Origin of the sequence: Microbispora bryophytorum, from assembly GCF_006874465.1 — a bacterium.
Taxonomy (GTDB): Bacteria; Actinomycetota; Actinomycetes; order Streptosporangiales; family Streptosporangiaceae; genus Microbispora; species Microbispora bryophytorum.
Genome location: NZ_VIRL01000010.1, coordinates 170,420 through 252,503 on the forward strand (window position 1 = coordinate 170,420; position 82,084 = coordinate 252,503).

At 71.5% G+C, this 82,084-nt stretch carries 68 protein-coding genes and 1 pseudogene (1 of these 69 only partly in view); 44 read left to right on the forward strand and 25 right to left on the reverse strand.

Annotated elements, in window-relative coordinates; genetic code table 11:
* Positions 1-639 carry the 3' portion of a ligand-binding sensor domain-containing protein gene (locus FLX07_RS19595; protein WP_142572263.1) on the forward strand. 540 nt of this gene lie to the left of the window's left edge, so the window shows 639 of its 1,179 coding nt (coding positions 541-1,179); the start codon falls outside the window, past its left edge; it ends in the stop codon at positions 637-639.
* A gap of 265 nt (positions 640-904) precedes the next feature.
* Here FLX07_RS19595 and FLX07_RS19600 read toward each other — a convergent pair whose 3' ends face one another.
* Complete coding sequence (locus FLX07_RS19600; RefSeq protein ID WP_142572264.1) at positions 905-3,055, reverse strand: acetate--CoA ligase family protein; 2,151 nt, start codon at positions 3,053-3,055, stop codon at positions 905-907.
* Between the two features lie 2 nt (positions 3,056-3,057).
* Positions 3,058-4,227, reverse strand: a complete 1,170-nt coding sequence (locus FLX07_RS19605) for an acyl-CoA dehydrogenase family protein (RefSeq protein ID WP_142572265.1) — start codon at positions 4,225-4,227, stop codon at positions 3,058-3,060.
* A 227-nt stretch (positions 4,228-4,454) separates the two neighbouring features.
* Here FLX07_RS19605 and FLX07_RS19610 point away from each other — a divergent pair, with 227 nt between their 5' ends.
* Complete coding sequence (locus FLX07_RS19610; RefSeq protein ID WP_142572266.1) at positions 4,455-5,108, forward strand: TetR/AcrR family transcriptional regulator; 654 nt, start codon at positions 4,455-4,457, stop codon at positions 5,106-5,108.
* Positions 5,109-5,130: 22 nt separating this feature from the next.
* Here the strand turns inward: FLX07_RS19610 and FLX07_RS19615 are convergent, their stop codons facing one another.
* Complete coding sequence (locus FLX07_RS19615) at positions 5,131-6,012, reverse strand: MaoC family dehydratase (protein ID WP_142572267.1); 882 nt, start codon at positions 6,010-6,012, stop codon at positions 5,131-5,133.
* Position 6,013: 1 nt separating this feature from the next.
* Positions 6,014-6,937: an SDR family oxidoreductase gene (locus FLX07_RS19620; RefSeq protein ID WP_142572268.1), complete on the reverse strand. Its 924-nt coding sequence runs from the start codon at positions 6,935-6,937 to the stop codon at positions 6,014-6,016.
* Positions 6,938-7,055: 118 nt separating this feature from the next.
* Here FLX07_RS19620 and FLX07_RS19625 point away from each other — a divergent pair, with 118 nt between their 5' ends.
* The gene (locus FLX07_RS19625) at positions 7,056-8,519 is read left to right on the forward strand and encodes an MFS transporter (RefSeq protein ID WP_229689726.1); all 1,464 of its coding nucleotides are present in this window, start codon (positions 7,056-7,058) and stop codon (positions 8,517-8,519) included.
* On the opposite strand, the gene FLX07_RS19630 is transcribed toward FLX07_RS19625, so the two are convergent.
* The 3 genes from FLX07_RS19630 to FLX07_RS19640 are packed head-to-tail and all read right to left on the reverse strand — an operon-like array spanning position 8,512 to position 10,630.
* Positions 8,512-9,504: a pirin family protein gene (locus tag FLX07_RS19630; protein ID WP_229689725.1), complete on the reverse strand. Its 993-nt coding sequence runs from the start codon at positions 9,502-9,504 to the stop codon at positions 8,512-8,514. The genes FLX07_RS19625 and FLX07_RS19630 overlap by 8 nt on opposite strands.
* Positions 9,501-9,836, reverse strand: a complete 336-nt coding sequence (locus FLX07_RS19635) for a GNAT family N-acetyltransferase (protein WP_142572270.1) — start codon at positions 9,834-9,836, stop codon at positions 9,501-9,503. Before FLX07_RS19635 ends, FLX07_RS19630 begins: the two co-directional genes overlap by 4 nt.
* A gap of 23 nt (positions 9,837-9,859) precedes the next feature.
* Positions 9,860-10,630, reverse strand: a complete 771-nt coding sequence (locus tag FLX07_RS19640; protein ID WP_189104978.1) for a pirin family protein — start codon at positions 10,628-10,630, stop codon at positions 9,860-9,862.
* 96 nt (positions 10,631-10,726) lie between these two features.
* Between FLX07_RS19640 and FLX07_RS19645 the strand changes: the two genes are divergently transcribed.
* The 5 genes from FLX07_RS19645 to FLX07_RS19665 all read left to right on the forward strand — a co-directional run bounded on the left by FLX07_RS19645 (position 10,727) and on the right by FLX07_RS19665 (position 14,844).
* Complete coding sequence (locus FLX07_RS19645; RefSeq protein WP_142572271.1) at positions 10,727-11,179, forward strand: MarR family winged helix-turn-helix transcriptional regulator; 453 nt, start codon at positions 10,727-10,729, stop codon at positions 11,177-11,179.
* A gap of 123 nt (positions 11,180-11,302) precedes the next feature.
* A complete protein-coding gene (locus FLX07_RS19650) occupies positions 11,303-12,433 on the forward strand; it encodes a sensor histidine kinase (protein ID WP_142572272.1) in 1,131 nt (376 codons plus the stop codon).
* Positions 12,426-13,067, forward strand: a complete 642-nt coding sequence (locus FLX07_RS19655) for a response regulator (protein ID WP_373292543.1) — start codon at positions 12,426-12,428, stop codon at positions 13,065-13,067. The genes FLX07_RS19650 and FLX07_RS19655 overlap by 8 nt, the downstream gene beginning before the upstream one ends.
* A 140-nt stretch (positions 13,068-13,207) precedes the next feature.
* Positions 13,208-14,107, forward strand: coding sequence for an ABC transporter ATP-binding protein (locus tag FLX07_RS19660; RefSeq protein WP_142572274.1), 900 nt, complete (start codon positions 13,208-13,210; stop codon positions 14,105-14,107).
* The gene (locus FLX07_RS19665) at positions 14,104-14,844 is read left to right on the forward strand and encodes an ABC transporter permease (protein WP_142572275.1); all 741 of its coding nucleotides are present in this window, start codon (positions 14,104-14,106) and stop codon (positions 14,842-14,844) included. The genes FLX07_RS19660 and FLX07_RS19665 overlap by 4 nt, the downstream gene beginning before the upstream one ends.
* A gap of 52 nt (positions 14,845-14,896) precedes the next feature.
* Here FLX07_RS19665 and FLX07_RS19670 read toward each other — a convergent pair whose 3' ends face one another.
* The 4 genes from FLX07_RS19670 to FLX07_RS19685 form a co-directional block, all read right to left on the reverse strand.
* Positions 14,897-15,502, reverse strand: coding sequence for a CBS domain-containing protein (locus FLX07_RS19670; protein WP_142572276.1), 606 nt, complete (start codon positions 15,500-15,502; stop codon positions 14,897-14,899).
* Positions 15,503-15,514: 12 nt separating this feature from the next.
* On the reverse strand, positions 15,515-16,639 hold the full coding sequence (locus FLX07_RS19675) for a CapA family protein (protein WP_142572277.1): 1,125 nt from the start codon (positions 16,637-16,639) through the stop codon (positions 15,515-15,517).
* A gap of 78 nt (positions 16,640-16,717) precedes the next feature.
* Entirely contained in the window at positions 16,718-17,530 is an 813-nt protein-coding gene (locus FLX07_RS19680) for a methyltransferase domain-containing protein (protein WP_142572278.1), read from the reverse strand.
* Positions 17,531-17,567: 37 nt separating this feature from the next.
* On the reverse strand, positions 17,568-19,712 hold the full coding sequence (locus FLX07_RS19685; RefSeq protein WP_142572279.1) for an MMPL family transporter: 2,145 nt from the start codon (positions 19,710-19,712) through the stop codon (positions 17,568-17,570).
* Between the two features lie 87 nt (positions 19,713-19,799).
* On the opposite strand from FLX07_RS19685, the gene FLX07_RS19690 reads away from it, so the two are divergent.
* From FLX07_RS19690 to FLX07_RS19725, 8 genes are all read left to right on the forward strand, one after another.
* Complete coding sequence (locus FLX07_RS19690; RefSeq protein WP_208762288.1) at positions 19,800-20,417, forward strand: TetR/AcrR family transcriptional regulator; 618 nt, start codon at positions 19,800-19,802, stop codon at positions 20,415-20,417.
* A gap of 32 nt (positions 20,418-20,449) precedes the next feature.
* Positions 20,450-21,403, forward strand: a complete 954-nt coding sequence (locus tag FLX07_RS19695) for a DNA polymerase domain-containing protein (protein WP_142572280.1) — start codon at positions 20,450-20,452, stop codon at positions 21,401-21,403.
* A gap of 36 nt (positions 21,404-21,439) precedes the next feature.
* On the forward strand, positions 21,440-23,056 hold the full coding sequence (locus FLX07_RS19700) for an MFS transporter (protein ID WP_142572281.1): 1,617 nt from the start codon (positions 21,440-21,442) through the stop codon (positions 23,054-23,056).
* Between the two features lie 17 nt (positions 23,057-23,073).
* Positions 23,074-23,772, forward strand: coding sequence for a TetR/AcrR family transcriptional regulator (locus FLX07_RS37080; RefSeq protein ID WP_208762289.1), 699 nt, complete (start codon positions 23,074-23,076; stop codon positions 23,770-23,772).
* 96 nt (positions 23,773-23,868) lie between these two features.
* Positions 23,869-24,450 carry a toxin-antitoxin system HicB family antitoxin gene (locus tag FLX07_RS19710; RefSeq protein ID WP_142572282.1) on the forward strand — a complete coding sequence of 194 codons (582 nt, stop codon included), beginning with the start codon at positions 23,869-23,871 and terminating at the stop codon, positions 24,448-24,450.
* 90 nt (positions 24,451-24,540) lie between these two features.
* Complete coding sequence (locus tag FLX07_RS19715) at positions 24,541-25,386, forward strand: DUF4097 family beta strand repeat-containing protein (protein ID WP_142572283.1); 846 nt, start codon at positions 24,541-24,543, stop codon at positions 25,384-25,386.
* 29 nt (positions 25,387-25,415) lie between these two features.
* Positions 25,416-26,390, forward strand: coding sequence for an ATP-binding cassette domain-containing protein (locus FLX07_RS19720; RefSeq protein ID WP_142572284.1), 975 nt, complete (start codon positions 25,416-25,418; stop codon positions 26,388-26,390).
* Positions 26,387-27,190 (forward strand): ABC transporter permease, encoded by an 804-nt coding sequence (locus tag FLX07_RS19725; RefSeq protein ID WP_142572285.1) that lies wholly within the window; start codon positions 26,387-26,389, stop codon positions 27,188-27,190. Before FLX07_RS19720 ends, FLX07_RS19725 begins: the two co-directional genes overlap by 4 nt.
* Before the next feature lie 39 nt (positions 27,191-27,229).
* Here the strand turns inward: FLX07_RS19725 and FLX07_RS19730 are convergent, their stop codons facing one another.
* Complete coding sequence (locus tag FLX07_RS19730) at positions 27,230-28,054, reverse strand: SAM-dependent methyltransferase (protein ID WP_142572286.1); 825 nt, start codon at positions 28,052-28,054, stop codon at positions 27,230-27,232.
* A 117-nt stretch (positions 28,055-28,171) separates the two neighbouring features.
* Here FLX07_RS19730 and FLX07_RS19735 point away from each other — a divergent pair, with 117 nt between their 5' ends.
* Entirely contained in the window at positions 28,172-28,549 is a 378-nt protein-coding gene (locus FLX07_RS19735; protein WP_142572287.1) for a VOC family protein, read from the forward strand.
* Between the two features lie 113 nt (positions 28,550-28,662).
* Positions 28,663-29,622 (forward strand): hypothetical protein, encoded by a 960-nt coding sequence (locus FLX07_RS19740; RefSeq protein WP_142572288.1) that lies wholly within the window; start codon positions 28,663-28,665, stop codon positions 29,620-29,622.
* An 8-nt stretch (positions 29,623-29,630) separates the two neighbouring features.
* On the opposite strand, the gene FLX07_RS19745 is transcribed toward FLX07_RS19740, so the two are convergent.
* A complete protein-coding gene (locus FLX07_RS19745) occupies positions 29,631-30,494 on the reverse strand; it encodes an aldo/keto reductase (RefSeq protein ID WP_142572289.1) in 864 nt (287 codons plus the stop codon).
* A gap of 116 nt (positions 30,495-30,610) precedes the next feature.
* Here FLX07_RS19745 and FLX07_RS19750 point away from each other — a divergent pair, with 116 nt between their 5' ends.
* From FLX07_RS19750 to FLX07_RS19765, 5 genes are all read left to right on the forward strand, one after another.
* On the forward strand, positions 30,611-31,495 hold the full coding sequence (locus FLX07_RS19750; protein WP_142572290.1) for a LysR family transcriptional regulator: 885 nt from the start codon (positions 30,611-30,613) through the stop codon (positions 31,493-31,495).
* A 104-nt stretch (positions 31,496-31,599) separates the two neighbouring features.
* Entirely contained in the window at positions 31,600-31,743 is a 144-nt protein-coding gene (locus tag FLX07_RS36530; protein WP_167748310.1) for a hypothetical protein, read from the forward strand.
* A 151-nt stretch (positions 31,744-31,894) separates the two neighbouring features.
* Positions 31,895-34,633, forward strand: coding sequence for a PEP-utilizing enzyme (locus FLX07_RS19755; protein ID WP_142572291.1), 2,739 nt, complete (start codon positions 31,895-31,897; stop codon positions 34,631-34,633).
* A gap of 25 nt (positions 34,634-34,658) precedes the next feature.
* A complete protein-coding gene (locus tag FLX07_RS19760; RefSeq protein WP_142572292.1) occupies positions 34,659-35,693 on the forward strand; it encodes a hypothetical protein in 1,035 nt (344 codons plus the stop codon).
* The gene (locus tag FLX07_RS19765; protein ID WP_142572293.1) at positions 35,694-36,287 is read left to right on the forward strand and encodes a histidine phosphatase family protein; all 594 of its coding nucleotides are present in this window, start codon (positions 35,694-35,696) and stop codon (positions 36,285-36,287) included.
* Here the strand turns inward: FLX07_RS19765 and FLX07_RS19770 are convergent.
* A complete protein-coding gene (locus FLX07_RS19770) occupies positions 36,256-37,059 on the reverse strand; it encodes an inositol monophosphatase family protein (RefSeq protein ID WP_142572294.1) in 804 nt (267 codons plus the stop codon). The two genes, FLX07_RS19765 and FLX07_RS19770, sit on opposite strands and share 32 nt — an antisense overlap.
* A gap of 256 nt (positions 37,060-37,315) precedes the next feature.
* On the opposite strand from FLX07_RS19770, the gene FLX07_RS19775 reads away from it, so the two are divergent.
* Positions 37,316-38,959 carry a fatty acyl-CoA synthetase gene (locus tag FLX07_RS19775; RefSeq protein ID WP_308424414.1) on the forward strand — a complete coding sequence of 548 codons (1,644 nt, stop codon included), beginning with the start codon at positions 37,316-37,318 and terminating at the stop codon, positions 38,957-38,959.
* Positions 38,960-38,999: 40 nt separating this feature from the next.
* On the opposite strand, the gene FLX07_RS19780 is transcribed toward FLX07_RS19775, so the two are convergent.
* Together FLX07_RS19780 and FLX07_RS19785 are read right to left on the reverse strand one after the other, a co-directional pair.
* A complete protein-coding gene (locus FLX07_RS19780) occupies positions 39,000-39,647 on the reverse strand; it encodes a protein-L-isoaspartate(D-aspartate) O-methyltransferase (RefSeq protein ID WP_229689724.1) in 648 nt (215 codons plus the stop codon).
* 139 nt (positions 39,648-39,786) lie between these two features.
* On the reverse strand, positions 39,787-40,350 hold the full coding sequence (locus FLX07_RS19785) for a cysteine hydrolase family protein (protein WP_142572295.1): 564 nt from the start codon (positions 40,348-40,350) through the stop codon (positions 39,787-39,789).
* 125 nt (positions 40,351-40,475) lie between these two features.
* On the opposite strand from FLX07_RS19785, the gene FLX07_RS19790 reads away from it, so the two are divergent.
* Positions 40,476-40,904, forward strand: coding sequence for an RrF2 family transcriptional regulator (locus FLX07_RS19790; protein WP_142572296.1), 429 nt, complete (start codon positions 40,476-40,478; stop codon positions 40,902-40,904).
* A 73-nt stretch (positions 40,905-40,977) separates the two neighbouring features.
* Positions 40,978-42,180 (forward strand): globin domain-containing protein, encoded by a 1,203-nt coding sequence (locus FLX07_RS19795; RefSeq protein ID WP_142572297.1) that lies wholly within the window; start codon positions 40,978-40,980, stop codon positions 42,178-42,180.
* A gap of 137 nt (positions 42,181-42,317) precedes the next feature.
* Here the strand turns inward: FLX07_RS19795 and FLX07_RS19800 are convergent, their stop codons facing one another.
* Positions 42,318-43,127, reverse strand: a complete 810-nt coding sequence (locus FLX07_RS19800; protein ID WP_308424413.1) for an SAM-dependent methyltransferase — start codon at positions 43,125-43,127, stop codon at positions 42,318-42,320.
* A gap of 147 nt (positions 43,128-43,274) precedes the next feature.
* Positions 43,275-44,732 carry a GH1 family beta-glucosidase gene (locus FLX07_RS19805; RefSeq protein WP_208762290.1) on the reverse strand — a complete coding sequence of 486 codons (1,458 nt, stop codon included), beginning with the start codon at positions 44,730-44,732 and terminating at the stop codon, positions 43,275-43,277.
* 399 nt (positions 44,733-45,131) lie between these two features.
* Here FLX07_RS19805 and FLX07_RS19810 point away from each other — a divergent pair, with 399 nt between their 5' ends.
* Entirely contained in the window at positions 45,132-46,157 is a 1,026-nt protein-coding gene (locus tag FLX07_RS19810; RefSeq protein ID WP_208762291.1) for a LacI family DNA-binding transcriptional regulator, read from the forward strand.
* A gap of 59 nt (positions 46,158-46,216) precedes the next feature.
* Here FLX07_RS19810 and FLX07_RS19815 read toward each other — a convergent pair whose 3' ends face one another.
* Positions 46,217-47,230 carry an aldo/keto reductase gene (locus FLX07_RS19815; protein WP_142572299.1) on the reverse strand — a complete coding sequence of 338 codons (1,014 nt, stop codon included), beginning with the start codon at positions 47,228-47,230 and terminating at the stop codon, positions 46,217-46,219.
* Between the two features lie 173 nt (positions 47,231-47,403).
* Here FLX07_RS19815 and FLX07_RS19820 point away from each other — a divergent pair, with 173 nt between their 5' ends.
* The 3 genes from FLX07_RS19820 to FLX07_RS19830 all read left to right on the forward strand — a co-directional run bounded on the left by FLX07_RS19820 (position 47,404) and on the right by FLX07_RS19830 (position 50,310).
* Positions 47,404-48,339 carry an AraC family transcriptional regulator gene (locus FLX07_RS19820; RefSeq protein WP_142572300.1) on the forward strand — a complete coding sequence of 312 codons (936 nt, stop codon included), beginning with the start codon at positions 47,404-47,406 and terminating at the stop codon, positions 48,337-48,339.
* 188 nt (positions 48,340-48,527) lie between these two features.
* Positions 48,528-48,992 carry a MarR family winged helix-turn-helix transcriptional regulator gene (locus FLX07_RS19825; RefSeq protein WP_208762292.1) on the forward strand — a complete coding sequence of 155 codons (465 nt, stop codon included), beginning with the start codon at positions 48,528-48,530 and terminating at the stop codon, positions 48,990-48,992.
* A gap of 40 nt (positions 48,993-49,032) precedes the next feature.
* Complete coding sequence (locus FLX07_RS19830) at positions 49,033-50,310, forward strand: MFS transporter (protein WP_142572301.1); 1,278 nt, start codon at positions 49,033-49,035, stop codon at positions 50,308-50,310.
* 52 nt (positions 50,311-50,362) lie between these two features.
* Here the strand turns inward: FLX07_RS19830 and FLX07_RS19835 are convergent, their stop codons facing one another.
* From FLX07_RS19835 to FLX07_RS19845, 3 genes are all read right to left on the reverse strand, one after another.
* A complete protein-coding gene (locus FLX07_RS19835) occupies positions 50,363-51,523 on the reverse strand; it encodes a lactate 2-monooxygenase (protein ID WP_142572302.1) in 1,161 nt (386 codons plus the stop codon).
* Between the two features lie 82 nt (positions 51,524-51,605).
* Positions 51,606-52,349, reverse strand: coding sequence for an SDR family NAD(P)-dependent oxidoreductase (locus tag FLX07_RS19840; RefSeq protein ID WP_142572303.1), 744 nt, complete (start codon positions 52,347-52,349; stop codon positions 51,606-51,608).
* The gene (locus FLX07_RS19845) at positions 52,346-53,584 is read right to left on the reverse strand and encodes an acyl-CoA dehydrogenase family protein (RefSeq protein WP_142572304.1); all 1,239 of its coding nucleotides are present in this window, start codon (positions 53,582-53,584) and stop codon (positions 52,346-52,348) included. Before FLX07_RS19845 ends, FLX07_RS19840 begins: the two co-directional genes overlap by 4 nt.
* 97 nt (positions 53,585-53,681) lie before the next feature.
* Here FLX07_RS19845 and FLX07_RS19850 point away from each other — a divergent pair, with 97 nt between their 5' ends.
* The 6 genes from FLX07_RS19850 (at position 53,682) to FLX07_RS19875 (ending at position 68,604) form a co-directional block, all read left to right on the forward strand.
* Complete coding sequence (locus FLX07_RS19850; protein WP_142572305.1) at positions 53,682-54,323, forward strand: helix-turn-helix domain-containing protein; 642 nt, start codon at positions 53,682-53,684, stop codon at positions 54,321-54,323.
* A gap of 217 nt (positions 54,324-54,540) precedes the next feature.
* Positions 54,541-58,599 carry a Pls/PosA family non-ribosomal peptide synthetase gene (locus FLX07_RS19855; RefSeq protein ID WP_142572306.1) on the forward strand — a complete coding sequence of 1,353 codons (4,059 nt, stop codon included), beginning with the start codon at positions 54,541-54,543 and terminating at the stop codon, positions 58,597-58,599.
* 19 nt (positions 58,600-58,618) lie between these two features.
* Positions 58,619-59,347 carry a BPL-N domain-containing protein gene (locus FLX07_RS19860; protein ID WP_142572307.1) on the forward strand — a complete coding sequence of 243 codons (729 nt, stop codon included), beginning with the start codon at positions 58,619-58,621 and terminating at the stop codon, positions 59,345-59,347.
* Between the two features lie 95 nt (positions 59,348-59,442).
* Positions 59,443-60,822: a M1 family metallopeptidase gene (locus FLX07_RS19865; RefSeq protein WP_142572308.1), complete on the forward strand. Its 1,380-nt coding sequence runs from the start codon at positions 59,443-59,445 to the stop codon at positions 60,820-60,822.
* Positions 60,823-61,052: 230 nt separating this feature from the next.
* Positions 61,053-65,897, forward strand: a complete 4,845-nt coding sequence (locus FLX07_RS19870) for a HAMP domain-containing protein (protein ID WP_244311162.1) — start codon at positions 61,053-61,055, stop codon at positions 65,895-65,897.
* A 376-nt stretch (positions 65,898-66,273) separates the two neighbouring features.
* Complete coding sequence (locus tag FLX07_RS19875) at positions 66,274-68,604, forward strand: rhamnogalacturonan lyase family protein (RefSeq protein ID WP_142572309.1); 2,331 nt, start codon at positions 66,274-66,276, stop codon at positions 68,602-68,604.
* A 72-nt stretch (positions 68,605-68,676) separates the two neighbouring features.
* On the opposite strand, the gene FLX07_RS19880 is transcribed toward FLX07_RS19875, so the two are convergent.
* Positions 68,677-69,111, reverse strand: a complete 435-nt coding sequence (locus FLX07_RS19880) for an ester cyclase (RefSeq protein WP_142572310.1) — start codon at positions 69,109-69,111, stop codon at positions 68,677-68,679.
* A gap of 247 nt (positions 69,112-69,358) precedes the next feature.
* On the opposite strand from FLX07_RS19880, the gene FLX07_RS19885 reads away from it, so the two are divergent.
* Positions 69,359-70,669: a site-2 protease family protein gene (locus FLX07_RS19885; RefSeq protein ID WP_223854236.1), complete on the forward strand. Its 1,311-nt coding sequence runs from the start codon at positions 69,359-69,361 to the stop codon at positions 70,667-70,669.
* Between the two features lie 148 nt (positions 70,670-70,817).
* Here the strand turns inward: FLX07_RS19885 and FLX07_RS36535 are convergent, their stop codons facing one another.
* Complete coding sequence (locus FLX07_RS36535; RefSeq protein WP_167748312.1) at positions 70,818-70,988, reverse strand: hypothetical protein; 171 nt, start codon at positions 70,986-70,988, stop codon at positions 70,818-70,820.
* 205 nt (positions 70,989-71,193) lie between these two features.
* Between FLX07_RS36535 and FLX07_RS19890 the strand changes: the two genes are divergently transcribed.
* Complete coding sequence (locus FLX07_RS19890) at positions 71,194-71,811, forward strand: sigma-70 family RNA polymerase sigma factor (protein WP_142572311.1); 618 nt, start codon at positions 71,194-71,196, stop codon at positions 71,809-71,811.
* Between the two features lie 26 nt (positions 71,812-71,837).
* Here the strand turns inward: FLX07_RS19890 and FLX07_RS19895 are convergent, their stop codons facing one another.
* The gene (locus tag FLX07_RS19895) at positions 71,838-72,836 is read right to left on the reverse strand and encodes a DNA polymerase ligase N-terminal domain-containing protein (protein WP_142572312.1); all 999 of its coding nucleotides are present in this window, start codon (positions 72,834-72,836) and stop codon (positions 71,838-71,840) included.
* 121 nt (positions 72,837-72,957) lie between these two features.
* Here FLX07_RS19895 and FLX07_RS19900 point away from each other — a divergent pair, with 121 nt between their 5' ends.
* From FLX07_RS19900 to FLX07_RS19935, 6 genes and pseudogenes are all read left to right on the forward strand, one after another.
* The gene (locus tag FLX07_RS19900) at positions 72,958-74,727 is read left to right on the forward strand and encodes a 5'-nucleotidase C-terminal domain-containing protein (RefSeq protein ID WP_142572313.1); all 1,770 of its coding nucleotides are present in this window, start codon (positions 72,958-72,960) and stop codon (positions 74,725-74,727) included.
* A gap of 144 nt (positions 74,728-74,871) precedes the next feature.
* On the forward strand, positions 74,872-75,615 hold the full coding sequence (locus tag FLX07_RS19905; RefSeq protein ID WP_167748314.1) for a hypothetical protein: 744 nt from the start codon (positions 74,872-74,874) through the stop codon (positions 75,613-75,615).
* 175 nt (positions 75,616-75,790) lie between these two features.
* On the forward strand, positions 75,791-76,969 hold the full coding sequence (locus FLX07_RS19910) for an endonuclease domain-containing protein (RefSeq protein WP_142572314.1): 1,179 nt from the start codon (positions 75,791-75,793) through the stop codon (positions 76,967-76,969).
* Positions 76,962-77,723, forward strand: a complete 762-nt coding sequence (locus FLX07_RS36540) for a hypothetical protein (RefSeq protein WP_167748315.1) — start codon at positions 76,962-76,964, stop codon at positions 77,721-77,723. Before FLX07_RS19910 ends, FLX07_RS36540 begins: the two co-directional genes overlap by 8 nt.
* On the forward strand, positions 77,720-81,382 hold the full coding sequence (locus tag FLX07_RS37855; protein ID WP_223854237.1) for a helicase HerA domain-containing protein: 3,663 nt from the start codon (positions 77,720-77,722) through the stop codon (positions 81,380-81,382). The genes FLX07_RS36540 and FLX07_RS37855 overlap by 4 nt, the downstream gene beginning before the upstream one ends.
* Positions 81,383-81,746: 364 nt before the next feature.
* A pseudogene (locus FLX07_RS19935) lies at positions 81,747-82,084 on the forward strand (helix-turn-helix domain-containing protein); the annotation flags it as partial.

An 82,084-nucleotide genomic window follows, 5' to 3' on the forward strand; every position in this document is an offset into this window, starting at 1 on the left:
GAGGGCGCCGCCCGAGATCCGCACTGGCGGCCCCGGCTCGCCCGCTGGTCCCCCTCCGGCTGGTCCGACGCGTCGTCCCCTCGATCCGCCTGGCCGGGCATCCGTCACTTCGGGACCGACGCCTCCGGGGACCTGTGGGCGCTCGCCGGTGACGGGGACACCGGATCCACGGTCGTGCACTGGGACGGGCGCCGCTGGAGGGAGGTGCCCGCACCCCCCTTGCCCGCAGGCGCCAGGGTCGATCTCAGGGAGCTGGCGGTGGTGTCGGAACGGGAGGTCTGGGTCGCCGGTTCGATCCTGCCGCCCGGCTCACGCCAGGCCGCGCTGCTGATGCGCTGGGACGGCGACCGATGGAACCCGGCTCCCGACCTTCCAGCCGGGGCGATCTCGTTCAACGCCGTCACGCCCGACGGCCGCGGCGGCGTATGGCTGGGCGCCTCCAACTACTCCTACGACAACCATCGCATTCTGCTGCACTTCGACGGCCGATCCTGGACGTACGAGAAAGCCCCGAGGGTCCACAACGACCCGGAGGTGTTCGACCTTGCCACCATCCCCGGAGAGGATCGGGTGTTCGCGGTCGGCGGCAACCCCTCGTTCGACGAGGACAGCCAGGGGTGGATCTGGACGAGATCCTGAATCGCGTCCACAGCGGTCGCGCCGGGGCCGGCGTGCAGGTGACGAAGGTGCGCTGCTTCGTGAACGCGCCGCTCGTCAGTACTCGATGGGCTCGCCTCAGGCCGGTTATTTGTCGAGGCCGGTGAAGCGCCGCTGTCCGGCGCCGCCGACCGCACTTTTCAGTCGCGCCGGAATCTGCCGGATGCCTTGCCGTCCGTCCCTCCGTCCGCCCGCCTGCCCGTCCGCGCGCGGCGGCGGGCGCCGGACGCGGACGGACGACCAGGCGTCACCCCCGCCAGGTGATGAGCGCGTCGAGCGCCTCCACATGCGAGCCGCGCACGAGCAGAGGGTTGATCTCCAGCGACTCCAGGTCGTCGCCGAGGCTCTCGGCGAAGGCGGCGACTCGGGCCACGACCTCGGCGACGGCGTCGAGATCGGCGGGCTCGGTGCCGCGTGCGCCCCGCAGCAGCGCGGTGCCGCGCAGCTCGTCCAGCGCCCGCCGCACCTCGGCCGCGTCCACCGGCAGGACGCGCAGCGCCGTGTCGCGCAGCGCCTCCACCCAGATCCCGCCCAGGCCGACGGCCAGGGTGAGCCCCCACGCCGGGTCCCGTACGACGCCGGCCAGCAGCTCCACGCCGCCGCCGCGCTGCGGCTGGACGAGCGCGCCCACCCGGCCCGCGCCGGGCACCGCCGCGGCGGCGGCCACGACCTCGCGGTAGGCCCGCTCGACGTCCCGCGCGTCGGACAGGCCCAGCCGGACCCCGCCGATGTCGCTCTTGTGCCCCAGCCCTTCGGCGGCGGCCTTGAGGACGACCGGGTAGCCGAAACCGACCGCCGCCGCCACCGCCGACTCCTCGTCGTGCACCAGCTCACCGGGCACGACCGGGATCCCGGCGGACGACAGCAGGGCGGCGGCGCGGTGCTCGGCCCACACGCCGGTCCCCGCCTCGACCGCCGGCTCGACCGTCGGGGCGCTCGCCGCCTCGACAGCCGGGGTGATCGTCGCGGCCTTCGCCGGGACGGCTCCGTTCGCCGCCTCGACGGCGGCGCGGTAGGCCCGGGACCACCGCACCGCGGCCCCGATGGCGTGCATGCCGTGCTCGATGCCGCCCGCGACGTACGGGAACCCGGCCTCCCGCTGGACGCTGCGGCCGAACTCGGTGACGTCGGTCAGCACGTTGCTCACGACGACGACCGGCATCGGGGCCTCGGCCATGCGCTTGGCGCTGGCCGCGAACGTGGCGTACACGGGCGCGGGGTCGGGCGGGGCGAGGCGCGGAAGGTCGGAGAGCAGCATGACCGCGTCCACGCCGGGGTCGGCGGTGACGGCCTCCAGCGCGCGGCCGAGCAGCGTGCGGTCGATGAGCACGTAGCCGGTGACGTCGAGAGGGTTCTGCACGGTCCCGAAGGCGGGCACGATCTCCCGCAGCCGGGCGACGGTCTGCGGGGCGAAGGCCGGCAGTTCCAGCCCCTCGTCCTCGGCCCGGTCGGCGATGATCTCCGACGCGCCGCCCGAGGGCGTGACGACGCCGATCCGCGGGCCCGGCAGCGGGCCCACCTCGGCGAGCAGCCCCGCGGTGATGATGAGGTCCTCAAGCGACCGCACCCGCACCACCCCGAGCTGCCGGAACGCCGCGTCGATCACGTTGTCGTCGCCGACGAGCGCGCCGGTGTGGGCCTGGGCGGTGCGGGAGGCGAGCCGGCTTCGCCCGATCTTGAGCGCGACGATCGGTTTGCCCGCCAGCAGCGCCCGGCGCGCCGCCCGGGAGAAGGCGGCCGGGTCGCGGACCGACTCCAGGAACAGCGCGATGGCCCTGGTCGCCGGGTCGTCCACCAGATAGTCGATCACGTCGGTGACCGTGACGAGCGATTCGTTGCCCATCGAGGTGAGCAGGCTGATCCCGACGTTGCGGGCCTGGGCGAAGCCGAGCACCGAGCTGGCCAGCGCACCGCTCTGCAGCACCACGCCGACCGACCCGCGCAGCAGAGGGGACGGGATCGGCAGGCCGTACGGCGTGACGTCCGCGGCGGCGTTGATGAAGCCGTTGCCGTTGGGGCCGAGCACGGTGAGGTCGTTCTCGCGGGCGAAGCCGACGATCTCCGCCTCCAGGGCGGCCCCCTCCGGGCCGGTCTCGCCGAAACCCGCGGTGAGGATCACGTAGTGACGGATGCCGAGCTTGGCCCCCTCGCGCAGCACGGACAGCACGGCCGTGGTCGGCACCATCACGTACGCGAGGTCGACCTGGCCGGGGATGTCGGACAGGCCGCGGAATGCCTGCTCGCCGTGCACCACGCCGCCGCGCGGGTTGACCAGGTGCACCGGTCCGCGGAAGCCGTGCGTACGGAGGTTGGTCAGCGTGCTGATCGACCAGCCGGACTTGTCCGTCGCCCCGACCAGGGCGATCGACCGGGGGTTGAACAGCTCTCCTACCGGCATCCTCACTCCCCGATCGTGCCGAGGCGGGCGTGGCCCCTGAGCAGGTTGCGGGCGATCGTCCGGCGCTGGATCTCGTCGGTGCCCTCGAAGATCCGCAACAGGCGCAGCTCGCGATACCACCGCTCGATGGGCAGTTCCTTGGTGTAGCCCATGCCCCCGTGGATCTGCAGCACGCGGTCGACGACCTGGTTGGCCATGACCGCGCCGTTCAGCTTCGCGATCGAGGAGGCGTGCCGGGCGTCCATGCCCTCCCGCACCCGCCAGGCGGCGTGGAGGGTGAGCCACTTGGCCGCCTCGATCTCCACCTGCGAGTCGGCGATCATCCACTGGATCGCCTGGTATTCGGCGATCGGCTTGCCCATCGACATGCGGATGTTGGCGTAGTCGATCGCCATCTGGAGCATGCGCTCGGCCGAGCCGACGGCCCGCGCGGGGATCATGTAGCGGCCCTGGCCGATCCACTGCATCGCCAGCTCGAAGCCCCTGCCGAGCTCGCCGAGGATGTTGTCCTCCGGCACCCTGACGTCCTCGAACACCAGCGAGGCCGGACCCCACTGCCCCATCGTCGGGATCGGCTCGGACTTCCAGCCCATGTCGCGGTCGGCCAGGAAGCAGGTGACCCCGCCGTTCGCGCCCTTGTCCGGGTCGGTCACGGCGAACACCATCACGAAGTCGGCCTCGTTGCCGCCGGTGATGAAGGTCTTCTCGCCGTTGATGACCCAGTCCCCGCCGTCCTTGACGGCACGCGTACGGATGCTGCGGGCGTCCGAGCCCGCGCCCGGCTCGGTGATGGCGAAGCAGGAACGGCGCTCGCCCTCGATGGTGGGGATCAGGTAGCGCCGCTTCTGCTCCTCGGTGCCGGCGTAGAGGATGTTGTCGGCCGACCCGCCGAAGCTGAAGGGGACGAACGTCCGCCCCATCTCCATGGCGATGATCGCGGACATGACCGGGCCGAGGGCGGCTCCGCCGTACTCCTCGGGGGTGTTGATGCCCCAGAAGCCCATCTTCTTCGCCTTGAGCCGCAGGTCCCTCAGGACCTCGGGATCGAGCCCGGGGCCGCCGGTGCGCTCGCTGCGCAGCACCTCGGGTTCGAGCGGCATGACCTCCCGCTCCACGAACGCGCGGATGGTGTCACGGATCTGCAGTTCCTCTGGGCTCAGGGAGAAGTCCATCGACGCGACTCTTTTCTAGAATTGCTCTCTAGGAATCGATTCAAGCCTGGTTCCCCGCCGAAGGAGTGTCAAGAGGTCTGGAATCAGTTTCTAGAATTTCACCGGCTACGATGGCATCGTCCCTGGACAGACGCGGTCTCCGGAAACACACAGTTGTTTCCGGAGACCGCCGTCCCCTGGAAACGCGGTCCCCTGGAAACCGCGGTCCCTGGAAACAAGGAGCCCAGATGGCACGCAAGCCCGGCGGCAGGAGCGGCTCGTGGGAGTGGAGCCGCACCGCCCAGACGCGTAAGAGCATGCTGCAGGCCGCCCGCGAGATCTTCTCCGAGCACGGCTTCGCCGACGCCAACGTCGCGGACGTCGTCGAGCGCGCGGGCTCCAGCGTGGGCAGCCTCTACCACCACTTCGGCGGCAAGACCGAGCTGTTCCTCGCGCTGTGGGAGGAGCACCAGGCCGCCCACGAGGAGGCCGCCGCGTCCAGCGTCGCCGCGGCGAAGCAGGCGGGGGTGAAGGACCCCGTCGAGCTGTTCATCGCGGGGGCCAGGGCGTTCCTCGAAGGGTCCTGGCAGCGGCGCGACCTCGCCCGGCTGTTCATGGACGGCGACGGCCCGCCGGGGTTCGAGCTGATGCGGCGCACCCGCGGCCGGGAGTGGGTCCGGCAGAACGCCGTCCTGCTCGGCGCGGCGAACACGCCGACCGACCGCCTCACCGTCTCGGTCCTCACCAGCGTGATCGGCGAGGCCGGACGCGAGGTCGCGACGAGCGAGACCGAGGAGGAGGCCGGGGAGGTCGTCGATGCGGCGATCGCGCTCATCCGCCGCTTCGGCGACCCCCTGGCCACCCACGCCGACACCGACACCGACACCGACACCGCAGGCTGACCCCGCGCGCCGTTCCTCCGGGTCAGGCGGGGCGGAAGGCGGCCCTGCCTCGGTCGATCACGACGGTGCCGTCCTCCTTCGCCGTACGGAACAGGGCCGTCGCACCGCCGTCGGACGTCCTGGTGGACACCCAGATCGACACGGTCAGCGTCTCGCCCGGGAACACCGGCTTGCTGAACCGCCCCGACATGGCCGCGAAACGGGCCGGGTCGGACCCCGCCACCGCGTGCAGCAGTGCCCGCCCGGTGATCCCGTACGTGCACAGCCCGTGCAGGATCGGCCGGGGGAAGCCGGCGCGGGCGGCGAAGGCGGGGTCGGAGTGCAGCGGGTTGCGGTCGCCGGACAGGCGATACAGCAGCGCCTGGTCCGGGCGGGTCTCGTAGGTCACCGTGTGGTCCGGCGGCCTTCCGGGCTCGGCCCACTCGTCGCGGGGGCCGCGCTCGCCGCCGAAGCCGCCCTCGCCCCGGATGAACACCGAGCTGCGGCTCGTGATCAGCGACTCGCCGCTTTCGGCGTCCGCCGCCCTGGCCTCGGTCGTCACCAGCGCCCCCGAGCCCTTGTCGTAGATGCCGGTCACCGTCGAGGTGGTCCGCACGCGACCGGCGGGCGGGAGCTCGCGGTGCAGTTCGAAGGCCTGCTCGGCGTGCACGAGCATGGCCGGGTCGAAGTCGCCGAGCCGCCGCCCTTGTCGCTGCCCGTGTCTCTGCCCTGTGGGTGCCTGGGCGGCCAGGACCGCGAAGGTCGGCAGCACCCGCTGCCGGACATCCGCCGAGTTCTCCGTGGTGAAGGCGAGCTCCTCGGTGCCCGCCCCGACGCCCAGCGCGTACAGCAGGGTGTCGGCGGACGTCCACGACCGCTCGTGCGGCGCGCTCTCCACCCCGATCAGACTGTGGTCGAGCGGCATGTCAGTCCTCTCCCTCCGGGATGCGCCCGCTGGTGAGGGCGTTCGGCGCGGCCTTGTCCACCAGGGCGGGGATCACCTCGCCCAGCTCGGCCGGATCCCACCGGGTGTCCTTGTCCACCCCCGGCCCGGCGTGCCAGCCCTCGGCCACGCTGATATGCCCGCCGCGCACGTTGAAGACGCGGCCCGTGATCCCCCGCGACTGGGCGCTCGCCAGCCACACCACCAGCGGCGCGATGTTGTCCGGCGCCGCCGCGTCGAAACCGCCCTCGGCGGGCCGCCTCCCGCCCGGGATGAGGTTCTCGGTCATCCGGGTGAGCGCGGCGGGGGCGACCGCGTTGACCGTCACGCCGTAACGCGCCAGTTCCTTGGCCGCGATGATCGTCAGTGACGCGATTCCCGCCTTGGCCGCGCCGTAGTTGCCCTGGCCCGCGTTGCCGTAGATGCCGGACGACGACGTGGTGTTGATCACCCGGGCGTCCACCGGCTCCCCGGCCTTGGCCCTGGACCTCCAGTAGGCGGCGGCGTGCCGCAGCGGGGCGAAGGTGCCGCGCAGGTGCACCCGGATGACCGCGTCCCACTCGTCGGCGGTCATGTTGACGAGCATCCGGTCGCGCAGGATGCCCGCGTTGTTGACCAGGACGTGCAGGTCACCGAAGGTCTCCACGGCCCTGCTGATCATCCGTTGCGCGCCGTCGAAGTCGGAGACGTCCTCGCCGTCGACCACGGCCTCGCCGCCCATGGCCCTGATCTCCTCGACCACTTCGCCCGCGGCGCCGGTGGACCACCCGGTGCCGTCGACCTCGGCGCCCAGGTCGTTGACGACGACCCTGGCGCCCTGGCGCGCGAACTCCAGCGCGTGTCCCCGCCCGATGCCCCGTGCGGCACCGGTGACGACCACGACACGGCCTTCCATGATTCCGCCCATGCGCAGCTCCTCTGACTCGACCTTGACCCGACCGCGTATGAACGTGATTCTAGTAATGGAATCTAGAATTCGGTAGGGAGGAGCCGGTCATGATCCAGCTCGCCGTACGATGACGGCCGTGCCGCAGACCGTCGCGGCGGACCCCGGCGAGCGGGAGCGGCTGCGCCGTGCCTGGCGGACGCTGTCGGTCGTGAGCATGGCCAGCGTCCTGACCGCGCTCGGCGGCAGCGCGCTCAACGTGGCGCTCCCCCAGGTCGTACGGCAGACGCACGCGAGTGCGGACGCCGCGAGCTGGATCCTGCTCGCCTTCCAGCTCACGACGACCGTGCTCATGGTCGTGTTCGGCCGCCTCGCCGACCTGTTCGGGCGGCGGGCGATGTATCTCGGCGGCCTGGCCACCTACACCGTCGCCAGCCTGCTGGCCGGGCTCGCGCCGGACGCGTGGATCATCGTGGCGCTGCGGGTGGTGCAGGCGGCGGGCGGGGCCATGCTGCTGACCAACAGCGCCGCCCTGGTGACCGCCGCCTTCCCCAAGTCGCGGCTCGGCGAGGGGATGGGCGTCTACACCGCGTCGTTCTCCATCGCCCAGCTCGCCGGCCCTGCCCTCGGCGGCCTGTTCACCGAGCACCTGGGCTGGCGCTGGGTGTTCTGGTACAACGTGCCCCTCGGCATCGCGTGCCTGGTCTGGGGCGCGGTGGCCCTCCGTCCCGGACCGCCGCAGGGCCGCGACCAGGGGCTCGACCTGTCCGGCAACGCGCTCGTGCTCGCCTGTCTCGGCGGCCTGCTGCTCGCGCTGTCGGAGGTGACCAGGCTCGGCTGGGGGCATCCGATGGTGGTGTCCGGGCTCGTCGTGTTCGCGGTGACGCTGCCACTGTTCGTCGTGCGGGAGCTGCGGGCCCGTCATCCCGTGGTGGACATCCGGATGTTCCGCGACCTCACGTTCGCCCTCGGCACGCTGGCGTCGTTCCTCAACTCGACCGCCCGGGTCGGGGTGGTGCTCCTCGTGTCGCTGTTCTACCAGGCCGTCCGCGGGGAGGACCCGGTGAGCGCGGCGGTGAAGGTGCTGCCGCTCTCGATCGCGGCGATGGGGGCGTCGGTCGCGTCGGGCTTCCTGCTGCGCCGCCTCGGCCCGCGCACGGTGGCGTTCGCCGCGACCTCGCTGACGACGGCGGGCCTGGCCGTCCTGCTGTGCCTGATCTCCCCCGACCTGTCGCTGGCGGCGCTCACCACCGCCCTGGTGCTCATCGGTGTCGGCTCGGGCATGTTCCTGCCCTCCAACACCACCGCGATCCTGGACGGGGTGCCGTCGCACCGGCTGGGGATCGTCAACGCCATGCGCCTGATGCTGCAGAACACCGGGGTGGTGGTCGGCACCGCGCTGGTCCTGTCGATCATCACGGTGCCGTTGCCGGCCGGGCTGCACGACGCCGTCTTCGCGGGAACGCTGTCCCACGTCTCGACCACGGCGGTCGAGCAGCTCGTGACCGGCTACCGCTGGGCGCTGGCCTGCATGACCGCCGTCTCCGCGCTGGCCGTGCTGACCTGCTTCACCAGAAGGCGGACGGGCTCGACCGTCAGCTGAGGACGTGGCCGTGCCGGTCGCGGGCCTTCAGCCGCACGGTGGGCATCTCGGGGGCCGGGAGCGGCTCCTGCCCTCCCGGCACGACGCCGAAGCGGCCGCCCCGCATCCAGTCGTCGCGCGCCCGCGCGATCTCCTCGTGCGAACGGCCGACGAAGTTCCACCACATCACCAGGGGTTCCTCGAACGGCGTGCCGCCCAGCACGAACAGCCGGGCCGGACCGGCGGCCTCCATCGGAACCTCCGTACGGCCCTGCCCGAGATAGAGCAGCGAGCCCGGCGCCAGCGCGACCCCGGCCACATCGGCCGTGCCCGACATGACCAGCACCGCCGTCTCGAAGGCCGGGTCCACCGGCAGCCGGTGCTCTCCAGGCCCCGAAAACAGCACCTCGGCCCCGAGCAGCGGGGTGTGCACGAGAGCGGGCGAGCGCAGCGGCCCGGACTCGCCCACCACGACGGTCACCGTGACGTCCCCGTCGCGCAGCACGGGGAGCGCGTCGTGGTGCTCGAAGCGCGCCTCGCCGTGCCGTGCCTCCTCCGGCAGCGCGACCCACAACTGCAGCCCGTGCATGCCCGGCGGGTGCTCCGCCGGCGACTGCTCCGAATGGGCGATCCCGTGGGCGGCCGTCATCAGGTTGAGCTGGCCGGGCACGATGGCCTGGACGTTGCCGAGGCTGTCGCGGTGGAGGATCTCGCCCTCGGCGAGCCAGGTGACGGTCTGCAGGCCGGTGTGCGGATGCGGCGGCACCTGCATGCCCGGCCGGTCGCTCACGTCGTCGGGCCCGAAGTGGTCGACGAAGCACCATGCGCCGACCATCCGGCGCGGACGTTGCGGGAGCAGCCGGCGCACGACCGTGTACCGGCCGAGCGGCACGTCGTGGCCGGGCAGGAGCACGCTCTCCGGCCCCGCCTCGGCGGCGCCCGTGCCGCCGTGCAACACGGTGCAGCCGTACACCGTGGCCGTCCCGGCGGGCTCCCCCTGGCTCACTCCGATCCCTCCCCGCCGTCGAGGGAGAACCTGGCCCGCTGGTCGGCGGGCACCAGGTCGAGGTAGTCGGCGTGCCGCTGGATGAACCGCTGCACGAACGGGCAGAACGGCAGGACCGACAGCCCGGCGTCGCGGGCGGCGTCGAGCGCCGCCCGGACCAGCGTCGAGCCGAGACCCCGGCCCTCGAAGGCCGGGTCGATCTCGGTGTGGGTGAAGGAGATCCTCGGCCCGGCGAGCCGATAGTCGGCGAAGCCGGCGAGCGCGCCGTCCACGGTGATCTCGAAGCGGCGCGCCTCCTGGTTGTCGGCGACCTGCGGTTCTGACTGCTGCATCGGGATACCTTCCAAGATTGTCGTCAGGCGGCGATCGTCGCGTGCATCTCCCACACGAGGATCTCTGCGGGCTCCGTCGCGGTGACCTTCTGCCCGCCGGTGGCGGTGAAGCGTACGGCGTCGCCGGTCTCCAGGATGCCCGCACCCTCCAGGGTGACCTTCCCCCGGGGTACGAACAGGTGCAGGAACGGCGCCTCCGGCAGCTCCACGCTCTGGCCCGGCTGGAGGCGGGCGGCGTACAGCGCGGCGTACCGGTTCTTGATGCGGATGGCCGCCTCGCCGGCGTGCTTGTCCATGCCGCTGGCGACCGGCACCAGGCCGCCGGCCAGCAGCTCGTTCTCGATCTCCAGCTGCTCGTAGCCGGGAGTGATGCCGGGCTCGTCGGGGACCACCCACATCTGAACGAAGTGCACCGGCTTGTCGTGGGTGTCGCCGCCGGTCAGCCGCCAGGAGTCGTTCTTCTCCGAGTGCAGGATGCCGGTGCCGGCGCTCATGCGCTGGGCCAGGCCCGGGTAGATGACGCCGGAGTGGCCCTCGGAGTCCTGGTGGACCAGGGAGCCCTGGAGCACCCAGGTGACGATCTCCATGTCGCGGTGCGGGTGGGTCTCGAAGCCGGTGCCCGGGTGGACGACGTCGTCGTTGTTGACCAGCAGCAGCCCGTGGTGGGTGTTGTCGGCGTCGTAGTGTCCGCCGAACGAGAACGAGTGCTTGGAATCCAGCCAGGAGATGCGGGTGGCGAAACGCTCGCCCGCCCGGCGGACGTCCACGCGAGGGGTCGGCCTGGTGATGGTCATGGGGTGCCCTTTCCTCGTCGCCATGTAGATGATGTGTCATCTACTGGTGCCTGACAACATACATGACGAGTCATTCATTCCGGCTAGCCTGGGACCATGAACAGCCCTCGGTGGCTCGACGCGGACGAGCAGCGCGCGTGGCGGGCCTACCTGCGCATGCAGGGCCGCCTGACGGCGCGGCTCAACCGGCAGCTGCAGGCGGACTCGGGTCTGTCCCTGGCGGACTACGACGTCCTCGTGCACCTCACCGACCGGGAGGAAGGACGGCTGCGGCCGTACGAGCTGCAGCGCGACCTCCAATGGGAGCAGAGCCGGCTGTCCCACCACCTGACCCGGATGCAGCACCGGGGGCTCGTCACGCGGGAGGAGTGCGCGGACGACGGCCGCGGCGCGTACGTCGTGATCACCGAGGAGGGCCGCCGGGCCATCGCCGCCGCGGCCCCCGGGCACGTGGAGACCGTGCGCCGGCTGTTCTTCGACGGCCTCACCCGCGAACAGGTCACCGCGCTCGAACGACTCGCCGCGGACGTGCTCGACCGGCTCGACTAGGTTGATCAGCCATCCGGCCGGAGGGGGTACGTGCGCACGACCAGCCTCGTCGCCAACGCGAGACGGGACGGAATGGCAACCATCGCTCGTGCGCCGGCCGTGCCGCCTGGGTAGCGTCGGAACATGCTTCGCAGTGGCGGCTGGGCGGCGGTCAGCCGGCCCCATGTGGTCGACGCAGGGCTCATGGTCTCAGCCGTCGTGATCACTGCTCTGACGCTCCGGGAGCCGGCGTATGTGCCGGCGGGACTCGCGGTCGCCGCGCCGGCCCTGCTCGTGCGGAGAGCCCGGCCTGCGCTGGTCGCCGCGATCACCATGGGGGCGGATCTGGCGGCCATGTCCGCGCTCGTCGCCGAGGGCGCGGCCGCACCGCTGCTGGTCGGGGCCGCGGCCACGATCGCGCTGTACAGTCTGGGCCGCCACGGCGAGAGGGTGTGGCTGACGGGTACGGCGCTCACGGTCGGCTACGTCACGGTCGTCATGATGGTCGATCCGGTGAACCTGGTGGGCAAGGTCATGCAGATCCTCGCAGCCGTCCTGCTCGGCAGACTGCTGCTGTTGCGGCACCGGCTGCTGGAGCGCCGGAAGCGGCGAGCGGCCGAAACCGCCGTGTCGACCGAGCGGCGCCGCATCGCCAGGGAACTGCACGACGTGGTCGGTCACCACATCACCGTGATCAACGTACTGGTCGGGGCGGGGCGCACGACGATGGCGAGCGATCGGGCCGCGGCGGAGGAGGCGTTCGTGACGGCCGAGCACACCGCCCGGCAGGCCATGGCCGAGATGCGGCAGCTGCTGCATGTGCTGAGGGCCGATGACACGGCAGAACCTACGGATCACACCGGGATCGGTGCCGCGGGCGTACCCGCCCTGGTCGAGCAGGCCCGGCTGCCCGCCGAGCTGGACGTCATCGGCAAGGCCGTGCCCCTCCCCGCGGCCGTCGACCACGCGGTGTACCGGATCGTCCAGGAGGCGCTGACCAACGTACGCAAGCATGCTCCGGCGGCGCGTGCGCGTGTCCGGCTCTCGTACCTGCCGGGCTCCGTCGAGGTGGAGGTCACCGATGAAGGGACGGGAACGCCCGTGCGAAGCCGTGGTGGTTTCGGGCTGCGCGGGATGGCCGAGCGGGTGGCGCTGGTCGAGGGGGTTCTGACGGCCGGTCCTCGATCTGAGGGAGGCTTCCGGGTGCATGCCACATTGCCCCTCGCCATGCCGGAGAGGAGGCCGGACGTTGATCACAGTGCTCCTCGTGGATGATCAGGTGTTGGTCCGCAAGGGATTCGGGATGATCGTGAACGCGCAGGGCGACATGCGCGTCGCGGGCGAGGCGGGTGAGGGTGAGCAGGCGGTGCGTCTGTGCGCCGAACTGCGCCCTGACGTGGTGCTGATGGATGTGCACATGCCGGGCCTGGACGGAATCGCCGCCACCGAACAGATCACGGCGGCGCTGCCGGGGGTCCGGGTGCTGGCGCTGAGCATGTACGACCTGGACGAGCACGTCGTGAACATGTTGCGCGCGGGCGCGTCCGGATTCCTGCCCAAGGACATCTCGCCCGAGGACCTGGTCGAGAGCGTGCGAATCGTTCACCGCGGCGAGTCCGCGGTGGCGCCGCGTCTGCTGACCCGGCTGATCGGCGCGTTCGTCCGGGCCGGCAGGCCGCGCAGGTTCGGCGGCGACGGCGCGGTGGGCACGCTGAGCGAGCGCGAACGCGAGGTGCTTCTGCTCATCGGCAGGGGGTTGTCCAACTCCGAGATCGCCAGGGCTCTCTCCCTGGCGCCCTCCACGGTGAAGAACCACGTCACCAACGTCTTCGCGAAGATCGGAGCGCGCGACCGGGCGCAGGCCGTGATCGCCGCCTACGAGGCCGGCCTCATCACCCCGGGCGACTAGGGCCTGTATCAGCTAGGGCCTGTATCGAATGGGGAGCCGGGACCACGCTCCCAGCGGCTCCGGTCGCGATACCGGGCTCCCAGCGCGAGACCGTGCCGCCGGAGGACGATTTCCGCACGCCCGGCCGAGAGGCTGGACGGGTGATAACCGCAGCGAATCTCACCAAGCGCTACGGCCGGACCTTCGCCGTGAACGGGCTGTCCTTCACGGTGAAGAGCAGCCGGGTCACCGGCTTCCTGGGTCCGAACGGAGCGGGTAAATCAACCACGATGCGCATGATCCTCGGGCTGGACCGGCCCACCGCGGGCGGCGCGCACATCGACGGCAGGCCCTACCGGGAGTATGAGCAGCCGCTGCGCAAGGCGGGGGCGCTGCTCGACGCCAAGTCCGTGCATGGCGGCCGCTCGGCCCGTAACCACCTGCTGTACCTCGCCTACAGCAACGGGCTGCCCGCCTCCAGGGTCGGCGAGGTGCTTGAGGAGGTCGGGCTGGCCTCGGTGGCCGACCGCAGGCTCGGCGGGTTCTCCCTGGGCATGTTCCAGCGGCTGGGCATCGCAGGAGCGCTGCTCGGCGATCCGGAGGTGCTGCTGTTCGACGAGCCGGTCAACGGGCTCGACCCCGAGGGGATCTTGTGGGTACGCACGCTCCTGCGCCGCCTGGCCGCGGAGGGGCGGACCGTGCTGGTCTCCAGCCACCTGATGAGCGAGATGGCGCAGACCGCCGATCACCTGATCGTCATCGGCAAGGGCCGGCTCCTCGCGGACGCGGGCGTCTCCGACTTCATCGGGCGCGGTTCCCAGGGGTACGTACGGGTGCGCTGCGCCGATACGGCCCTGCTGGCGTCGCACCTGCCCGAGGGGAACACCACCGCGCACGGCGACCATGTGCGGATCACCGGCATCGGCGCCAGGGCGGTCGGCGAGGCCGCGGCGGCGGCCGGGATCGCATTGCACGAGCTCGTTGAGGTGCAGCCCACCCTGGAGGCCGCCTACATGGAGCTGACCCAGGCCAGCGCCGAGTTCACGACGGGGCGGTCATGATCGGCCTCCTGCGCTCCGAATGGATCAAGCTCCGCTCCATCCGCTCCACCATGTGGACGATGGCCGGCCTCGTCGTCGTCATGATCTCCTTCGCCTACCTCAACAGCGCCATCGCCTCCCGCCAAGCGGAGCGGCTGCAGGCGGGCGAGGTGACGCAGATGGCCCTCGGCGCGGCGCCGTTCGCGTCCCTCATCGTGGCCTCGCTGGGCGTCCTCGCGATCAGCTCGGAGTACCGCACCGGCATGATCCGCACCACCCTGCTTGCGGTGCCGCGCAGAGGGCGCATGCTGGCGGCCAAGGCGACCACGTTCGCCGCGTTCACCTTGGTCGTCAACCTGCTCTCGTGCCTGGCGGCGTTCCTGGTGGGGCAGGCCGTGCTCGGCTCCCGCGGCGCGTCCCTGGAGGAGCCCGGCGTCCTGCGCATGGTCGCCGGATGCGCCCTCTACCTCACCGGAGCCGGACTGTTCGGGCTCGCCCTCGGCACCCTGGTCAGGCACACCGCGGGCGGCGTCGTCGCCGTCATCGTGACGCTCTTCGTGCTGCCGCAGCTCGTCGGGATGCTCCCGAACGGGGCCGGCGCGCGGCTCATGCCCTACGTCACGAGCGTGGCGGGGATGCGGATCATGTCCTCGGCCCCGGGCGTGCTGACCCCGTGGGCCGGGTTCGGTGTCTTCTGCCTGTGGATCGCTGCCGCCGCGCTCGCCGCCCTCGTCCTGCTCAGAGGGCGTGACGCCTGACGTCGGCGCCGGACGGTACGGCGGGACAGCGGGACGGCGTGCACCCGGCGACCTAGCTGACGAGGCCCTCGGGGAAGACGACGTCGGCCACGCCGGGGACGGTCCTGGCGACGAGCCCGGCGATGCGTGCCGACCGTTCGTCGCCGGAGCCGTACAGCTCGACGACGCCGTCCCGCACGGCCGCGCCGAACGACGCCGTGTCGGCGCAGTCGCGCAGCGCCGCCAGGACGTCCTCGCGGATCCGCTCGTCCCCCTGGGCCAGCAGGCCCATCAGGTCGCGGCGGCTGACGATCCCCACGAGCTCGTCGTCGCGCAGGACGGGGACGCTCTTCACCCCGGTCGTGATCATCAGTTCGACCAGGTCCAAGGTGTCGGCGCCGTCCCCGACGGTGGCGACGCGCGGCGTCATGACCTCCTCGACGAGCGCCGGCGGCCCGCCGGTGGGCAGCGCCTCGGGACGCAGGAAGGCCCGGGGGTTGGCCCCGAACTCGCCGCGCAGCAGGTCCATCTCGCTGACGATCCCGACCATCCGCCCGGCCGTGTCCACCACCGGCGCGGCCGTGATGTCCTGCTCGTACAGCAGTCGGACGGCCTGCTTGATCGTGGCCGTGCGCCGGACCGTCACCACCGGCGTCGTCATGATCTCGCGGACCAGCATCGTGACCACCTCCTACGCGGCCGGTGCGAGGGCGAGCGTGCCGCCGGGCGCCGGTGCGACCCGCGCGCCGAACTCCCGGCAGAGACCGTCGAGCGTCGCCCGCAGCCACTCGCGGTCCTCGCCGCGGGCGTGCCGCAGCCGCATCCGCACGGCCCGCATCGGCGCCATCCGCAGCTCCAGCAGCCGCCCCGACGCCGCCTCGGCGGTCGCGAAGTACAGCAGCCGCAGGTCGTCGCGGTACTTCTCGTAACCGGCGATGCCCTCGTAATCGTCGATGAAGTCGCCGCAGCCGTAGAGGATCAGCCGGTCCCGGTACACCTCGGCCGGGCGGGGATGGTGAGAGGAGTGGCCGTGGACGAGATCGACGCCGCCCTCGACCAGCGCGTGCGCGAACTCGACCTGGTCGTCCTCGACCTCATAGCCCCAGTTGGAACCCCAATGGATGGAGACGACCACGATGTCCCCCGGCCGCCTGGCCTGCCGGACACGGTGGACCGTCGCCGCCGCGGCGTCGCGGGACGGCCCCGGCAGGAAGGCCACCCCCGGCCGGTCGCGGGCCGCCGCCCACTCGCCGGGGACGCCGCTGGACGGCATCGCGACCGCGAACACCAGGACCCGCCCGCCGCCGGGGAGCGCCACAACAGCGGGCCGCCGCGCCTCGTCCTCGTCCCGTCCCGCGCCCGCCTGGTCGAGTCCCGCCCCCGCCAGCGCGTCCAGCGTCTCGGTGAGCCCCTGGACGCCGAAGTCGAGCACGTGGTTGTTGGCCAGCACGCACACGTCGGGCCGGGCCACGGCCAGGGCGGGGAGGTTGGCCGGGTTCATCCGGTAGTGCACCTGCTTGCCCGGAGCGAAGTCGCGGCCACGGGTGACGCTCGTCTCCAGGTTCAGCACGCGTACGTCGGGGGCGGCCTCGTCCAGCACCTCCAGGGCGTCGCCCCAGGGCCAGGAGTAGCCGACCGGCCGCGGGATCGGGCCGTTCGCCTCCTCCGCCAGCTCGACGTACGCGCGGGCGTCCTGGACGGCCGACTCCTCAAGCGCGGGATCGCCGGGGTGCGGGAGGATCTGGTCGACGCCCCGGCCCAGCATGACGTCGCCGCACAGGAACAACGTCACCGGGTCCCCGGCGGCCGACCGCATCTCACCCCTCCTCGGGCAGCGCGCGGCAGCCAGTCACACCTCCATCCTGCCCCCTGGCTTCCGGCGGGCGCGGCCGGGTCAGGTCACGCGGCAGAGGATCTCGCCGTGCGGGACGCTGAACCAGGCGTCCTCGCTCGCGGCCCACTCCCGCCAGCCGCCGGCGATCCGCCGCAGGTCGTCCTGCGTGGCGTGGCCCCCTTCGACCGCACGGTCCGCGTAGGAGGACTGGACCGTCCGGTCGGCCCACAGCCCGCCCCACCAGTCCCGCTCCTCCGGGGCGGCGTAGCACCAGGTGGACGACGACGAGGTGATGTCGGTGAATCCGGCCTCCCTCGCCCAGGCCCGCAGGCGGCGCCCGGCGTCGGGCTCGCCGCCGTTGGCGCGGGCCACCCGGCGATAGAGGTCGAGCCAGTCGTCCAGGGCCGGGATCTGCGGATACCACACGAAGCCGGCGTAGTCGGAGTCGCGGACCGCGACGATCCCGCCCGGCTTGGTCACCCGCCGCATCTCGCGCAGCGCGCCCACCGGGTCGCCGACGTGCTGCAGGACCTGGTGGGCGTGCACCACGCAGAAGGAGGCGTCGGGGTAGCCGAGCGCGTTGACGTCGCCCGTCGTGAAGCTCACATTGCCCAGGCCGCGCGCCTGCGCCTCCCGGCGCGCCTGCTCCAGGATGCCCGGCTCGCTGTCGAGTCCGATCACCTCGCCCTGCGGGACCAGTCCGGCCAGGTCGGCGGTGATCGTGCCAGGACCGCAGCCGACGTCCAGGATCCGCATGTGGGGCTTCAGCTCGCCCAGCAGGTACGCCGCCGAGTTGGCGGCCGTACGCCAGCGGTGGGAGCGCAGCACGGACTCGTGGTGGCCGTGGGTGTACACGGCCGTTTCGTTCGCCATGTCGTCCACGATCCCATGTGTCTCGCCATTCGAGCAATTATGTTTCAATAACCGAGACAGACAAGATCCGACGCAGGCGGCGCAGCGGGCCCGGGGCCCACCAGTTGGCCGGGCCCGCCAGCCGCATCAGCGCGGGCATGAGCACGCCGCGGATCAGCGTGGCGTCGACGGCGACCGTGAGCGCCATGCCGACGCCGAGTTGCTGCAGGAACACCACCCGTCCCGTGGCGTACGCCGCGAACGAGGCGGCCAGGATGGCGGCGGCCGCGGTGACCAGCGGCGCGCTGCGGGCGATGCCCGCGGGCACGGACGCCACGGCGTCACCCGTCCGGTCCCACTCCTCCTTGATGCGCGCCAGCAGGAAGACCTCGTAGTCCATCGACAGCCCGTAGGCCACGCAGAACATCAGGATCGGGATGCTCGGCTCGATCGACCCGGTGGGTGTGAAGCCGAGCAGCCCGGACAGGTGGCCGTCCTGGAAGACGAACACCAGTGCGCCGAACATCACCGACAGGCTCAGCAGGTTGAGCGCCGACGCCTTCAGCGGCGCCACGACGCTGCCGGTCATGACGAACAGCACCGCGAACGTCACCAGCACGATCAGCAGGCCGATCAGCGGCAGACGCGCGGTCACGCCGTCGCGGTAGTCGGTCAACTCGGCGGGGTAGCCGCCCACCTCCACCGCGAAGGGCGCCGGGACGGCCCGCACCCGGAGCACCAGCCCGGGCGCGTCGGCGTCGAGACGGTCGCTCGCCGCCACCACCGACAGCCAGGTGCCGCGTACGGCGGCGAAACGCGTGTCCGCGGGCCCCGGGACCGGCCGGCCATCCGCGTAGGACCCGGCGGCCGAGTCCACCCGCACCACCCCGTCGACCCGCGACAGCGCGGCGGCGTACGGCCCCGCCTGGGCGGCGCTCCCCTCCGGCGCGACCAGGTGGACCGCGTCGGCCTCCTCTTGGGAGAAACCCGCCCGGATCTGGTCGTACATCTGCCGCACGGGCGCCGAGGACGGCAGCACCCGGTCGTCGGGCAGCCCGAAGCGGACGCCGAGGAAGGGCGACCCGAGCAGCAGCACGACCGCCAGCGCGGCCCCGCCGAACACCAGCGGACGGCGCACCACGCGCAGGGCGAGACCGTGCCAGAACCCGCGGCGCTCGACTCGGGCGGAACCAGCACGGGCCACTCTGTGACCCAGCAGGGCCAGCGTGGCCGGGAGCGCGAGGGTCGCGCCGGCTATCGCGGCGACCACGACCGCGACCCCCGCGTACGCGAAGGAACGCAGGAACGGGAAGGGGAAGGCGAACAGCACCGACAGCGAGGCGGCGACGGTGACCCCGCTGAACAGCACCGTGCGCCCGGCGGTGCGGACGGTCCGCGTCACCGCCTCGGGCACCGGCAGGCCCCGCCGCAGTTCCTCACGGAACCGGAAGATCATGAACAGCCCGTAGTCGACCCCGAGCCCGACGCCCATGACCAGGGCGATGTTCGAGGCGAACGTCGAGACCTCGGTGACAAGCACGACGCCGCGCAGCAACGCCAGCGACCCGGCCACGGCGAAGATCCCGACGCCGAGGGTGACCAGGGCCGCCGCGATTCGCCGATACACCAGCCACAGCAGCAGCAGGACCAGCGGCAGCACGACCAGCTCGGCGCGGACGAAGTCCTGCCGGGCCTGTTCCATGACCGCGCGGAAGACCTCGTCCGAGCCTCCGGCCCGGACGTCGATCACGGCGTCGCTCCGGTTGAAGCGCGGGGTCAGGGCCGGCAGCACGGCACGGCGCACCCTGTCGGCGTCGCCGGGCACCCAGGCGAGCACCATCGCCTGCCGGCCGTCGCCGGAGCGCAGCGTGGCGGGCGCACCTCTCGTCCAGTACGACCAGGCGTCGCCGACGCCGGGATAGGCCGCGAGCTCCCGGGTCAGCGCCCGTCCCGCGGCCTCGACCGGGTCGCCGTCCACCGTCCCCCTGCGCGCGGTGACCAGCAGCGCGACATTGGGGATTCCGGTGTGGAACAGCCGGGCGAGGTCGTCGCGCGCCCGCACCGACTCCGAGCCCGGCGCCTCGAACCTGTTGAGGGACAGCGCGCCGATGGTCCCGGCGCCGACGACCCCGGCGACGAGCGTGATCAACACGCTCACCACGACGACCCACCGCGCTCTGCGTACGACGATTCCGGACGGCACGAGCCCCCCTGATAGTTTTACGAGCAATCATTCGTGTTTACTGCGAGAGAATACGAGCAATCGCTCGTATTGACAATGAGGAGTGCCATGGAGAGCGAGGAGGCGCGGCCCCGGCGGCGGCAGGCGCGCGGCGAGCGGCGGATGAGCGAGATCCTCGACGCCGCGGCGGCGGTGTTCGCCGAGCAGGGCTACGAGAAGACCACGACGAACGCCGTCGCGGCGGCGGCCGGGATCTCCCCCGGGTCGCTCTACCAGTTCTTCCGCAGCAAGGAGGCCGTCGCCGAGGCACTCGCCGACCGGTTCACCGCTCAGATGCGCGCAGCGCACGGGGAGGCGTTCGCCCCCGCCGACGTGGCCGCCATGGACCTGGACGAACTGATCGACCGGGTCGTCGATCCGCTGGTGGCGTTCAACATCGCCAACCCGGGGTTCAAGGCGCTGTTCGCCCGCCCGGACATGCCGCCGGGTCTCGCGACGGCGGCGGGGCCGATCCAGTCGGCGCTGCTCGGCCGGGTGGAGGCGATCCTCGCCGTACGGTCGCCCGGCCTGTCCGCCCCCGAGAGGACCCGTAGCGCGCGGGTGCTCGTGCAGATCTTCCAGGCGATGACGCCGGTCGTGGTGGCGGCCTCCGCGGAGGAGCGGGAGGCCGAGGTGCGCGAGCTGAAGAAGGTCCTGCGCGGCTACCTGGCCCCGCTCGACGGTTGATTCCCCGGCCCGAGCGGGGGCATGGTGATGCGATGACCAGCGATGAGGTGCGCGACGGAGTCACGCTGACCAACCTCGACCAGCCGTTGTTCGACGGCGCGGGTGCGACCAAGCGCGACCTGGTCGACTACCTGGACGCGGTCCGCGACCGCGTCATCCCGGTGCTGCGCGACCGGCCGCTGTCGGTGGTGCGGGTGCGACAGGGGCAGGCGCCGTTCATGCAGAAGAACGTGCCCTCCTACGCCCCGGACTTCGTGGGGACGGTCACCGTCTGGGCCGAGTCGTCGCAGCGGCGGGTCTCGTACGCCCTGTGCGACGACCGGCGCACTCTGCTGTGGCTGGCCAACCAGCGGGCGGTGGAGTATCACCCGGCCCTCGTCCACGCCGGGGAGTGGGACCGCCCCACCCATCTCGTGCTCGACATCGACCCGCCGTCGGCCGAGGCGTTCCCGCAGGCCGTCGCCGCCGCGCGCCTGGCCGGCCGGGCGCTGGCCGACGCCGGCCTGGCGGGGGCGGTGAAGACCAGCGGCGCCAAGGGCCTGCACGTGTTCGTGCCGCTGGAGGCGCACACCACGCAGGACGTGGCGGCGGCCACCCGCGCGCTCGGTGTGCGCGCCGAGCGCCTCGACCCCGCCCTCGCCACGACGGCGTTCATCCGGGAGGACCGCGGCGACAGGGTCTTCATCGACTCGACCCGATCCGGCGGGGCGACCGTGGTCGCCGCCTACAGCCCGCGCGTACGGCCCGGCGTCCCCGTGTCGTTCCCGGTGGCCTGGGACGACCTGGACCGGGTCACGCCCGGCGACTTCACCGTCCGCACGGCGGCGGGGCTGCTGCGGGACGGCGACCCGTGGGCCGCGCTCATGCCGGAGCCTCAGCGGCTGCCCCGCGAGCTGATCGAGGAGGGCCACACGATCCCGGTCGCCCGCGTCCAGGCCATGCACGAGGGCAAACGGCGGGCCCGCGCTCGCCGCGCTCCCTCGTGAGCGGCTTGGCGACATGATGTTGCTATAGTTCGCGACATGCCGTCGCCAACCTCGCGCCAGAGCTGGATCCCCCTCGTCGTGCTCGCGACCGGCGTGTCGATGGTCGTCATCGACGCCACGATCGTGAACGTGGCGGTGCCCGCGATCATCGCCGATCTGGGTCTCGGCGTCACCGACGTGGAGTGGGTCAACTCGATCTACTCGCTGATGTTCGCGGCGCTGCTCATCCCGTTCGGCCGCGCCGGCGACCGGTACGGCAGGCGCCGCCTGTTCGCCCTGGGTGTCGCGGTCTTCCTGCTGGCGAGCGTGCTGGCGGCCATGTCGGTGAGCGGGCCCATGCTCATCGGCGTACGAGCCGTGCAGGGGGTGGGGGCGGCGATGGCCGTTCCGATGACCCTCGCGATCATCAACCGCGTCTACGTGGGCCGACGGCGGGTGATCGCCTTCGCGGTGTGGGGCTCCATCATCGGCGGCATGGCCGCCGTCGGCCCGCTGGTGGGGGGCTGGCTCGTCACCGAGCACGGCTGGCGGGCCGCGTTCTGGATCAACCTGCCCATCGGCGCGCTGCTGCTGCTCGGCTCGCTGCGGGTGCCCGAGTCGCGGGACGGCCACGCGGCCGGCGGCGACCTGGCCGGGCTCGTCCTCGCCGTGCTCGGCACGACCGGCGTCGTCTTCGCGCTCATCGAGGGCCAGAAGTACGGCTGGCTGGAGCCGCGGCGGACCGCGGACCTGTTCGGCCTGCGATTCGAGAGCGTCTCCCCCGTGCCCTTCGCCTTCGGCATCGGCATCATCGCGCTGATCGCCCTCGTCGTGCGCGAACGGCGGCGCGAGCGCGCCGGCCTGCCCATGCTCGTCGACCTGACGCTGTTCGAGTTACCGAGTTTCCGCTACGGCGCGATGGCGGCGGTGATCGTGGCGCTCGGTGAGTTCGGCATGATCCTCGTGCTGCCGCTCTTCCTGCAGTCCGCGCTCGGCTACACCGCCTTCCGCGCCGGTCTCGTCATCGCCGCGCTGGCCCTCGGCACCTTCCTCGCGGGCGGGCTGGTCCCCCCGCTGTCGAAGACGCTGGCACCGCGGACCATCGTACGGATCGGCCTGGGCCTGGAGGCCGTCGGCGCGGCGGGCATCGGCCTGTCCCTGGCGCCGGACATGGGCGCCTGGCGGCCCCTGCCGTGGCTGCTCCTCTACGGCGCGGGCATCGGCTTCGCCACGGCGCAGCTCACCGGCGTCCTCATGGCCGACGTGCCGGCCCGTCTGTCCGGCGGCGCGTCCGCGCTCCAGAGCACGGTCCGCCAGCTCGGCGCGGCGCTGGGAGTCGCCGTCCTGGGCGGGGTGCTGGTGTCCGGGCTCGGTTCGGCCGTCGAGCGCGGGCTCGCCGGCCGGCCCGAGCAGGCGCGCACGAGTGCGGCGCGCGCGGTCGAGGAGAGCGCCGGCGCCGCCATTCCCGCGCTGCGCGACCCGGCGATCCACGCGGTGGCGGTCGAGGCCGCCGCCGAGGCGACCCGCAGGGTCACGTTCATCACGGCGCTGACGCTGCTGGCCGGGGTCGGCATCACCCTCCTGCTTCCCCGCACACCGGTCGCACAGGAGGAGTCGCCGGAGCGAGTCGCGGCGGGCGGGCCGGATACTGGAGGTCGCGACCTGGACATTTAGCGACTCTGGAGGGGGTAATGCCGAGGATCAGCGCGGCGACCGTCGCGGATCACCGGGCCAACCAGCACGCCGCCCTGCTGGAGGCGGCGCGGGAGATCCTGGCCGCCGAGGGCGTACACGCGCTCACCCCGGCGGCCGTCGGCGCCCGGATCGGCCTGGCCCGCTCCAGCGTCTACCGCTACTTCGCCTCCACCGCCGACATCCTGGCGCAGCTCGTGGAGGACGCCTTTCCCCGCTGGTCGGCCCGCCTGCGCGCCGCCATCGCCCCCGGCGGCCCGGACGATTCGCTGCCCGGCAGGATCCGCACGTACGGCAGGGCCGCGCTCGACTTCGTCGGCAGCCCCGACTACGCGCTGATCCCGGCGCTGCAGGCGATCGGGCTGCCGGGCGAGTGCCGGGTCCGCGTGGACGAGATGCACGGCGCGCTGATCGCACCGCTGGCCGACGCGCTACGCGAGGCCGGGGCCGACCATCCGGCGCTGCGGGCCGAGCTGGCGTGGGGGGTGCTGCGGGCGGGGGCCCGCCGCCTCATGCCCGACGGGGCGGCACACAACCCGGCCGCACCCGACGTGGCGGCACACAACCCGGCCGCACCCGACGTGGCGGCACACGACACGGCCGCACATGCCCCTGCCGCACACGACCCGGAGCCCGCTGCCACGGCGGACGACATCATCGAGATCACCCTCGACGTGCTCACCCGCACCCTGCGCTGATCCCCGCGCCAGCCGCAGCCCGTCCATGACGTCACCGCGACGCACTATGACGCCATACCGGTTGACGTGACGTCATTATGACGTCATAGTTGGGTCATGGATCTGATGCCGTACGTCGAGAACCTTCGCCGTCAGCTCGCCGTCGCCGCCGAGGCCGGCGGTCCGGATGCCCGCGCACTGGCAGAGCGCCTCACCTCCGCCCTCGAATCCGCCACCAGGCTCACCCTGCTGGAGGCGCTGTCGGCGGCGGCGGACGAGATCACCCGTGATCTCGCACCGGGCTCGGTCGACGTGCGGCTACGCGGCGGCGACCCGGCGTTCGTGGTGACGCCACCGCAGTCGGCGCCGTCATCGGAGGGCGGGGCCGGCGGGGCGGAGACCGCACCGCCGACCGCACCGCCGGCCCTGCCACCGACAGCGCCGACGACGGCGCGGGAGGCCGCCCCGCCCGCCGGGCCGCCGTTCGGCGAGGAGGGCGGCACCGCGCGGGTGACCCTGCGGCTGCCCGAGCACCTCAAGGTGCGGGTGGAGGAGGCGGCCGCCCGGCAGGGAATCTCGGTCAACGCCTGGCTGGTCCGCGCTGTGTCCGCCGCGTTCGAGCCGGGCGCCGGAAGTGGTCCCGCCGACCGGCCGCAGCAGCCCCGGAGCGGACGCAGCTACACCGGCTGGGTGCGCTAGCCGCACCCGCCCGGTCTCATCACCCGTCACCACTCTTCGCCCGGCCCCGAGGCCGGGATGTTCCACCGGACCCGTGAGGAGGGCTCCGCCATGCCTGCTTTCGACACCCCCGAGCCGATCACCGCCGACATCCAGATCTACCTCGGCCAGGTCCGCGTCCACGCGAGCGACCGCGCCGACACCGTGGTGGAGGTGCGCCCCAGCGACCCGTCCAGCGAGGCGAGCGTGCAGGTCGCCGAGCGGACGATCGTCGAGTTCTCCGCCGGACGGCTGCTGATCAAGGACCCCAAGCCCAAGGCCCTGAGATACCTGCTGCCCTGGCGCGGCTCCATCGACGTGACCGTCGAACTGCCGGCCGGCTCCCGCGTCGAGACCCAGGGCGCAGCGGATCTCGTCGCCACCGGCCCGCTCGGCCAGACCGTCCTGCACAGCTCGTACGGCGACCTGCGCCTGGAGGAGACCGGCCCCCTGGAGGTCAAGGCGTCGTACGGCAACATCTCCGTCGACCGGGTGATCGGCCCTGCCGAGGCGACCACCTCCACCGGGACGATCCGGGTCGGAACCGTCGACGGCCCCTGCACGCTGAGAACCTCCACCGGTGCCATCAGCCTCGGCGAGGCGACCGGTGACCTCCAGCTGAAGACCGCCCACGGTGACATCGTCGTCGACCGCGCGCTGGCCGGCCTCACCGCCAGGACCGCGCACGGCGGGATCCGGATCCACGCGGCGGTGAGCGGCGCCCTTCACCTGGAGACCGGCTACGGCAAGGTCGGCGTCGGCATCGCCGAGGGCACGGCCGCCTGGCTGGACCTGCACTCCAAGAACGGCGTGGTGCGCAACACCCTCGACGCCGCCGAAGGCCCCGAGACCACCGACATGGTCGTCGAGGTGCACGTGAACACCAACTGGGGCGACATCGACGTCCACCGGTCCTGACCTCCGAACACACCAGCAAGGAGACCCCCATGAGCGACGCGATCACGGCCGAGGGACTGGTCAAGAGATACGGCGAGGTGACCGCTCTGGACGGGCTGAGCCTGTCTGTCCCACAAGGGACGGTGCTCGCCCTGCTCGGCCCGAACGGCGCCGGCAAGACCACGACGGTGCGGGTCCTGACCACGCTGCTGCGCCCCGACGGCGGCCGCGCCACCGTCGCCGGATGCGACGTCGTCGGTGACGCCCGGCGGCTGCGCTCGTCCATCGGGCTGTCCGGCCAGTACGCCGCCGTCGACGAGCACCTCACCGGCGCCGAGAACCTGGAGATGATCGGGCGGCTCTACCACCTGGGCGCGAGGCGCAGCAAGGCCCGCGCCCGTGAGCTGCTCGAACGCTTCGACCTCACCGACGCCGCGGACCGTCCGGTGAAGGGCTACTCCGGCGGCATGCGCCGCCGCGTCGATCTCGCCGGCGCCCTGGCCGCCGACCCGCCGGTGCTGTTCCTGGACGAACCCACCACAGGCCTGGACCCCCGAGCCCGCGCCGCGCTGTGGGACACCATCTCGGAACTCGTCGCGGCCGGCAGCACGCTGCTGCTCACCACCCAGTACATGGAGGAGGCCGACCACCTCGCCGACCAGATCATGGTGGTCGACCACGGCCGCGCCATCGCCCGGGGCACCGCCGACGAGCTCAAGGACCAGGTCGGCGGCAACCGCGTCGAACTGACCGTGACCGACGCCGCCGAATTGGAGACCGCCCGGCAGATCCTCGCCCGGTTCGCCGTGGGCGCCGTACAGACCGGGCCGGAATCGCTCCAGGTCACCGCCCCGGTCGCCGACGGCCCCGAGTCGCTCCGCCAGGTCCTCGGCCGGCTCGCGGACGCCGGCGTGCGGGTGCGCGACGCCGGCCTGCGGCGGCCCACCCTCGACGACGTCTACCTCACCCTGACCGGGCACCAGGCGTCCGGCACCGACCCCCAGGCCCGGGAGGCCATCCGATGAACGCGCTCACCATGCCCATCGCCGACGGCTGGACCATCGCCAGGCGCAACACCCTGAAGATCAGGCGGTCGCCGGACCTGCTCGGCTCCGCGATCACGTTCCCGATCGTGTTCGTGCTGATGTTCGCCTACGTCTTCGGCAGCGTCATCCACGTCCCGGGGATGTCCTATCGGGAGTTCCTGATCCCCGGCATCTTCGTCCAGGCCGTGCTCGTGAGCGCGCAGGTCACGGGCTACACACTGACCCTGGATCTGCAGAAGGGGATCTTCGACCGGTTCCGCTCGCTGCCCATGGCCCCGTCCGGGGTGCTGATCGGCCAGACCGTCAGCGACCTGCTGATGAACCTCGCCAGCCTGGTCGTCATGGCGGTGATGGGGCTGATCGTCGGCTGGCGGGTGCACACCGCGCCGCACGAGGCCGTCCTCGGCTTCGGGCTGCTGCTGCTGTTCGCCTACGCGTTCTCCTGGTTCACCGCGACCGTCGCGCTGGCCCTGCGCACCCCGGAGAGCTTCAACAACATCGCCACCACGCTCTCCTTTCCGCTGATGTTCGTCTCCAACGCCTTCCTCGACAGCTCCGAACTGCCCACGCCGCTCCGCGTCGTCGCCGAGTGGAACCCCGTCTCGACCATCACCCAGGCCGCACGCGAACTGTTCGGCAACACCAGCACCGCGATGAAGACCGCGGACGCCTGGCCCCTGCAGCATGCCGTTACCGCATCGCTGCTCTGGATCGCCGTCATCCTGGTCGTGTTCATCCCGCTGGCGACCCGCCTCTACAAGAAGGCCGTCAGCGCCTGACCACCCGCGCCGCCGGCCGGCGACGGGCCCGCCGCGTGGTCAGAGCTTGCGGCCGACGGCTCCCACAATGCCGGCGTCGCCCGGGTCCGACGGCACCTCCCAGGGAACGTCGGGCCGCCACGCCTGCACGGGGACCAGGCCGGGCTCCAGGATCTCCAGCCCGTCGAAGTACGACGTGATCCGCGCCAGCGACCGGCCCGCCAGCCCACCCGAGGATGTCGCCGAGTAGACCTGCTTGCTCGCCTCGACGACCTCCTCCCGGATGTCGCCCTTGTAGATGTGCGACAGCACCAGGTGACCGCCCGGGACCAGCCGTTCCCGGATCTCCGCCACGATACGGGCGGCGGTCTCGTCCTCGGTCACGAAGTGCAGCACCGAGACCAGGAGGACGGCGAACGGCCGGGTGAAGTCGATGTGGGCCCGCACCGCCGGGTCGTCGAAGATGACGCCGGGGTCGCGCAGGTCGCCGCTCATGACCATCGTGTCCGGGTTGTCGGCCAGCAGCGCCCGCGCGTGGACGAGGACGACGGGGTCGTTGTCCACGTACACCACCCGCGATCCCGGGGCGTGCCGCTGCGCGACCTGGTGGACGTTCTCCTGCGTCGGCAGCCCGGCGCCGATGTCGATGAACTGGGTGACGCCCGACTCGGCCAGGTGCCGCACGGCGCGGCCGAGGAAGCCGCGGTTCTCCCGGGCGACCTCCCGCCCGTCGTTGCCCATCTGGCGGCCGATGGCGAGCATCTTCTCGGCGGCCTCCCGATCGGCCGGGAAGTTGTCCTTGCCGCCCAGGTAGTAGTCGTACATCCGGGCGACGCTGGGGACGGTGGGATCGATGCCCGCCGGTGCCTGTCCGAAGTCGTCCATGTGCTCCATTCCTCGCCGGTGGGATCGCTCCCACGGATCCCGTGACTTGAAGATCATCCCCTGAGATTCATCCGCGGGCAACGGGGCAGCAGCACGGCGACGACCTCGGGAGGACGCATGACGCCACGCATGACCCTGACGGCGGCGGTGCTCGACGCACCCGACGCACGCGAGCTGGCGGTCTTCTACCAGCGGCTGCTGGGCTGGCCGATCGACGACGACGAGCCCGGATGGGTGACGTTGCGCGCCCCCGGCGGCGGGACGGGCCTGTCGTTCCAGACCGAGAAGCTGTACGAGCGGCCCGTATGGCCCGCGGCGCCCGGCGGGCAGCGGATGATGCTCCACCTCGACATCGAGGTGGACGACCTCGACGCCGCCGGAGCCCACGCCGTCGAGGCGGGCGCGACCCTCGCCGGCCACCAGCCGCAGGACGACGTGCGGGTCTACCTCGATCCGGCGGGGCACCCGTTCTGTCTCTGGGTCAGGACGGGCTGACCGGCGCCCCGATGATCTGGCGGCAGAGGCGACGGACGTGTGAAAGCGGATTAATGCGGGCGACATTCCACGGACCGTGACCGCGTAACAACGCCCGGTCAGACTCCCGGGATATGAGCGAACCGAGAAATGCCGCCGACGGGGGCGGGCACGCGTCTCCCGGCCCGCATCACGGGCTTCCGAACCACGGGCATCCGAACCACGAGCTTCCGGATCACGGGCTTCCGAACCACGAGCTTGCGAACCACGGGCTTGCGAACCACGGACACCCAGATCACGGGCTCCCGCCGCACCGGCACCACGGCGTCCGGTCCTGGCGACGGGAGGTCGGGGAGCTGGCCGCGCTCTTCATCGCCGTCGGCCTCGCCCACCTGCTCACCACCCTGCTCGGCCACCGGGACCCCGGTCCGGTGGTCCTCGTCGGCCTCGGCCTGGCACTGATCCTCGGCTCGGCCGTGCACCGGCGGCTGTCGGCCTCGGGAGGCCTACGGGCACGCGCCCGCGTCAGGGCCGCGCAGTCCACGAGCCTGTGGCGGGTTCGGGCCAGGGTCGCCGAGCGCCCCGGCCGCCTCGCCGCGCTCGCCGGGGCGCTCGCCCGGCTGCGCTGCAACATCCTCGCCCTGCAGATCGCGCCCGCCGGAAGCGCGTCGATGATGCCGGGAGGCTGCGACGCCCTGGACGAGTTCATCGTCGAGGCCCCGGCCTCGCTGACGCCCCTCGACCTGTGGCGCGCGGTCGACCGGGCCGGCGGCGCGGAGGCCGTCATCGTCCCCGCCCAGGTCAGGGACCTCATCGACCCCGGCATCCAGGCGCTGCTGCTGGGCCGGCGCGTACGCGACGACCCGGGCGAGCTGGTCGCGGCCATGACCGAGCTGCTGCGTACGGCGGACATCCGCAGGTGCGGCCCCGGTGAGCCGGCTCCCGAGGAAGGACCGACCGTGATGGCCGTTCCCCTGCCCGCCGGCGGCGTGCTGGTGGCGCGGCGGCCGGACCTGCCGTTCACGCCGACCGAGACGGCGCGGGCCGCCGCGCTGGCCGCGGCGGCCCGGCACCGTCAGTGGGCGGACGAGTGAGGTGATCCTCAGCCCGCCGCGTCGAGCCGGGTGAGCTCCTCGGCCGACAGCTCCAGGTCCGCCGCCTTCACCGAGTCGGTGATGGTCTCCGGCCGCGACGAGCCGGGGATCGGGATCACGACCGGCGCCTTGGCCAGCATCCAGGCCAGGCACACCTGCTGCGGGCTCACGTTGCGGGCCTGCGCCACCTCCGCGAACGGCGCGAAGCGCGAGCCCAGCTCGCCCGCCCTGGAGATGCCGCCGAGCGGGCTCCAGGGCAGGAACGCGATGTCCAGCTCGGCGCACAGCTCCAGCTCCGGCTCGCTGGAGCGGAAGGCCGGGGAGAACTGGTTCTGCACGCTGACCAGACGGCCGCCGAGGATGTCGTTGGCCTGGCGGATCTGCTCCGGGTCGGCGTTCGAGATGCCGGCGTAGCGGATCTTGCCCGCGTCCAGCAGGTCGCGGATCGCCCCGACCGAGTCCTCGTACGGCACCTTCGGGTCGGGCCGGTGGAACTGGTAAAGGCCGATGGCGTCGACGCCCAGCCGCTTGAGTGAGGCGTCGCACGCCTGCTTGAGATAGTCGGGTGAGCCGTTGAGCGTCCAGGAGCCGTCACCCGGGCGCAGGTGTCCGCCCTTGGTGGCGACCAGCACGTCCGAGGTGTCGCCGCCGTAGCTCGCCAGAGCCTTGGCGATCAGCGCCTCGTTGTGGCCCACCTCGTCCGCGTGCAGGTGGTAGGCGTCGGCCGTGTCGATGAGCGTCACCCCGGCGTCCAGGGCCGCGTGGATGGTCGCGATGGAGCGCTGCTCGTCGGGCCGCCCCTCGATGGACATCGGCATGCCCCCGAGACCGATCGCGCCGACCTGCACGTCGCCGATGCGGCGAGTCCGCATAGGAAGATCCCCCCTTGAAAGACACAGATCAGAGTTCTGTGTCCTATCCTGCGAATTCGGCATTAAGCCGTCCAACAGAAGATTTCGATCGCATTGAGCAGCATAGGTGATGAACGGTGGAGTTACGGCAGCTCAGGTACTTCGTGGCGGTCGCCGAAGAGAGCCACTTCACTCGGGCGGCCGATCGTCTGCACATCGCGCAGTCGGGCCTGTCGGCCTCCATCCGTGCGCTCGAACGGGAGCTGGGCGCCGACCTGTTCCGGCGCAACACCCGGCAGGTGCGGCTCACACCCGAGGGCCGGGCGCTGCTGGTGGAGGCCCGCAGGGCGCTCGCGGCGAGCGACGCGGCCCGTGACGCCGTGGCCGCCGTCCAGGGCCTGCTGCGCGGATCGCTGTCCATCGGCTCGCTGCAGTGCCTGCACGCGGTGGACCTGCCGACCGTGCTCGCCGGGTTCGTGGCGGCTCACCCCGGCCTCGACATCCGGCTGCGCCACGGCGGCTCGGGCGAGCTGGTCGAGCAGGTGCGCGAGGGGCGCCTCGACCTCGCCCTGGTGCTTCGCCCGGCGCGCGAGCCCGACGACCTCGTGGTGGCCCCCCTCGCGTCCGAGCCGCTCGTGCTGGCCTGCGCACCCGGGCACCCGCTGGCGGCATGCGGGAAGGTGGGGCTGGAGGCGCTGCGAGGCGAGCGGTTCGTGGACTTCCCGCCGGACTGGGGCACCCGGACGCGGGCCGACGAGGCGCTCGCCGCCGCCGGTGTCGACCGGCACGTGGCTCTGGAGGTCACCGACGTCCACTCTCTGCTCGCTCTCGTGGGGAACGGCCTCGGCGTCGCCCTGGTCCCGCGGTCGTTCTCGGCGAAGACCGCTCGCGTGCGCTTCCTGGAGCTGGCGGACCCGGCTCCGATGTGGGAGACCGTGGCGGTGAGCGGGGCGGTGAGCGGGGCGCCCGGCGGCGGCGCGGCCGCGGCGTTGCTGGACGAGATCTACCGCGTCGCTCGATAGCTTTCTGGTCAAAAATCGCCCATTTTGGTATATAACACCCATAAGGCTTCAGGGGTTCGGCCCCAGGGCCGTCCGAACAGCCGACGACCACGAAGGCGACTCCTATGAGCGTGCACGTCCACGTCCGCCTCACCGACGGTTACGCCGTCACCGAGGACGGACAGCTGCTGGAGCGGAGCAGTTGCCACTGCGGCGCCGCGTGGGAGACGACCTACCAGGTGGACGAGGGCGAGCCCGAAAGCATCTGAGCCGCCGGGCGCCACGGGCCGCGGCCTTCGCCGGGAGACACACAACCGTCACCCTTTGAGGCCTCTGGTGGTTCACCCGGCGTTGGCGATACTGGGGCGATTTGTTCACGAAGCATCACAGCCCGTGTCCCGGCGGCAGGTTGGAGACGGCTTGACCACCAAAGTGGCCGTGATATCGCCAGGCGACGAGGACGCCCCCGCACCATGGATGTCCCACAGGCGGATCGCCCTGTTGCTGAGCTGCATCTTCTCCGAGATCGGAGCCGAAGCCACCTGTTTCGCGGAAGGGGCCGCGGCACGCACGCGATTTCCGCTGTCCGGCTTCCGATCGGCGGTGCGCATTCCGCCGGGCACGGTTCCCCTCCCCTCGGCCGCCGAGGCGATCGTGCGGACCCCGGGCATCGGCATGTGGACCACGGTGGTCGCCCGGAGACCCGCGCCGTGCGGGGTGAGCTTCGGCGAAGCGGCGTTGGAGGCGCTGAACGGCTGCCGGCATCTGCCGTACGACCTCATCGCCACGCGTCCCGGGACGCTCGCCCGGCACCTCGTGGCCGGCCACGACGTTCCCGCGGCGAGGATGCGGCGTGGCCTGGCCGTTCTCCAGGACCCCTGGCAGCGCTCGCGCGCGTTGCTGGGAGGCAAGGACGTGACACTGCGAAGACTTGCCTCTCTCCTGGACGGCAGCAGGATCGATCCGGGGCTCAGCATCGACTGGGAAACCTGGAGCTTCGACCCGGACGGCACGAGGAAGCGGCTGGCGAACTTCTCCGGCAGGGACGCGGTCATCGTCCGCAGTTGCGGTGACGGCGAGGACGGCTGGGAGCAGTCCCACGCCGGTGAGTACGCGAGCGTCGTCGTGGAGCCCGGGGCCGACGCCACCGGCGCGATCGACCGGGTCTTCCACAGTTATCCGGCCCTGCGGGGGCGCAGCCGGGTCTTCGTGCAGCGATGGCTCGATCCCGTGGACGCGGCGTGCGTCATCACCACGAGAACGTTGGGGGGAGCGCCCTACTACACGGTGGTCGTCGACGAGGTCAGCGGCCGGTCGGACCGGATCACCAGCGGAGCCGGTGACATCGCCGGCATCCGCTACGTACACAGAAGCCACGGGCAGGACGGTGGAGGGGCCGGGATCCCCGAGACGGACCGGCGCCTGATCGCCGCGACCGCCGAGGTGGAGCAGGTGACCGGGTCGGACAGCCTGGACCTCGAACTGGCCGTGGCCGGCGGAGCCGTTCACCTGCTGCAGGTGCGTCCGCTCGTCGCCGCGATGATGCGTGAGGCCGAAGAGGGAGACTCGTACGCCCTGGTCCAGCGTGCGATGCACCGGCTGCGGAAGCTGGGCGACGGGCTGCTGCTGTCCACCATGGCGGACTGGAACCCGGCCGAGATGATCGGCCGGCGCCCGTCCCCTCTGGCCGTGTCGTTGTACCGGACGCTCATCACCGACAGGACCTGGGCGCGTCAGCGCGCGGAATGCGGTTACACCGATCTCCGGGGCACGCCCCTGATGCGGATCGTCGCCGGTTCGCCGTACATCGACGTCCGCGCCTGCCTCGCGTCCTTCCTTCCCTCGACCCTGCCGCGCGAGGATGCGCAGGCCATCGTGCGGGCTCAGGGCGAGCGCCTGCGCGGCGAACCCGGCCTGCACGACAAGGTCGAGTTCGCCGTCGCGACCACCTGCTGGACACCCGATGCGGGAGAGCGGCTGGCGCGGCTCGGCCGGGAGGGGGTGCCGGGCGGGGCGCTCCGGCGCCTGCACGGCGGTCTGATCACGGTCACCAGGAGCATCCTCGACGGCTTCAGCGGTCACGCCGCCGCGCTGGCGGCCTGCCGGTCGCCGGCACTTGTGGACGCGCACCCGGACCGCCTGACCGACACCCTGGCCGTGGCCAGACGGATCGCCCTCATCTTCGCCCATCTCGCACGGGCCGCGTTCGTCGCGGTCGACCTGCTGCGCTCCCTTGAGGAACTGGGGCTGGCCGGGGACCGCACCGAATGGATGCGGAGCATCCACTCCGTGGCAAGCGGCCTCCTGCGAGATGCCGCAGCGGTCGACGACGGCACCCTGACGTGGGCCTCCTTCGTGGAGCGCCATCAATGGACGCGCCCCGGAACCTACGACCCCACGGTGCCGCCCTACGGGCAGCAGGCGGAGAAGTATCTCAGGCCCCTCCTGCGTCAGCCTCTCCTCACCTATGGACCACCGGAGCCGAGCGTCCCTCTCGTCGCCGATCCCGCGGCCGTCGGCAAGGCGCTCGCGCCCCTCGGGCTGGACGCCACTCGCGCCGAGGCGTTCTTCCGCGAAGCGATCCGCGCCCGAGAGGCGGGGAAGACGATGTACGCGGCCTGGGTCAGCGCGGCGCTCGAGTCGGCGGCCGCCCGTGCGGCCCGGGCGCACCTCAGCCGATCCGATCTGACCTACCTCCGGCTGTCCGAGATCGGCGAAGACCACCCGGCCTGCGCCTCGCTGGTCGTCCGCCGGCGCGAGGAGCTACGACGGCAGGCGGCGCTGCTGGAACTGCCGGATGTCATCACCCAGCCCGAGGACCTCCTGTCCTTCAGCCGAGCCCCCGGCAGGCCCAGCTTCGTCGGTACGCGGAGCGCCACCGGTCCGGTCCACCTCGACCCGACGGCCGACCACCCACCGCCACCCGGCGCCGTCGTGCTGGTCGAAGCGGCGGATCCCGGCTACGACTGGGTGCTCTCTCGTGGCATCGCCGCGCTGGTGACGGCTTACGGAGGGGTGAACTCCCACATGGCGATCCGATGCGCCGAACTCGGCGTCTGCGCCGCGATCGGCGTCGGGTTGCAGCAGTTCGAGTCGTGCAAGTCGGCGAAATGGATGTGCGTCGACGCCCGGGCACGTCGGCTGATCATTCCGTCCTGATGCCGCTCAATCCGAAGGGCCATCGATGATCCTGACGTTGCCTCCCTCCGCAGGGCCCGCGGACTATCTCGCGGCATGCACGTCGTTGGGTTCGCCCCCCGGCGGGCGTCTGCTCCTGGTCGGGGAAGATCCGGCGATCCGTCGGGCGCTGCGGGAACACGGCTTCGCCCTCGGTGCCGCGGCGGCGGACGTCATCGTCGGGCTGCCGGGATGCGATCGGGCGGACATACGGCGAGCGCTCACGGCCAATCCCCGGTCCGATGTGGTGCACGCCGCCGTCCGTGAGCCGTTCGTGGGCGTGGTCGCGCTGCACAAAAGCGGGACCAATCTCGTGGCCGCGCTCATGCGGGCGCTGGGCTACACCGTCTCGGGCGAGGGAACCGGGCCTTCTCCGTACCCCGGCGGACTCTGGGAGAAGAACGAAGCGGACTACCTTCCCACTCTGGGACCCGGCTCGGCCTACCTGGTGCACTCCCTGCCGATGCCCACGGTCGGAGGACCGCTGCAGTATCCACGCCCGCTCTTCTCGCTGTGGTGCGAGAACGACTTCCCTGTGATCTACCACTACCGGGATCCGAGGGCGGTGATCTTGTCCCTCATCCGCTACCTGCTGAAGCAGAACGTCTCCGGCGGCTTCACCGGGCTGCCGTTCCACACCATGTACGCTCGCGTACTGCGGAGCCTCCCCACGGGCGAGAGGCGGCTGACGCACGCGATCGACAACCTCGACTCCTATTTGACCTGGTCGTTCCGGGACAACGCCTGGCTGCTCGATCACCCCGACGTGCTGACGACCTCCTACGAGACGCTGGTGGGCGCGCGGGGCGGCGGCGGCGACCACGAGCGCGATCTCGCCGTGGCGCAACTGATGGTCACTCTGGGCATCTCGGGTGACCCGGCCGACATGGCCCAGCGGGCCTACGACCCTCTCGCGAGGACGTTCTCACAAGGCAGGGCGTACGGCTGGGTCGACGAGTTCTCCGAGGAGCATCTTCTCCGCTTCCGGCGCAGGCACTCCGACATCCTCGAACGGTACGGCTATCCGGAACGAGGGCGATAGATGCCGCACGCTGTCACGATCGCGCTCCTGGGGCACCTGCCGTCCAGGGACAACCGCAGCGGGCTGCGCTCCCGTGACCAGGACGTCGCCGGGGAATCGGCCCGCGAGTTCACCGCCCGGCTGGCCACGGCGAGGCCGCTTCTCGGGGCGATCGGTCCGGTCTTCCGAGCCGTCTACGCGCCGCAGACGCTACGGCACCTGTCCAGCGCCCGCCTGGTCGCCGAGCTCCTGGGCATCGCGGCTCCCGTTCCGGACGCCAGGCTCAACAACGTCGACTACGGCACGTTCAAGGGCAGACCATTGGCGGAGACTCCGAAGAAGGCGGCCTTCGCGGAAACGCCCTACCCCGGCGGGACGAGCTGGGCCCAGGTCGCCGAGCGGTGGCACGACTTCTTCCTGGAGCGGATGCGGCGGCACGACGGCGGGACCGTGCTGCTGGCAGGGCAGTCGGGGGCCGCACCGGTGATGCTGGCCCACATCTGCGACGGCGTCCCACTGGCCGAGGCCCTGGCCGACGACCGGCTCGACGTCCCCTTCCTCGACGCCGAGCCTGCCTCGTTCTTCAGGTCCGTGTGGACCTACCGATGGCGATGACCTCCAGTAAGGCGTCGTGCGTCTCCCGGTCGGCCGCCACGACGAGCCCGCCCGCGCCGGTGTGCGGCGGCTCGCCGTAGATGCCGGTCACCACGCAACCGGCGGCCTGGCACAGCGCGATCCCGCTCGCGAAGTGCACGCTGTCGCGCAGATGACCGTCGGTGACGTACGCGGCGCGCCGGCCCGCGGCGACCCACGCCAACGCCAGGGTCGTGGAGACGACCCGCGGGCGGAAGCGCTCGGCGAAACCCGGGTCGCCGAGGAGCCCGACGGCCCGGAAGGCCGGCGCGTTCGGGAACGGCGGATCGAGGTTGACGTCCACCAGTCGTGATTCGGCCGACGGCGTGAGCAACTCGTCCCGAGCGTCGCGGCGGACGTAGGCGTGAGCGCCGTCCGTCCAGAACGCCTCGCCGGCGAAGGGGTCGGCGCAGGCCGCCGCCGTGACGGCGGAGCCCGCGCGCAGGGCGACGTTCACCGCGACGAGCATGGTGCGCGCGGCGTAGTTCAGCGTGCCGCACAGGGGATCGACCAGCCACATGCGCTCCGCGCCGTCCCGCCCGGTGCGGCCGCTCTCCTCGCCCGTCACGGCGTCGTCCGGACGAGCCGTGCGGATGACGTCGAGGATGGCCTTCTCCGCTTCGATGTCGGCGGCCGTGGCGAAGTCGTCCGCGGATTTCGCGAAGCGCGTCAGCGATGTCCCCCACATGGCGCGCACGACGGCGGCTCCGGCCTGCGCCGCCGTCAGGGCCAGTTCCTCGTCTGTGATCGGCACGAGGACAGGACTACCACGGCCCGGCGGCGCCCGTCGGCCCCGGCGGCACCGGTCGGCTCCGGTCGGCTCCGGTCGGCGCCGTCACGGTGCGCGGGTGCGGCACCCTTGGCGTGCCGCGGCGCCCAGGACTGTCGTAGCGCGGGCCGTCGCAGCGCGGGCCGTCGCGGACCTGGCCGTCGCACAGCGGGCCGGGGGCGGCCCTCTCCCCACGGCGATCGGTTCTCACTAGGCTGATCCAGAAGATTCCTCTGTTCAGGTGCTGGAGCCGCTCATGTCCCCCGCCTCGCCGGATGTCGCCCTCGCCCGCCGCCAGTCGCTCGCGGACCTGCTCCGGCGCTCCGCGCGGCGGCACCCCGGCCGTCTGGCCGTCGCGGACGCGGCCCACTCCCCGACCGCTCGATCCCGTACGTACGCGGAGCTCGACGAGGACGTGACGCGGGTGGCGGGCGCGCTGATCGCCCGGGGCGTGCGTCCCGGGGACCGCGTGGCGGTGCTGTCGCGCAACAGCGTGGACTACGTGCGGACCATCTTCGGCGTGGCCCGCGCCGGGGCCGTACTCGTGCCGGTCAACTTCATGCTCGGCGCCGACGAGATCGCCTATGTCCTGTCCCACTCCGGCGCGGTCGCGCTGATCGCGCAGGACGCCCTGCTGCCGGTGGCGCGGGAGGCGGCCAAGCGGGCCGGCGGACTGCGGCTGCGCATGGTGTACGGCCCGGCGCCCGAGGAGGGCTGGGAGCCGTTCGACTCGTTGCTTCAGGTGGATGTGGCCGAGCCGGTCGAGCCGGTAGTGCCGATCGGTCCCGACGACCCCGCGCAGATCCTCTACACCTCGGGCACGGAGTCGCGCCCGAAGGGCGCCGTGCTGTCGCACGCCGCGCTGATCGCGCAGTACGCGAGCTGCGTCATCGACGGCGGCATGACCCGCGACGACGTCGAACTGCACGCGATGCCGCTGTTCCACTGCGCCCAGCAGCACTGCTTCCTGGTGCCGGACGTCCAGCTCGGCGCCTCCAGCCACATCCTTCCCGGGGCCGACCCGGCCGCCGTGCTGGAGGCCATCGAGCGCCACGGCGTGACCAAGTTCTTCGCGCCGCCCACGGTGTGGATCTCGCTGCTGCGTCACCCCGACTTCGACCGGCGCGACCTGTCCTCGCTGCGCAAGGGCTACTACGGCGCGGCGATCATGCCGGTCGAGGTGCTGCGCGAGATCGGCGAGCGGCTGCCGGACGTGCGCCTGTGGAACTTCTACGGCCAGACCGAGATGGCGCCGGTCGCGGTGATGCTCCAGCCGGAGGACCAGATCCGCAAGGCGGGCTCGGCCGGCCAGGCCGCGCTGAACGTCGAGACGCGGGTCGTGGACGCCGACGGGAACGACGTTCCTCCCGGAGAGATCGGGGAGATCGTGCACCGCAGCCCGCACGCGATCCTCGGCTACCTGGACGACCCCGAGAAGACCGCCGAGGCGTTCCGCGGCGGCTGGTTCCACTCGGGCGACCTCGGGGTGATGGACGAGGAGGGCTATCTCTCGGTCGTCGACCGGATCAAGGACATGATCAAGACCGGCGGGGAGAACGTCGCGAGCCGCGAGGTCGAGGAGGTCGTCTACGAGCACCCGGCGGTCGCGGAGGTGGCCGTCGTCGGGGTCCGCCATCCGAGCTGGATCGAGGCCGTCGTCGCGATCATCGTGACCAAGCCGGGCACGGCCGTCACCGAGGAGGAGCTGCGAGCCCACGTACGGACGCGGCTCGCCGCGTTCAAGGTGCCCAAGGCCGTGGCGTTCGTGGACGCGCTGCCGAAGAACCCGAGCGGCAAGATCCTCAAGCGCGAGCTCCGGGACCGCCACGCCGCCCTCGCCGACCGCATCCCCGGCGTGCGGGTTCCGGGAAATCAGGAGGGGTAGCCATGGCGGCCGTGGAGGCGGACTGCGGGTTCCGGGACGGTCAGGAGGGGTAGCCATGGCGGCCGTGGAGGCGGACGAAGCGGGCCAGCATGAGGACCTGGCGCGGTTCGAGGCCGATGACGGTGCGCTCGAACAGCACGACCTCCTCCCGGCCCCCCGTGCCGATGGGCTGCACCAGGCGCCCGCCGAGCCGCAACTGCTCGACCAGCGGCGCGGGGACCGTGGGAAAGGCGGCCGAGACGATGACGGCGTCATAAGGGGCGTGCTCGGGCAGCCCCTGGCCGCCGTCGCCGACGAGCACCTCGGCGTTGCGGACGCCCTGCCGGGCGAGGTTGCGGCGCGCCGCGCGCACGAGGTCGGGCCACAACTCGACGCTGACCACGTCGGCGGCCACGCGGGCGAGCAGCGCGGTCTGGTATCCGAGACCGCTGCCGACCTCCAGCACGTGCTCCCGCCCGGTGAGCCCCAGTCCCTCGATCATCGTGGCCGACAGCGACGGCTGGGTGGTCACCTGCCCGTGCGCGATGGGGATCGGCACGTCCTCGTAGGCGTGGGCGATGTGCTCGGTGGGGACGAAACCGGCTCTCGGGGTGGAGCGCACGGCCTGGAGCAGGCGCTCGTCACGCACGCCCACCGCCCGGACGGCCTGGACGAGGTCTTCGGGACAGGCGGCTGCGGTCACGTCCACCACGCTCACGTTCAGACGGCGAGCGGCGCCGTCCCCACCCGCGGCGCGCTCCCCCTCGGTGATGCCCTCTCAGCCGCGCCGGAACCTGAGCCCGCGCCAGAACCTCGGCCGCGCCGGAACCTGAGCCCGCGCCGGACCCTCAGCCCGCGTCGGCGAAGGTCACCTCCGCCGTGCCGGCGGTCCCCGCGCGGCGGCCGGGGGCGCTCTGCCACTGCCAGTAGAGGTTCGTGTGCGCGATCACCTGCTCCGGGGGCGGCGCGCCGTAGGCGCTGAGGTCCTCGGTGGTGTGCGCGTCGGAGACCAGCGTCACGTCGTAGCCCCGGACGAAGGCCCCATGGAGGGTCGAGCGGATGCACGCGTCGGTCTGGGCGCCCGTGACGACGAGACGGCCCACCCCGCGCTCGGCGAGCAGCGCCTCCAGATCGGTGTCCTCGAACGAGTCTCCGTACCTCTTGTGGACGAGGGGCTCCGCGTCGCGGCGGACCAGCTCGGGCACGTACCGCCAGTTGTCGCTGCCCCGCTGGAGATCGTGGTCGTCGGAGTGCTGCACCCAGATCACCGGCACGTCCTCCGCGCGCGCCCTGCCGATCAGGCTGCCGATGTTCGCGATCACGGTGTCGCGGTTGGGGGTGCCCGCCACCACCCCGTTCTGGACGTCGATGACCAGCAGCGCGGTGTTCGGGCGATCGGCAAGAGTCGTCATGGGATTCCCGTTCTCGTCGCGGATCCTGTTCCGCCTCACCCTAGAACCGGCCACCGACAACTTCAGGCCACCCTGCGAAGCACCCCAAATTGGAGTGCTACATACCGATTTGCTAGCGTCAGGGCATGCGGTTGACGAAGTTCACGGACCTGGCCCTGCGCGTCACCATGCGCCTGGCGGTCCTGGAACCGGGGGCGTCACTCACCACCCGCCAGGTGGCCGACGCGATGGCGATCCCCTACAACCACACCGCCAAGGCCATCGCCCGCCTGCAGCACCTCGGCGTCGTGGAGGCGCGCCGGGGACGCGGCGGAGGCCTGGAGCTGACCGACTTCGGCCGCACAGCCTCGATCGGCTGGCTGGTCCGCGAGCTGGAAGGAGAGGAGGAGGTCGTGACCTGCGAGGGAGAGATTCCCTGTCCGCTACGGGCCGTCTGCAGCCTGCGCGGCGCGCTGCGCGTGGCACAGCAGGCCTTCTACGCCTCCCTCGACCCGATCACCGTGGATCAGCTCACCTCCTCGTCGTCGAGGCCGGTGCTGCTCAGCCTCTCCTGACCTGCACCACTGGGAGCACCCCGCAGTTTCATGGCGTTAAATTCGCATTTCACATACCAATTTGGAGGATGTCATGCTCTCCCCGGACTCGGCCGCGATCGTCCGCGCCACCCTGCCCGTGATCGCGGGCGCGATCCAGGACATCACCGCCCGCTTCTACGACACGATGTTCGCCGACAACCCGGAGCTGCTGCGCGACCTGTTCAACCGCGGCAACCAGGCCAACGGTGAGCAGCGCGTCGCGCTGGCGGGCTCGATCGCCGCGTTCGCGACCGTGCTTGTGGAGCGCCCGGGGGTGCTTCCCGGCACGATGCTGTCCAGGATCGCCAACAAGCACGCCTCTCTCGGCGTCACCGAGGAGCAGTACGCCGTGGTGCACAAGTACCTGTTCGGCGCGATCGTCGAGGAGCTGGGCGACGCCGTGACGCCCGAGGTCGCCGAGGCGTGGGACGAGGTCTACTGGCTCATGGCCGAGACGCTGATCGGCCTGGAGCGCGGCCTCTACCGCGAGGCGGGCCGGGGCTGGACACGGGCCACCGTGGTCGAGCGTCGCGAGGAGACGGCGGACACGGTCTCCTTCCTCCTGCGCCCGGACCTGCCGATGCCCTTCCTGCCGGGACAGTACGTCAGCGTGCGGGTGCCGCTGCCCGACGGGGCGCGGCAGATCCGGCAGTACAGCCTGTCGAACTCCCCGGAACGCGGGGACTGGCGGATCACGGTCAAGCGGGTGCGCGGCGAAGGCGCCCCCGAGGGCGAGGTCTCCACCTGGCTGTACGAACACGTCCGGGCCGGTGACGTGCTCTCGGTCTCCGCCCCCTTCGGCGACCTGACCCTGCCCGAGGGCGACGGCCCGCTGCTGCTCGCCTCGGCGGGCATCGGGGTCACCCCCATCCTGTCGATGCTCGACCACCTCCTGGCGACCGGGTCGCAGCGGCGGGTGGTGGTCGTGCACGCCGACCGCTCCCCCGGCGCCCACGTCCACCGCGAGGAGCTCGCGGAGCTGGTCGCGGCCCTGCCCGGCGCCACCCTGCACCGGTGGTACGAGGACCTGCCGCCGGCGCAGGCGCGTGACGCGGCGAACGGCGCCGGCCATGCCACCGCCGTGGGCCGGGCCGACATGTCGGCGATCGACCTGCCCGGGGACGTCGTGGCCTGCCTGTGCGGCCCGCTGCCGTTCATGCGGGCCGTGCGCGCACAGCTGGTCGAGCTGGGCGTGCCCGACTCCGGCATCCACTACGAGGTGTTCGGCCCCGACCTGTGGCTCGCGGCCGCCTGATCCGGCGACCGGCCCGCCGCTCGCCCGCGGCGGGCCGGCCCGTCGACGGCCCCGTCAGCGTGCAGAACCCGTCGGCACAAGAACCCGATCGGTACAAGAACCCGTCGGTGTGAAGATCCGGTCGGTGTGAAGAGCCGTCAGCGCAGCAGGCCGACGCCGGCGTAGCCGTCCACGCCGGGAATCCTCGGCAGCTTCGGCTCGTCGGGCTCGGGCCGCCACTCCTCGGTCACGACCAGACCCGGCTCCACCAGGTCGAATCCATCGAAGAACCGCAGCAGTTCGGCGTGGGTGCGCGGGGTGACCGCCCCGGCGGAGGTGTTCTTGTACAGCTCGCGTCCCTCGCGGATCTTGTCCTCGTCGAGGTCGCCGTACGACAGGTGGCTGATCGCCATCGCGCTGCCCGGGGCGAGCCGGTCGCGCAGCGTGGCGACGACGCGCCCGGCGTGCTCGGTGCCGGGGACGAAGTGCAGCACGGCCACCATGAGCAGGCCCACCGGCTTGCCGAAGTCGATGTGCTCGTTGATCCGCGGGTCGCCGAGGATGGCCTCGGGCTCGCGCAGGTCGCCGTCCACGACGATCGTCCGGTCGTTGTCGGCCAGTAGGGCCCGCCCGTGGGCAAGCACGATCGGGTCGTTGTCGACGTAGACCACCCGCGCGTCGGGGGCTTCGCCGAGCGCGACCTGGTGGACGTTCTCCTGGGTCGGAAGTCCGGCGCCGATGTCGAGGAACTGGCGGATGCCCTCCCGTGCCATGAGCGTCACGGCCCGGCGGATGAAGCGCCTGTTGGTCCGCACGCCTTCACGCGCGTTCGGGGTCAGCTCGATCAGCTTCTCGGCCGCCGCCCGGTCGACGGCGAAGTTGTCCTTGCCGCCGAGGAGGTAGTCGTAGATCCGGGCGACGCTGGGGACCGTCACGTCGATTCCCGGCGGCCCCTGCTCCATGTTCATCCGTCCTGCCCCTGATGCGCTCGTACGTTGATCAAAACGTAGCTGATTAATCAGGATTCGGCGCACCAAAAGGGGAATTGACCGGCACGCACCCTCGGTGCGTGCCGGTCAACCCGGAGCCCTGTGGGCTCCTCAGTCCCCCGCCGGTCAGTCCCCCGCCGGGCGCTCACCCCCCGGGGTGCCCGCGACCAGGATGTCGACCGGGCTCGTCGTGGCAGGACCGGCGACGACCGGGTCGGCGATGAAGTCGCGCATCCAGTGGAAGCTGGCCTTCGGCGTGCGCGCCTGGGTCTCGTAGTCCACGTGCACCAGGCCGAATCTGGCGGAGTAGCCCCGCGCCCACTCGAAGTTGTCCATCAGCGACCAGCAGAAGTATCCCCGCACGTCCGCACCCGCCGTCATCGCGTCGCGGGTCGCGGCCAGGTGGTCGCGCAGGTAGTCGATCCGCCCGCTGTCCTCGATCACCCCGTCGTCGCCGTACCCGTTCTCGGTGATGTAGACCGGCGGCAGGTCCGGATAGCGGGAGGTCAGCCCGACGAGCGTCTCGTACAGCCCCTCGGGCTCCACCACCCAGCCGAGCCCGCTGGTGCGCGCCTCCTCCGGCGCGACGGTGCGCACGCCCAGGTCGAAGGCCGAGCGCCGGGCGGGGTCGGCCTCCTCGTACGGCGCGGCCTCCACGTGCAGGCGGTAGTAGTAGTTCACCCCGAGGAAGTCCACCGGCGCGCCGATGACGTCCAGATCGCCGTCCTGCCGGAAGGAGAAGTCGGTGATCCGGCCGAACGTCTCGGCCATGTCGGCGGCGTAGGCCCCGCCGAAGAGGGGTTCGGTGAACTGCCGGTTGACCAGCAGGTCCATCCGCCGTGCGGCCTGGACGTCCTGCGACGAGGAGGTCACCGGCACGGTCGGCGACATGTTGAGCGTCACCCCGATCTGCTGGCCGGGTTTGGCCATCTCCCGCAGGCGCGCGACGGCCAGGCCGTGGCCGAGCAGCAGGTGATGGGCCGCGGCCAGCGCGCCGTGCCCCTCCTTGGCGCCCGGCGCGTGCCGGCCCTCGCCGTAGCCGACGATGGACGAGCAGTAGGGCTCGTTGAGTGTGATCCAGTTCGAGACCGAGTCGCCGAGGGCGTCGTACATCACCTCGGCGTAGTCGGCGAAGCGCTCGGCGGTGTCACGGACCCGCCAGCCCCCGCGATCCTCCAGCGCCTGCGGCAGGTCCCAGTGGTAGAGGGTCACGTACGGCTCGATGCCGCCCTCGCGCAGGGCGTCCACGAGCCGCCGGTAGAAGTCGAGCCCGCGCCGGTTCACCGGTCCGCGGCCGTCGGGCAGCACCCGCGGCCAGGCCACAGAGAATCGGTAGGCCCCCGCCCCCAGATCTTTCATTAGATCGACATCCTCTTGCCAGCGGTGATAGTGGTCGCAGGCGAACTCACCCGACTCGCCCCGTGCCACCGCGCCGGGCACCCGGCAGAAGGTGTCCCATATCGAGGGTCCCCGGCCATCGGTGTCGACGGCCCCCTCGATCTGGTACGCCGCGGTGGCCGTGCCCCACACGAAGCCGGCGGGAAAAGTCCGCAGCATGGCGAGGCGTTCGTCGGTCGCCGTCATTCCCTGTTTGCTCCAGGTTCTGTGCCCGCTCCGGTGAACAGCCCGGACACGGCGAGCAGCCGTGCGGGCGATGGGACCGTTCCCCCGAAGGCCGCGGGACCCGCCGAGCCGTACGGCGGGCACACACGCGGGCAAACGGAGTTCCGCAGCGGACACCTGAACTCCCTAGCAGGAGAAAGGGGAAGCGGCTGCGAGACACGACAGCGGCCGAGCCGTGGCAACGAAAAAGCACCGGCCGATGCCCGCCATCACACATAGGAGGACGGTCGGTTGTCAAGTCACAAAAACATGACGAAGGGAAATTTCGCTTACTGGTTGACGGACTTCCCCACTGTTGCCTATTTTAGGGAAACCGGTTGCATGAAACCGGTTACAGCGAGATGCGATAGCGTTTGGTCCGTGGCAACGATCAGAGAGCTGGCGCGCCTGTGCGGTGTGTCTCCGGCGACCGTCTCCCGCGTTTTCAACAACCCCGAGGTGGTGAACGCGAAGACCAGGGAGCAGGTCCTGCGGACGGCCCGCCAAATCGGCTACCTGCCCAACGAGTCCGCCCGCACCCTGGCCACCAAGAAGTCCTTCATGGTCGGCCTGGTGTGGGACACCGATCACCGCCGTCCCGGCTGGCGGCACCCGTTCTTCCAGGAAATCCTCATCGGCCTGAAGACGGCGCTCAGCGGGCGCGGCTATCACCTCCTCATGCTCGCCACCAGCGGGGACACGAGCGGAGAAAGGACCGAGGACGCCTACGTACGCTCCGTGCGCAGGCACAACCTGGACGGCGTCGTGATGATAGACAGCGGCACGTGGGATCCCTCACTGCGGCGGCTGTCCGAATCAGGCATCCCCTGCGTCAGCCTCGACCGTCCCGTCGAGGGTTCCCGCGCCACGTACGTGACCTCCGACAACGCGGGCGGCGCACGCCTGGCCGTACAGCACCTGCACGAGCGGGGACGGCGAGCCATCGCCACGATCACCGGCCCGGCGCACACGCGCCCGGGCGCCGAGCGCCTGCGGGGCTACCAGGACGAGATGTCGCGGCTGGGGCTGCCGCGCCGGCCCGACTTCGTGGTGGAGGGTGACTTCTACCTGTCGGGGGGCCACGCCGCGATGCGCCGCCTGCTCGATGCGGACGATCGGCCCGACGCCGTGTTCGTCGCGGGCGACGAGATGGCCGTCGGCGCGCTGCGCGCAATCGGCGAGGCCGGTCTGAAGGTGCCCGAGGACATCGCCCTGGTCGGGTTCGACGACATCGAGGTGGCCGCGCTCGTGCCGCCGGGCCTGACGACCGTCGCCCAGGACAAGGCCGGGTTCGGCACCGCCGCCGCCGAGGCGGTGGTCGCCATGATCAACGGCGCGGAGGCCCCGCCGCCCCAGATCCTGCCGACGACACTCGTCGTACGCGGCTCCAGCACGCCCCCGCTCTGACCCACTCCGCCCTCGGCCGGTCCCGCGCGTACGGCGGCCACGAAGGCCCGTGATCAATCTCACCGGCGGCGAAGCCGGGCGTCCTGCAGCGCGGGCGGCGTGGTGGCGTAGTTGTCCTCGGGGTTGAGGTCCGTTCCCGGCGGCACGATGGCGTCGATGCGGTCCAGGATGTCGCCGGTCAGGTCCACGTCGGCGCCGGGCAGGAGCCCGTCGAGCTGGTCGGCGGTGCGCGGCCCGATCAGCACGGATGTGACGGCCGGGTGCGCGCGGGCGAAGGCGATCGCGAGGTGCGGCAGCGTCATCCCGGCCTCGTCGGCGAGGGCGGCGAGTTCGGCGAGCGCGACGGTCTTGCGCCTGCCGGCCGTAGTCGTCGTGTCGTAGTGCGACGGCCGCGACGAGGCCCGGTGGCCGGTCGTGAAGTCGGCCCGGCCGGAGAGCCATCCGCCGTTGAGGGGGCTGAAGGTGAGGACGCCGAGCCCGTGGCGCTGGGCGGTCGGGAACACCGCGCCCTCCGGCCTGCGGGTGAACACGGAGTACATCGACTGCTCGGTCAGAAACCGGTGTGTCCCCGTGCGCTGCGCCGCCCACTGTGCCTCCGTGATCAGCTCCGCGGGGAACATGGAGGACCCGAACGCCCGGATCTTCCCGGCGCGGACGAGGTCGGTCAGGGCCGACAGCGTCTCGCCGACGTCCGTCTCATGGTCGGGGCGGTGCATCTGGTAGAGGTCGATGTGATCGATGTCCAGGCGACGCAGGCTGTCCTCGACGGCGCGGACGATCCACCGCCGGGAACCGCCTCGCCGATTGGGGTCCTCGCCCATCGGCAGCCCGAACTTCGTGGCGATGACGAGGTCGTCGCGGCGGCCCTTGATCGCCTTCCCGACGATCTCCTCACCCTCACCCTGGGAGTAGACGTCGGCGGTGTCGATGACGTTGACGCCGGCGTCGAGTGCGCGATGGATGACGCGGACCGCGTCGTCGTGGTCGCGGTTTCCCATGCTGCCGAACATCATCGCGCCGAGCGAGAGCTCACTGACGGACATCCCGGTGGCGCCGAGAGTTCTGCGTTTCATGTCGTACGTGCCTTCTGGATTCACGGGGCTGCTGACCTGTTCATCTCACCAAGCCGGCCCGCCGTGCCGTGAACCCGATCCTGCCGCCGCCTTGCACGATCCTGTCAATCTCGCACGTCGGGCGCCCTCGGGCGTGGCGCTGTCGCCTGGTCCGGGGTGGTTGACTGGCGCGCATGGACCTCCTTGACGAGATGCGGGGGCTGATCACGCGCCACACCGCCGACGGCCCTCGCCGGAGGATCGCGGACGGAGTGACCATCGCGTCCGCGGACCGGCCCACATCCCCGGTCGGCACGTTTTCCTCGCCGTCGCTCGCGATCGTCGCGCAGGGTGTCAAACGCACGGTGCTCAACGGGGTCCCGTACGACTACCGCGCCGGGCAGTACCTCGTCGTGTCGGTGGACCTCCCGGTGATCGGCCAGGCCCTGGAAGCCTCGCCGGACAAGCCGTTCGTCGTCTTCAGCATGTCTCTGCGCCCGGCGGACATCGCGCCGCTCCTGTTGGAGACGGGCGCGGCCGGCAAGCCCCCGGCGTTCACCGGAATGGCGGTGAGCGACGCCTCGCCGGAGTTGCTGGATCCCGTCGTACGTCTGCTGCGCCTCGCGGACCGGCCGGACGACCTGCGCGTGCTCGCGCCCGGATATCAGCGGGAGATCCTCTGGTGGCTCATCAACGGCGACCAGGGTGCGCTCGTACGGCAGATCGGCCTCGTCGACGGCAATCTCGCGCACATCTCCCGGGGAATCCGCTGGATCCGCGAGCACTACCGGGAGCAGCTCACCGTCACGGATCTGGCGGAGCTCTGCGGTATGAGCGCGTCGTCCTTTCACCGGCACTTCCGCGCGGCGACGTCGATGACGCCGGTCCAGTTCCAGAAACAGATCCGTCTCCAGACGGCCCGCACTCTGCTCATGACCCGGTCGGGGAACGTGGCGGAGATCGGCTATTTCGTCGGTTACGAAAGCCCGTCACAGTTCAGCCGGGAGTACCGCAAGGTGTTCGGGGCCTCTCCCGGCCGGGACGCCGCGCAACTGAGCGCCATGGGACAGGACGGACACGACGGGCAGGACGTCGCGAGGCCGCGGGAATTGGTGGACGAGCCGGCGTGAACGCAGCGAGCGAACGCCGGGCGCGACCAGACGACAGGCGCTCGTGGCAGGGCGACCCGTTCGCCCGCGCGCTCGGCCGGCGCCTCGCCGCTGCTCCTGCTGAAGGCTGGACGAGGGGGCGATGCGGTGCACTCCGGGCAGTTGTATAAGCTTCCTATGTAATTCGGATCCCGTCCGGAGGAACACCTGTGTCCGTCACCCCGAGCGCCGATTCCCCTGATGAGCCCCAGACGGTCGCCGCCGTCCTGGACGAACTCGCGGTGCTCGCCGTGCGGCGGCTGTCCGTGCAGGGTGACCTCAGCCTCACGGCCGCGACGACCCTGTCGTACCTGCACCGCAACGGCCCGCAGCGGCTGAGCGTCCTGGCCGCGCGGCAGGCCGTCACCCAGCCGTCGATGACCCAGCTCGTGCAGCGCCTGGAGCGCGAAGGCCTGGTATGCCGGGCGGTCGACGACCTCGACGGCCGCGCGGTGCGGGTCAGCGTCACCGACGCCGGCCGGGCCCTGCTGGCCGAGCGGCGACGGCGGCGCAGAGAGCGGCTCACCGAGATGCTCGGCACGCTGTCCCCCGGCGAGCTGCGTGAGCTCACGCGGGTCGCCGGCGAGTTCCTCCCCCTGCTCCTGCGCCTGCTCCAGGGCACGGCGGACGAGTAGGGATCAGGGCGCTCCCCCTCGCTGACTCCCAGGAGGTCCGGTGAGCTCTGCTCATGCCCCTGTCTCAAACCCCTTCAAGCAGCCGAAGGCGGTCTGGGCCGTCGCCTTCGCCTGCGTGATCTCTTTCATGGGGATCGGGCTGGTGGACCCGATCCTGCCCGCCCTCAGCACGAAGCTGCACGCCACGCCCAGCCAGGTGTCGCTGCTGTTCACGAGCTACCTGGTCGTCACCGCCGTGGCGATGCTGGTCACCGGGTGGGTCTCCAGCCGGATCGGCGCCAAGCGCACCCTCATCGTGGGCCTCGCCCTGATCGTGGTGTTCGCCGCCCTCGCCGGGACGTCCGGCGGCATCGGCGGCATCGTCGGCTTCCGCGCCGGCTGGGGCCTCGGCAACGCCCTGTTCATTGCCACCTCGCTCGCCGTCATCGTCGCGTCGAGCAGTGGCGGCTTCGCCGGAGCGATCATCCTGTACGAGACCGCGCTCGGCGTCGGCATCGCGGTCGGCCCCCTGCTGGGCGGCGTGCTCGGCGGCATCAGCTGGCGCGGCCCGTTCTACGGCGTCGCGGTCCTGATGGCGATCGCGCTGATCGCCACCATCACCCTGGTGCGGCCCACGCCCACGCCGGCGAGGAAGACCGGCATCGCGGCGCCGATCAAGGCCCTGCGCCACCGCGGCCTGCTCATCCTGGGCCTGACCGCGCTCTGCTACAACTGGGGCTTCTTCACCGTGCTGGGCTACGCGCCCTACCCGATGGAGCTCGACGAGCACCAGCTCGGCCTCGTCTTCACCGGCTGGGGAATCCTCGTCGCGATCTTCTCGGTGTTCGGCGCCCCGCGGCTGCAGGCCCGCTTCGGCATCGCCCGCACGCTGTACGCCAACCTCGTGCTGTTCAGCCTCGACATCCTGGTGATCGCGCTGTTCACCGACAACCGGATCGCCGTGATCTGCGGCGTGATCGTCGCCGGCATCTTCATCGGCGTCAACAACACGGTCACGACCCAGGCGGTCATGACCATCTCGCCGGTGGAGCGGCCCATCGCCTCCGCGTCGTACGGTTTCATCCGCTTCATCGGCGGCGGGCTCGCGCCCTTCGTCGCGGGCGAGCTCGCCGAGCACTTCGACAGTCAGCACGTGCCGTTCTACTTGGGGGCCGCGGCCGTGCTCCTCGGCGCGCTCGTCCTGACCACGGCGCACCGGCAGCTCGGCGAGGCCGAGCGCGCCCAGGCCGCCGAGGCGGCCGCCGCCGGTCCGGCCGCCGCTCGGCGGGAGGAACTGGAGGAGGAGGCCCTGGCCGAGGACCTCGGTTCGGCCACCTGATCCAGGCTGCCGGAGCACCGGACGCGGCGGCCCCCAGCGGCTCAGGGTCGCGTCAGATCCGTGTGAGCAGGTCCGGGGTGAGCGCGGCGACCCCGGCGCAGCCGGAAAGGGCCAGGGTGAGATCGGTCTCCGCCAGCACACAGCGGATCACGTGTTCCACGCCCGCCTGGCCGTCCAGGCCCAGCCCGTACGCGTACGGACGGCCGAGCAGCACGGTCCTGGCACCGAGCGCGAGCGCCTTGACGACGTCGTCCCCGGTGCGGATGCCGCCGTCGAACAGCACGGTGAGCCGGTCGGCCACGGCGTCGGCGACGGCCGGCAGGGCGTCGGCCGCCCCGATCGAGCCGTTGACCTGACGTCCGCCGTGGTTGGAGACGACGACGCCGTCCATCCCGGCGTCGGCGGCCAGCCGGGCGTCGTCGGGGTGCAGGACGCCCTTCAGCACGATCGGGCCGTCCCAGTGCTCGCGGAGCAGGGCGAGGTCCGGCCACGTCTTGCCCGGGTCGCCGAACATGCCCACGAAGTGCAGGACGGCGGCGTTCGGGTCCTCGTGCACGGGCCGGGCGAGCCCGGCCTGGAACGCCGGGTCGGTGAAGTAGTTGGCGGTGCCGACGCCCCGCAGGAACGGCAGGTAGGCCTGGTCGAGGTCGCGGGGCCGCCAGGCCAGCAGCGGCGTGTCGAGGGTGACGACCAGCACGGTGAACCCCGCCGCCCTGGCCCGGGCGAGGAAGCTGAGGGTGACCTCGCGGTCCTTGCCCCAGTAGAGCTGGAACCACCGCTCGCCGTCCCCCATGGCCGCCGCCACGTCCTCCATCGGCGTGCTGGAGGCCGACGACAGGATGAAGGGCACGCCGGTCGCGGCGGCCGCGCGCGCGGCGGCCCGCTCGGCCTCCGGATGCATGATCGACAGCACGCCGATCGGCGCCAGGGCCAGCGGCGCGGGCAGCGCCCTGCCCAGCAGGGTCACCGACAGGTCGCGTTCACGCACGTCGCGCAGCATCCTCGGCACGATCCGCCAGCGGTCGAGCGCCTCGCGGTTGGCGCGCTCGGTGCGCCCGCTGCCCGCGCTGCCGGCGACATAGCCGACCGGACCCGGGCCGAGCCGCCGCTCGGCCATCTCCTCCAGCCGGGTCAGGTCGGTCGGCAGCCGGGGCACGGTCCCGGTCATGCCGTTGAGGTAGATCTCGTACTGGAAGTCCGCCCAGGTGGTCATCGTCGCCCTCGTTCCGCCGCCGAACCGACAGCGGCACGCTACCGAATCACCCCCCAAAAGCTGACAACTTGCTCATACCGGCTCATCGAGGTCCGGGGGCGCGGCGGAAGGCGAAGGGCCCGCTCTCGCGGCCGGGCACCACGAACCAGCACTCGCCGGTGCCCTCGCTCGCCAGCAGCGAGAAGAACGCGTCGACGACCGTCTCGACGTCGAGGATCGGGAACTTCAGCTCGTCCAGCAGCGCCCTGACCTCGGCGTCGAGGATCGGCGTGTCCGCGAACGACGGGCACAGCCCCTGCACCCGGACGCCGAGGGGCTCCAGTTGCGGGCCGAGCGAGCGGACGAGCCCGACGACGGCGTGCTTGTTGGCCGCGTAGACGGGATCGGAGGGGATGCCCACGATTCCCGCCATGCTCGCGGTGGCCACGATCACGCCCCCGGCCCGCATCGCCTGCAGCGCGGCGTGCACGCCGAAGACGACGCCGTCGAGGTTGACCCCCATCGCGCGCCGGTAGCGGTCGAGGTCGAAGTCCCCGCCGAGCCCGAACCCGGAGGCGACACCGGCGTTGAGGAAGGCGAGGTCGAGCCGCCCGTGCCGCTCGAGCGCGAGCGCGACCGCGGCCTGGTTGTCCTCCAGCCGCGACACGTCGGTCCGTACGAACGTGGCGCCGATCTCCTCGGCGGTGCGCACGCCGGCCTCGGCGTCGACGTCGGCCAGCACGACGTGCGCGCCGTACGCGGCCAGGCGACGGGCGACACCCGCGCCGATGCCGCCCGCACCCCCGGTGACGAGCGCGACCTTGCCGGAGATGTCGTCGGTGTTCACAGCGGCAGTCCTCCCGTCGCGGCCCTGGTCGAGCCGGTGGCCCGGTACGCCTCGATGGTGCGTTGCGCGATGCGCATCTGGTGGATCTCGTCGGCGCCGTCGGCGAACCGCGCCCACCGCGCGTGCTGGAACATGTGCGCCAGCGGAGTGTCGGTCGAGTAGCCGAGCGCCCCGTGGACCTGGATGGCGCGGTCGACGATCCGGTTCAGGCTGTTGGCCACGAAGTGCTTGGCCATCGAGACCTCGGTGCGGAAGTCCTCACCCTTGTCGATCTTCGAGGCGGCGTGCAGGACCATGAGCTTGCACTGGTAGAGCTCCATGGCCGAGTCCGCGATCATCCACTGCACGCCCTGCTTGTCGGCGAGCGGCGATCCGTGGCTGACCCTGTCCAGCGCCCTGCCCACCATCATGTCGAGGGCCGTCTCCGCCTGGGAGATCCACCGCATGCAGTGCGCCAGCCGGGCCGGGCCGAGGCGATACTGCCCCAGCCGATGGCCGTTGCCCCGGCCGCCGAGCACGGCGGAGTCCGGCAGGCGCAGGTCGGTGATGACGATCTCGCTGTGGCCGGTCGAGCCGTGCATGGTCTCGATCTCGCGTACGTCGTTCCAGCCGTCGGCGGGCAGGTCCACGAGGAAGGCGGTGTTGGCGCCCCGCGCGCCCTCCGGCAGGTCGAACTCGGTCTTGGCGATCAGGATGGCGAAGCTCGCCCTGCGGGCGTTGGAGATGAACCACTTGTGCCCGTTGATCACCCATTCGTCGCCGTCCTGCACGGCGTTCGTGCGGATGAGCGTCGGGTCGGAGCCGGCCACCTCGGGCTCGGTCATCGCGAAGCACGACATCTTCACGCCGTCGAGAAGCGGCCGCAGGTAGCGCTCCTTCTGCTCGTCGGTGCCCCAGTGCAGCAGCGTGTGCATGTTGCCCTCGTCGGGCGCCGCGCAGTTGAGCACCCACGGGCCGAGCCGGGTCTTGGCCGCCTCGGCCTGCACCATGGCCAGCTCCACGTGGCCGAGGCCCATGCCGCCCCACTCCTGGGGCATGTGCGGCAGCCAGAGCCCCTCCTCCTTCGCCCTGCGGCGCAGGCCGACGATCGTGCGCAGGTATTCGTTCCTTGTGAGCGCCTTGTCCTCGGAGTCCTCGAACGGCTTCACCGCCGGGATCACCGTCTCCTGGACGAACGTCCGCACCCGCCCGCGTATCTCCTCGTGCTCGGGGGCGAGCGTGAAGTCGATGGCCATGGTCCTCCCTCGGCACGCTAATGCGGCTGACACACCGAATAATGCGATCGCCTGAATTACCGTATCCTTCGGGCGTACGGGCGACAAGGGAGGCGTGATGGCGGCGGAGACCACGGTCCGGCGGCTCGTGGACGCCGCGGAGCGCCTGTTCGCCGAGCGCGGCATCGACGCGGTCTCGCTGCGCGAGATCAACGCCGCCGCCGGGCAGCGCAACTCCACCGCGCTGCAGTATCACTTCGGCGACCGCGCCGGTCTGCTGAAGGCGGTGCTCGCCAAGCACCGGCCGGAGATCGAGGCGCGGCGCCACCAGCTTCTGGACGAGTACGAGGCACGCCGCCCGCTGCCGCCGGCCCAGGCGCGCCGCACGCTCGCCGCCGCGCTCGTCCGCCCGGCCGCCGCCAAGCTGGCCGACCCCGACGGCGGCCGGGCCTACCTGCGGGTCATGGAGCAACTGGTCCACCGGATGCCGCCCAGCCTTCCCGAGGACGGAGGCGGCAGCATCGGCCGCTGGCGGGAGCTGGTCGCCCCGCTGCTCCCCGAGGCCGCCGTACGCCTGCACCAGCGCTTCATGGCGATCCGCATGACGTACGTCGAGCTGGCCCGCCGGGCGAGCGGCCCCCCGGCCCGGGACGACCGCCTGTTCACCAGCCATCTGGTCGACGTGGTCTCGGCGGTCCTCGCCAGCGAGGTCTCCGACGAGACCGCCCGCCTCGTCGCCGAGCGCGAGCAGCACTCCTGAGACGGACTTTTGCCCTGTCTGGGGAATTCGCTGCCGGAGCGTGACGGCATCGGGGGCACACATTCCCTAGGACGACCGCCCCACGGCGGTGTCATCGGGATTCAGGAGTTCCGGCGGCGGACATGATCCCGCGTCCGTCTCGCGGGTCGCGTCGGACACTCTTCATGCGGATCGACGAACCCGCCCCAAGTCACATGCGATCGGCCAAAGGGTGATCATGCCGAGTCACGCATCGCGAACAGCAGGGGTCGGGGGCGGCTCACGGATTCCGTCCAGGCGATCACGCGGACGGCTGCACCACGTCTTCGAGGCACGTTGCGACCTGACGCCGGGGGCGACGGCCCTGGAGTGCGGACGGGTGAGGCTGACCTACGCCGCGCTGGAGGCCCGGGCGAACCGGCTGGCGCACGTGCTGCGCGACCTGGGGATCGGAGGCGGATCCCGCGTCGCGATCCTGCTGCCGAGGTCGGTGCACACGTACGTGGCGCTGCTCGCGGTGGGCAAGGCGGGCGCGGCGTTCGTGCCGATCGACCCGCAGTCGCCGCCGGACCGGGTCGGCTACATCCTCGACGACGCCGGCGTCGACCTCGTGCTCACCACGTCGGACCGGTCGCCGGCCGCCGTCGCGCCGGGGCACCGCGTGCTCGACCTCGACGCCTCCGCCGGCCTCGCCGCCGCCGCGCCGGTCACCCGCCCGCTCGACGGCGCGGCCGACGACGACCCGGTCGCGTACGTCATGTACACCTCAGGGTCGAGCGGCCGGCCCAAGGGCGTCGAGGTGGCGCAGTCGAGCATCCGCAACTTCCTGGACGTCGTGCCGGGCCTGTACGGCGTGCGGCCGCACGACCGGGTCTACCAGGGGATGACGATCTCCTTCGACTTCTCCATCGAGGAGATCTGGCCGACGTGGTCGGCCGGCGCGGCCCTCGTCGCGGGACCGGCCGGCTTACCGCAGTTCGGCGCGGAGCTCGCGGACTTCCTGGACCGCGCCGAGATCACGATGCTCTACTGCGTCCCGACGCTGCTCGCGACGATCCCGCGTGAGCTGCCGCGCCTGCGCACGCTGATCGTCGGGGGCGAGCCCTGCCCGCCCCGCCTGGTGGAGCGGTGGAGCCGGCCGGGCCGCCGGATCCTCAACACGTACGGGCCCACCGAGGCGACCGTCACCGCGACCTGCGCCGAACTGCTGCCGGGGCGGCCGGTCACCATCGGCCGGCCGCTGCCGACCTACTCCGTGGTGCTGCTGGACGAGCGGCGCGAGCCGGTGCCGGACGGCGAGACCGGCGAGATCTGCATCGGGGGACCCGGCGTCGCCCGCGGCTACGTCGGCCGTCCCGACCTGACCGCCGACCGCTTCATCGAGCATCCGCTGGCCTCCCCCGGCCGCAGGTTGTACCGCACCGGGGACCTCGGCCGCGTGACCGAGACCGGGGACATCGAGTATCTGGGCCGCGCCGACTCCGAGGTGAAGATCCGGGGACATCGGGTGGACCTCGGCGAGATCGAGAACGTGCTGCTGGAGGACGCCGGCGTCGCCGAGGCCGTGGCCGCCCTCGTGCCGGTGCCCGGCGCGGACGCCTCCGCCGGCGAACTCGCCGCCTACGTCGTGCCCGCGGCGGGCGGCGGGGACGGCGATCCGGCCCTCGCCGGGCGGCTCCACGACCTGCTGCGCCGCAGGCTCCCGTCGTACATGCTGCCCTCGTTCCTGGATGTCGTCGCCGCGCTGCCCGCCATGCCGAGCGGCAAGGTGGACCGCGGGAAGCTGCCCCCGCCGACCGGCCGGCGTCTCCTGGGCTCGGGGCCGGTGACGCCCGCCGAGGGCGAGCTGGAGACAGGCCTGCGTGAGGTATGGGCCGAGGCGTTCGGCCTCGCCCCCGAGTCGCTGTCGGTCGAGGCGGACTTCTTCACCGACCTCGGTGGTCACTCGCTGCTGGCGGCCCGCGTGGTGTCCTTGCTGCGCGCCACACAGATCGGCGCGTGCCTCGCGGTGCGCGACCTCTACGCCAACCCCACCGTGCGCCGTCTCGCCGCGCACCTGCTCGCCGCGCGCCTGGGCGCCACCCGCCTGGGCGGCCGTGCGGGCGTGCCGGGGCCGGACGCCCCGCCCCGCCCGGCTCCCCTGCGGCACGGCGGCCGCCGGATCGCGTCGGCCGGGGCCGCGCAGAGCGTGGTCATCTACCTGCTGCTGCTCGTGATCACACTGCCGGTCTCCGTCACGTTGTACGGGTGGACCAACCCCCGCCCGATCCCCGGCGTCCCCAGGAGGGACGAGGGGTGGCTGCTGCTGCCCGGTGACGGCGCCGGCCTGCTCACCGCGCTGGCGCTGGCCGCGACGACCGCCTACGTCTGCGTGCACTGGCTGCTGCCGGTGCTGCTCGCGCGACCGCTGGCGGCCGGCGTCCGGCCCGGCCGATATCCGCTGTGGGGCGTCACCTACGTGCGGCTGTGGGCGCTGCAGCTGCTGCTGTCGGTCTCCCCGCTGCCGCTGCTGAGCGGCTCCCCCATGATGGGGGCGTACCTGCGGCTGCTCGGCGCGCGGGTCGGGCCCGGCGCCGCCGTCGCGACGGCCGACGTCAACCTCCCCTCGATGCTGCGGATCGGTGCGGGCGCCTCGGTCGGATACCGGTCCTCCCTGCACGCGTGGATCGTGGTGGACGGCTGGGTGGTCGTCGCCCCCGTGGAGGTGGGTCCGCACGCGTTCGTCGGCAACGGCGTCGTGCTCGGGCCGGGCGCGCGGGTCGCCGCCGACGCCGGGCTCGGCGACCAGTCGGCGCTGACACAGGGCGAGACGGTGCCCGAGGGAGCGCGGTGGGCCGGGTCGCCGCCGATCCCCGTGGAGTCGCTCGGGCCCGTGGTGGAGACGATGCTGCGCGCCCCCGCCCCGGCCGGGTGGAAGGCGCGTCACGTGGCCGCGGCGGCGATGGTCCTCGGCTGCCTTGAGGCGGTCACGGTGGCCTCGATCGTGCCGAGCGTCCTGGTCGTCTGGGCGGCCGTGGCCGCCTGGGGTCTGGCGGCCGGCCCGGCCGCCGTCCTGGTGGCGGGCCCGCTGTACGTGGTCGTCGTCTGCGCGGCCGTGGCCGCCGGCAAACGCCTCGTCCTGCCGAAGGCGCCGGTCGGCGTCCACCCGGCGCGTTCCTGGCTCGGCGTACGCAAGTGGGCGGTGGACAAGCTCCTGGAGTTCAGCCTGCGGTCGACCAACTCGCTCTACGGCACGCTGTACACCTCGCCGTGGCTGCGGCTGCTCGGCGCGCGGATCGGCCGTCGCACGGAGGTGTCCACGGCCGCGCAGCTCGACCCCGATCTCCTGACGCTGAGGGAGGAGAGCTTCGTCGCCGACATGGCGAGCGTGGGAGCCGCGGACTTCGCCCGCGGCCGGGTCGCCTTCCTGCCGACCGAGGTGGGCAGGCGCGCGTTCGTCGGCAACGCCGCGGTCGTCCCGGCGGGGACGCGGATGGGACCGGGGTCCCTGGTGGGCGTCAGCACGATCCCGCCCTCCGACGGCGTCCCCGAGGGCACCTCGTGGCTGGGCTCTCCCCCGATGCACCTTCCCGTGCGGCAGGACAGCGGCTCGTTCTCCGAGGACCAGACGTTCCGGCCGCCCCGCCGGCTGGTGCTCCACCGCCTGGGCGTCGAGTTCTTCCGCGCCACCCTCCCGGCGACGCTGTTCGCCACGGGCTTCTACCTCCACCTGCTGGGCGTGCACGCGCTCGCCCGCGTCCTGTCCCTGCCCGCGGCCGCGGTCTTCGCCCCGCTCGTCGCCTGCGCGGCGGGGCTGGCGGTGATCGGCTGCTGCGCAGGGTTCAAGCGACGCCTCATCGGCGTCTATCGCCCGAGAGTGGAGCCGTTGTGGAGCCGGTTCGTCCGGCGCACGGAATTCGTCACCGGGCTGTACGAGGCCGCCGCGGTCCCGGCCGGGGTCGCTCTCCTGGCCGGCACCCCGTTCCTGCCGCCCGTGCTGCGCTGGTTCGGGGCCCGCATCGGCAGGCGCACCTGTATAGCGACCACCTACATGACCGAGTTCGACCTGGTGGAGATCGGTGACGACGTCGCGATCGGATCGGGGGTGTCCCTGCAGACCCATCTCTTCGAGGACCGCGTCATGAAGATGTCCGCCGTGACCGTACGGTCCGGCGCGAGCATCGGCGCCCGCGCCGTCGTGCTCTACGACTCGGTGGTGGGCGAGGACGTGTCGCTCGGTGCTCTGTCGCTGCTGATGAAGGGTGAGCGGCTCACGCCGGGAACGAGCTGGCGAGGCATCCCGGCGCAGGCCGCGTGACAGATGTGCGAGGAACACCATGAGATCAACCGGCGTCCGCGGGGCCCTGCGCCGCCTCTTCCGCCAGGAGAAGGCCCCGCCGCCGCGCTCCGGGCGGCCGATCGCGCTCGTCTACCGGGGCCCGGCCTCGATCCCGGGTTGCTCCGAGGCGGTCGCCGGGTTGCTGGAGGCCAGCCGCTGGGGCTTCGACGTCCGCTACACCGGCCCGCACGAGGAGATCCCGCTCTCGGCGGAGGCGCTGGCCGGGGCCGCCGTGTACGCCCAGCCCGGTGGCGGGGATCTGGACCGCGGCTACCGGCATCTCAAGCGGCATCGCGGCCTGCTCCGCGACTACGTCGCCCGAGGCGGCCGTTATCTCGGCTTCTGTCTCGGCGGCTATCTCGCCGGAGCCACCCCGGGGTTCGCCCTGCTGCCTGGCGACACCGACCAGTACATCGTCTCGCCGGGCTCGACCGTGGAGGGCGAGGAGGACACGCTCGTCGACGTGCGGTGGCGCGGCCGGGACAGGAGCGTGTTCTTCCAGGACGGACCCTGCTTCCTGCTCGACCCGGGCAACAAGGCCAGCGTCCTCGCCACCTACCCCAACGGCGCCGTGGCCGCCCTCGTCGCGCCGTACGGCGCGGGCCGGGTCGGCGTGGTCGGCCCGCATCCGGAGGCCACCGACGACTGGTTCACGGACGCCGGCCTGCCGGTGCGGCACGCACAGGACCTCGGCCTCGACCTCGTGGACGCGGCGATGACCGAGTGAGCACCGTAACAGGTGTGTTTTAAGAGGAAATTGGCACAAATGTGACTAGTAGGGATGAATTACCGCTTACTACCAAAAATCCCCATTATGGGGAGATGGTGCGTAAATTGGCCGCCCTCGCCGCGAGCCTCACCGTGATGGCGTCCTCGGCGGCTCCGGCCGCCGCGGAACCGGTCACCTTCCTTCCCGGGGCGGCGGGGGCGGGCGATCCCTACTACCCCCTCCAGGGCAACGGCGGCTACGACGTCGGACACTACGACCTGCGCCTGCGGTTCGATCCCGACGGCCACAAGGTGGACGCCACCACGACGATCACCGCGATCGCCGCCCAGAACCTGTCGCGGTTCAACCTCGACTTCTCCGGGCCGTCGATCAGCGACGTACTGGTGAACGGCGCCCGGGCCGCATACCGGCGCGACGGCCAGGAACTGGTGGTCACCCCGCCGAACGGGCTGAGGTCGGGAAGCACGTTCACGGTCGCGGTCTCCTACGCCGGTGCCCCGAAGGCGGTCTCGGACGCGACCGGCGAGCAGGGATGGATCAGGACCAAGGACGGCGCGTACGTGGCGTCCCAGCCGGACGGCGCGCGCAGCTGGTTCCCGGCCGACGACAGCCCGGCGGACAAGGCCACCTTCTCCTTCCGGGTGTCCGCACCCGGGGATCTCACCGTGCTGGCCAACGGCGAGCGTACGGGGACCGGCGGCGCGGACGCCGACGGCTACCGGACCACGCGATGGGAGATGAGGCAGCCGATGGCGCCCTATCTCGCCACGGTCGCGATCGGACGCTTCGTGGTGAGCGAGGGCACGGTCGACGGCATGCCCAACGTGACCGCCTACGACCCGTCGCTGGCGGATGAGTCGAAGGACCTGCACGACTTCACGGCGAAGGCGGTCGCGTGGGAGACCGGGCTCTTCGGCCCCTACCCGTTCTCCTCCACGGGAGGCATCGCCGACGGCGACGGCTCCGTGACCGCGCTGGAGACCCAGGGCCGGCCCGTCTACAGCGGCGGCCCGACCGACGACCTGGAGATCGTGCACGAGCTGGCACACCAGTGGTTCGGCGACAGCGTCGGCGTGCGGAGCTGGCGCGACATCTGGCTCAACGAGGGCTTCGCGACGTACGCCGAATGGCTCTACCAGGAGCAGCACGGCGGGCCGACCGCCAAGAAGATCTTCGACCGGCACTACCGGAAGACCGGCCACTTCTGGAACCTGAAGACCGGCGATCCCGGTCAGGCGCACATGTTCGACGAGCACGCGGTGTACCTCCGGGGCGCGATGACCGTCCAGGCCCTGCGTACGAAGATCGGGGACAAGGTGTTCTTCCCCCTGCTGAAGACCTGGGCGCAGGGGAACAGGCACGGCACGGCGACCACGGCCGACTTCGTCGCCCTCGCGGAGAGGCTCAGCGGGCAGAACCTCCGCCCCTTCTTCGACGCATGGCTCTACCAGGCGAAAAAGCCCCGGCTCTGAACCCGGCGCGCCCGGCGTGGCGCCGGCGAGGGACGTTCCGGCGGGGGGCGTGTGCACGCCGCGGATGTATCCGGGAGTCGCGATCGACACTGACACATCTCCTCCGAGGATGATCCGCCGCAATCACCCGCCGGGTAACCTTGCAGGCCGGTGTGCCCGCTCCGTCCGCGGCCGCGGACACAGGGGACATGGCCTTCAGCAGTGCTTTATATGCTTTCTTTCTCCTGTTCATGACGGTGATCGCGAGGGTGGACATGGTCGAGAGGGCAGGCACCGCGAAGCGTGCGCGATCACGCGCCGCCGGCGGTGACCCCGAACTGGATCTGCGGCAGCTCCTGGCAGGCCTCACCGCCGTACGGGACGGCGACTTCGGCACCCGGCTCCCCGAGGACGGCGACGGCCTGCTGACGGAGATCGCGACGGTGTTCAACGGGATGGTCGACCAGCTGTCCCTGTTCACCTCCGAGGTGACCCGCGTGGCTCGGGAGGTGGGCACCGAGGGCCAGCTCGGCGGCCAGGCCGAGGTGCCGGGAGTGTCGGGCACCTGGAAGGACCTGACCGACTCGGTGAACGCGATGGCGGGCAACCTCACCAGCCAGGTCCGCTCCATCGCCGAGGTCACCACCGCCGTCGCCAAGGGCGACCTCTCCCAGAAGATCACCGTCGACGCCCGCGGCGAGATCCTCGAACTCAAGAACACCGTCAACACCATGGTCGACCAGCTCTCATCCTTCGCCGACGAAGTCACCCGCGTCGCCCGCGAAGTCGGCACCGAAGGCCAGCTCGGCGGCCAAGCACAGGTGCCCGGCGTCGCCGGAACCTGGCGCGACCTCACCGACTCCGTCAACTTCATGGCCGGCAACCTCACCAGCCAGGTCCGCTCCATCGCCGAGGTCACCACCGCCGTCGCCAAGGGCGACCTCTCCCAGAAGATCACCGTCGACGCCCGCGGCGAGATCCTCGAACTCAAGAACACCGTCAACACCATGGTCGACCAGCTCTCATCCTTCGCCGACGAAGTCACCCGCGTCGCCCGCGAAGTCGGCACCGAAGGCCAGCTCGGCGGCCAAGCACAGGTGCCCGGCGTCGCCGGAACCTGGCGCGACCTCACCGACTCCGTCAACTTCATGGCCGGCAACCTCACCAGTCAGGTCCGCTCCATCGCCCAGGTGACCACGGCCGTGGCCCGCGGCAACCTCTCCCAGAAGATCACCGTCGACGCCCGCGGCGAGATCCTCGAACTCAAGAACACCGTCAACACCATGGTCGACCAGCTCTCATCCTTCGCCGACGAAGTCACCCGCGTCGCCCGCGAGGTCGGCACCGAGGGCCAGCTCGGCGGCCAGGCCGACGTCAAGGGCGTGTCGGGCACCTGGCGCGACCTCACCGACTCGGTGAACTTCATGGCCGGCAACCTCACCAGCCAGGTCCGCAACATCTCCCAGGTCGCCACCGCGGTCGCCAAGGGCGACCTCTCCCAGAAGATCACCGTCGACGCCCGCGGCGAGGTCGCCGCGCTCGCCCAGACCATCAACACCATGGTCGACACGCTCAGCGCGTTCGCCGACGAGGTCACCCGCGTCGCCCGCGAGGTCGGCACCGAGGGACGGCTGGGCGGCCAGGCCGACGTCAAGGGCGTCTCCGGCACGTGGAAGGCGCTGACCGAGTCGGTGAACGTCATGGCCGACAACCTCACCGACCAGGTGCGCAGCATCGCCGAGGTGACCACGGCGGTCGCCAAGGGCGACCTGTCGCAGAAGATCCGCGTCGACGCCCGCGGCGAGATCCTGGAGCTGAAGGAGACCATCAACACGATGGTCGACCAGCTGTCCTCCTTCGCCGACGAGGTCACCCGCGTCGCCCGCGAGGTCGGCACCGAGGGACGGCTGGGCGGCCAGGCCACCGTACGCGGCGTCTCGGGCACCTGGAAGGACCTCACCGACTCCGTCAACGTGATGGCGTCCAACCTCACCAGCCAGGTGCGCTCGATCGCCCAGGTCGCCACCGCGGTCGCCAAGGGCGACCTGTCGCAGAAGATCACCGTCGAGGCCAAGGGCGAGGTCGCCGCGCTCGCCCAGACCATCAACACCATGGTCGACACGCTGAGCGCGTTCGCCGACGAGGTCACCCGCGTCGCCCGCGAGGTCGGCACCGAGGGCCAGCTCGGCGGCCAGGCCCGGGTGCCCAACGTCGCGGGCACCTGGAAGGACCTCACCGACAACGTCAACTCGATGGCCGACAACCTCACCAACCAGGTGCGCTCGATCGCCCAGGTCACCACGGCCGTCGCGCAGGGCGACCTGACGAAGAAGATCGACGTCGTCGCCCGCGGCGAGATCCTCGCGCTGAAGACGACCATCAACACGATGGTCGACCAGCTGTCCTCGTTCGCCGCCGAGGTCACCCGCGTCGCCCGCGAGGTCGGCAGCGAGGGACGGCTGGGCGGCCAGGCCGAGGTCGAGGGCGTGTCGGGCACCTGGAAGCGGCTGACCGAGAACGTCAACGAGCTGGCCGGCAACCTCACCCGCCAGGTGCGCGCGATCGCCGAGGTGACCAGCGCGGTCACCTCCGGCGACCTGACCCGGTCGATCACCGTGGACGCCGAGGGCGAGCTGGCCGACCTCAAGGACAACGTCAACTCCATGGTGGAGTCGCTGCGCGAGTCGACCAGGGCCAACCAGGAGCAGGACTGGCTCAAGACCAACCTCGCCCGCATCTCCGGGCTCATGCAGGGCCACCGCGACCTGTCGGCGGTCGCCGAGCTGGTCATGAACGAGCTGGCCCCGCTGGTCAACGCCCAGCACGGCACGTTCCTGCTGGCCGAGGAGACCGCCGCGGACGCGGAGCTGCGGGTGGTCGGCTGCTACGGCCACCGCGACGCCTCGCGCCGCCACGCGTTCGGCGAGTCGCTGGTCGGCCAGGCCGCGCAGGCCAGGCGCACGATCCTGGTGGAGGACATCCCGCCGGGCTACCTGACCGTGTCGTCCAGTCTCGGCGAGGCCGGGCCCGTCAACCTCATCGTGCTGCCGATCGTGGTCGAGGACCAGGTGCTCGGCGTGATCGAGCTGGCCAGCCTCGGGCGCTTCGCCGGCATCCACCGGAACTTCCTGGAGCAGCTCGTCGAGACGATCGGCGTCAACGTGAACACGATCGTGGCCAACGCCCGCACCGACGCGCTGCTGGCCGAGTCGCAGCGGCTCGCCACCGAGCTCCAGGTGCGGCAGGAGGAGCTGCAGCGCTCGAACGCCGAGCTGGAGGAGAAGGCGGAGCTGCTGGCCCAGCAGAACCGCGACATCGAGACCAAGAACAGCGAGATCGAGCAGGCCCGCCAGGAGCTGGAGGACCGGGCCCAGCAGCTCGCGCTGGCGTCCAAGTACAAGAGCGAGTTCCTCGCCAACATGAGCCACGAGCTGCGCACGCCGCTCAACTCGCTGCTCATCCTGGCGCAGCTCCTCTCCCAGAACCCCACCCGCAACCTCACGCCCAAGCAGGTGGAGTACGCCAACGTCATCCACTCGGCCGGCACCGACCTGCTCCAGCTCATCAACGACATCCTCGACCTGTCCAAGATCGAGGCCGGCAAGATGGACATCACGCCGGAGCCGGTCAGCCTGCGTCAGCTGCTCGACTACGTGGACGCCAACTTCCGCCCGCTGACCACCCAGAAGGGGCTGCGGTTCGGGGTGACGGTGGCCTCCGACGTGCCGGCCCAGCTGCTCACCGACGAGCAGCGGCTGCGGCAGGTGCTGCGCAACCTGCTGTCGAACGCGGTCAAGTTCACCGAGGCGGGCTCGGTCGAGCTGTGCATCGAACGGGCGGCCGACGTGGACCTGCCGGACGCCGCCGGCCAGGAGATCCTGGCCTTCCACGTGGTGGACACCGGCATCGGCATCGCCGCGGAGAACCTCTCGCAGATCTTCGACGCCTTCCAGCAGGCCGACGGCACGACCAGCCGCAAGTACGGCGGCACCGGCCTCGGCCTGTCGATCAGCCGGGAGATCGCGACCCTGCTCGGCGGTGAGATCCGCGCGACCAGCACGCTGGGCGAGGGCAGCACGTTCACGCTCTACCTCCCGCTGGCCCACGTCAACGGCGCGCAGAGGGATGAACCCGCGGCGTGGGAGGAGGGGCCGCTGATCGTCCCGCGCTCCGTCGCCGCGCACGACGCGCCCGCGGCGGCGCCGGCCTCGGGCGGCCGGGACGGCGGCGGGGCGGGGCGCCGTCTGCTGGTCGTCGAGGCCAAGCCCGGCGGCCTGCTGTCCATGCTGGCCCAGAGCGTGGCAGCCGACCTGCACGACACCTACGGGCGGGTCCAGGTGTCGACCGCGAACGACGCCCACTCCGCGCTGTCGATGCTGCGGCAGGAGAGCGTCCACTGCGTCGTGCTCGATCTCGGCATGCCGCACGACACCGCGGCCGACTTCCTCAAGGGGCTCGACTCCGATCCTGCGTTGCGCGCGCTGCCGGTGCTCGCGCACCACTCGCGCAAGCTGTCGCGGCCCCAGGAGGACCTGCTGCAGGTGCGCTCCCGCAACCAGCCGCTGGAGCGCCTGCCCAGCCTCGACGAGCTGCGTGAGCGGATCACCCTGCACCTGTCCGCCGAGGAGCCCGGCAGCGTCCTGCCGCTCGTGCAGCCGGCCTCGGAGGACGGCGCGCAGGAGCTCGGGAAGGTCGACAGCGCGCTCGTGGGCCGCAAGGTGCTGGTCGTGGACGACGACGTGCGCAACGTCTTCGCGCTCACCACGATCCTCGAACTGCACGGCATGCAGGTGCTGTACGCGGAGGACGGCCGCAAGGGCATCGACGTGCTGATGCGCAACGACGACGTCGACCTGGTGCTGATGGACATCATGATGCCGGAGATGGACGGCTACGCCGCCACCACCGCCATCCGGTCCATGCCGCGCTTCGCCCAGCTGCCGATCATCGCGGTCACCGCCAAGGCCATGCACGGCGACCGGGAGAAGACGCTGTCGTCGGGCGCGAGCGACTACGTCACCAAGCCGGTGGACGCCGAGGAGCTCATCGTCTGCATGCAGCACTGGCTGGACCTGCCCGGCAACGCGGACAGGTAGGCGCGGCGCCCCGGAGATGAGAGGTCAGATCTGTGATCGTTCACAGATCTGACCCGGCATGCGGGACTGAAAATTTCACTGATCGGCGCGCGGCGTCGAGGTGCAGGTGACACCCCCAGGCCTGCTTCTACCAGCCGCGATCGACTTACTTGGACGCGTCCGATGATTGCGTTCACATCGGTGAATCGGAGCCGATTGACCACACCGCCGATATCGCGTTGTGATGACGCACCCGGCGCATCTCGTCGCACCGCACCCGCCGGGGGCAGGTCCGACCCGGGAGGTCCCGCCTCGGAGAACCCGATCACGCCCATGCTTCCGGCGCCCTCACGGCCGAACGCTGCGCCCCCATCGGCACCCCCTCATGGAGTTCCAGATGACCACACGACGAAGATCCGCTCTGGTCGCCGCCGTGGCCTGCGCCGCCGCGCTCGCCGGGGCCGGGGTCCTGCCGGCCCTGCCCGCCTCGGCGGCGGCGGGCTGCCGGGTGGACTACCAGGTGACCAACCAGTGGCAGGACGGCTTCGGCACCGCCATCACGATCACCAACCTCGGCGACGCGATCAACGGCTGGACGCTCACCTGGTCCTACTCCGCGGGCCAGACCGTTACGCAGGCGTGGAACGCCACCGTGACCCAGAGCGGCGGCCAGGTCAGCGCCAAGGACGCCGGTTACAACGCCTCGATCCCCACCGGCGGCACGACGTCGTTCGGCTTCAACGGCTCGTGGAACAACTCGTCCAATCCCGTGCCCGCGAGCTTCGCGCTCAACGGCACCACCTGCACCGGCGGGGTCACGAGCAGCCCCTCTCCGAGTCCCAGCGCGAGCCCGAGCGTCAGTCCGAGCGCGAGCCCGACCCCGTCGCCCTCCGCCAGCCCCACGCCGAGCCCTTCCGCGAGCCCCTCCCCGAGCCCCACGCCGAGCCCCTCCCCGAGCCCCACGAGCATCCCGGCGGGCGCGCGGCAGATGGAGGACCTCGACCGCGGCCTGATCAGCGTGCGGTCGGGCAGCGGCAACCTGGTCTCCTGGCGCCTGCTCGGCACCGAGAGCATCGGCACCGGGTTCAACGTCTACCGGGGATCGACGAAGCTGAACTCCTCGCCGATCACCAACTCCACGAACTACCTCGACTCCGGGGCCGCCGCCGACGCCACGTACACGGTGCGGGCCGTGGTGAACGGCGCGGAGCAGGCGGCGTCGCAGACGTCGCTGCGCTTCACCGGCGGCGACCACCTCGACGTGCCCATCCAGCCGCCGTCCGGCGGCACCACACCCGACGGGGTGGCCTACACCTACAGCGCCAACGACGCGAGCGTGGGCGACCTCGACGGCGACGGGCAGTACGAGTTCGTGCTGAAGTGGGACCCGTCCAACGCCAAGGACAACTCCCAGTCGGGCTACACCGGTGACGTGTTCGTCGACGCGTACCGGCTCAACGGCTCCCGCATGTGGCGGATCGACCTCGGGCGCAACATCCGCGCCGGCGCCCACTACACGCAGTTCCAGGTGTACGACTACGACGGCGACGGCAGGGCCGAGGTGGCGATGAAGACCGCCGACGGCACCAGGGACGGCGCCGGGAGAGTCATCGGCAGCTCCTCGGCCGACTACCGCAACTCCTCCGGCTACGTCCTGTCCGGTCCCGAATACCTGACCATGTTCAACGGCCAGACCGGCGCGGCCATGTCCACCGTGAACTACGACCCGCCGCGCGGGACGGTCTCCTCCTGGGGCGACTCCTACGGCAACCGCGTGGACCGCTTCCTCGCCGCCACCGCCTACCTCGACGGCGCCCGCCCGTCGCTGATCATGTCGCGCGGCTACTACACGCGTACGGTCATCGCCGCCTGGGACTTCCGCAACGGCTCACTGGTCGAGCGGTGGAAGTTCGACTCCGACTCCGCGGGCAGCCAGTACACGGGGCAGGGCAACCACAACCTGGCCGTCGCCGACGTGGACGCCGACGGCAAGGACGAGATCGTCTTCGGCGCGATGGCGATCAACGACAACGGCTCGGCGCTGTGGAACACCCGCAACGGCCACGGCGACGCCATGCACGTCGGCGACCTCGATCCGTCGCGCGCCGGGCTGGAGGTGTTCAAGGTGGACGAGGACACCAGCAAGCCCGCGGCGTGGATGGCCGACGCCCGCACCGGCTCGATCATCTGGAGCAACGCCTCCTGCGGCTGCGACAACGGCCGCGGCGTCTCCGACGACGTCTGGTCCGGCAGCTCGGGCGCCGAGTCGTGGTCGTCCGGGGTCGGCGGCGTCTTCAACACCAGGGGGCAGAACGTCGGGCGCAAGCCGGGCTCGGCGAACTTCCTCGCGTGGTGGGACGCCGACCCGGTCCGCGAACTGCTCGACGGCACCCACATCGACAAGTACGGCACCGGCGGCGACACCCGCCTGCTGACCGGCTCGAACGTGCACTCCAACAACGGCACCAAGTCCACCCCGTCCCTGTCCGCCGACCTGTTCGGCGACTGGCGCGAGGAGGTCGTCTGGCCGACGAGCGACAACACCGCCCTGCGGATCTACAGCACGACCACGGCGACGAGCCGGCAGATCTACACGCTGATGCACGACCCGGTATACCGGGTGGCGGTCGCCTGGCAGAACACCGCCTACAACCAGCCGCCCCACACGGGCTTCTTCCTCGGGGACGGCATGTCCACCCCGGCCAAGCCGAACATCTATCTGAGGTGAGACCCCGGCGGCGGTCGCGGACACACCTGGCGAGGTCCGCGGCCGCCGCCGTGCCGGGCACGCCCGGAGCACTCAGCTCGCGACCTCCGCGAGGCCCAGTCCGAGCTGGGTGTACAGCTCCAACTGGTCGAAGTACTCCCGGTGAGTTTTGATCTTGCCGTCCTCGACGAAGGACGCGCAGGTGCCACGGAAGGTGACCGGCCGATTGGTCGCCTCCATCTCCCGCCCGTCCGGCAGCAGGATCGGCCCGAGGTGGGTGCCCGTGGCCGTCCACTCCACCATCATCGGCGCGTCACAGGCGGTGGCTTCGTACCAAACGATAAGCTGGAAGTCGGGAAAGCTCCTGAACACCTGCTCGTACATCCATCCGATCTGCTCGTGTCCCTCCGCCACACCGAAGGGCGAGACGAGGACGGCGTCCGGACTGAAGACTTCGAGCACAGCCTCCAGATTGTGTTCGTTGAGCGCATCGGCCAGCTGACGCTTCACAGCCCATAGATCCGACATGACGACAGTCCTTCGACGGTCGGTATACAGTCCAACAACTCTAGTCAGGACCTGGTCAGACGTCTCTCCGGATTGCGTTACCGGAGCACCAGAAGCGGGTTCCGATTTCACACGATTGCGCAATCTCGGCACAGCGGTTCCGGCGGCGTCCCGCTGACTGCGCGTCGAAGCCTCCAGGCCCCCCTGCCACCGCGTGACCAGCGCCTTTGTGGGTAGGCCAGTCACTGCGGAGGGCCGAGGGGGTGGCATGATGCGATCGTCGATCAGTCTCGGCCGCGTGGCCGGGGTCCCGGTCGGGCTCAACATCAGCGTCGTCGTGATCGTCGTGATCCTGGTGATCGGACTGGCCTTCGGCCGTTTCCCCATCGCCTTCCCCGGCCTCTCGACCGCGGCGTACGTGCTGGCCGCGGTGGTGTCGGCCCTGCTCTTCCTGGCCTCGCTGCTCGCGCACGAGCTGGCCCACGCGATCGTCGCCAAGCGGCACGGGCTGGAGGTCAACGGCATCACCCTCTGGCTGCTCGGCGGGGTGGCCGAACTGCGCGGGGAGCCCCGCTCCCCCGGCGCCGACCTCAAGATCGCCGGGGTGGGGCCGCTGACCAGCGTCGTGCTCGGCGGCGTCTTCGCCCTCGTGTCCTGGGGGGTTTCCGCCGCCGGCACGCCACCGCTGATCAGTGGGATGTTCGGCTACCTGGCCGCGGTGAACGTGCTGCTGGCCGTGTTCAACCTCGTGCCCGCCGCGCCGCTGGACGGCGGCCGGGTGCTGCGCGCCTTCCTGTGGGCGCGCTGGCACGACCGCCTGCGGGCCGCCGTGGCCGCCGCCCGGGCCGGCCGGGTCTTCGGCTACCTCCTGATCGCGATCGGCTTCCTCAACCTCGTCTCCGGCCTCAGCCTTCAGGGGTTCTGGCTGGCCCTGATCGGCCTGTTCCTGGTGAACGCGGCCACCGCCGAGGAGCAGCAGACGCAGATCGACGCCGCTCTGCACGGGATCACGGTGGGTGAGGTGATGTCGCGTGACCCGGTCGTCGCCCATCCCGACGAGACCGTGGCCGGTCTGGTCGACCGGCTCGTGCTGCGCCACCACCTGTCCACCTATCCGCTACGGGACGACGACGGCCGATTTTCGGGGCTGGTGACGCTGGGCCGCGTCCGGCGCGTGCCGCCCGACGATCGCGCGATCACCAGACTGCGGAAGATCGCATGTCCGCCGTCGGACGTGCCCACCGCCCGCCCCGGCGACCAGCTCACGGAGCTGCTCCAGCGGATGAGCGGGTGCACGGACGGCCGGGCCGTGGTCCTCGACGACGACGGGCACCTGGTCGGCCTGGTCACCCCCACCGACATCAGCAGGACCATCCAGACGGTGGACCTGCGGGCGCGCGAGCCGTACCGGACGCCGCGTGGCGCCGACCTCGCTCCGCCCCCTCCCGGAGACCGCACCCCCGGAGGACCCTCTTCCGGAGGCCCCGCTCCCAGCGGTCCCGCTCCCGGAGGGCCCGCTCCCGGAGGCCCCGCTCCTGGAGGCACGGTCCCGCCGGCCGGTCGCCGCGACGCCGCCTGACCGACGCCGCCCGAACGCGCCGTCTGAACGCGCCCGCCGCGGCGCGCGTCATCCGGCCCGCGTGATCCGGCCGCCGTGATCCGGCCCGCGTCATTCGGTGCGCGTCATTCGGTGCGTTGTCATTCGGTGCGGGTCATTCGTCGGCGGGTCATTCGTCGGCGGGTTCCTCGACGTCGTCGGGCGAGTCGGCGCCGGGGGCGTGCCAGTCGCCGGACACGCCGCCGTCCAGATCCGCGCCGGGCTCCACGTCGGCCGACTCCGCCAGCGGCGGCAGCCGGTCGGGGATCAGGTTCTCCGGCTCCGCGTTGTCCTTCGGCATGGCCTCCTCCTCGGACTGCTGCCTCTCCGTCTTCGCGTACCCTCCAGTGGCGCCGACATTCGGTCAGGTCGCAGAGACGGACGCGACAGCCGAAAACAGATTCGCGAGCCGTGTCGAACGAGGGACCAGGGGTAGGCGGACGGTGCGACCGGACCGGACAAAGCGGTCGTAAATGATAGAGGCAGGCTCTCAAGGAGGTGGGGATATGACGATCGTCGACGACACGGCGGTCGAACGGCGGCGGCTGCGGTTCGAGCGGGACGCGCTGCCGTACATCGACCAGATCTACGCCGGCGCCCTACGGCTCGCCCGAAACCCCGCCGACGCCGAAGACCTGGTGCAGGACGTCTACCTGCGGGCCTTCAGCAGCTTCCACCAGTTCCGCGAGGGCACGAACCTACGGGCCTGGCTGTACCGCATCCTGACCAACACCTACATCAACACCTACCGGCGGCAGCAGCGGCAGCCGCAGCGGTCCGCGGCCGAGGACGTGGAGGACTGGCAGCTCGCCGACGCGGCCTCGCACACCTCGTCGGGGCTCAAGTCGGCCGAGGTGGAGGCCCTGGACGGGTTACCCGACTCCCGGGTGAAGCAGGCGCTGCAGGACCTGCCCGAGGACTTCCGGCTCGCGGTCTACCTCGCCGACGTGGAGGGCTTCGCCTACAAGGAGATCGCGCAGATCACGGACGTCCCCATCGGCACCGTCATGTCACGGCTGCACCGGGGACGCCGGCAACTGCGGACCAAGCTGGAGGACTACGCCGCCGAGCTCGGCCTGCTCCGGGCGGCAAGCGCCGCCGCCCGGGACGGTGAGAAGACCTAGGCAGGCGACTCAGGCGTCCCCGCGCCTTACCCCGAGGCCTTCCCGGGCAGGCGCACCCAGGCGGGGGACTCCTCCCCCGGCGCGTACGCGGAGCCGAGGCGCTTGCCCACCACACCGGGCAGGCCCTGCTCGGCCGCCGCCCGCCGCACCGCGTCCACCTCACCCGGCCAGGACGGCGCCGTCTGCCAGCGCGGCCCGTCGACCGCGAGGCCCTCCAGACCCAGCCGGCGCCGCTCGAACGGCTCGTCCAGCAACGACCGGCCGTCGTCGTAGAGCAGGTCGTAGGCGACGTAGACGGCCGCGCCCGCGAACGTGACGACCTCGCCGTCGAGCACGGCGGCCCTGCTGCCGAACGCCTCGGCCAGCGGGCGCAGCCAGCGGTGCTCCCCGGTGACGTCCGCGCCGCCCGCGTCGCGCAGGGTGAGCCTGCCGCCCTCCACGTACGCGAGCGCCCGCGCGCCGCCCCACCAGAACTCCCAGGCGTACGCCTCCGGGTCGCGCGGCACGCGGGCGCGGGTGACCGGCGTCATCGGCGCGAGCGAGGCGGGCGGGGGCTCCCACCGCCCGCTGGGCGGATCCATCCGGTGGATCATCCAGTTGCGGCCCCGGGTCCGGAACAGCACGTAGCGGCCCGCGACCCGGGAGCCGGTCAGCACGATCTTGACCTCGCGGTCGCTCCACTTCTCGGTCGCGTAGTGGCCGCGGTCCCAGATCGTCATCGTGCCGCCGCCGTACTCGCCCTTGGGGATCTCGCCCTCGAACCGGGCGTACTCCATGGGGTGGTCCTCGGTGTGGACGGCGAGGTGGTTGGTCGCGGGGTCGGGCGGCAGGCCCTTGGGGATCGCCCAGGAGACCAGCACCCCGCCCCGCTCCAGGCGCAGGTCCCAGTGCAGGGACCGGGCGTGGTGCTCCTGAATGACGAACGTGTCGTCCTCGCCCCGCGGCAGCGGCCCCTCGGCGGGGACCGGCTCGCCGGTGCGCGTCGCGTCGCGCTTGGCCCGGTAGGTCTCGAGTTTGTCGGCCATCTCACTCGTCCTACCCACGGCGCGACTCCCCGTGGGTGACAAGCGTGTCACCTTGTAGCGACATGTCCGGTTAAGGACTTCGTGACCACTTGGTGATTGGCAGTCACTATCGTCACCCAGCATGAGTTCAGCGATCAGGTTGACCGTGGGCGCCGGCGTCGTGGCCCTCGGTCTCCTTCTGCCCGGCACCCCCGCCACAGCGGCCCCGAGCCACACGGTCAAGATCACCATCATGGCCAGCTCCGACGTCCACGGAAACGCGCTCAACTGGGACTACTACAAGAACGCGGAGTACGACGACAGCACGCACAACGACGTGGGTCTGGCGAAGATCTCGACGATGGTGTCGAAGATCAGGGCCGACCGCGGCGCCGACCACACCCTGCTGTTCGACTCCGGTGACACCCTTCAGGGCACGCCTCTGGACTACTACTACGCCAAGGTCGAGCCGATCACCTCCACGGGCGAGATCCACCCCATGGCGAAGGCCATGAACGCCATCGGGTACGACGCCGTGACGTTGGGCAACCACGAGTTCAACTACGGCCTGCCGCTGCTCGGCGCGTGGGTCACGCAGATGAAGGCGCCGGTCCTCGGCGCGAACGCCGTCTCCGCCACCACCGGTCAGCCGGCCTACCAGCCGTACGTCATCAAGACCATGAAGGTGAAGGGCGAAAAGCCGATCAAGGTGGGCGTGCTCGGCCTCACCAACCCCGGCGTCGCGATCTGGGACAAGGCGAACGTCGACGGCAAGCTGAGGTTCCTCGACCTCGTCGAGACCGCCAAGAAGTGGGTGCCGGTCATCCGCGGCCTCGGCGCGGACGTGGTCCTGGTCACCGCCCACGCGGGCGACGACGGCATGTCGTCCTACGGCTCCGACCTGCCGGTGGAGAACGCCGCCGCCATGGTCGCCGAGCAGGTGCCCGGCGTCGACGCCGTCCTCTTCGGCCACGCGCACAACGAGGTGCCGCAGCGCTTCGTCACCAACAAGGTCACCGGCCAGCAGGTGCTGCTGACCGAGCCCGCCAAGTGGGGCCAGCGCCTCAGCGTCGTCGACTTCGCCCTCGCCAAAGAGCGCGGGAAGTGGACGGTGACCGGCAAGTCGTCCACGACGCTCAACACCAACACGGTGGCCGAGGACCCGAAGATCGTCGCGCTCATGAAGGAGTCGCACGACAAGACCGTCGGCTACGTCAACAAGGTCATCGCCCAGTCCGCCCAGGAGCTGTCGGCGGCCGAGTCGCCGTACAAGGACACGCCGATCCTCGACTACATCCAGAAGGTCCAGACCGACCTCGTCGGCAAGGCCCTCGCCGGCACCGCCGACGCCTCGCTGCCCGTGCTGTCGATCGCCGCGCCGTTCAGCCGCACCGCCGTGTTCCCGGCCGGGCCGGTCAGCGTCCGCGACATGGCCGGGCTGTACGTCTACGACAACACGCTGCTCGGCGTCAAGCTGAACGGCGCCCAGATCAAGGACTTCCTTGAGTACTCGGCGAAGTACTTCGCACAGGTCGCCCCGGGCGCGCCGATCGACCTCGCCACGCTCACGAACGCCGGCGGCATGCCCGACTACAACTACGACCAGCTCTCCGGAGTGACGTACGACATCGACATCTCCAAGCCGGTCGGCCAGCGCATCGTCGGCCTGTCCTACCAGGGCAAGCCCGTCACCGCCGACCAGCAGTTCGTCGTGGCCATCAACAACTACCGCCAGTCGGGCGGCGGCGGCTTCCCGCACGTCTCGACCGCCCCGGTCGTCTACAACGCGCAGGTGGAGATCCGCCAGGCGCTGATCGAGTACGCCGCCGCGAACGGCACCATCGACCCGGCGACGTTCGCCGAGGCGAACTGGAAGCTCGTCCGCGACGGGGTCCCCGTCTTCGAGAAGTGACCAGTGGGGGTGGTCCGCGTCCCGGGCCACCCCCTTTTTTCTCCTGAGTGGTCGTACTCAGTCGATCCGGGTGATCCCGCTCATGCCCGCGCGCCGATCCGGCGGCGACACTGACGTGTCCGAACGCCGAGGGAAAGGGTGGCCGTGAGCAGAAGCGGGATCGTCTTTCTCGCGATCGTGTCCACGATCGCGGGGCTTGTCCTGGTCTACGTGGCGGACGTGCCGCTGCCGGTGGTCGTCTCGCTGGGCTTCGGAGCGCTGTGCCTGCTCTGGCTGATCGTGCTCCTGACGGTGCCGTGGAACCTGTACTTCCAGGCCCATGCCCTGATCCACGAGATACGGGTCAGCCGCGAGCGCGGGATGGAGGTCTCGCCGGAGCGCGAGACCGAGGCCCTGCGCATCGCGGGGCGCATGCGCCGGGCGGCCGTCGCCGCCCACCTGCTGTCGGCCGCCCTGCTCGCGGTCGTCGCCTATTTCTCCGGCGAGACCGTCGGCTACTACTTCGCCGTCTTCTACCTGGTCGCCACGCTCTTCAGGCCGACCGGGGCCTGGTTCTCCCACCTGCGTGACCGCATGACCACGATGCTGGCGGAGGTCCGGTATCCCCGGGAGGACGTCGTCACGCTCGTCGAGCGAGTCACGGCGCTGGAGGGGCGGGCCGAGGAGTCCGAGGCGCGGGCCGCCGAACTGGCCGGGCGCCTCGACGCCCTCGCCGTGGAGACGCGCGCCGGGTTCCACGCGGCCACGGCGCGCGCGGACGACCTCGACCGCCGGCTCGACGCCATGGGCAGGACGTTCGAGGGCTCCCTCAGCCGTCTCACCGACAACCAGGAGGTCCTGTCGGGCATCAAGGCGTTCCTCCGCCTGATCAGATCCGAGACGGCGTAGTCCGCGAGCTTCCCCACTGCTCGTGGGCGCGGTGGCCGGGTCCGCCGCGGTAGGCGGTCCCGGCTCTCAGCAGCGTAAAACCGGAAATTCCCGATTTTGTGGACGGTCCCGTCAGTGCCCGATACCCTCTGCCGGGTCAAGATTGTCAGATCTTCAACAACAGGGCGGGAACGGCGTGGCACGCTCGTGGAGGGAGCTTCCCACGGGCCGGGTCGTGTATCTGCACGGCGACCCGGACGCCGTCGCACTTGCGGTCGACCCCCTGCCCGACGACGCGCCCGCGCTGGTCACCTACGTCCCCCGCCCGGCCGGCACCCCTGCCGCCACCGGAACCACTGGGGCCGGCACCACCGGCGCCGGCACCCCGGCGGCCGTGGTCGCCGACGTGCTGAGGGAGCTGGAGTCCGCCGCTCTCGCGATGTTCCCCGCCTGGCTGCCCGGGGCGGACGGCATCACCGGATCCGGCGGCGCGGCCGTCGCCGCCGTCCGCGCCCTCGCCCTGCGCACCGGCTCCGCCACCGGGCACTTCGGGCCCTTCCTCGCCCATCTCGCCGAACGGGCCCTGCGCGAGCGGGCCGCCCCGGGCGAGGTCAGGCGCGGGGTCGTGGCCGGAGGCCGTACGGCGGGCCGGGCCGGGACGTTCCCGCCCGAGATCCGCGCCGCCGGGCTGGCCCGGGTGCTCCGCTCGGGCTACCGGCGGCCGGAGGCCGCGATCCTCGTACGGGTTCCCTCCGGGCTCTCGCCTGCCTCCGAGGAGGTGCTGGTCGCGGCGTGCGAGTGGCTGGCTCACCACGGCGGGTTCGGCGTCTGGCTCACCGGGCCGCCGCCGCGCTCCGTCGACCGGATCGAGACCGTGACCGCCCCGATTCCCGAAGGGGTGGCGGCGCTCACCCGCGAGATCGCATCCGGCGCCCGCGAGGAGTCCGCCCCGCCTGCACTCGCCTTCCCACCGCTCACCTTCCCACCGCTCACCTTCCCGCCGCTCGCCGGATCGCCGCACCCGGGCAGCGCCGCCGAGCGGCGGCTGGAGGCGGCGCTGTCGCCGTGCGCCTGGGCGGCGGGCCGAGAGTGGAACCAGCTCCACGCCTCAGGGCCGCTCAGCAATCCGATCCGCGTCGACCTGCTCTGGCGTGCCGAGCGGTGCGTGGTCGAGATCGACGGCCCCGAGCACCTGTCGCCACTCCGCCTCGCCGCGGACAGCCGGCGCGACCTGAGCCTGCGCCGGGACGGTTACGCCGTCCGCCACTTCACCAACGAGCAGGTGCTGGAACGTCTCGGCACCGTGCTCGCCGAGTTGGAGCGCTTCCTCCACCAGTGCCGCAATGGAACGTTCGAAGGGTCACCCCATGCCTGACGCGTCGCTATCCCAGCGCGAGACCGCCATCCTCCTGCTGCTCATGGCCGAGGCCCGCGAGTTCGCCAACCCGGAACTCAAGGAGCGGTTCGGCTTCGAGATCGGCAAGAAGGAGCGCGAGCACCTGCAGCAGCTCAAGCTGATCGAGGTCGGGAAGAGAGGCCAGGCGTTCACCTGCACGTTGGCCGACGACGGCTGGGCCAGGGCGGCCGCGATGTTCCGTGAGGGCATCCCCAAATCCAGCCGTCTTGCGGCACGACTGCTCGAAGCGGTCGTCCGGGCCATGGCCTCCGGCCTCCAGCGGCACATGGATCGGAGCGGCGCCCCGCTCGCCGAGATCTTCGGCCAGGAGGACCTCGCCCCGGCGGTCACCGAGTCACGGGGTGCGGAACCGTCCGCCGCGCGGGCTGCGGCAGAACCGATCGCGCAGTCTCCGGTCGCGGACGTACCCCCGGTCGCGGACGTGCCTCCGGTCGCGGACGTGCCCCCGGACGCGGACGTCGAGACGTTGATCCGCAAGGCGTACGCACAGCTCGCCGACAAGCCGAACGCCTGGGTCAGCCTGACCCGGCTGCGTCCCCTCCTGGGCGACGCCTCCAGGAACGAGGTCGACACCGTCCTCCGTCACATGATCGGCCTTCCGGACGTTCGCCTGGTGCCCGAGTCCAACCAGAAGATGCTCACCGACGAGGACAGGGGCGCGGCTGTCGTGATCGGGGACCAGGCCAAGCACCTCATCCTGATCGGAGCATGATGACGAGCGACGAACTCGACGCCCTTCGGGCCCTGCGGTTCAACTACACGCGGGTCGCCGACGATGTATGGCGCCCGTTGCCGTTCCATGTCGAGGGGATACACCGGGACGCCGCGCAGGTCATCCTGGACGGCCTGCTGGAGGCGGAGGAGAGCGTCGCCGCGAGCCCCATCGGCGTCGCGATACAGGGCCAGCGGGGTACGGGCAAAACACATCTCCTTGGCTGGGTCCGCCAGAAGGTACACGAAGAGGACGCCTACTTCTTCCTCGTCAGCCTGCTCGACGCGAAGGACTTCTGGGAGAGCGTGCTGCTCTCCATGCTCGACAGCCTCTCCCGGCCGATGGCCGGGGACGGCAGTCAACTGAGGGAACTCCTGTGGCGTCTCTGCGTGCTCGCCGAGGTGCCCCAGGCGGCACGCGGCCCGATCATCGGCGACGTCCCCCTGTCCCGCGCCGACCTGGACGCCTTCATCAACGCCCTGCGTCGATACGACTCGCACGTCGGCCGCGATGTGCAGGACACCGCACGGGCCCTCACCCTGCGCGCCTCGCACGACCTGGCGGCGCAGGACATCGGCGACGCCTACCTCATCTCGGCGCCGCAGGGTGAGCCAGGCGAGCGCGCGGAGTGGGGGTTCCGGACAGTCGGGAAGACACCGCAGGAGATCGTCCACGACCTGTCCATGCTTCTCGCGCTGACCGGTCCCTCCGTCATCGCCGTGGACCAGGTCGACACGCTGATCGCCCAGTCCGCGACCCTCACCGGGGGCGGATCGGCGGAGGACCTCGAGCACCACCGGACGATCGAAAGCGTCGCGGGCGGCCTGATGACCCTTCGCGAGATGACCCGCCGCACGCTGACAGTCCTGTCCTGCCTCCCCCTCACGTGGACGTTGATCGAAGAACACGCCACGGACACCGTCCAGGACCGCTTCCGGATGACCCTGCCGCTGCGGACGATCCCGGACGCGAAGACGGGCCGCGCGCTGGTCGAGAAGCGGTTCGGCGCGCAGTACGGCGCGGCGGGGTTCACGCCGCCGTATCCGACGTGGCCGGTGAAGCCGGAGGCGTTCGAGGAGGCGCACCAGTACACGCCTCGCCAGTTGCTCATCCGGATCGACAAGCACGTCCGGTCGTGCCTCGCGAGCGGGCAGGTCACGGAGCTGGGACGGCTGACCGGCGCACCTTCGAACAAGATCGACCCTAAACCTCGGCCGCGGGATCCGGAACCCGACTTCGGCGAGCTGGACAGGCGGTTCGCGGAGCTGCGGAAACGGGCGGACGTAGCGGAGGCGCTGGACCCGATCACGGAGGACGCCGTGATGCCGCGCCTGCTGTCGGCCGGGCTGTCCGCCTGGATCGCCGAGCAGGGCGAGGACAGGCGGCTTTTCACCCAGGACCCGCCTCCGAGCACGAAGCCGCCCCTGCACGCCCGCCTGCGCCGGACCCTGGACGAGGAGACGGAGAACGAGGCCCACTGGTGCTTCCGCGCCATCTCGGCATCCCATCACACCGCCGCGCTCAACCGGCTGAAGACCGCGTCCACGGCGGCCGGGCTCGACGAGCGGATCCCCGCGCGCAGACTGTTCGTGCTCAGGAACCAGAGCTGGGCCAAGGGACCGGTCACCCAGGAGACCCTGGCCGCCTTCGAGCAGGCGGGCGGCCGGATGCTCCAGATCGAGGAGGACGACCTACGGATCTTCGCGGCGCTCCGTGACCTGGAAGCCGAGAACCGGCCGGACCTCCAGGCGTGGCTCGTCTCCCGCAAGCCGACGAGCGAAGTGAAGCTGTTCGCCGAAGCGCTGAGCGACGCGGCCGTTCCCCGCGTGTCCGGCACCGCACTGTCCGCCCGGCCAAGCCGGTCGCAGGACCGCCCCCAGCGCACCGCCAATCCCGAACGGCGTCTGCTCCGTCTGCAGACGGTGCCAGGACTCGCGACGCTGCCGGTGACCGAAGCGCCGCCCCTGCCCTCCGGTGACACACCCGCCGCTGACACACGGGCCACTGACACACGGGCCACTGACACACGGGCCACTGACACACCGGCCGCGGCCCCCGGCACCGCGCCGTCGCCGGCCTTCGACATCGCGGCGTCCCCGGCCCCCGCCGCCGCTCTGTCGCCGGCCGGTGCGAGCGCCGCGGCTCCCGGCGGCGTCACCCTGGGCCCGGCCGTTCCCGATCTGCAGGTCTGGCCGCCGCTGCCTTTCTCTGAGGCATCGCCGGTCGAAGCCCCGGCCGCGGAGGTACCGGCCGCGGAGGTACCGGCCGCGGAGGTACCGGCCGCGGAGGTACCGGCCGTGGACATGCCGGTCGTGGACGAGCCGGTCGTGGACGAGCCGGTCGAGGCGCCCTTTGCGGAGATGCCGGCCGCGGAGGCGGCGGCCGTTCCCCGCCCGCGCACGCCGCAGCCGGCGGACGAGCCTTCGGCCGCTCCCTACCTGACGATCGGGGCGGCGACCTCGGACGACCGGCCGGTGCGGATCCGGCTGGAGACCCTGCGTAAGCACACGGCGATCTTCGCCGGCTCGGGTTCCGGCAAGACGGTGCTGATCCGCCGCCTCGTGGAGGAGTGCGCCCTTCAGGGAGTCTCGGCGATCGTCCTCGACGCGAACAACGACCTCGCGCGGCTCGGCGACCGGTGGCCGGAGCCACCCGCGGAGTGGGGTGAGGGAGACGCGGCCAGGGCCGACGACTACCTGGCGAACACCGACGTGGTGATCTGGACGCCGCGCAAGGAGTCGGGACGTCCGCTGAGCTTCCAGCCGCTGCCCGACTTCGGCAGCGTCGCCGACGACCCGGACGAGTTCGGCGAGGCGGTGGACGCCGCACTCGCCGCGCTCGTGCCCCGGGCGAAGCTGGAGGCCAAGACGGCAAGGGCCCATCTCGGCCAGGCGGTGCTCCGCGAGGCCGTCGCCCACTACGGACGGCGCGGCGGCACGGGGCTAGGTGGCCTGATCGCCCTGCTCGACGACCTTCCTGACGGCGTGAGCAGTCTCGAAGGGGCGCCCAGGCTCGCGACCGAGATGGCCCAGCACCTGAGGGCGGAGACGATCAGCGATCCCCTGTTCGCGGGGACCGGGACGCCTGTCGATCCGGGCCTCCTGCTGACGCCGCCGGAGGGCAAGCGGGCCCGCGTGTCGGTCATCAGTCTGACCGGCATGACCTCCGACGCCCAGCGGCAGGGCTTCGTCAACCAGCTGCAGATGGCGCTGTTCTCCTGGATCAAGCGGCATCCCGCCGGAGACCGGCCGCTCGGCGGGCTGTTCGTGATGGACGAGGCCCAGACGTTCGCGCCGTCCGGGACGGCGACCGTATGCACCCAGAGCACGCTCGCCCTCGCCGCGCAGGCCCGCAAGTACGGCCTCGGGCTCGTGTTCGCCACCCAGGCGCCGAAGGGCCTGCACAACCGGATCACGGGCAACGCCGCCACCCAGTTCTTCGGCCTGCTCAACGCGCCGGTCCAGATCACGGCGGCGCGGGAGCTGGCCAGGGCCAAGGGCGGCGACGTCCCCGACGTGGCACGGCTGCGGTCCGGCCAGTTCTACGCGGCGTTCGAGGGCGGGTCGTTCACGAAGGTCCGTACGCCGCTGTGCCTGAGCCACCACCCGAGCAGCCCCCTGACGAGCGAGGAGGTCGTGGCCCGGGCGAACCGGTCCTGAGTGAGAGCGCGCGGAGCCGGCGCCGTCCTCGGACGCGACGCCGGCTCCGCTACCGAGTTGCGGGCCGGTGCTCCGGCCTTCGGGCCGGGGGTGAAGGCCCGCGTGGGAGGGCCGCCAAGGCCCGAGCGTGCCCTGACTGTCAGTGTTCGTCCTGCGTTTGCTCGGCGGTTTCGGCGATCGGTACTGGCACGACGGCGGCGATTGTCCGTCCCCGGTTGGTGATTACGTGATCCGGCCGCGTACAGCTGCGTCGTTGAGCACGTCCGCGAACCGGCGGCGCGCTTCCGCGACGCTCATCTCTCCCGAGTCCATGCACGTCATGAAACGCGGCACACGTTCATGCACGTGGATGCACAATTGCTCTGTGCAGCTCCGGTACAACTTCCGCCTCTACCCGACCCCGGGCCAGCGTCAAGCACTGGCCCGGGCGTTCGGGTGCGCGCGGACGGTGTTCAACGACGGGCTGCGCGCACGGCAGGAAGCCCACGCGGCCGGGATGCCGCGCATCTCCGACGGGGAGCTGTCCAAGCGGGTCATCACGCAGGCGAAGAAGACCCCGGAACGCGCCTGGCTGGGCGAGGTGTCGGCCGTGGTGTTGCAGCAGGCGCTGGCCGATCTGATACCGCCTACCGGAACTTCTTCGCCTCGATCTCGGGCAAGCGCAAGGGACCGAAGATCGCCCCGCCCCGATTCCGGTCCAAG

What these genes read in the sequence shown, in the direction of transcription:
- FLX07_RS19600 (WP_142572264.1), bottom strand. Translation starts at nt 3,055, where the DNA reads ATGCCGGTAGGAGAGCTGTTCAACCCCCGGTCGATCGCCCTGGTCGGG.
- FLX07_RS19605 (WP_142572265.1), bottom strand. Translation starts at nt 4,227, where the DNA reads ATGGACTTCTCCCTGAGCCCAGAGGAACTGCAGATCCGTGACACCATC.
- FLX07_RS19610 (WP_142572266.1), top strand. Translation starts at nt 4,455, where the DNA reads ATGGCACGCAAGCCCGGCGGCAGGAGCGGCTCGTGGGAGTGGAGCCGC.
- FLX07_RS19615 (WP_142572267.1), bottom strand. Translation starts at nt 6,012, where the DNA reads ATGCCGCTCGACCACAGTCTGATCGGGGTGGAGAGCGCGCCGCACGAG.
- FLX07_RS19620 (WP_142572268.1), bottom strand. Translation starts at nt 6,937, where the DNA reads ATGGGCGGAATCATGGAAGGCCGTGTCGTGGTCGTCACCGGTGCCGCA.
- FLX07_RS19635 (WP_142572270.1), bottom strand. Translation starts at nt 9,836, where the DNA reads ATGCAGCAGTCAGAACCGCAGGTCGCCGACAACCAGGAGGCGCGCCGC.
- FLX07_RS19640 (WP_189104978.1), bottom strand. Translation starts at nt 10,630, where the DNA reads ATGACCATCACCAGGCCGACCCCTCGCGTGGACGTCCGCCGGGCGGGC.
- FLX07_RS19645 (WP_142572271.1), top strand. Translation starts at nt 10,727, where the DNA reads ATGAACAGCCCTCGGTGGCTCGACGCGGACGAGCAGCGCGCGTGGCGG.
- FLX07_RS19650 (WP_142572272.1), top strand. Translation starts at nt 11,303, where the DNA reads ATGCTTCGCAGTGGCGGCTGGGCGGCGGTCAGCCGGCCCCATGTGGTC.
- FLX07_RS19665 (WP_142572275.1), top strand. Translation starts at nt 14,104, where the DNA reads ATGATCGGCCTCCTGCGCTCCGAATGGATCAAGCTCCGCTCCATCCGC.
- FLX07_RS19670 (WP_142572276.1), bottom strand. Translation starts at nt 15,502, where the DNA reads ATGCTGGTCCGCGAGATCATGACGACGCCGGTGGTGACGGTCCGGCGC.
- FLX07_RS19675 (WP_142572277.1), bottom strand. Translation starts at nt 16,639, where the DNA reads ATGCGGTCGGCCGCCGGGGACCCGGTGACGTTGTTCCTGTGCGGCGAC.
- FLX07_RS19680 (WP_142572278.1), bottom strand. Translation starts at nt 17,530, where the DNA reads ATGGCGAACGAAACGGCCGTGTACACCCACGGCCACCACGAGTCCGTG.
- FLX07_RS19690 (WP_208762288.1), top strand. Translation starts at nt 19,800, where the DNA reads ATGGAGAGCGAGGAGGCGCGGCCCCGGCGGCGGCAGGCGCGCGGCGAG.
- FLX07_RS19695 (WP_142572280.1), top strand. Translation starts at nt 20,450, where the DNA reads ATGACCAGCGATGAGGTGCGCGACGGAGTCACGCTGACCAACCTCGAC.
- FLX07_RS19700 (WP_142572281.1), top strand. Translation starts at nt 21,440, where the DNA reads ATGCCGTCGCCAACCTCGCGCCAGAGCTGGATCCCCCTCGTCGTGCTC.
- FLX07_RS37080 (WP_208762289.1), top strand. Translation starts at nt 23,074, where the DNA reads ATGCCGAGGATCAGCGCGGCGACCGTCGCGGATCACCGGGCCAACCAG.
- FLX07_RS19710 (WP_142572282.1), top strand. Translation starts at nt 23,869, where the DNA reads ATGGATCTGATGCCGTACGTCGAGAACCTTCGCCGTCAGCTCGCCGTC.
- FLX07_RS19715 (WP_142572283.1), top strand. Translation starts at nt 24,541, where the DNA reads ATGCCTGCTTTCGACACCCCCGAGCCGATCACCGCCGACATCCAGATC.
- FLX07_RS19720 (WP_142572284.1), top strand. Translation starts at nt 25,416, where the DNA reads ATGAGCGACGCGATCACGGCCGAGGGACTGGTCAAGAGATACGGCGAG.
- FLX07_RS19725 (WP_142572285.1), top strand. Translation starts at nt 26,387, where the DNA reads ATGAACGCGCTCACCATGCCCATCGCCGACGGCTGGACCATCGCCAGG.
- FLX07_RS19730 (WP_142572286.1), bottom strand. Translation starts at nt 28,054, where the DNA reads ATGGACGACTTCGGACAGGCACCGGCGGGCATCGATCCCACCGTCCCC.
- FLX07_RS19735 (WP_142572287.1), top strand. Translation starts at nt 28,172, where the DNA reads ATGACGCCACGCATGACCCTGACGGCGGCGGTGCTCGACGCACCCGAC.
- FLX07_RS19740 (WP_142572288.1), top strand. Translation starts at nt 28,663, where the DNA reads ATGAGCGAACCGAGAAATGCCGCCGACGGGGGCGGGCACGCGTCTCCC.
- FLX07_RS19745 (WP_142572289.1), bottom strand. Translation starts at nt 30,494, where the DNA reads ATGCGGACTCGCCGCATCGGCGACGTGCAGGTCGGCGCGATCGGTCTC.
- FLX07_RS36530 (WP_167748310.1), top strand. Translation starts at nt 31,600, where the DNA reads ATGAGCGTGCACGTCCACGTCCGCCTCACCGACGGTTACGCCGTCACC.
- FLX07_RS19760 (WP_142572292.1), top strand. Translation starts at nt 34,659, where the DNA reads ATGATCCTGACGTTGCCTCCCTCCGCAGGGCCCGCGGACTATCTCGCG.
- FLX07_RS19765 (WP_142572293.1), top strand. Translation starts at nt 35,694, where the DNA reads ATGCCGCACGCTGTCACGATCGCGCTCCTGGGGCACCTGCCGTCCAGG.
- FLX07_RS19785 (WP_142572295.1), bottom strand. Translation starts at nt 40,350, where the DNA reads ATGACGACTCTTGCCGATCGCCCGAACACCGCGCTGCTGGTCATCGAC.
- FLX07_RS19790 (WP_142572296.1), top strand. Translation starts at nt 40,476, where the DNA reads ATGCGGTTGACGAAGTTCACGGACCTGGCCCTGCGCGTCACCATGCGC.
- FLX07_RS19795 (WP_142572297.1), top strand. Translation starts at nt 40,978, where the DNA reads ATGCTCTCCCCGGACTCGGCCGCGATCGTCCGCGCCACCCTGCCCGTG.
- FLX07_RS19800 (WP_308424413.1), bottom strand. Translation starts at nt 43,127, where the DNA reads ATGAACATGGAGCAGGGGCCGCCGGGAATCGACGTGACGGTCCCCAGC.
- FLX07_RS19805 (WP_208762290.1), bottom strand. Translation starts at nt 44,732, where the DNA reads ATGACGGCGACCGACGAACGCCTCGCCATGCTGCGGACTTTTCCCGCC.
- FLX07_RS19815 (WP_142572299.1), bottom strand. Translation starts at nt 47,230, where the DNA reads ATGAAACGCAGAACTCTCGGCGCCACCGGGATGTCCGTCAGTGAGCTC.
- FLX07_RS19820 (WP_142572300.1), top strand. Translation starts at nt 47,404, where the DNA reads ATGGACCTCCTTGACGAGATGCGGGGGCTGATCACGCGCCACACCGCC.
- FLX07_RS19835 (WP_142572302.1), bottom strand. Translation starts at nt 51,523, where the DNA reads ATGACCACCTGGGCGGACTTCCAGTACGAGATCTACCTCAACGGCATG.
- FLX07_RS19845 (WP_142572304.1), bottom strand. Translation starts at nt 53,584, where the DNA reads ATGGCCATCGACTTCACGCTCGCCCCCGAGCACGAGGAGATACGCGGG.
- FLX07_RS19850 (WP_142572305.1), top strand. Translation starts at nt 53,682, where the DNA reads ATGGCGGCGGAGACCACGGTCCGGCGGCTCGTGGACGCCGCGGAGCGC.
- FLX07_RS19855 (WP_142572306.1), top strand. Translation starts at nt 54,541, where the DNA reads ATGCCGAGTCACGCATCGCGAACAGCAGGGGTCGGGGGCGGCTCACGG.
- FLX07_RS19860 (WP_142572307.1), top strand. Translation starts at nt 58,619, where the DNA reads ATGAGATCAACCGGCGTCCGCGGGGCCCTGCGCCGCCTCTTCCGCCAG.
- FLX07_RS19865 (WP_142572308.1), top strand. Translation starts at nt 59,443, where the DNA reads ATGGTGCGTAAATTGGCCGCCCTCGCCGCGAGCCTCACCGTGATGGCG.
- FLX07_RS19870 (WP_244311162.1), top strand. Translation starts at nt 61,053, where the DNA reads ATGACGGTGATCGCGAGGGTGGACATGGTCGAGAGGGCAGGCACCGCG.
- FLX07_RS19875 (WP_142572309.1), top strand. Translation starts at nt 66,274, where the DNA reads ATGACCACACGACGAAGATCCGCTCTGGTCGCCGCCGTGGCCTGCGCC.
- FLX07_RS19880 (WP_142572310.1), bottom strand. Translation starts at nt 69,111, where the DNA reads ATGTCGGATCTATGGGCTGTGAAGCGTCAGCTGGCCGATGCGCTCAAC.
- FLX07_RS19885 (WP_223854236.1), top strand. Translation starts at nt 69,359, where the DNA reads ATGATGCGATCGTCGATCAGTCTCGGCCGCGTGGCCGGGGTCCCGGTC.
- FLX07_RS36535 (WP_167748312.1), bottom strand. Translation starts at nt 70,988, where the DNA reads ATGCCGAAGGACAACGCGGAGCCGGAGAACCTGATCCCCGACCGGCTG.
- FLX07_RS19890 (WP_142572311.1), top strand. Translation starts at nt 71,194, where the DNA reads ATGACGATCGTCGACGACACGGCGGTCGAACGGCGGCGGCTGCGGTTC.
- FLX07_RS19895 (WP_142572312.1), bottom strand. Translation starts at nt 72,836, where the DNA reads ATGGCCGACAAACTCGAGACCTACCGGGCCAAGCGCGACGCGACGCGC.
- FLX07_RS19900 (WP_142572313.1), top strand. Translation starts at nt 72,958, where the DNA reads ATGAGTTCAGCGATCAGGTTGACCGTGGGCGCCGGCGTCGTGGCCCTC.
- FLX07_RS36540 (WP_167748315.1), top strand. Translation starts at nt 76,962, where the DNA reads ATGCCTGACGCGTCGCTATCCCAGCGCGAGACCGCCATCCTCCTGCTG.
- FLX07_RS37855 (WP_223854237.1), top strand. Translation starts at nt 77,720, where the DNA reads ATGATGACGAGCGACGAACTCGACGCCCTTCGGGCCCTGCGGTTCAAC.